The organism is Mycobacterium sp. NGS50 (assembly GCF_059812545.1).
The window spans coordinates 1-81680 of the sequence record NZ_JCALCW010000023.1 but is presented as its reverse complement, the minus strand read 5'-3'; the positions used below and the strand labels follow the sequence as shown (position 1 = coordinate 81680).

General features: G+C 68.1%; 83 protein-coding genes, 3 pseudogenes and 2 riboswitches. Of the genes and pseudogenes, 41 read left to right on the top strand and 45 right to left on the bottom strand.

The genetic code is table 11. The annotated features are described in order from the left end of the window. Positions 1–614 (bottom strand): cob(I)yrinic acid a,c-diamide adenosyltransferase (gene cobO / locus AC5Y36_RS17050; protein WP_500042112.1); only part of this gene is annotated, 614 nt, incomplete at its 3' end. Beyond that, positions 614–2554, bottom strand: coding sequence for a magnesium chelatase subunit D family protein (locus AC5Y36_RS17045; protein ID WP_500042111.1), 1941 nt, complete (start codon positions 2552–2554; stop codon positions 614–616). The genes AC5Y36_RS17045 and cobO, both read right to left, overlap by 1 nt. Before the next feature lie 12 nt (positions 2555–2566). Next, positions 2567–2696: riboswitch (cobalamin riboswitch) on the bottom strand. Between the two features lie 3 nt (positions 2697–2699). Between AC5Y36_RS17045 and cbiE the strand changes: the two genes are divergently transcribed. After that, the gene (gene cbiE, locus AC5Y36_RS17040; RefSeq protein WP_500042110.1) at positions 2700–3911 is read left to right on the top strand and encodes a precorrin-6y C5,15-methyltransferase (decarboxylating) subunit CbiE; all 1212 of its coding nucleotides are present in this window, start codon (positions 2700–2702) and stop codon (positions 3909–3911) included. On the opposite strand, the gene cobM is transcribed toward cbiE, so the two are convergent. From cobM to AC5Y36_RS17020, 4 genes are read right to left on the bottom strand one after another with little or no spacing between them, the layout of a single operon-like run. Next, positions 3897–4664 (bottom strand): precorrin-4 C(11)-methyltransferase, encoded by a 768-nt coding sequence (gene cobM / locus AC5Y36_RS17035; protein WP_500042109.1) that lies wholly within the window; start codon positions 4662–4664, stop codon positions 3897–3899. The two genes, cbiE and cobM, sit on opposite strands and share 15 nt — an antisense overlap. Next, positions 4661–6172 carry a precorrin-2 C(20)-methyltransferase gene (locus AC5Y36_RS17030; RefSeq protein ID WP_500042108.1) on the bottom strand — a complete coding sequence of 504 codons (1512 nt, stop codon included), beginning with the start codon at positions 6170–6172 and terminating at the stop codon, positions 4661–4663. Before AC5Y36_RS17030 ends, cobM begins: the two co-directional genes overlap by 4 nt. After that, positions 6169–6837 (bottom strand): precorrin-8X methylmutase, encoded by a 669-nt coding sequence (locus tag AC5Y36_RS17025; protein WP_500042107.1) that lies wholly within the window; start codon positions 6835–6837, stop codon positions 6169–6171. Before AC5Y36_RS17025 ends, AC5Y36_RS17030 begins: the two co-directional genes overlap by 4 nt. Next, positions 6834–7724, bottom strand: a complete 891-nt coding sequence (locus AC5Y36_RS17020) for a ferredoxin-like domain-containing protein (protein WP_500042106.1) — start codon at positions 7722–7724, stop codon at positions 6834–6836. The genes AC5Y36_RS17025 and AC5Y36_RS17020 overlap by 4 nt, the downstream gene beginning before the upstream one ends. A 67-nt stretch (positions 7725–7791) precedes the next feature. Further along, positions 7792–7956, top strand: a riboswitch (cobalamin riboswitch). 37 nt (positions 7957–7993) lie between these two features. Here AC5Y36_RS17020 and AC5Y36_RS17015 point away from each other — a divergent pair. From AC5Y36_RS17015 to AC5Y36_RS16995, 5 genes are all read left to right on the top strand, one after another. Further along, positions 7994–9616: a PPE domain-containing protein gene (locus AC5Y36_RS17015; RefSeq protein WP_500042105.1), complete on the top strand. Its 1623-nt coding sequence runs from the start codon at positions 7994–7996 to the stop codon at positions 9614–9616. 11 nt (positions 9617–9627) lie between these two features. Then, positions 9628–10470 carry an exodeoxyribonuclease III gene (locus AC5Y36_RS17010; protein ID WP_500042104.1) on the top strand — a complete coding sequence of 281 codons (843 nt, stop codon included), beginning with the start codon at positions 9628–9630 and terminating at the stop codon, positions 10468–10470. After that, the gene (trpS, locus tag AC5Y36_RS17005) at positions 10467–11471 is read left to right on the top strand and encodes a tryptophan--tRNA ligase (RefSeq protein WP_500042103.1); all 1005 of its coding nucleotides are present in this window, start codon (positions 10467–10469) and stop codon (positions 11469–11471) included. The genes AC5Y36_RS17010 and trpS overlap by 4 nt, the downstream gene beginning before the upstream one ends. Beyond that, positions 11468–12496: an inner membrane protein YhjD gene (gene yhjD, locus AC5Y36_RS17000; protein ID WP_500042102.1), complete on the top strand. Its 1029-nt coding sequence runs from the start codon at positions 11468–11470 to the stop codon at positions 12494–12496. Before trpS ends, yhjD begins: the two co-directional genes overlap by 4 nt. Positions 12497–12635: 139 nt before the next feature. Next, positions 12636–14654, top strand: a complete 2019-nt coding sequence (locus AC5Y36_RS16995) for a fatty acid desaturase (RefSeq protein WP_500042101.1) — start codon at positions 12636–12638, stop codon at positions 14652–14654. 1 nt (position 14655) lies between these two features. On the opposite strand, the gene AC5Y36_RS16990 is transcribed toward AC5Y36_RS16995, so the two are convergent. From AC5Y36_RS16990 to AC5Y36_RS16960, 7 genes are all read right to left on the bottom strand, one after another. Further along, the gene (locus AC5Y36_RS16990) at positions 14656–15267 is read right to left on the bottom strand and encodes a class I SAM-dependent methyltransferase (protein WP_500042100.1); all 612 of its coding nucleotides are present in this window, start codon (positions 15265–15267) and stop codon (positions 14656–14658) included. Then, the gene (locus tag AC5Y36_RS16985) at positions 15264–15755 is read right to left on the bottom strand and encodes a carboxymuconolactone decarboxylase family protein (RefSeq protein WP_500042099.1); all 492 of its coding nucleotides are present in this window, start codon (positions 15753–15755) and stop codon (positions 15264–15266) included. The genes AC5Y36_RS16990 and AC5Y36_RS16985 overlap by 4 nt, the downstream gene beginning before the upstream one ends. Positions 15756–15757: 2 nt before the next feature. Then, positions 15758–16090 (bottom strand): GNAT family N-acetyltransferase, encoded by a 333-nt coding sequence (locus AC5Y36_RS16980; protein WP_500042098.1) that lies wholly within the window; start codon positions 16088–16090, stop codon positions 15758–15760. Between the two features lie 44 nt (positions 16091–16134). Continuing rightward, positions 16135–16449: a DMT family transporter gene (locus AC5Y36_RS16975; protein ID WP_500042097.1), complete on the bottom strand. Its 315-nt coding sequence runs from the start codon at positions 16447–16449 to the stop codon at positions 16135–16137. After that, positions 16449–17591, bottom strand: coding sequence for an N-acetylglucosamine-6-phosphate deacetylase (nagA, locus tag AC5Y36_RS16970; RefSeq protein ID WP_500042096.1), 1143 nt, complete (start codon positions 17589–17591; stop codon positions 16449–16451). The genes AC5Y36_RS16975 and nagA overlap by 1 nt, the downstream gene beginning before the upstream one ends. Next, positions 17588–19012: a sugar porter family MFS transporter gene (locus tag AC5Y36_RS16965; protein WP_500042095.1), complete on the bottom strand. Its 1425-nt coding sequence runs from the start codon at positions 19010–19012 to the stop codon at positions 17588–17590. The genes nagA and AC5Y36_RS16965 overlap by 4 nt, the downstream gene beginning before the upstream one ends. Before the next feature lie 79 nt (positions 19013–19091). Next, positions 19092–19697 (bottom strand): TetR/AcrR family transcriptional regulator, encoded by a 606-nt coding sequence (locus AC5Y36_RS16960; protein WP_500042094.1) that lies wholly within the window; start codon positions 19695–19697, stop codon positions 19092–19094. A 79-nt stretch (positions 19698–19776) separates the two neighbouring features. Here AC5Y36_RS16960 and AC5Y36_RS16955 point away from each other — a divergent pair, with 79 nt between their 5' ends. Beyond that, complete coding sequence (locus AC5Y36_RS16955) at positions 19777–20463, top strand: DUF899 domain-containing protein (protein WP_500042093.1); 687 nt, start codon at positions 19777–19779, stop codon at positions 20461–20463. Between the two features lies 1 nt (position 20464). On the opposite strand, the gene dacB1 is transcribed toward AC5Y36_RS16955, so the two are convergent. Beyond that, a complete protein-coding gene (gene dacB1, locus AC5Y36_RS16950) occupies positions 20465–21673 on the bottom strand; it encodes a D-alanyl-D-alanine carboxypeptidase DacB1 (protein WP_500042092.1) in 1209 nt (402 codons plus the stop codon). Positions 21674–21841: 168 nt separating this feature from the next. Continuing rightward, positions 21842–22849, bottom strand: coding sequence for an SMP-30/gluconolactonase/LRE family protein (locus AC5Y36_RS16945; RefSeq protein WP_500042091.1), 1008 nt, complete (start codon positions 22847–22849; stop codon positions 21842–21844). Positions 22850–22940: 91 nt separating this feature from the next. On the opposite strand from AC5Y36_RS16945, the gene AC5Y36_RS16940 reads away from it, so the two are divergent. Continuing rightward, positions 22941–23837: a sigma-70 family RNA polymerase sigma factor gene (locus AC5Y36_RS16940; protein ID WP_500042117.1), complete on the top strand. Its 897-nt coding sequence runs from the start codon at positions 22941–22943 to the stop codon at positions 23835–23837. Here the strand turns inward: AC5Y36_RS16940 and AC5Y36_RS16935 are convergent. The 6 genes and pseudogenes from AC5Y36_RS16935 to sdhC form a co-directional block, all read right to left on the bottom strand. Continuing rightward, positions 23825–24616 carry a phosphatidylethanolamine N-methyltransferase family domain-containing protein gene (locus tag AC5Y36_RS16935; protein ID WP_500042090.1) on the bottom strand — a complete coding sequence of 264 codons (792 nt, stop codon included), beginning with the start codon at positions 24614–24616 and terminating at the stop codon, positions 23825–23827. The two genes, AC5Y36_RS16940 and AC5Y36_RS16935, sit on opposite strands and share 13 nt — an antisense overlap. Positions 24617–24735: 119 nt before the next feature. Next, positions 24736–25323: pseudogene (locus AC5Y36_RS16930) on the bottom strand (carboxymuconolactone decarboxylase family protein); the annotation flags it as partial. Between the two features lie 154 nt (positions 25324–25477). Then, entirely contained in the window at positions 25478–26260 is a 783-nt protein-coding gene (locus AC5Y36_RS16925; RefSeq protein WP_500042089.1) for a succinate dehydrogenase iron-sulfur subunit, read from the bottom strand. Further along, entirely contained in the window at positions 26260–28014 is a 1755-nt protein-coding gene (sdhA, locus tag AC5Y36_RS16920; RefSeq protein ID WP_500042088.1) for a succinate dehydrogenase flavoprotein subunit, read from the bottom strand. The genes AC5Y36_RS16925 and sdhA overlap by 1 nt, the downstream gene beginning before the upstream one ends. Positions 28015–28046: 32 nt before the next feature. Next, positions 28047–28514: a succinate dehydrogenase hydrophobic membrane anchor subunit gene (locus tag AC5Y36_RS16915; protein WP_500042087.1), complete on the bottom strand. Its 468-nt coding sequence runs from the start codon at positions 28512–28514 to the stop codon at positions 28047–28049. Further along, a complete protein-coding gene (sdhC, locus tag AC5Y36_RS16910) occupies positions 28511–28912 on the bottom strand; it encodes a succinate dehydrogenase, cytochrome b556 subunit (RefSeq protein WP_500042086.1) in 402 nt (133 codons plus the stop codon). The genes AC5Y36_RS16915 and sdhC overlap by 4 nt, the downstream gene beginning before the upstream one ends. Before the next feature lie 237 nt (positions 28913–29149). On the opposite strand from sdhC, the gene AC5Y36_RS16905 reads away from it, so the two are divergent. From AC5Y36_RS16905 to AC5Y36_RS16895, 3 genes are read left to right on the top strand one after another with little or no spacing between them, the layout of a single operon-like run. Beyond that, positions 29150–29548 (top strand): cytidine deaminase, encoded by a 399-nt coding sequence (locus tag AC5Y36_RS16905; protein WP_500042085.1) that lies wholly within the window; start codon positions 29150–29152, stop codon positions 29546–29548. Next, a complete protein-coding gene (locus AC5Y36_RS16900; protein ID WP_500042084.1) occupies positions 29545–30840 on the top strand; it encodes a thymidine phosphorylase in 1296 nt (431 codons plus the stop codon). The genes AC5Y36_RS16905 and AC5Y36_RS16900 overlap by 4 nt, the downstream gene beginning before the upstream one ends. Further along, positions 30837–31925 (top strand): adenosine deaminase, encoded by a 1089-nt coding sequence (locus tag AC5Y36_RS16895; protein ID WP_500042083.1) that lies wholly within the window; start codon positions 30837–30839, stop codon positions 31923–31925. Before AC5Y36_RS16900 ends, AC5Y36_RS16895 begins: the two co-directional genes overlap by 4 nt. A gap of 67 nt (positions 31926–31992) precedes the next feature. On the opposite strand, the gene AC5Y36_RS16890 is transcribed toward AC5Y36_RS16895, so the two are convergent. Further along, positions 31993–32550 carry an LGFP repeat-containing protein gene (locus tag AC5Y36_RS16890; RefSeq protein ID WP_500042082.1) on the bottom strand — a complete coding sequence of 186 codons (558 nt, stop codon included), beginning with the start codon at positions 32548–32550 and terminating at the stop codon, positions 31993–31995. A 155-nt stretch (positions 32551–32705) separates the two neighbouring features. On the opposite strand from AC5Y36_RS16890, the gene AC5Y36_RS16885 reads away from it, so the two are divergent. After that, complete coding sequence (locus tag AC5Y36_RS16885) at positions 32706–33197, top strand: DUF3830 family protein (protein ID WP_500042081.1); 492 nt, start codon at positions 32706–32708, stop codon at positions 33195–33197. An 85-nt stretch (positions 33198–33282) separates the two neighbouring features. Here AC5Y36_RS16885 and AC5Y36_RS16880 read toward each other — a convergent pair whose 3' ends face one another. Together AC5Y36_RS16880 and AC5Y36_RS16875 are read right to left on the bottom strand one after the other, a co-directional pair. Then, positions 33283–34656, bottom strand: coding sequence for an amidase (locus AC5Y36_RS16880; protein ID WP_500042080.1), 1374 nt, complete (start codon positions 34654–34656; stop codon positions 33283–33285). Positions 34657–34723: 67 nt separating this feature from the next. After that, a complete protein-coding gene (locus AC5Y36_RS16875; RefSeq protein WP_500042079.1) occupies positions 34724–35701 on the bottom strand; it encodes a D-2-hydroxyacid dehydrogenase in 978 nt (325 codons plus the stop codon). Positions 35702–35765: 64 nt separating this feature from the next. On the opposite strand from AC5Y36_RS16875, the gene AC5Y36_RS16870 reads away from it, so the two are divergent. Genes AC5Y36_RS16870 through AC5Y36_RS16860 form a run of 3 tightly spaced genes read left to right on the top strand, consistent with a single transcriptional unit; the run spans position 35766 to position 37911 of the window. After that, entirely contained in the window at positions 35766–36524 is a 759-nt protein-coding gene (locus AC5Y36_RS16870) for a maleate cis-trans isomerase family protein (protein WP_500042078.1), read from the top strand. Then, complete coding sequence (locus tag AC5Y36_RS16865) at positions 36521–37237, top strand: maleate cis-trans isomerase family protein (protein WP_500042077.1); 717 nt, start codon at positions 36521–36523, stop codon at positions 37235–37237. The genes AC5Y36_RS16870 and AC5Y36_RS16865 overlap by 4 nt, the downstream gene beginning before the upstream one ends. Next, on the top strand, positions 37234–37911 hold the full coding sequence (locus AC5Y36_RS16860) for a GntR family transcriptional regulator (protein WP_500042076.1): 678 nt from the start codon (positions 37234–37236) through the stop codon (positions 37909–37911). Before AC5Y36_RS16865 ends, AC5Y36_RS16860 begins: the two co-directional genes overlap by 4 nt. A gap of 123 nt (positions 37912–38034) precedes the next feature. Here the strand turns inward: AC5Y36_RS16860 and AC5Y36_RS16855 are convergent, their stop codons facing one another. The 3 genes from AC5Y36_RS16855 to AC5Y36_RS16845 form a co-directional block, all read right to left on the bottom strand. Beyond that, positions 38035–38505, bottom strand: a complete 471-nt coding sequence (locus AC5Y36_RS16855) for a DUF4189 domain-containing protein (protein ID WP_500042075.1) — start codon at positions 38503–38505, stop codon at positions 38035–38037. Between the two features lie 227 nt (positions 38506–38732). Beyond that, on the bottom strand, positions 38733–40007 hold the full coding sequence (satS, locus tag AC5Y36_RS16850) for a protein export chaperone SatS (protein WP_500042074.1): 1275 nt from the start codon (positions 40005–40007) through the stop codon (positions 38733–38735). Between the two features lie 92 nt (positions 40008–40099). Beyond that, the gene (locus AC5Y36_RS16845; RefSeq protein ID WP_500042073.1) at positions 40100–40711 is read right to left on the bottom strand and encodes a TetR/AcrR family transcriptional regulator; all 612 of its coding nucleotides are present in this window, start codon (positions 40709–40711) and stop codon (positions 40100–40102) included. A gap of 91 nt (positions 40712–40802) precedes the next feature. On the opposite strand from AC5Y36_RS16845, the gene AC5Y36_RS16840 reads away from it, so the two are divergent. Genes AC5Y36_RS16840 through AC5Y36_RS16830 form a run of 3 tightly spaced genes read left to right on the top strand, consistent with a single transcriptional unit; the run spans position 40803 to position 42368 of the window. Then, positions 40803–41330 (top strand): methyltransferase family protein, encoded by a 528-nt coding sequence (locus tag AC5Y36_RS16840; protein ID WP_500042072.1) that lies wholly within the window; start codon positions 40803–40805, stop codon positions 41328–41330. A gap of 10 nt (positions 41331–41340) precedes the next feature. Then, entirely contained in the window at positions 41341–41733 is a 393-nt protein-coding gene (locus AC5Y36_RS16835; RefSeq protein WP_500042071.1) for a nitroreductase family deazaflavin-dependent oxidoreductase, read from the top strand. Next, positions 41730–42368, top strand: coding sequence for a carboxymuconolactone decarboxylase family protein (locus AC5Y36_RS16830; RefSeq protein ID WP_500042070.1), 639 nt, complete (start codon positions 41730–41732; stop codon positions 42366–42368). The genes AC5Y36_RS16835 and AC5Y36_RS16830 overlap by 4 nt, the downstream gene beginning before the upstream one ends. A gap of 12 nt (positions 42369–42380) precedes the next feature. Here the strand turns inward: AC5Y36_RS16830 and AC5Y36_RS16825 are convergent, their stop codons facing one another. Then, positions 42381–43244 (bottom strand): alkaline phosphatase family protein, encoded by an 864-nt coding sequence (locus AC5Y36_RS16825; RefSeq protein WP_500042069.1) that lies wholly within the window; start codon positions 43242–43244, stop codon positions 42381–42383. Positions 43245–43429: 185 nt separating this feature from the next. Here AC5Y36_RS16825 and AC5Y36_RS16820 point away from each other — a divergent pair, with 185 nt between their 5' ends. Both AC5Y36_RS16820 and upp read left to right on the top strand, forming a co-directional pair. Then, entirely contained in the window at positions 43430–44833 is a 1404-nt protein-coding gene (locus tag AC5Y36_RS16820) for a PE-PPE domain-containing protein (RefSeq protein ID WP_500042116.1), read from the top strand. Positions 44834–44863: 30 nt separating this feature from the next. Then, positions 44864–45487 carry a uracil phosphoribosyltransferase gene (gene upp / locus AC5Y36_RS16815; RefSeq protein ID WP_500042068.1) on the top strand — a complete coding sequence of 208 codons (624 nt, stop codon included), beginning with the start codon at positions 44864–44866 and terminating at the stop codon, positions 45485–45487. 5 nt (positions 45488–45492) lie between these two features. On the opposite strand, the gene AC5Y36_RS16810 is transcribed toward upp, so the two are convergent. Both AC5Y36_RS16810 and AC5Y36_RS16805 read right to left on the bottom strand, forming a co-directional pair. After that, positions 45493–47082: a phospho-sugar mutase gene (locus tag AC5Y36_RS16810; protein WP_500042067.1), complete on the bottom strand. Its 1590-nt coding sequence runs from the start codon at positions 47080–47082 to the stop codon at positions 45493–45495. Positions 47083–47170: 88 nt separating this feature from the next. Further along, a complete protein-coding gene (locus AC5Y36_RS16805) occupies positions 47171–47968 on the bottom strand; it encodes a purine-nucleoside phosphorylase (protein WP_500042066.1) in 798 nt (265 codons plus the stop codon). Positions 47969–48087: 119 nt separating this feature from the next. Here AC5Y36_RS16805 and AC5Y36_RS16800 point away from each other — a divergent pair, with 119 nt between their 5' ends. Together AC5Y36_RS16800 and AC5Y36_RS16795 are read left to right on the top strand one after the other, a co-directional pair. Then, positions 48088–49257, top strand: coding sequence for a M20 family metallopeptidase (locus AC5Y36_RS16800; protein ID WP_500042065.1), 1170 nt, complete (start codon positions 48088–48090; stop codon positions 49255–49257). A gap of 137 nt (positions 49258–49394) precedes the next feature. After that, on the top strand, positions 49395–50279 hold the full coding sequence (locus tag AC5Y36_RS16795; protein WP_500042064.1) for an endonuclease domain-containing protein: 885 nt from the start codon (positions 49395–49397) through the stop codon (positions 50277–50279). A gap of 78 nt (positions 50280–50357) precedes the next feature. Here the strand turns inward: AC5Y36_RS16795 and AC5Y36_RS16790 are convergent, their stop codons facing one another. Beyond that, a complete protein-coding gene (locus tag AC5Y36_RS16790) occupies positions 50358–50825 on the bottom strand; it encodes a gamma-glutamylcyclotransferase family protein (protein ID WP_500042063.1) in 468 nt (155 codons plus the stop codon). Between the two features lie 65 nt (positions 50826–50890). Here AC5Y36_RS16790 and AC5Y36_RS16785 point away from each other — a divergent pair, with 65 nt between their 5' ends. The 6 genes from AC5Y36_RS16785 (at position 50891) to AC5Y36_RS16760 (ending at position 59142) form a co-directional block, all read left to right on the top strand. Beyond that, positions 50891–52306, top strand: a complete 1416-nt coding sequence (locus tag AC5Y36_RS16785; RefSeq protein WP_500042062.1) for an NAD(P)H-quinone dehydrogenase — start codon at positions 50891–50893, stop codon at positions 52304–52306. A gap of 104 nt (positions 52307–52410) precedes the next feature. Beyond that, entirely contained in the window at positions 52411–54147 is a 1737-nt protein-coding gene (locus AC5Y36_RS16780) for a glycerol-3-phosphate dehydrogenase/oxidase (RefSeq protein WP_500042061.1), read from the top strand. Positions 54148–54389: 242 nt separating this feature from the next. After that, the gene (locus AC5Y36_RS16775) at positions 54390–56120 is read left to right on the top strand and encodes a hypothetical protein (protein ID WP_500042060.1); all 1731 of its coding nucleotides are present in this window, start codon (positions 54390–54392) and stop codon (positions 56118–56120) included. Between the two features lie 9 nt (positions 56121–56129). Beyond that, positions 56130–57002 carry a pseudouridine synthase gene (locus AC5Y36_RS16770; RefSeq protein WP_500042059.1) on the top strand — a complete coding sequence of 291 codons (873 nt, stop codon included), beginning with the start codon at positions 56130–56132 and terminating at the stop codon, positions 57000–57002. Between the two features lie 392 nt (positions 57003–57394). Further along, positions 57395–58477 (top strand): hypothetical protein, encoded by a 1083-nt coding sequence (locus AC5Y36_RS16765; protein ID WP_500042058.1) that lies wholly within the window; start codon positions 57395–57397, stop codon positions 58475–58477. Between the two features lie 212 nt (positions 58478–58689). Beyond that, positions 58690–59142 (top strand): hypothetical protein, encoded by a 453-nt coding sequence (locus tag AC5Y36_RS16760; RefSeq protein WP_500042057.1) that lies wholly within the window; start codon positions 58690–58692, stop codon positions 59140–59142. Between the two features lie 13 nt (positions 59143–59155). Here AC5Y36_RS16760 and nei2 read toward each other — a convergent pair whose 3' ends face one another. Together nei2 and AC5Y36_RS16750 are read right to left on the bottom strand one after the other, a co-directional pair. Then, a complete protein-coding gene (gene nei2, locus AC5Y36_RS16755; protein ID WP_500042056.1) occupies positions 59156–59911 on the bottom strand; it encodes an endonuclease VIII Nei2 in 756 nt (251 codons plus the stop codon). A 21-nt stretch (positions 59912–59932) separates the two neighbouring features. Beyond that, positions 59933–64429, bottom strand: coding sequence for an ATP-dependent helicase (locus tag AC5Y36_RS16750; RefSeq protein ID WP_500042055.1), 4497 nt, complete (start codon positions 64427–64429; stop codon positions 59933–59935). Positions 64430–64491: 62 nt separating this feature from the next. Here AC5Y36_RS16750 and AC5Y36_RS16745 point away from each other — a divergent pair, with 62 nt between their 5' ends. The 4 genes from AC5Y36_RS16745 (at position 64492) to AC5Y36_RS16730 (ending at position 65954) form a co-directional block, all read left to right on the top strand. Then, positions 64492–64842 carry a hypothetical protein gene (locus AC5Y36_RS16745; protein WP_500042054.1) on the top strand — a complete coding sequence of 117 codons (351 nt, stop codon included), beginning with the start codon at positions 64492–64494 and terminating at the stop codon, positions 64840–64842. 147 nt (positions 64843–64989) lie between these two features. Next, positions 64990–65547, top strand: coding sequence for a hemerythrin domain-containing protein (locus AC5Y36_RS16740; protein WP_500042053.1), 558 nt, complete (start codon positions 64990–64992; stop codon positions 65545–65547). A gap of 12 nt (positions 65548–65559) precedes the next feature. After that, a complete protein-coding gene (locus AC5Y36_RS16735; protein WP_500042052.1) occupies positions 65560–65802 on the top strand; it encodes a hypothetical protein in 243 nt (80 codons plus the stop codon). Further along, complete coding sequence (locus AC5Y36_RS16730; protein WP_500042051.1) at positions 65799–65954, top strand: DUF6131 family protein; 156 nt, start codon at positions 65799–65801, stop codon at positions 65952–65954. Before AC5Y36_RS16735 ends, AC5Y36_RS16730 begins: the two co-directional genes overlap by 4 nt. On the opposite strand, the gene AC5Y36_RS16725 is transcribed toward AC5Y36_RS16730, so the two are convergent. The 4 genes and pseudogenes from AC5Y36_RS16725 to AC5Y36_RS16710 all read right to left on the bottom strand — a co-directional run bounded on the left by AC5Y36_RS16725 (position 65942) and on the right by AC5Y36_RS16710 (position 68696). Continuing rightward, entirely contained in the window at positions 65942–66154 is a 213-nt protein-coding gene (locus tag AC5Y36_RS16725; RefSeq protein ID WP_500042050.1) for a hypothetical protein, read from the bottom strand. The two genes, AC5Y36_RS16730 and AC5Y36_RS16725, sit on opposite strands and share 13 nt — an antisense overlap. Positions 66155–66276: 122 nt before the next feature. Next, entirely contained in the window at positions 66277–67539 is a 1263-nt protein-coding gene (kasB, locus tag AC5Y36_RS16720; protein ID WP_500042049.1) for a 3-oxoacyl-ACP synthase KasB, read from the bottom strand. A gap of 25 nt (positions 67540–67564) precedes the next feature. Beyond that, positions 67565–67747: pseudogene (locus AC5Y36_RS16715) on the bottom strand (class I SAM-dependent methyltransferase); the annotation flags it as partial. Then, positions 67743–68696 carry an esterase family protein gene (locus tag AC5Y36_RS16710; protein WP_500042115.1) on the bottom strand — a complete coding sequence of 318 codons (954 nt, stop codon included), beginning with the start codon at positions 68694–68696 and terminating at the stop codon, positions 67743–67745. The pseudogene AC5Y36_RS16715 and the gene AC5Y36_RS16710, both read right to left, overlap by 5 nt. A 229-nt stretch (positions 68697–68925) precedes the next feature. On the opposite strand from AC5Y36_RS16710, the gene AC5Y36_RS16705 reads away from it, so the two are divergent. Together AC5Y36_RS16705 and AC5Y36_RS16700 are read left to right on the top strand one after the other, a co-directional pair. Further along, the gene (locus tag AC5Y36_RS16705) at positions 68926–69681 is read left to right on the top strand and encodes a cutinase family protein (protein ID WP_500042048.1); all 756 of its coding nucleotides are present in this window, start codon (positions 68926–68928) and stop codon (positions 69679–69681) included. A gap of 4 nt (positions 69682–69685) precedes the next feature. Continuing rightward, positions 69686–69949 carry a hypothetical protein gene (locus tag AC5Y36_RS16700; protein WP_500042047.1) on the top strand — a complete coding sequence of 88 codons (264 nt, stop codon included), beginning with the start codon at positions 69686–69688 and terminating at the stop codon, positions 69947–69949. A gap of 127 nt (positions 69950–70076) precedes the next feature. Here AC5Y36_RS16700 and AC5Y36_RS16695 read toward each other — a convergent pair whose 3' ends face one another. Next, positions 70077–70778, bottom strand: a complete 702-nt coding sequence (locus tag AC5Y36_RS16695; protein WP_500042046.1) for a response regulator transcription factor — start codon at positions 70776–70778, stop codon at positions 70077–70079. A 38-nt stretch (positions 70779–70816) separates the two neighbouring features. Then, positions 70817–70960, bottom strand: a pseudogene (locus AC5Y36_RS16690) (glutathione-dependent formaldehyde dehydrogenase); the annotation flags it as partial. Positions 70961–71198: 238 nt separating this feature from the next. Between AC5Y36_RS16690 and AC5Y36_RS16685 the strand changes: the two are divergent. The 3 genes from AC5Y36_RS16685 to AC5Y36_RS16675 all read left to right on the top strand — a co-directional run bounded on the left by AC5Y36_RS16685 (position 71199) and on the right by AC5Y36_RS16675 (position 74759). Then, positions 71199–73310 (top strand): catalase, encoded by a 2112-nt coding sequence (locus AC5Y36_RS16685; RefSeq protein ID WP_500042045.1) that lies wholly within the window; start codon positions 71199–71201, stop codon positions 73308–73310. Positions 73311–73391: 81 nt separating this feature from the next. After that, positions 73392–74309, top strand: a complete 918-nt coding sequence (locus AC5Y36_RS16680) for a pseudouridine-5'-phosphate glycosidase (protein WP_500042044.1) — start codon at positions 73392–73394, stop codon at positions 74307–74309. 66 nt (positions 74310–74375) lie between these two features. Next, positions 74376–74759, top strand: a complete 384-nt coding sequence (locus AC5Y36_RS16675; RefSeq protein ID WP_500042043.1) for a hypothetical protein — start codon at positions 74376–74378, stop codon at positions 74757–74759. A gap of 99 nt (positions 74760–74858) precedes the next feature. Here AC5Y36_RS16675 and mbp1 read toward each other — a convergent pair whose 3' ends face one another. Together mbp1 and AC5Y36_RS16665 are read right to left on the bottom strand one after the other, a co-directional pair. Next, a complete protein-coding gene (gene mbp1 / locus AC5Y36_RS16670; protein WP_500042042.1) occupies positions 74859–75107 on the bottom strand; it encodes a microaggregate-binding protein 1 in 249 nt (82 codons plus the stop codon). A 15-nt stretch (positions 75108–75122) separates the two neighbouring features. After that, positions 75123–75380 carry a DUF7218 family protein gene (locus AC5Y36_RS16665; protein WP_500042041.1) on the bottom strand — a complete coding sequence of 86 codons (258 nt, stop codon included), beginning with the start codon at positions 75378–75380 and terminating at the stop codon, positions 75123–75125. Positions 75381–75864: 484 nt separating this feature from the next. Between AC5Y36_RS16665 and AC5Y36_RS16660 the strand changes: the two genes are divergently transcribed. Both AC5Y36_RS16660 and AC5Y36_RS16655 read left to right on the top strand, forming a co-directional pair. Next, the gene (locus tag AC5Y36_RS16660) at positions 75865–76302 is read left to right on the top strand and encodes an anti-sigma factor (protein ID WP_500042114.1); all 438 of its coding nucleotides are present in this window, start codon (positions 75865–75867) and stop codon (positions 76300–76302) included. Continuing rightward, the gene (locus tag AC5Y36_RS16655; RefSeq protein ID WP_500042040.1) at positions 76299–77093 is read left to right on the top strand and encodes an RNA polymerase sigma factor SigF; all 795 of its coding nucleotides are present in this window, start codon (positions 76299–76301) and stop codon (positions 77091–77093) included. Before AC5Y36_RS16660 ends, AC5Y36_RS16655 begins: the two co-directional genes overlap by 4 nt. On the opposite strand, the gene AC5Y36_RS16650 is transcribed toward AC5Y36_RS16655, so the two are convergent. The 3 genes from AC5Y36_RS16650 to AC5Y36_RS16640 form a co-directional block, all read right to left on the bottom strand. Then, positions 77073–77474 carry an STAS domain-containing protein gene (locus tag AC5Y36_RS16650; protein ID WP_500042113.1) on the bottom strand — a complete coding sequence of 134 codons (402 nt, stop codon included), beginning with the start codon at positions 77472–77474 and terminating at the stop codon, positions 77073–77075. The genes AC5Y36_RS16655 and AC5Y36_RS16650 overlap by 21 nt on opposite strands. A gap of 358 nt (positions 77475–77832) precedes the next feature. Beyond that, positions 77833–78708, bottom strand: coding sequence for a Rieske (2Fe-2S) protein (locus AC5Y36_RS16645; protein WP_500042039.1), 876 nt, complete (start codon positions 78706–78708; stop codon positions 77833–77835). A gap of 467 nt (positions 78709–79175) precedes the next feature. Next, complete coding sequence (locus AC5Y36_RS16640; protein ID WP_500042038.1) at positions 79176–79328, bottom strand: hypothetical protein; 153 nt, start codon at positions 79326–79328, stop codon at positions 79176–79178. 109 nt (positions 79329–79437) lie between these two features. Between AC5Y36_RS16640 and AC5Y36_RS16635 the strand changes: the two genes are divergently transcribed. Next, complete coding sequence (locus tag AC5Y36_RS16635) at positions 79438–80217, top strand: GAF and ANTAR domain-containing protein (RefSeq protein WP_500042037.1); 780 nt, start codon at positions 79438–79440, stop codon at positions 80215–80217. On the opposite strand, the gene AC5Y36_RS16630 is transcribed toward AC5Y36_RS16635, so the two are convergent. Next, the gene (locus tag AC5Y36_RS16630; RefSeq protein ID WP_500042036.1) at positions 80204–80875 is read right to left on the bottom strand and encodes a PAS and ANTAR domain-containing protein; all 672 of its coding nucleotides are present in this window, start codon (positions 80873–80875) and stop codon (positions 80204–80206) included. The two genes, AC5Y36_RS16635 and AC5Y36_RS16630, sit on opposite strands and share 14 nt — an antisense overlap. A gap of 312 nt (positions 80876–81187) precedes the next feature. Between AC5Y36_RS16630 and AC5Y36_RS16625 the strand changes: the two genes are divergently transcribed. Beyond that, on the top strand, positions 81188–81670 hold the full coding sequence (locus AC5Y36_RS16625; protein WP_500042035.1) for an MPT63 family protein: 483 nt from the start codon (positions 81188–81190) through the stop codon (positions 81668–81670). Positions 81671–81680 lie beyond the last annotated feature (10 nt).

Genomic DNA, 81680 nt, shown 5'->3' with positions numbered 1-81680 from the left:
TACCACTCAATACCGCGCTGGCCCTTCTGGCCGGCGTCCATCGGGTGTTTGACCTTCGCCATCTCGGTGACCAGGTCGGCGATCTCGACCAGTCGCGGGTGAGCGCGCCGGCCGGTGACCACGACATGCTGGTGACCCGGCCGGTTCACCAGGGTCTGCACCACGTCGTCGATGTCCACCCAGCCCCAGTCGATCGGGTAGGTGAACTCGTCGAGCACATACAGGTCGTGAGCCTGGGCGGCAAGGCGGCGTTTGATCTCGTTCCAGCCCGCCAAGGCATCGCCCGCATGATCCTCGGTGCTGCCGGTCTTGCGGCTCCACGACCAGCCAGAACCCATCTTGTGCCACTCGACCGTCCCACCCTCACCGGTTTCGTCGTGCAAGGTGCCGAGCCGCTCCAGCACGGTCTGCTCACCGACGCGCCACTTGGCGGACTTGACGAACTGGAAGACGCCGATGCGGAATCCCTGATTCCAGCCACGCAATGCCAATCCGAAGGCCGCGGTGGATTTCCCCTTGCCGTCCCCGGTGTGCACCACCAGCAGCGGCCGGTTGCGACGCTGCCGGGTGGTCAACCGATCGTCGGGCACCGTCAGCGGCTGCCCCTGCGGCATCAGGCGGCTCCTCTCACGATGTCGGTCAGTGCCTCGGCGCTCACCTGAGGCAGCGGAATGTATTCGGCCCGTAGATGATCGGCGAGCGCGCGGGCCAGTCCCAATCGCATCCTGCCGTTCTCGCAGTCGACGACGACCGCGGAAACACGTTGTGCGGCCAGGTGATCCGCGGCTTGTCGGGACCGTTCGACGGGATCGGCGCCGGCCGTGGCCCGGCCGTCGGTGAGTACCACCAGCAGCGGGCGACGCGCCGGATCGCGGAGCTTCTCGCGCCGGATCACTTCGCCGGCCTCGGCCAGACCCTCGGCCAGCGGAGTACGGCCACCGGCCGGCACCTGATCGAGCCGCACCGCCGCGATCTCCACCGACCCGGTCGGCGGCAGCAGCACCTGGGCGCCGGTGTCGCGGAACGTGACCACGGCGACCCGGTCGCGGCGCCGGTAGGCATCGAGCAGCAGCGAGGCGATCGCGGTCTTGACGTGACGCATCCGCTCGGCGGCGGCCATCGAGCCGGAGGTGTCGACGACGAACAGCACCAGGTTGGCTTCCCGGCCCTCGCGGGTCGCGCGCCGCAGATCGGTTGCCGCCAGCAGGAGACGGCCGCCGGCGCGGCCGCGGGCAACCTGGTGCGGTGCGGCGGCGCGAACCGTCTCGAACAGATGCAGGCCGGTGCCCGCCGCGTGCAGCGGGGCGGCACCGGTGCGGCGCCCGATGCTGGTGCGGGCGCGGCTGCGCCGCCCGGCCTGGCCGTCCCCGACGCCGTTGACAGTGAAAAGCCGTGCTCGGTACGGGGAATCGGCGCTTATCGTGCTCGTTCCGCCTTGGCCGGGCGAAGATGGCTCGCCTCGATCCGGCGCGCTGCCGCCCTCAGGTCCGGGCCCGTCGGGTTCGGGTTCCGGATCCGGCTCTTCGGGCGGGAGCAGCTCCTCGAGCTGCGCCTCGTCCAGTCCGGGCGCGTCGAACGGATTGCGCCGACGCCGATGCGGCAATGCCAACCGGGCAGCTACCCGTATGTCGTCAACGGCCACCTCGTCGCGGCCCTGCCACGCCGCGTGTGCCACCGCGGTGCGGGCGGTGACGATATCGGCGCGCAACCCGTCGACGTCGAACGCCGCGCACACCTCGCCGATCTTGAGCAGTAGGTCGTCGGCCAGCCGCACCCGCGCCAGCAGCGCCTGAGCATCGAGAATCCGGGCGCGCAAACGGTTCTCGGCCTCGGCGTAGCGGCTACGGAACGCCACCGGGTCGGCGTCGAACGCCAGCCGCCGGCGCACCGCGTCGGCGCGCAACCCCGGATCGCGTGGCGCGGTGACTTCCACCGTCAGGCCGAACCGGTCCAGCAGCTGCGGACGCAGCTCACCCTCCTCCGGGTTCATCGTCCCGACGATGACGAAGCGGGCGGCGTGGGTGACCGACACCGCGTCGCGCTCGACGGTGAGCTGCCCCATCGCGGCCGCATCGAGCAGCAGATCCACCAGGTGGTCGGCCAGCAGGTTCACCTCGTCGACGTAGAGGATGCCCCGGTGTGCCCTGGCGAGCAGCCCGGGTTCGAATGCGACGACACCGGCGCTGAGCGCCTGTTCCAGCTGGATCGAGCCGACGACCCGGTCCTCGGTGGCGCCGACCGGCAGTTCCACCAGCCGCACCGGCCGCGTTTCGACGGCGGCGTCGGCGCCGAACGGTCCGTCGGGGGAGAGCGGATCGGGATCGGCGGGATCCGACGAGAACCGGTCGCCGGCCACCACCTGGATCGGCGGCAGTACCTGGGCCAGGCCCCGCACCAGCGTCGACTTGGCGGTGCCCTTCTCGCCGCGGATCAGTACCCCGCCGATGGTGGGCGAGATCGTGCTGAGCACCAGCGCCAGCGCCATGTCGTCCAGGCCGCCCGGCGCGTCCGGGTCCGCGCCGACGACGGCGGGGAACGGGTAAAGCTGTTGCATACGTGAGGCTCCGCTCGTGAGTAACGCGAAGCCGGTAATCGGACTGACCGAGAAGCATCCGTCGGATGCGCCGCGGAACACCGTAGCGGGCCTGCGTCGGAGTCGCACCGACTTCCCTGGCACCTCGCGCCGCTACCCTAGCACCGTGCCTGCACCCGATCGCCTCACCGTTGTGGGTATCGGCGCCGACGGCTGGATCGGCCTCACCGAACCGGTGCGCGCGGTGGTGCGGGACGCCGACGTGGTGCTCGGCGCGCCACGCCAGCTGGAGTTGCTGCCCGTTGTGGCAGGCCAGCACCGTCAGCCGTGGCCGTCGCCGCTGAGCGCCGGTCTGCCGGGGCTGCTGGAGGGGCTGGCCGGCCGGAAGGTGGTCGCGCTCGCGTCGGGAGACCCGATGCTCAGCGGCGTCGGCACCACCCTGGTCGGGCTGTTGGGCGCGGGCCGGGTGACGGTGTTGCCGGCGGTGTCCTCGGTGGCGTTGGCCCGGGCCCGGCTGGGCTGGTCGGCGGAGTCCACCGCGGTGATCAGCGTCGTCGGCCGCGACGTGCACACGGTGTTGCGTGAACTGGCACCGGGCCGGCGGCTGCTGGTGCTGTCCGCCGACGAGACCACGCCGGCCCAGTTGGCCGCGCTGCTGGTCGATCGCGGCTTCGGCGACAGCCGGATGCTGGTACTGGGTGACCTGGGCGGGCAGTCCGAATCGGTGCGGGAGAGCACCGCGGCGGGTTTCGCAGGCCCGGTTCCGCGGCTGAACATCGTCGCGCTGGACCTGGTCGGCCCGATGCGGCACGGCTGCGGATGGGTGCCCGGCTTACCCGATCAGGCGTACGAGCACGACGGGCAGCTGACCAAACGCGATCTGCGGGCAATCGCCCTGGCCCGGCTGGTGCCGGTGCCCGGGCAGTTGCTGTGGGACGTCGGTGCCGGTGCCGGGTCGGTCGGCATCGAGTGGATGCGCGCCCACTCGGCCTGTCGCACCGTCGCCGTCGAAGCAGACGAGGCCAGGGCCCAACGTATTTCAGCCAACGCACGCAACCTCGGCGTACCGGCACTCACCGTGGTCCACGGTTCCGCGCCGGCGGCGCTGGCGGGTCTGCCGGCACCGGATGCGGTCTTCATCGGCGGCGGTCTGAGCCGGCCCGGGGTACTGGCCGACTGCCTGGCCGCGCTGCGGCCCGGCGGCCGACTGGTCGCACACGCGGTCACCCTGGAGACCGAGGCGCTGCTGGCCGCCGGGTTCCGCGAGCACGGCGGCGAGCTGACGCGCATCCACGCCGAACACGTTGCCCCGCTCGGTACTTTCACCGGGTGGACACCGGCGCGCACCGTCACACAGTGGGCGCTAACGCTGCCGTGATCGGTCCCGGCCCGGATCGTAGAGGTGACTCTCCCCGGCGCACGAATCGTGGCCTTCGGTGAGTGCCCTTCCGACCAGGATCACGGCGGCTTGACGCAGGCCCGCCGCCTCAACCTGCCCGGCGATGTCGGCGAGGGTGCCGCGCAGCACCAACTCGTCGGGTTGCGACGCCCGGTAGACGACGGCCACCGGGCACTGCGGCCCGTACTCGGGGGCCAACTGGGCCATCAACTCCCGAGTGCGGGTGATGGCCAGGTGCAGCACCAGGGTGGCGCCGGTGGCCGCGAACGCGGCCAGTGATTCACCGGCCGGCATTGCCGTGGAGCGGGCCTGGGTGCGGGTGAGCACCACCGACTGCGCCACCAGCGGCACGGTCAGCTCACGGCCCAGGACCGCGGCGGCGGCGGCGTAGGCCGCCACACCCGGAGTGACGTGCCACGCCACCCCCGCCGCGTCGAGCCGACGGGTCTGCTCGAACACCGCGCTGTAGAGCGACGGATCTCCGGACACCAGCCGCACCACCCGGTTCCCGGACTCATGGGCCCGCACCAGCCGTTCCACGATGGCGTCCAGGTCCAGATCCTGGGTGTCGACGAGTTCGGCCGCACCAGAACAAACTTCGAGCACATCCGGATCCAGGTAGCTGCCCGGGTACAGCACCACCTCGGCGTCGGCCAGCAGTCGGGCGGCACGCACCGTCAGCAGGTCCGCAGCGCCCGGACCGGCGCCGACGAACTCGACCGGCGTCCTCATCGCACCCACCGTGGCGTCCACACCCGGCCCGACGGCGTCACCCTCGTCGACGACGCCCCCACCAGCAGCAGGCATTTCATGTCGATCGCGTCGGTGTCCAACTCGCCCAGGGTGGTCACGGTCAGCGACTCGTCGGCCCGGCCGATGTCGCGGCCGATGACCACCACGGTCTGCGGAAAGCGGTGTTCCAGCAGCACTTTGCGTGCGATTGCGATCTGGTCGGGCCGGGCACGCGATGCCGGGTTGTAGATCGCCAGCACCAGGTCGGCGTCGGCGATCGCCCGCAGGCGGGCTTCGATCACCGCCCACGGCTTGAGCCGGTCGGACAGGCTCAGCACCGCGAAATCGGCCCCGATCGGAGCGCCGGCACGCGCGGCCACCGCCTGCACGGCGGAGACTCCGGGCAGCACCCGCACCGCAACATCGCGATACCGCTCACCGTCATCCAAGGCCTCGAACACCGCGGCCGCCATGCCGAACACCCCAGCGTCCCCGCCGGAGACCACCGCCACCTTCTCACCGCGTGCCGCCAGATCCAGCGCGAAGCGGGCCCGGTCCAGCTCGACGGTGTTGCCCGACGAGTGCCGCCGCAGCCCCTCACGTTGTGGGACCCGCGCGACGTAGGGGCGATAGCCCACCACATGGTCGACCTCGGCCAGCGCGTCGGTCGCCTCGCTGGTGAGCCAGCCGTCGGGTCCCGGGCCCAGCCCGACGACCAGCAATTCGGCGGCGGGAGCCGACTCGACGGCGACGGCGACCTGGTCGGCCGGGGTGCGTGAGCGCCGCCCATTGCGGGAGTCGCCGTCGACGACGATCAGCGACAGATACGGCACCGTCGTCTCATCAACGTCGGTGACCGGCAGCCAGCGCTGCTCGGGATGGCTGGCGCGCTCGACGTAGCGGGCGTGCTCGAGGCGTCCGGCGGCGGACAGGGCGCGCCGCACGGCGGGGAAGGTACGGCCGAGCTTCATGATGATGGCGCCGTCGGTGTCGGCCAGTCGCGCCGCGAGTTCGTGCTCGGGCAGGGTGCCGGGCAGCACGGTCAGCACGTCGGTCTGGCGCACCAGCGGCGCGCCGAGCGCGGCGGTGGCGGCGCTGAATGCCGGTACGCCGGGGATGATCTCGGTGTCGAAGCGGCTGGCGAGCCGGTCGTGCATGTACATGAACGAGCCGTAGAACAGCGGGTCGCCCTCGGTCAGCAGTGCCACGGTGCGTCCCGCGGTCAGGTGGGCGGCCAGCCGTGCCGCGGAGGCCTCGTAGAAATCGGCGAGCGCCCCGGCATACCCGCCGGGATGGTCGGTGACCCCGGTGGTCACCGGGTAGCGCAACTCTTCCTCGATCACGTCGTCGGCGATGAGGTCAGCGGCGATGGTCCGGGCGTAGGACGCCTTGTTGACCCCGGCGTGATAGGCCACCACGTCGGCAGCGCCGATGATCCGCGCGGCCTTGCGGGTGATCAGTTCGGGATCGCCGGGGCCCAGCCCCACCCCGTAGAACCGTCCGCTCATTCGGCGTCCGACGCCAGCGCATTCAGCGCCGAGGAGGTGATCGCCGAGCCGCCGCGTCGGCCCCGGACCGTGATGAACGGGATATCGATGCCGTGGTCGGCGTGCAGGGCCGCCAGGGCATCCTTGGATTCGGCGGCGCCGATGAAACCCACCGGGCAGCCGACGATCACCGCCGGCCGCGGACCGCCGTCCAGGATCAGCTCCAGCAGGTGAAACAGCGCGGTCGGCGCATTGCCGATCGCGACGACGGCACCGGCCAGTACCGGCTCCCACAGCGAGACCGCCGCCGCCGAACGGGTCGTTCCCCAGTCGGCGGCCAGCGCCGCAACCCGGTCATCGCGCAGATAGCACAACACCTCGTTGCCGGCCGGCAGCCGGCCCGCGGTCACCCCGACCGCCACCATCCGGGTGTCGCACAGGATCGGTGCGCCGGCGGCCAGTGCGGCGCGCCCGGCCGGAACGGCGTCGGGGTGGATCACCAGGTCACCGGCCACGTCGGTCTGACCGGCCCCGTGGATCATCCGCACCGCGAGCCCTTCGGCCGCCGGGGGGAGGTGCGACAGGTCGGACTCGCGCCGGATCGTCGCGAACGATTCGACGTAGATCGCCGGGCCGTCATCGATGTACGGGTAGCGCCGGGTCGGGCGCCCAGCTGGGCCGGTCACGCAATCGTCTCCTGTGTTCGGGGGATCAGGATGCCGTGCCACGGCGTCACGACCAGGTCGGAGGTGCCGCCGGTCTCGGCCAACGCGCGTGCGAGGTCGGCGGTCAGCACCCCGCCGGGGATCTCCTGATGGATGCCGCCGGGCACCGCACCGTAGTGCAGCGGGCCGCCCGGGGCGGGTAGCCGCGGATCGGCGGTGCCGGCAGGCACCAGCGGCGCGGTCAACTCCCGGATGTGCCAGGGCGCATCCACCCCGTTCCCGCGGGCGGCGAGGAACGCCTGCGCCAGCGCGGCAAGGTGGCCGGGGGAGTCTTCCACGCGCACTACCTTGCCCCACTGCTGACCGATGCGGAGTTGGGCCTCGGTCTCGCTGAGCGCAACCAGGCCCAGATCGGTGCCCCGGGGTGCCGTCAGCCGGTCGAGCAGATCACCCCGCCCGTCGTCGAGGGTGAACAGGAAGCGGCCCGGCAGCCCGGCGAATCGCGGATCGCCGCACAGCAGCACATCCAGCCGTTGGGCTACCGGGCGCAGATCGGCCCGCCCGCCGCCGTATCCGCTCTGCGGGGAAACCAGGATGTTGCGGACCAGTTCGTGGGTGCGCGACGGCAACAACCCGGTCGCCTCGAGAGCGGACAGCACCGCCGGATCCAGCTGGCGGTCGCGCCCGGGCAGCCCGCGCAGTTGCAGGTTGGCGCGTTTGGTCAGGTGCAGTCGCCCGTCGCCGAACTCGTCGCTGACCGCCAGGAGCCGGGTCAACGACGCGACGGGCAGCCGTCCCCCCACCAGCCGCAGCCGGACCAGCAGTCCGTCCCCGGCAGGCCAGGGCCGTAGCGCACCCGGGCACAGGTCGGTCCGGGTGCGACCGCCCTGGGCGGATGAGGTCGGCATGCGCATCGCTTTCCGGTCAGTGGATTTCGCCCATTGATCGTGGCAGACGAGGCCTGGTGCAATAATTCCGCAGGTAAGGCGATGACGTTGCAGGAAGCCGGTGTGAATCCGGCGCGGTCCCGCCACTGTCATCGGGGAGCGACCCTCAACCGCCACGGCTCTTTGCGGAGTTGGAAGGCGAGGCGAGCTGTGATCCGAGAGCCAGGACACTGGCGTCATCGCATCCTGCGACCCGGGGCGGTGCACCCCGAGAGAGCCGACGAACGTCGATGACCGCGCCCATCTGGATGGCCAGCCCTCCCGAGGTGCATTCGACCCTGCTGTCCAGTGGTCCCGGAGCGGGTCCGATGCTGGCGGCCGCGGGCGCCTGGAGCGTGCTGAGCACCCAGTACGAAGAGACGGCCGGTGAGCTGACCGCGCTGCTGGGGGCGGTCACGGCCGGGGCCTGGGAAGGACCCAGCGCGCAAACCTACGCGGCCGCCCACGCGCCGTACCTGGCGTGGCTGTCGCAGGAAAGTCTCAACGCGGCCGCGATGGCCGCCGGACAGCAAACCACGGCCGCCGCCTACACCGCCGCCGTGGCGACCATGCCCACGCTGGGCGAATTGGCCGCGAACCATGCCGTACACGGGCTGTTGTTGGCGACCAACTTCTTCGGCCTCAACACCATCCCGATCGCCCTGAACGAGGCCGACTACGCGCGGATGTGGGTGCAGGCCGCCACCGTGATGAGCACCTACCAGGCGGTGGCTTCCGCGGCGGTGGCCGGCGCGCCGCAGAGCACGGCCGCACCGACGATCCTCACGGCCAACGCCGCCGCCGACGACGGTCCAGCTCTACCGCCGGATCAGCAGGGCGACATCCAGCAGTGGTTACAGCAGATCGGCTACACCGACTTCTACAACAACTACCTGCAGCCGATGATCAACCAGCTGATGGCGAATCCCTACCTGCAGTCGCTGCTCAACGGGATCGACCCGTATCTGCCGTGGGTCGGAAACCCGATTTCGTTCCTCGACCCGTTCAACATCGCGTTCGCGCTGGGCTATCCGATGGACTTCGGCACCTACGCCGCGTTCCTGTCGCAGACCTTTGCGTTCATCAGCGCGGACCTCACCTTGGCGTTTTCGTCCGGCAACCCCGCAGCGATCGCCTACACGTTGTTGTTCACCACCATCGAGGCCATCGGCACGATCATCACCGACACCATCGCGCTGCTGAAGACCCTGCTCGAGGAGACGCTGATCCTGCTGCCGGCCTTCCTGCCGCTGCTGACCATCCCGCTGGTGCCGTTGGCGGCGGCCCCGGTGATGCTGACCGGCCTCGCGGGCCTGGCCGGGCTGGCGGGACTGCAACCCGTCCCGCCGGTGCTCATCCCGAGCCCGCCGCCGTTTATGGCGCTGAGCCCGGCCCCGCCCCCGGTTCCCACACCGGCGCCGGCGCCCGCGCCCGCTCCGGCCCCGGCTCCCGCGGCGACACCTGCACCGCCGGCGCCCGGAGCCCCGCCCCCCACGCCCGCCGGCCCGCCGTCGGCAACCATGCAGGGTCTGGCCTACCTGGCCGGCGCGCTGCCCGCCGGTGCCCGGCGTCCAGCGGCCAGCAGCGCCCGCTCCCGCAAGGCCCCCGAGCCCGACAGCGCCGAGGCCCCGGCGGCACCGGTGCCCGCCGAGGAGCAGCCCGCAGCCCGGCGCCGCCGGCGGGTCAAGGCCACCCAACTCGGCCGGGGCTACGAATACATGGACCTCGAGCCGTCGGACTCCGACGCCGGTGCGCTCGGTTTCGCCGGCGCCGTGTCACGCCCGGGCGACGGACCGACCGGGTTGACCACGGTGGCCGGGCGCGGCGCGGCGGTGCCGATGCTGCCCAGCAGCTGGGATCACGACACTGGTTAATGTCGTGACCCGTGATCATCAGCACCGTCAACGTCAACGGCATCCGCGCAGCGGTCAAGCAACGCTCCGACGACAACCTCGGCCTGCTGGTCTGGCTGGACCAGACCGCCGCGGACGTGGTTTGCCTGCAGGAAACCCGCGCCGACGATGACCAGCTGACCACCGCGTTGGCGCCCGCGCTGGCCACCGGCTGGCACCTGGCCTCGGCCGATGCGCACCTGAAGGGCCGCAACGGTGTTGCGGTGCTGAGCCGTCGGCCGTTCACCGCGGTGCGCACCGGGTTGGACGGTGACGTGGAGTTCGCGCGGCACGGTCGCTACCTGGAGGTCGACCTGGACATGCCGGACACGGCCACCCCGCTGACGGTGGCCAGCGTGTACGTCCACACCGGGGAGGCCGAAACCGCGCACCAGCTGGAGAAGGAGCGCTTCATGGCGGCGCTGGCCGCCCGCATGGCGGTGCTGTCCCGCGAGCACCGCGACGCGGTGGTGTGCGGGGACTGGAACATCGCCCACACCGAGCACGACATCAAGAACTGGAAGGGCAACCTCAAGAAGTCCGGCTTCTTGCCCAGCGAGCGGCAATGGCTGTCCGACCTGCTGGCCGACGGCTGGGTCGACGTGGTGCGCGAACAGCACCCGGGGGTGGCGGGGCCGTACTCCTGGTGGTCGTGGCGGGGCAAAGCATTCGACAACGACGCCGGCTGGCGCATCGACTACCAGCTGGCCAACACCCGGCTGGCCGCGCGGGCCGGCGCGGCGCGAGTGGAACGTGCGGCGGCCTACGCGCTGCGCTGGTCGGACCACGCACCGGTGACCGTCGAGTACGGCCGTGACAAGATCGACGGATCATGAGCACCCGTGTCTTCTCCGGCGTCCAGCCCACCTCTGACTCACTGCACCTCGGCAACGCGCTGGGCGCGGTCACCCAGTGGGTCGGGCTGCAGGACGACCACGAGGCGTTCTTCTGCGTCGTCGACCTGCACGCGATCACCGTCCCGCAGGACCCGGCCACGCTGCGGCAGCGCACTTTGGTGACGGCCGCCCAGTACCTGGCGCTGGGGATCGACCCGGCCCGCAGCACCATTTTCGTGCAGAGCCACGTGCCCGCCCACACCGAACTCGCCTGGGTGCTGGGCTGTTTTACCGGGTTCGGTCAGGCGTCGCGGATGACGCAGTTCAAGGACAAGTCGCAGAAGCAGGGCGCCGACGCCACCACGGTCGGTCTGTTCACCTACCCGGTGCTGCAGGCCGCCGACGTGCTGGCCTACGACACCCAGCTGGTGCCGGTCGGGGAGGATCAGCGCCAGCACCTGGAGTTGGCGCGCGACGTCGCCCAGCGCTTCAACGCGCGCTACCCGGACACCTTCGTCGTGCCCGATCTGATGATCCCGAAGGTCACCGCCAAGATCTACGACCTGCAGGACCCGACCGCCAAGATGAGCAAGTCGGCGGCCAGCGACGCCGGGCTGATCAGCCTGCTCGACGATCCGGCGGTCAGCGCCAAGAAGATCCGGTCGGCGGTCACCGACAGCGAGCGGGAGATCCGCTATGACCCGGAATCCAAACCCGGGGTGTCCAATCTGCTCACGATCCAGGCCGCGGTCACCGGGTCCGCGGTCGGCGCGCTGGTCGACGGCTACGCCGGACGCGGCTACGGCGACCTGAAAAGGGACACCGCCGACGCGGTACACGCGTTCGTCGCACCCATCAAGGCCCGGGTCGACGAACTGCTCGACGATCCCGCTGAACTGCAGGCGATCTTGGCCACCGGGGCGCGGCGGGCCCGTGCGGTGGCCTCGGAGACCGTCGAGCGGGTGTACGACCGACTGGGATTCCTGGCCGCCACGTCATGACCCGACCGGAAGAACCAGGAATCCTCGAGCGGCTCCGTGCCCGGTATCCCTGGTTCGACCGGGTGATGCAGGCGCAGGAACGCTACAACGACTGTCAGGGCGACTTCTACGCGGCGGGCATCACCTACTTCACCATCTTCGCGATGTTCCCGTTGCTGATGGTGGGTTTCGCCGCCGGGGGATTCGTGCTGTCCCGGCGGCCCGATCTGCTGCACCAGATCGAGGACCGGATCAGGTCCTCGGTCACCGGCGCGTTCGGTCAGCAGCTGATCGACCTGATGGACTCGGCCATCCAATCGCGCACCTCGGTGGGCATCGTCGCGTTGGCCGTCGCCGGCTGGGCGGGGCTGGGTTGGATGGCGAAACTGCGTGAGGCGCTGAGCCAGATGTGGGAGCAGCGGGCCGAGCCGCCCGGGTTTGTGCGTACCAAGCTGTCCGATCTGGCCGCGCTGCTGTCGGCGTTCCTGGCGATCGTGCTCACCCTGGCATTGACGGCGCTGGGCGATCCGTCGTTGATGGCCAAGCTGCTGGGGTGGATTGGCGTGCACGACTTCATGGCGCTGGGCGGGATCTTGCGCGCGGCGTCGCTGCTGATGTCGTTGCTGGTGTCGTGGCTGTTGTTCACCTGGATGATCGCCCGGCTACCGCGCGAATCGATCAGCTTCGTGAGCTCGATGCGGGCCGGGCTGATCGCGGCGGTGGGTTTCGAAGTGTTCAAGCAGGTCGCGTCGATCTATCTGCGCTCGGTCCTGGGCGGGCCGGCAGGGGCAGCGTTCGGGCCGGTGCTGGGGCTGATGGTGTTCGCCTACATCACGGCACGTTTGATCCTGTTCTCCACCGCGTGGGCCGCGACGTCCCCGGAGAATCTGCGCCCGCCGCCGGCCGTGGTGCCGGGGTCGGCCGTGATCACGCCGCGGGTCCAGCTGGACGACGGTCTCAGTGCGCGCCAGGCGTTGGCTGCGGCCGCCGTTGGAGCCGTTGGTGCACTGGGTCTTTCCCGGCTGATGCGCCGCCGCAACGGTTGACGGCGTCCTGCCGCGACCAAGTCCAGACATTCATCGGCTCGGCGCGACGAGGACAGGCAAAAACTTCGTCCGCTCAAGACATCATCCGCGCGGGCGCCGAGTGCGTAGATTCACGAGGAGAACCGAACTGGAGGCCGCAATGTCAATCAGCGAAGCGCCAGATCACCCTGCGGAACCGGCTGCGCGCCACGCATTGCCGGATCCCGGTGAGTCGGTACCCCGGTTGGCAGTGCCGACCGTCGCGGTCTACCTGACCGCGCTGACCGCGTTCGTGGTATCGACAGTGGGCTACGTTCAGGGTTGGATGCCGGCCTGGAGCGCCATCATGGTCAATGCCGCGGTGACCTTCGTGATGTTCACCGTGGTACACGACGCCATCCACTACGCGATCAGCACCACCCGGTGGGTCAACGGGCTGATCGGACGGTTGGCATTCCTGCTGGTGGTGCCGATCATTTCATTTCCGACGTACGCATTCCTGCACATCGAGCACCACCGCCACTCCAACGACGACGCCAACGACCCGGACGCCTGGGCGTCGCACTCCCGGTGGTGGCAGATGCCGTTGCGCTGGCCGGTTCCCGAGCTGCTCTACGGCGGATTCATCCTCCGCACGTTGCGGAGTCGACCCAAACCCGAAGTCGCGGAGACATTGGGGATGCTGTTGCTGAGCGTGGTCGGGCTGATCGTCGCGATCACCACCGGCCACATCTGGACGCTGGCGGTGGTCTTCCTCATCCCGCAACGCATCGGGCTGGTCTTTTTGGTGTGGTGGTTCGACTGGTTGCCGCATCACGGGCTGGCGGCGACCCAACGCAGCAACCGCTACCAAGCCACCCGGACCCGGGTCGGGATGGAGTGGCTGTACACCCCGCTGATGCTGTCCCAGAACTACCATCTGGTGCACCATCTACACCCCTCGGTGCCGTTCTACCGGTATGTGCGGACATGGCGACGGAATGAAGAGGCCTACCTGGAACGGGAAGCCGCGATCGCCACCGTCTTCGGTCAGCAGCTCAACCCGCAGGAGTACCGGGAATGGAAGGAGCTCAACCGCAAACTCGGACGGCTGGTTCCGGTGCGGATGCCGGCCCGATCCAGCGCCTCGCACGCCGTCTTTCGCCGGATCCCGGTCGCCTCGGTGGATCCCATCACCGCCGACAGCACCTTGGTGACGTTTGCCGTACCGGAGGCGTTGCGCGATGAGTTCCGCTTCGAACCCGGCCAACACGTCACCGTGCGCACCGACCTCGGCGGCCAAGGTGTGCGGCGCAACTACTCGATCTGCGCGCCGGCGACCCGGGCCCAACTACGCATCGCCGTCAAACACATTCCCGGCGGCGCCTTTTCGTCGTTTGTGGCCGACCAGCTCAAGGCCGGCGACGTGCTGGAGCTGCTGACTCCCACCGGACGCTTCGGTACACCGCTGCAGCCGCTGGCGCAAAAGCATTACGTCGGGCTGGTCGCCGGCAGCGGGATCACCCCGGTGCTGTCGATCCTGGAAACGGTGCTGGAGATCGAAACCGAAAGCCGGTTCACCCTCATCTACGGCAACCACACCAAGGAGTCGACGATGTTCCGGCATGATCTGGACCGGCTGGAGTCCCGCTACGTCGACCGGTTGGAGGTCCGGCACGTGCTGTCCGGTGACCCGCTGCACACCCCGGACTTACGCGGGCGCGTCGACGACGAGAAGCTGCAGCGATGGCTGACCACCAGCCTGCGGCCCGACAGCGTCGACGAATGGTTCCTGTGCGGTCCATTGGGGATGAGCACCATCGCCCGCGAGATGCTGATCAATCACGGTGTCGCCGAGGAACGTATCCACTTGGAGCTGTTCACCGGGTACCAGAAGTCGGCGGAGCCGCAGCGTTCGTACGCACCGGCCGCCGTTACTTTCCGGCTTGCCGGGAAGGAGGCCACGGTCGATCTCGTCGCCGGTGATTCCATTCTGGAAGGCGTTCTTCAGGTCCGCGCCGACGCACCCTACTCGTGCATGGGCGGCGCCTGTGGCACCTGCCGGGCCAAGCTACTGGCGGGAACCGTGGAAATGGACCAGAACTTCGCACTCGGGCAGGCCGAACTTGACGCCGGCTACGTGCTGACCTGCCAGTCACATCCGACCAGCCCCACCGTAACGATCGACTACGAGGCCTAAGTCACTCCGCGCGGTGTGCGGTGACCAGGAAGCCGGGTAGCGGCTGCTCGAACACGGTGGCATGCAGGTGGGCCGGCCGGATTTCGTCGACCTGCCAGCAGGTCGAAACCACTTCGCGCAGCTCATCTTCGGTGAACTCGGTGGGGCCGGGGCCGGAACGGCCGGGAAAGGCGCCGGTCCCGAACGCCAGAATGTGGAATGTTGCCCCCGGGGCCGCCGCGCGGTACATGGCGCGCACGTAGTTCTCGCGCAGCTCAGCGGGCAGCGCATGCAGCAGCCCGCTGTCGAAGATGGTGGAGAACCGGCCGTCGTAGCCTGTCAGCGCGGTGATGTCGGCCGCGGCGAACGTCGCGGTGGTGAGGCCGCGCTCGGCGGCGGCAGCGGTGGCGGCCGCGATCGCGGTGGGGGACAGGTCGATGCCGACGACGGTGTGGCCGCGGGCGGCCAGCGTCAGCGCCAGTTCGGCGTGGCCACATCCGGCGTCGAGCACCTCGTCGCGCACGGCGCCGGGCTGGTCGATCAGCGTCGCGAATTCCGGCTGCGGTTTCCCGATGTTCCACGGGGGTGCTTGTTCTTGCCGGTAGGCCGCATCCCAATCAATGTTGTCTGTCATCGCGGGACCCTTTCGTTGTCGCCGAGGTCCGGTGCCGGTGCCCGTCGCACCGGATGGCCGCTCATGATCGACACCCGATTGAACGTGTTGATGGTGATAGCTGCCCAGATCAACAGCGAGATCTGATCGTCGGTGAGGTGCTCGCGCACCCGCGCATACTCGGCGTCGGTCAGATGGCCGCCGGCGACCAGGGTGACCGTCTCGGCGATTTCCAGTGCCGCGCGCTCCACATCGCTGAACAGCGTCGTCTCCCGCCAGGCGGGAAGGACCGCGAGCCGCTGCGGGGTTTCACCATTCTCCAGGGTGGTCTGGCTGTGCAGGTTCAGGCAGAACGGGCACCGATTGAGCTGTGAGACACGGATATTCACCAGCTCGATGGTTGTCCGCGACAGCCCGGCATCCTCGGCCCGGGCCCGCACCTCGGCAGCGGCGGCACTGAACGCACGGTAGACAGATGGCGACTGCTTGTCGATGTAGACCCGGGTCATGATCAGCCCAGCGCAGCGCGCACGGCGGCGTGTGCCTGCGGGGTGATCGGGTCGAGGATGTCGTCGAAATCGTCGTGCTTGTCGACGTAGGCGGCCACGAACGGGCAGATGGCCACGATCCGCTTGCCGGTGGCGCGGGTGTCGGCCAGCGCCGCGGCGATCAACGTGTTGGCGAGCCCGCGTCCGCCGAATTCTTCGCCGATTTCGGTGTGGTAGAAGATCCGCTGGGTGTCGGTGTCGACGTAGGCGGTCAGCCCGGCACGAACGCCGTCGACGTGGATTTCGTAGGCCTTGCGTGGTCCCTCGGCGGCGTTGGTGACGGTCGGCTCGGTCATGGCGTCCTCTCGCTGGCGGGATGCTGGCTGCTATTCAACCCGACTCACCCGACCACTTTGAGTCCGGCGACACAGCCGATGATCCCGGCGATGAGCAGGCCTCGGGCCAGGGTCGCGGGTTCGGCGCCGGTGGCCATCGCATAGATGACGGTGAGACCGGCGCCGATGCCGACCCACACCGCGTAGCTGGTGCCGGTGGGCAGGTCGCGCATCGCGTAGGCCAGCCCGAGCATCGATCCGACCAGCGCAATGCTGAACACCGCGGACGGAAGCGGGCGGGACAGGCCGTCGGAGCGGCCCAGCGCGGTGGCCCATACCGCCTCGAGTATCCCCGACGCCACCAGCACCAACCACGCCATCACGCACCTCCATCGGGTTGCCAGTCGCCGCGGGCCATGACCCCGACCGGATGTAAGTCCGTGTCTAGCACAACAAGATTGGCATCGAACCCGGGGCGCAGGTCGCCGACCCGCTCCAGCCCGACGGCGCGCGCCGGGGTGCCGGACGTCATCAGCGCGGCGGCGGCCAGCGCGCCATCGGAGGAACCCAGTTGCCGTACCGCGGCTGCGAACAGCCGATCCATGGTGGCGGTGCTGCCCGCAATCGTCGACGTGCCCCGCACCCGCGCCACGCCGCCGGCCACCTCGACATCCAGCTCACCGAGCCGATAATGGCCGTCGCCGGACCCGGCTGCGGCCATCGCGTCGGTCACCAACGCCACCCGGCCCGGACCCACCAGGTCCACCACCTGCCGGATCAGCGCGGGATGGACGTGCACCCCATCGGCGATCAGCTCGACGGTCACCCGGGGATCCTCCAGCATCGCCGGCACCGGCCCCGGTTCGCGGTGATGCACCGGCCGCATCGCATTGAACAGGTGGGTCCCGACGGTGGCTCCGGCGTCGATCGCCTGCCGCGTCTGCTCGTAGTCGGCATCGGTATGGCCAAGGGCGACAACGACCCCCGCCTCGACGAGGCAGCGGATGGCCGCGCCGCTGCCGGGCAGCTCGGGGGCCAGGGTGACCATCCGGATGGTGCCGGCGCCGGCAGCGAGCAACGTGCGGATCTCATCGACGTCGGGGCAGCGCAGCGCATCGCGGTCATGGGCGCCGCAGCGCGCCACGCTCAGCCAGGGGCCCTCAAGATGAATGCCGGCGACGAGTCCGCTTCGGGTCGCCTCGGCAAGCGCACGCACGGCGTCGAGCAGCACGCCGGGCCGGGCACTGACCAGGCTGGCCAGCGTGCTGGTGGTGCCGTGCCGACGGTGCAACGCGGCGGCCCGGCCGATCTCGGTGCGGTCGCCATAGGACGCACCGCCGCCGCCGTGCACGTGCATGTCGACGAAACCGGGAACCACGACGGCGTCGGGAAAATCCAGATCGGGTGCGGCAGGCGGGACTCCCGGTCCGCACGCGCTGATCCGCCCCTCGGCGGTCTGCAACCAACCGGGTCGGCATACCTGACCGTTGAGAATGATCGCCGCGGCGGCGACCAGCGTCACGCCGGCTCCGCGAGCTGGCTCGGCAGCTCCGGCATGACGACCGGCCACACGCCGTCGTTCTCCCAGAAGTGCCGGATGTCCTCCAACTGCCTGCCCTTGGTCTCGGGGGCGTAGCGGTAGACGAAGACGAAGCTGAGCGTCGCGAGCACGCCGAACACCGCGAAGGTGCCCGCACCGCCGAGGGAATTGAGCATGGTCAGAAAGACGCCGACGATGATGGCGTTGGCCACCAGATCTGAGGTCAGCATGGCACTGGACCCCATCGACCGCAGCCGTGACGGCAAACTTTCACCGGCATACACCCACACCAGCGAACCGAACCCGAAGGTGTAGCCGACCGTGAACAGCAGCACCCCGGCGAACTTGACCAGCGGCAGCGCGTCGCCGAACACCGAACCGGCAGCGAACACCGTGATCAGGACGAGGTTGGCCGCCACCATCGCGGCGATACCGCCCAACAGGATCGGCCGCCGCCCCACCCGGTCGACCAGCACCAGCGCGACCGCCATCACCACCAGCGCGGCGACCTGGACCAGGGCCGGCAACAACAACAGCGCGAAATCACCGGTGAAACCCATCTTCTCGAACAGCCGCGGACTGTAGTAGACGATGGCGTTGATGCCGGTGATCTGGATGAAAAAGCCGAGCACCACCACGAAGACGGTGGCCCGCAGGTAGGGCGGCCGCAGCATCTCGCGCAGCACGCCCACATGTGCCTGCTCCTCTTCCTGCAGGGCGCGGGCGATCTCGGCCAGTTCGGTTTCGGCATCGGCCTTGGGCTCCACCCGCCGCAGCGTCTCGCGCGCGTCGGCGACCCGGCCCTTCAGCATGTACCAGCGAGCGCTGTCCGGCACCCGCAGCAGCAGCACCAGCACGATCACCGCGGGTGCCGCGGCCAGCCCCAGCATCAGCCGCCAGTTGTGTGCGCCGGCCAGCAGGTAGGCGATCACGTAGCCGGCGATGATGCCGACCACCGAGGTCAGGCCGTAGGCCACCAGCAACGAGCCGCGTACCGAGGCCGGTACCGACTCGGCGACGAAAACCGGAACGACCACCACCGACACCCCGATGGTCACGCCCAGCAGCAGCCGCGCGACCAGCAACATCGGCAGCGACACCGACAGCGCGCCCAGCACCGCGAAGACCGCGTAGCCGGCGGCCACCGCGACCATCGACTTCTTGCGTCCGATCGTGTTGGCCAGCCAGCCGCCGCCGGCTGCGCCGGCGATCGATCCGATCACCGCCGCCGTGGCGACCATCTCCTGATCGGCCGCGGACAGCCCGAAGTCGGTGCTGATGAACAGCAGCGCCCCCGAGATGTTGGACAGGTCATAGCCGTAGATGACACCGACGCTGGTTGCGGCGATGCCCACCAGCAGCGCGACCGGCGACGAGCGTCGCAACGTACGGAGGGGGCTCACGTCAGGGCCCCGGTGCTGGGATTCGGCATACCCACACCACGGTAGGGGATGGGCGGCGGCGCCTCGTGCCGCGGTCGGTTCAGCGTGCCGAGAGGCCGGCGATGATGGCATCCACGGTGCCGGCCGCGTGGCGGGCGATAACCTGGCGGCCGGTGGACCGCAGCGGGCCGCGCAGCGCCAGTTCGGCGAAGCCGTGCACCGCCGACCAGCACGGCCATTCGGCCCCGGCCCGCTGCTCGTGGCTCAGCACGCCGGCGGCCACCATCGCATCGAGGGCGTAGACCAGCGCGCGATACGGCGGGGAGCCGGCCACGTCCGGCGCCTCGGGTGATTCGGCATCGGCACCGAAGAACGCGACCGCGAACCAGCCCGGCTCGGCGAGCGCGAACTCGATGTAGCCCAGCCCGACCGCCCGCAGCACTGCCACCGGGTCGTCGACCCGCGCGGTCGGTGTCGCCATCCGCGCGGCCATCTGCTGCTGGATCGCCGCCGATACCGCCGACAGCAGCGCCTGGCGGTCCGCGAAGTGGCGGTAGGCGGCGTTGGGGGAGACCCCGGCGCGGCGGGTCACCTCACGCAGGGACAGCGCGTCGGGCCCGCCGGTGCGGGTCACGTCCAGACCCGCCGCCACCAGCGCGGCGGCCAGATCGCCGTGGTGATAGCTGCGCCGCGTCGTGTCCAGCACCCTTGACCCGCCTTTCACCTCATGTGTACGGTGTGAACATTAGCATGTGTACGGCGTGAACATCGATCAAGGAGTTGTGATGACCTCCCCGCTGCCCCCCATCGTCGACGCCGGCAGTTGGCGTCGGGAACTCGACGAACTGCGCGCCCGCGAGAAGGCCGCCACCCGGGAACTGGACGCGATCGCCGCGCAGCGCCGTCGGCTTCCGATGGTCGAGCTGCCGGAATACACCCTGGTCGGAGCCGACGGCCCGGTACGCCTGGCCGACGTCTTCGCGGGGAAGTCCCAGCTGATCACCTATCACCACATGTGGTCACCGGGCGCCGAATGGCAGTGTCCCGGCTGCACCGGCTACTCGTCGCAATTCACCCGGCTGGAGTTTCTGGACAGCTACGACGCGCGATTCGTGATCGTCACCCCGGGTGCAATCGACGAGGCGCTGGACTACCGCCGGCGGGTCGGCAACACCATGCCCTGGTATTCGACGGCGGACAGCCCGTTCGGCAGCGATGTCGACGCCCCGCCCGGTGGCGGCTTCGCGCTCAACGTGTTCCTGCGCGACGGCGACACCGTGTACCGCACCTGGCACACCAACGGCCGCGGTGTGGAGCAACTGGGCCATACGTTCGCGCTGATCGACGTGCTGCCCTACGGGCGCCAAGAAGTGTGGCAGGACTCGCCGCCGGGCTGGCCGCAGCAGCCGACCTACAGTCGGTGGGCGACGTCGCAGGACCTCGCGAACGCCTACGGTGCCGGGGTGTCGTAACTCATTGCTGCGGGCGGCGATTCATCGAGCGCGCCACCATCATCAGGGTGAATACGACGATCGTTCCGATGACGGCCACCCCCACCCGCACCGGCAGCGAATCGGCGGCCAGTGCGCCGGCGGCCGCGACGTCGACGGGCTCGGCGGCTCGGGGCAGCAACGACGGGTCGGGTTCGATCAGCGTGCCGACCCGGGTGCCAGGTGCGGTGGCGAAGCCATAGTCCAGCAGGTGGGCGGCCTGTTGCCACGGCGGGATCGGTAGCCGGCTGCCGTGCAACAGCACCGCAACCAGGCGACGCCCGTCGTGGTTGGCCGCACCGACGAACGTCTGCCCGGCATCGTCGGTGTATCCGGTCTTGCCGCCCATGGCGCCGGGATAGTGGTAGAGCAGCTGGTTGTCGTTTTCCAGCTCGTAGCCGGGGGCCTCGCCGTGGCCGGGGAAGTCGAACGTGCGGGTCGCCACGATGCCGGCGAACGTCGGGTTGTTCCAGGCGTAGCGGTAGAACAGTCCGATGTCGTAGGCCGACGTGCTCATCCCGGGTCCGTCCAGGCCGGACGGGGTGGCGGCGCGGGTGTCGCTGCCCCCCAACTTGGCGGCCAGCGTGTTGATCTTGCCCAGTGTGGCCGGCATGCCACCGAGCTGGGTGGCCAGCGCGTAGGCCGCGTCGTTGCCGGAGTGCATCAGCAGCCCGTGCAGCAGCTGGTCGATGGTGTAGACGCCGCCGGGTGCGACCCCCACCTTGGTGCCCTCGGCGGCCGCATCCTCCGGGGTCCCGGCCACGCCCTGGTTCAGGTTGAGCTCGTTGATCGACGCCATCGCCACCAGCACCTTGATGATGCTGGCCGGTCGGTGTCGGCCGTGCGGATCGCGGGCGGCGATCACCGCGCCGCTGTCCAGGTCGGCGACCAGCCACGCCTCCGCGGAGATGTCGTCGGGCACCGGGGGAGTGCCGTCGGCGGTGACGATTCCGCAGCCGCCCAGCGCCGACCCGCCGACCGGGGTGGCCGGCACCGGCAGCGGCGCGGGCGGGTCACCGGCCGTCGGCACCTCCGAGGAGTCGACGGCCGGCGGTGTGACGACCTTGTAGGGGCAGGGTTCCAGGATGCTGTTGGGGCCGGCGCCCGGTTCGGCGCTGGCTGTCGCGGCGACCGGCGCACCGAGCAGGAACACCGCCGCAGCAAGACACGACGCAGAACGTAGGAGGGGCATCGTCTGTGCAGACTAGCCAATCGGCAGCCGGAGGCCGGGGAGCCACGCTGTGTCACGCGTGACTGATGGGGCGGAAGTTATGAACGAATCGAGGGCTTCACGCCGAACGTGCACTCAGGGCACAAGATCGGCCCGATTGTCGGTCTGAGTACGCGTTCGGCGAAACGGCTATCGCGTGCCGCCGAGATCGAAATAGGCGAGTCCCGGACCGCCGATGCGGCCCAGCCACAGCCGATCGTCGGCCTCGACCACGCCGGTGGCCAGGCCGAACCGCGCATCGGTGCTGCGGAACTGGCTGAGCACCCGGCCGTCGTCGGCGTCGAATCCGATCACCCACACCACCGACACCGGGTCCGGCATCCAGCGGTAGGGCAGCAGCCGCCACAGCAGGCTGCGCAGCACGGGTGCCCGCGGACTCAGCCAGTCGGACAGCGCGTTGCGCTCTGACACCATCGCCACCCAGATCCGGCCGTCGCGCCCGGTGGAGATGTTGTCGGGATGGCCGGGCAGCTCGCTGGCCAGCGGGGTGATCGTGCCGCGCTGGGGTCCGGACAGCCAGTATTTGGCAAGGCGGCGACCGGTGCTCTCGGCGAAGACCACCGCCGATTCGTCGGCGGTCAAGGTGACGCCGTTGGCGAAGTGCAGACCCGACGCCAGCACGCTCACCTGGCCGTCGGGGCTGCGCTGCATCAGTGATCCCCCGCCGCGGCCCTCGATCACCGCGGCTTTGTAGTGCTCGTAGCGAAACCGGTCGGTGGACTCGGTGAAATAGATGGTGCCGTCGGAGGATTCGACGGCGTTGGAACAGAACGTCAACGGTCGGCCGGCCACCTCGCTGACGAGGGTCTCCAATTGCGTGGTTTTCGGGTCGTAGCGCAGCAGCCCGCGGTGACTGTCGCAGATCAGCAGCCTGCCGTCGTGGGTGAATGCCAGCCCCAGCGGTCGCCCGCCGGTGTCGGCCACCACCCGCGGTGCGGTGCCGTCGGGGCGGACCGCGATGATGCGCCCGTCCTCGACCCCGGTCCAGATGGTGCCGTCGTCGTCGGCGACGACGTCTTCGGGGGCGGTGCCGGGAATCTCGACGACGCTCAGTTCCGGGGTGGGATCTGGTGGCGGCAGCGCCCGTGATGGCGGGGGCTGCCAGCGGACCGGGTGGATGCGCGGCTTGGGACCCATGCCGTTGACTCTAAGGTCGTGCCCGCCTCGGGCGCCGGATCGGCCGCGCTTGGGGCCGCCAGGCCACCACTACTGTGGGGTCATGACCTCGATGCAGGTCTCCGAATTCGAGGAGCTGCGCCCACAACTGCTGTCGGTGGCCTACCGGCTGACCGGCACGTTCGCCGACGCCGAAGACATCGTGCAGGACGCCTGGCTGCGCTGGGACTCCGCGGACCGCGACGACATCGCCGATCTGCGTGCGTGGTTGACGACGGTGGTCAGCCGGCTGGGTCTGGACCGGCTGCGTTCGGCCGCACACCGTCGCGAAACCTACGTCGGCCAATGGCTTCCCGAACCGGTGGTGACCGGATTCGACGATGCCGACCCGCTGTCAGCGGTGGTGGCCGGCGAGGACGCCCGGTTCGCGGCGATGGTGGTGCTGGAACGGCTCAACCCCGATCAGCGGGTGGCGTTCGTCCTGCACGACGGGTTCGCGCTGCCGTTCGCCGAGGTGGCGGGGGTGCTCGGGGTCAGCGAAGCCGCTGCCCGTCAGTTGGCCTCGCGGGCCCGGCGCACGGTGGCCGCCGATCCGGCACCCGCCGCGGACCCCGCCCACGCCGAGGTGGTCGGGCGACTGATGGCGGCGATGGCCGAGGGCGACATGGCCGCAGTGGTGGAGCTGCTGCACCCGGACGTGACCTTCACCGGCGACTCCAACCGCCGAGCACCGACCGCGGCGCAGGTCATCCGCGGCGCCGACAAGGTGGCCCGGTTCCTGTTCGGCCTGGCTCGGCGCTACGGCCCGGGCATGGTCACGTCGAATCAGCTGGCGCTGATCAACGGCGAGCTGGGTGCGTACACGCCGGGTGCGCCGGGCGGCGACGGTTTTGCGCCGATGATGCCGCGCATCACCGCGATGACGGTGCGCGACGGTCGGGTGTGCGCGGTCTGGGATGTCGCCAACCCGGACAAGTTCAGCGGCTCGCCGCTGCGTCAGAACATGTAGGGCAGCAGTGCCTTGCGGTCGGTTGGGTAGTCCGCGAACTTCTCCCGATACCAGGTGTGGGTGCCGATCGCCCGGGGCACCAGGTTGCCGGCGGTGATCAGCAGGATGACGACGCCGGGCAGTGCCCAGGTCAGCACGGCGAAGCCCGACCAGGCGACCAGCTCACCCAGATAGGCCGGGCTGGTAACGAAGCGGAAGCCGCCGCCGAACGGGATGCGGTACTCGGCGGCACCGGGATTGTTCTTGTCGCGCAGGTTGCGCACGATGGACTCCGAGTTGACCAGCAACGCGAACCCGCACAGGTAGATCACCAGGCCGGCCAGGAACCGGGGGTCGGTCAGCCAGGCGGTGGTGTACTGCCCGAAGTAGTCGTGGCTGAACAGCATCCCGTTGAGGTACCCGTGCATGGACGTCACCAGCATGCCCATCGCGACGACCGAGAAGTTGAAGGTGCTGCGCTTGCCCGGCACCTGTCGGATCGCCAGCGGGAAGAACCAGCCGCGGTTGGCGTAGTGCAGCGCCCAGACGCCGGCCAGCACCAGCGACGTCGGTTCGAATCGGGCCGGCCCGCTCAGGTAGCAGATCAAGAACACCACTGTCGCCGGGATCTCCATCAGCCACCAGCCGAGTTTCGGGTTCAGGTTGAATCCGAGTTTCGTCGAGGAGAAGCGGCCGTAGGAGCTCTGCGCGAAGAACCCGCCGATGATGACGAACGCCGCGAACGCGAACGCGGCGGTCAGCACGGTGTCATAGACGGTGTTGCCGGTGTACCAGTGCACGGCGATTCCTATCGGGCCAGGCAGCATTGGGTGGCCGGGGGAATCCGCCGTGCTGCGGGTCGCTGTTTTGTAACGTGTTCTATCACGTTTGCGGCCTCCGGCGGCGACCCGCTACGCCGCTACGCCCACGGCACCCGGCACGCATCCCCGGAGTTGAAGCCCTGCTCGGTGATCCCCAGCGCGCAGTACATCCGCGAACGCATGTTCTCCACGCCGACCTGATAGCTGAGCTCGATCACACCCGCATCGCCGAAGCGGGTCCGCAGATCGGCGACCTGTTCGTCGGTGACGCTGTGCGGGTCGGTGGTCATGGCGTCGGCGTAGGCGATGGCGGCACGCTCGTCGTCGCTGTAACGCGGTGACGTCGCATAGTTGTCGATGTCCTTCAACCGCTCGATATCCATGCCTTCCAGGCGTTGCAGCATGGATCCGAAGTCCACACACCACGAGCAGCCGACAGTGCGGGCGGTCCAGAACACGGCCAGATCCCGCGGCCCGGCGGGCAGTTTGCGGGAACCCGACTGCAGCAGCATCTCGTGTACGGCGTTGGCCACCAGCAGGCGCGGGTGGTGTGCGGCGACGGTGAACGGTTCGGGCACCTCGCCGAAGCGACGCTTGGCGTAGCGGTACATGGCGCGGGTCAGCCAGTTCGCGCGCTTGGGGGGCAGGGGTTCGATGCGAGGTTTCGTGGTCATATCCACTAGACGAGAACGCCGGACAAAGTGTGACAGCCCCGGTTACTCGTTACCCCGACGGTTGCTCGGTGGCTAAGCCGCGAGGGTGCGCAAATGTACGCCAAAATGCCAGGAAAAGCGGCATTGTGTGCACGCTCGTGGCCAAGCGGCCAAGGGGGGCCGGGGATCAGCGCGCAAACATCAGCGCGCGCTTGACCTCCTGGATCGCCTTGGTGACCTCGATACCGCGTGGGCAGGCCTCGGTGCAGTTGAACGTGGTGCGGCAGCGCCACACCCCGTCCACCTCGTTGAGGATGTCCAGGCGCTCAGCGGCGCCTTCGTCGCGGCTGTCGAAGATGAACCGGTGCGCGTTGACGATCGCCGCCGGACCGAAGTAGCTGCCCTCGCTCCAGTACACCGGACAACTCGTGGTGCAGCAGGCGCACAGGATGCACTTGGTGGTGTCGTCGAAGCGGGCCCGGTCGGTCTGGCTCTGGATGCGTTCCCGGGTCGGCGGGTTGCCGGTGGTCATCAGGAACGGCTTGATCGCGCGGTAGGCGTCGAAGAACGGCTCCATGTCGACCACCAGGTCCTTTTCCACGGGCAGCCCGCGGATCGGTTCGATGGTCAACGTCAGGTCCTTGGTGGGCTTCTTCGGAAGCAGGTCGCGCATCAGCACCTTGCAGGCCAGCCGGTTCTGCCCGTTGATCCGCATGGCGTCCGAGCCGCACACCCCGTGCGCACAGGACCGACGGAACGTCAGGGTGCCGTCCAGGTAGCTCTTGACGTAGATCAGCAGGTTCAGCAGCCGGTCGCTGGGCAGACACGGCACCCGGAAGCTCTGGAACCCGGCGGCGTCGGGATTCTCCGGGTTGAACCGGGCGATCTTGCACGTGACCATCACCGCGCCGTCGGGCACCGGCGGCAACGGCGGATCCCCGGCCTCTGCGGTCTCGATAACCTCGGTCATCAGTACTTCCGCTCCTTGGGCTCGTAGCGGGTCTGCACCACCGGCTTGAAGTCCAGCCGGATGTCGGACAGCAACTCGCTGCCCTCCTTGTAGGCCATGGTGTGGCGCATGTAGTTGACGTCGTCGCGGTTGGGATAGTCCTCGCGGGCGTGCCCGCCGCGCGACTCCTTGCGGTTCAACGCGCCGACCACGGTGACTTCCGCCAGCTCCAGCAAGAAGCCCAGCTCGATGGCTTCCAGCAGATCGGAGTTGAAGCGTTTCCCCTTGTCGTGCACGGTGATTCGGGCATATCGCTCCTTGAGCGCGTGAATGTCCGTCAGCGCCTGCTTCAACGTCTCCTCGGTGCGGAACACCGCGGCATTGTTGTCCATCGACTGCTGCAACGTGCCACGGATGTCGGCGACGCGTTCGTTGCCGTGTTCGGAGAGGATGTCGGCGACCCACCCGACCACCATGTCCGCGGGGTCCGACGGCATCTCGACGAAATCGTGCTCCAGGGCGTACTCGGCGGCGGCGATCCCGGCCCGACGACCGAACACGTTGATGTCCAGCAGCGAGTTGGTGCCCAGCCGGTTGGCGCCGTGCACCGAGACGCAGGCGCATTCACCGGCCGCGTACAGCCCCGGCACGGTGTTGGTGTTGTCCCGCAGCACCTGCCCGGTGACCGTGGTCGGGATGCCGCCCATCACGTAGTGGCAGGTCGGGTAGACCGGCACCAGCTCCTTGACCGGGTCCACACCCAGGTAGGTGCGGGCGAACTCGGTGATGTCGGGCAGCTTGGCTTCCAGCACGTCCTCGCCCAGGTGGCGCACGTCGATGTAGACGTAGTCCTTGTTGGGACCCGCGCCGCGGCCCTCGAGCACCTCGAGCACCATGGAGCGCGCCACGATGTCGCGCGGCGCCAGGTCGACGATGGTCGGGGCGTAGCGCTCCATGAACCGTTCGCCGTCGGCGTTGAGCAGCCGGCCGCCCTCACCACGCACGGCTTCGGAGATCAGGATGCCCAGGCCGGCCAGGCCGGTCGGGTGGAACTGGTGAAACTCCATGTCCTCCAACGGAAGTCCCTTGCGGAACACCACGCCCATGCCGTCGCCGGTCAGGGTGTGCGCGTTGGAGGTGGTCTTGTACATCCGGCCCGAGCCGCCGGTGGCGAACACGATGGCCTTGGCGTGGAAGACGTGGATCTCGCCGGTCGCCAATTCATAGGCGACGACGCCGGTGGCCACCGGACCGGTGGGGGTCTCGGTGAGCACGAGGTCCAGCACATAGAACTCGTTGAAGAACTCCACGCCGTGCTTGACGCAGTTCTGATACAGCGTCTGCAGGATCATGTGGCCGGTGCGGTCGGCGGCGTAACAGGCCCGGCGCACCGGAGCCTTGCCGTGGTCGCGGGTGTGGCCGCCGAATCGGCGCTGGTCGATGCGGCCCTCGGGGGTGCGGTTGAACGGCATCCCCATCTTTTCCAGGTCGAGCACCGCGTCGATGGCTTCCTTGGCCATGATCTCCACGGCGTCCTGGTCAGCGAGGTAGTCGCCGCCCTTGACGGTGTCGAAGGTGTGCCATTCCCAGTTGTCGTCCTCGACGTTGGCCAGCGCCGCGCACATCCCGCCCTGGGCGGCGCCGGTGTGGCTGCGGGTCGGGTACAGCTTGGTCAGCACCGCGGTGCGGGCGCGCGGCGCGGATTCCACCGCTGCCCGCATCCCGGCCCCGCCGGCGCCGACGATCACCACGTCGTATCGGTGTTGCTGAATCACCGCGTCATCACCTGCATCTGAGAATCCCCCTCTTAGGAGATGTTGGGGTCGAAGGTCACCAGCACGTAGGTACCCAGGACCAGCGTGAACAGCATCGACACCGCCAGTAGGGCATTCAGCCAGAACTTGGTGGAGTCTTTGCGGGTGTAGTCACCGATGATGGTGCGCATCCCGTTGCCGCCGTGCAGCTGCGCCAGCCACAACAGCAGCAGATCCCAGGTCTGCCAGAACGGGGAGTGCCATCGGTGCGCCACGTAGGTGAAGTCGATGCGGTAGACCCCGTTTTCCCACATCAGCATCACGAACAGGTGCCCGAGCGCCAGGAATACCAGCACGATGCCGGAGAACCGCATGAACAGCCACGCGTACTTCTCGAAGTTGGGCATACCGGAGTGGCGGTGCGGGGCGCGCGGGCTGCCCAGGCTGGCCGGGCGGTCGGGGCTGTACTGGCGGACCGGGGCGACCTGCCCGCGGCCGAGCTGCAGATCGGGGGCGCTCATCGGAAGTGCTCCATCATGTGAATGCCGACCACGACGGTGGCCGGGACGATGACCAGCAGCCAGATGATCCCGATCGCCCACAGCATCAGTCGCTGGTAGCGGGCACCCTGCCACCAGAAGTCGATCAGAATCACCCGGATGCCGTTGAGGGCGTGGTAGAGCACCGCGGCGACCAGCCCGAGTTCCATCAATCCGACCGGCACCGTCTTATAGGTGTCGATCACCTCGCTGTAGGCCTGCGGGCTGACCCGTACCAGTGCAGTGTCGAGCACGTGCACGAACAGGAAGAAGAAAATGGTCGCACCGGTGATGCGGTGCAGCACCCACGCCCACATGCCCGGATCTCCGCGGTACAAGGTGCGCCGTACCCGGGTTGCCGAAGATGTCGTCGCCGTCATCAGGCCTCCAATATCGGTAGTGACCCGCTGCACCCGGCTTCGCCGCGCTTGCGGTCGCTACGCAACGCCATCGCTTAGAACCGTCGGGTGGACTCTAAACCCAATTAGGGTGACGAACGAAGTTACCCGACAGTCAACGACGCGCTCCAGCCTGCGAAGTTAGGGTGGCCTATAACAGTGTCCGACGGGTGAACGGGGTGCTTGCGATGTGCTCGAACCAAGCCGGAGGCCGCTGACATGAGTGGTGTCGTTGACTGGAACATGCTGCGTAGCAGGGCAATCGCGGTCGCGGGCCACGGGTACGCGCCGTACTCGCGGTTCCGGGTCGGGGCGGCAGCCTTGGTCGACGACGGCCGGGTAGTCACCGGCTGCAATGTGGAAAATGTCTCATATGGCCTGGGTCTCTGCGCCGAATGCGGTGTGGTGTGCGCCCTGCACGCGTCCGGCGGGGGCCGGCTGGTGGCGCTGGCGTGCGTCGACGCCGCAGGGGCCCTGCTGATGCCGTGCGGACGGTGTCGGCAGGTGTTGCTGGAGCACGGCGGGCCCGGGCTGTTGATCGACCATCCGGACGGGCCGCGCCGGCTCGAGGCGCTGCTGCCCGACGCCTTCGGACCGGCAGACCTGGCCCGTCCGTGAGCCCCTTCGATGCGCCGACCGTGATCCGCACCAAGCGGGACGGGGGGCGGTTGTGCGACGCCGCGATCGACTGGGTGATCGCGGCCTATACCGACGGACGGGTCGCCGACGAGCAGATGTCGGCCCTGCTGATGGCGATCTACCTGCGCGGGATGGATCCCGCGGAGACGGCGCGGTGGACGGCGGCGATGATCGCCTCCGGGGACCGGCTGGACTTCTCTGATCTGCGGCGCGACGGTGTGCGGCTGCCCACCGTGGACAAGCACTCCACCGGCGGGGTCGGCGACAAGATCACCCTGCCGCTGGTCGCCGTCGTCGCCGCGTGCGGGGCCGCGGTGCCGCAGGCGTCCGGACGCGGACTCGGCCACACCGGCGGCACCCTGGACAAGTTGGAATCCATCGCCGGGTTCAGCGCCCGGCTGACCAACCAGCAGGTGGCCGACCAGCTTCGTGAGGTCGGCGCGGCCATCTTCGCCGCCGGTCAGCTGGCACCTGCCGACGCCAAGCTGTACGCGTTGCGTGACGTCACCGCCACCGTCGAGTCGCTGCCACTGATCGCCAGCTCGGTGATGAGCAAGAAGCTGGCCGAGGGCGCCGGCGCACTGGTGCTGGACGTCAAGATCGGCTCCGGGGCGTTCATGACGTCGCAGGACGCCGGCCGCCAGCTGGCACAGGTAATGGTGGACCTGGGCGCAGCGGCCGGGGTGCGCACCCGGGCGCTGCTCACCGACATGAACACCCCGTTGGGCGCCACCGCCGGCAACGCCCTGGAGGTGGCCGAGGCGTTGGACGTGCTGGCCGGCGGCGGACCGCCCGACGTGGTGGAGCTGACCCTGGCCCTGGCCACCGAGATGCTGGCCGGCGCCGGGCTGGACCAGCGTGATCCGGCGGCAGCCCTATCCGATGGCACCGCGATGGACCGATTCCGGGCGCTGATCGCCGCCCAGGGCGGTGACCTGTCGGTGCCGTTGCCGACCGCGGCGTGTTCGGAGACGATCAGCGCGCCGCGGAACGGCACAATGGCAGACATCGACGCGATGGCTGTGGGGCGCACGGTGTGGCGGCTCGGAGCGGGCCGGTCCCGCCCCGGTGACACGGTGCAGCCCGGCGCCGGGATCCGCATCCACCGACGCCCCGGCGAACCGGTCACCGCCGGGGAGACGTTGTTCACCCTCTACACCGACACCGCCGACCGGTTCACCGCCGCGCTCGCCGAGCTCGACGGCGGCTGGAACATCGGCGACACCGCACCGCCCCACCGCCCGTTGATCATCGATCGGATCGAGACATGAAGACTTCGATGACGCAGGACGCGATCGGTCAGGCCCCCAAGGCGCTGCTGCACGACCACCTCGACGGCGGGCTGCGGCCGGCCACCGTGCTCGAGATCGCCGGCCAGATCGGCTACGACGAGCTGCCCGCCAGCAACGTCGAAGACTTGGCGACCTGGTTTCGCACCCGGTCCCACAGCGGATCGCTGGAACGGTATCTGGAGCCGTTCAGCCACACCGTGGCGGTGATGCAGACCCCCGAGGCGCTGCACCGGGTGGCCTACGAGTGCGTCGCGGACCTGGCCGCCGACTCGGTGGTGTACGCCGAGGTCCGATTCGCCCCCGAACTGCACATCGATCGCGGACTGTCCTTCGACGCCGTCGTCGAAGCGGTGCTGGCCGGGTTCGCCGACGGCGAGAAGGCCGCCGCCGCGGCGGGCCAGCCGATCACGGTGCGCTGCCTGGTCACCGCGATGCGCCATGCCGCGCTGTCGCGGGAGATCGCGGAGCTGGCAATCCGGTTCCGGGACAAGGGGGTCGTCGGGTTCGACATCGCCGGCGCCGAGGCCGGCTACCCGCCGACCCGGCATTTGGACGCCTTCGAATACATGCGAAACAACAATGCCCGCTTCACTATTCATGCCGGTGAGGCCTTCGGACTGCCGTCGATCCAGGAGGCGATCGGGTTCTGCGGTGCGGACCGGCTCGGGCACGGGGTGCGTATCGTCGACGACATCGCGGTGGGCGACGACGGCAGTCTGCGACTGGGCCGGCTGGCGTCGATCGTGCGGGACAAGCGCATTCCGTTCGAGATGTGTCCCAGCTCCAATGTGCAGACCGGTGCGGTGGACAGTATTGCCGGCCATCCGTTCGACCTGTTGGCGCGCAGCCGTTTTCGGGTGACGGTCAACACCGACAACCGGCTGATGAGCGACACCACCATGAGCAAGGAGATGTGGCTGCTGGCCGAGACGTTCGGCTACGGGTGGGCCGACCTGCAGCGCTTCACTATCAACGCGATGAAGTCGGCGTTCATCCCATTCGACGAACGACTGGCCATCATCGACGAGGTGATCAAGCCGCGCTATGCAGTGCTGATCGGCTGAATGCCGAGCAGACGCAGATGTGCCCTCTTTCGGCACGAAATGGGCACATCTGCGTCTGCTCGCGCCGTCAGCTCTTGGTGACGACGGCCTCGCCGCCCGGCTTCCAGGTGATGGTGCCGTGCTCGAAGGTGGACTGCTTGCCGCCATCGGCGGTGTCGGTCTCGTCGCTGGTCGGGTAGCCCAGCTCGCCCTGCGAGCCGCCCAACTCGTTCCACTTGTCCCGGATCGCACCCCACACCACATATGACGCGGTCTTGTGGATGATCACGCCGCCCTCGAACTCCTGGTAGTGGCCGCCGTCGGGGGTTTCCTTCATCTCACCCTTGGGCTCGCCGAGATCGTCCTTGTGCGCCTGGTCCAGGGAGTTGTACTTCTCCAGGATGGGGCCGGAAACGTTGTATTCCTTGCCGTCCTTGCCGGCCATCTGGGTGGTGCTGGGAGCTGCGCTCTCACTTGGTTCGTTGATGGCCGACGACACCGCCGACGATGCTTGTGAGGCAGCCGAACTCGCTGAACTCAGTACCTCGTTGCCCTTTTCCTTGGTGGACTCACACCCCGTGCCTACGAGCGCGACACCGAGGACCGCCGCGGATATCGCAGCTGCCCGTTTCGTTCCCTTGCGCATGGTGGTTCCTCTCGAATCGGATCGGAAAGGGGCCTTCTTGTCGGGATAGCCCCGCCCGAGGGTATCCAGATCGCGGCGGCGCTGGCTATGGCTAGGTCCGGCTGTTCACCAACTATCCTGGTGAATTGTCGACAATTGACAATGGAGGGGCGGACGTGGCGCGCTACATCTCGATAACCCTGACCAAACGCGACGTGTCGTGTCGGGCACGGCTGCTTGACGACGCGGCACCGCGCACCTGCGCGCTGGTGTGGGACGCGATGCCGGTCGCCGGCCAGGCCTATCACGGCAAATACGCGCGTAACGAGGTCTACACCCTGCTGCCGCCGCTGGGCGCGCCCGGTCGGGAAAACTGCACCGTCACCCCCATCCCGGGCGACGTGTGTTTCTTCGGCTTCGACGCCGCCGAGATCGGCAACCCCGCCTACGGCTACGACGAGGGTTCCGAGGCGCACTCCCCGCAGGGCGCCACCGACCTGGCGATCTTCTACGGACGCAACAACCTGCTGCTCAACGGTGATATCGGCTGGGTTCCCGGCAATGTGTTCGCCACCATCGAGGACGGCCTGGCCGAGATGGCCGCGGCCTGCAACGACCTGTGGATGGCCGGCGCAGTCGGCGAGCAACTCGCCTTCGCCCGCGCCTGACCTGTTGCCGCGAGCGTGCGTAGTTGTACGCCGCGACGCCGCACAACTGGCATTCTGTGCACGCTCGCGGGAAAGGGTCGCCCCGTCAGCTCAGCGCCTGCTCGGCGAACCGGCCCACCGCCAGCACCAGGTCGTCGCTGTGTCGGGGGCCGACGATCTGCATTCCGATCGGTAACCCCTCGGCAGTGGTGCCGATCGGAATGCTCAGAGCTGGCTGCTGGGTCATGTTGAACGGGTAGGTGAACGGCGTCCACTGCGCCCACCAGCGCATCTCCGATCCCTCCGGCACGTCGTGGCCCGCGGCGAACGCAGCGATGGGCGTGGTGGGGGTGATCAACAGGTTGTGTGTCTCGTGAAACTCGCCCATGGTCACCCCGAGGTCGATGCACGCCTGCCGGGCGTCGAGATAGTCCACCGCAGACACCGTCAGTCCCCGGTCCCATGCCGCGAGCAGACCCGGGTCGACCAGGTTGCGGGCCGCATCCCCGTAATGCCGCAGGCTGCCCGCCGCGCCGGTCGCCCACAGCGTTTCGAAGGCGTCGATCGGATCGCTGAACCCGGGATCGGCCTGCACGACGTTCAAGCCGGCCTCGGCCAGCACGCCGACCGCCGCGCTGACCGCCTCGGCGATCTGCGGGTCGACGTTCGCATAGCCCAGCGTCGGCGAGTAGGCGATGTCCAATCCGATGACGTCGCGGTGGATTTCGCTGCGATAGGTGGCCAGGGTCGCCGGCAGCGACGTCGGGTCGCGGTGCGAGGGCAGCGCGATGATGTCCATCAGCATCGCGGTGTCCTCGACGGTGCGGCTGATCGGTCCGGCGTGGGCCAGCGGCCCGAACGGGCTGATCGGGTACATCGGCACCCGGCCGTGGGTGGGTTTGAAGCCGACCACGCCGCAAAACGCCGCCGGGATCCGGATGCTGCCGCCGCCGTCGGTGCCGACGGACAGCGGCGCCATGCCGGCGGCCACCGCCGCCGCACTGCCGCCCGATGACCCGCCCGCGGTGCGAGTCGGGTCCAGCGGGTTGCGGGTGACCCCGCACAGCGGGCTGTCGGTGACCCCTTTCCACGCCAACTCCGGGGTGGTGGTCTTGCCGAGTATCACCATGCCGTCGCGGCGTACCTGGTCCACCGCCGGGCTGTCTTCCGGCCAGGGGCCGTCCGGGTCGGTCAGCCGGGATCCGCGCAGCGTGGGCCAGCCCTGGGTGCGGAACACGTCTTTGATGGCGATCGGGACCCCGTCCAGCAGCCCCTTGGTGTAGTTGCCCGCCCAGCGGGCCTCGGACTTGCGGGCCTGCGCCAGTGCAGCGTCCTCGTCAACCAGGCAGAACGCGTTGATGTCGGCGTCGTTTTCGGCGATGACCGACAGCGCGGCCGCCGTGGCCTCGACCGGAGACAACTCCCCGGAGGTATACGCGGCGACCAACTGCAGCGCCGTCAGGTCGGTGGGCTCAGTCATGGCCGCCGCTCCTCCTCATCGCGTGGCTCTGCATCGTCGCTGGCGGTGTCATGGCCGTCGCTCCTTCTCATCGCTGCTTGTCGACGACGTTGTGCAGCGGCTCACCGGTGAGGTAACGCTGGAAATTGGCGATGAACTGTTCTTGCAGAGCGATCCGCCACCCCACCACGTCGCCGCTGTTGTGCGGGGTCAGATGCACCTCGGGGGTGCTCCACAGCGGGTGCCCGGGTGGTAGTGGTTCGGGATCGACCACGTCGAGCGCCGCCCCGGCCAGACGCCCGTTCGCCAGCGCGGCCACCAGCGCGTCGGTGACCACCAGTTGACCGCGGCCGACGTTGATCAGCCGGGCGTGCGACGGTATGGCGGCCAGGGCTCTGGCGTTGACCATGCCGTGGGTCTGGTCGGTCAACGGCGCGGCCAGCACCACGTAGTCGGCGCCGGCGACCGCCTCGGCCCAGTCGGTGCCGATCTCGCCGAAATCGGGATCGATGCGGGATCGACGTCCCACACCGCGCACTCGCATGCCGACGGCGGTCAGGATCCGGGCGATCGCCCGCCCCACCGGTCCGGTGCCGACGATGGTTGCCGCCTTGCCGGCGATGGGCTCCGATTCGAAATGCTCCCAGCGCTGTGCGTCCTGGGCCCGCGCCGAACGGCGGAACCCTTTGGCGAAGGACAGGATCTGGCCCAGCACGTACTCCGCGATCGGCTGCTCGAAGATCCCGCGGGAGTTGGTCAGGGTGACGTCGCTGTGGATCAGGCCGTCGAACAGCACCGCGTCGACCCCGACCGAGGCGACCTGCACCCAGCGCAACGAATCGGCGGCCGGCCAGGCCGATCGCAGGGCCGGCGAGGAGAAGTCGTAGACGAACAGCACATCGGTGCCGGGCAGGGCCTCGGCGAGGCGGGGGGAGGGGGCCATCCGCAACTCGGCGTCGCCGTCGATCGCGGCCGCCAGCTGGGCCGGGAGCTGCGCGGGAACAAACTCGCCGTGCTGGACGGTGACGACCGGACGCGCGCCCACGTTGACACCGTAGAAACGCATCGTATGATTGTCAACAATCCAGGGGCCGGCCTGGAGTGGTACTACGCGAGTTGGGCCACCACCCATGGATTTTTCCTCGTTATCCGAATTCGACGGACCGGTGGATCAGCGCGGCATCGGCATCATCGCGCCGTTCGACCTGGCGATCGAACGCGAACTCTGGCGCTGGATTCCGGCTGAGGTCTCGCTGCATCTGGCTCGCACCCGCTACGAACCGGTCCCCGTGAGCCGGCGGATGGCCGAACTGGTGTCCGACACCCGCCACCTTGAGGCCGCCACCCGCGACGTGCTGCACGTGGAGCCCGAGGTGGTCGCCTACCTGTGCACGTGCGGCAGCTTTATCCAAGGCGTCGCCTACGAGAAGACGCTGGTCGCCGCGATCGAGGCGGCCGGCGCCCCCGCAGCCGTCACCACGTCGGGGGCCCTGGCCGAGGCGCTGGTGGCGCTGGGTATCTCACGGGTCTGTGTACTGACGCCCTACGACGAGGAGCTCACCCAGCTGCTGCGGGTCTTTCTCGACCAGCTGGGGGTCACAGTGCTGCGGTCGGACTACCTGGGGCTGGGCGGGGGCATCTGGAAGGTGAACTACCGCACCGTGGCCGAACGGATCGTCGCCGCCGATCACCCGGACGCCCAAGCCATCTTCGTCAGCTGCACCAACCTACGCACCTACGACATCGTCGATCCCCTGGAGAAAATGCTCGGCAAACCGATCCTGACCGCCAATCAGCTCACGATGTGGGCGTGCCTGGGCCGGATGGGCCTGCCGATGATGGGTCCGGGCCGCTGGCTGCGCGACGTGTTCACCGGAGCCGAGCGATGAGCGCCCCGACGATCGGGTTCATCTATCCGGACCACGCGGCGGAGTCCGATTACCCGTGGCTGGCCGGGCTGCTCGGACTGGACCTCCCGGTGGCGCACATCTACGGAACCGACCTGCACGCCGTGCCCGAACTGCTGGATCTGGGCAGCCCGGACCGGCTGGCGCACGGCGCGGCATTGCTGGCCGCCCACCGGCCCGAAGCCGTGGTGTGGGCCTGCACCTCGGGCAGCTTCGTCTACGGGCCCGACGGGGCAGCTGACCAGGTCGCAGGGCTGTCGCAGGCAGCGGGGGTGCCGGCGTCGAGCACCTCGTTCGCGTTCGTGAACGCGGTGGCGGCGCTGGACTGTGCCCGGGTAGCGGTGGCCGCCAGCTACCCCCGCGACGTCGCCGAACTGTTCGTGGACTTCCTCGCCGCGCACCAGATCACCGTCGTATCGATGGGTGATGCCGGCATCGACACCGCCGCCGAGGTGGGCCGGCTCAGTCCCGCGCAGGTACTCGCCTTGGCAGCGGCCAATGACCATCCGGACGCAGACGCACTGCTCATTCCCGACACCGCGATGCACACCGTCGCCCAGGTGGATGCACTGGAGCAACGGTTGGGTAAGCCGGTATTGACCGCCAACACGGTCACAGTATGGGAAGGTTTGCGCATTGCCGGGGTGTCCCGTCATGCCACGGGGGTGGGTGCGTTGTTCGAGGGTGAGCGATGACGATCATGGAAAGGGCGGCGTTCGAGCCGCTGAACAGGCAGTCGACCGCGGAGCTGATCGCTGAGCGGCTTCGGGAAGCGATCATCCGCGGGCAGCTGACGCCCGGGCAGCAACTGCTCGAGGCTGTCCTGGCCGCGCAGTTCGCCGTGTCGCGCGGGCCGCTGCGCGAGGCGATGCAGCGCCTGGTGGCCGAAGGACTACTGCGCAGCGAACGGCACCGCGGCATTTTCGTCGTCTCTCTCACCGAAACCGATGTGCACGACGTCTATCGGGTCCGCAAGGCGATCGAGCGGGCCGCCATCGGCGAGGTGCTGCGCGGGAATCCCCGTGCCGGCTGGACCCGGCTGGGTGTGCCGGTGGATGCGATGGTCGCCGCCGCGCGGCTGGCAGACGCCGGGGCGTTCGCCGACGCCGATCAGCAGTTCCACGAGGTGCTGATCGATTGCGCCAACAGTCCGCGACTGTCCCGGGCGATGCGGACCCTGCTGTCGGAAACCAGGATGCTGATCGGCGAACTGCACCACGTCTACGGCGATTTGGGGGAGCAGCTCGCCGAGCATGTCGCGCTGCGCGAGGCCATCGGCGCCGGGGATGCGGCGACCGCGACCCGGCTCATCGAGGCGCACATGGACGACGCGGTGCAGGGGCTGTTGGCGGTACGGACGACAGCGTGAGATCGCCCTGTTGGTGCGCACCGTCGAAGGTCACGCCTGTCGGGCGACGATCAAAGCAGACGTCGCCACCAGAGGTGAGTTGTCTTTGACGTTAAGACAATTCGATTAGTCGGGGGAGCGGGCTCAGCCGCCTGGCGCTGGTGGGTTCGTGCCGGTGGTCTCCGAAGTTGATGAAGTTGGCGTAGGCGCGGGACCTTCACCCTCTGCAGGCGCCCCGTTGCACGCCGAGCGGAGCGCCGTCGCACCGGGGCTCTGATTCATCGCGTTCTGTTCCGCCTCCTGCTGCGTGGCGCCGCTATCCCCGAAATAATGATCGCCGTTTCTGACGACCGCGCCGCAGTCGGGAGCCTTGAAGCTGATCAGAACATTGCAGTCCGTGCTGCTGTCATGGCAATCGGCCTTCGCGGCCTGGTCGGCAAGGTACTGATTCGCCTTATCGGTCGCTACGCCGACATGCTCGCCGTCGGGCGACACCGCTATCGCACCCCAAGCGTCGTCGGCGTACGCGGCGGGGGCAGCGATGACGGCGAACGCGGCCGCCACTGCGGCGACCGCCGGGATGCTGATACGGGTTCGAAAGCTCGTCACTGCCATAGGGATTCCCTTCTATACCGGTAGCCCGGCCATAGTCGAAATCGGTGGGGCCGAAGCCGAGCGCGCGATGCCTCTCGACCGCCGTCGACACCCATGTCACATTCACGAGACGGCACTGCAGCCTAACCCGACCGGTCTACGCTGGGCTGGGTTCTTGAAAAAACCGACGTAGGCCACTCGTCGTTGAGGCTGATCGAGGTGCGGCCGGTTTGCCGGCAGGAGACAGCCTATTCGCGCCTGAGCCGCGACTCCACGAAGCGCTCGAGTTCTTCCCACTTCTTGACCGCGGCGGCGAACGGCGCCTTGACGCTGCCGGGCGCATCCGGGTCCAGTACGTGAGCCACCAGGTTGCCCAGTGGGCGGTCGGGGTCCAGGGCCTGCTCGACGATGTCGTCCTCGGCGTATTCGCCGACGTCACGCAGCAGCTCCACCGCGAGCTCCAGCTGGTCGTGATCGACGGCGTCCGGGCCGTCGGCGAGGTCGTCGGCGAGCCCGGTCAGCACGTAGACGTTGTCCTCGGTGATGTTCACCGCCAGCGAGCCGTCGGTGGCCGCGGTGCGGATGTCGTCGTAGGTGCTCAGGTCCGACAGGTCGTGGTCGTGCTCGTCGGCGAGGTAGCGGGCCAGCGTCCGCTCGGAGCTGAACACGCTGATCCGGCCGTTGCGGCCCAGGAAGATCGGTTGGTCGTCGAAGTAGCAGCGCAACGTGTAGAAGGTACCGGCGCCGAGCATGATCTGGACCGGGTCGATGCCGACCTTCTCCCAGAAGTCCGCGTCGCTGCCCAACACCACCCGGTCGACGGCCGCCCGGGTCGACTCCGAAGCCGAGAGGTCGGCGACGACGGTGTCGGCCGCGTTGTCGACGGCTTCCTCTTCGGCGACCTCGAGCTCTTCCTCGTCCGGCGGGTCGGCTTCGAGTTCTTCGGCCGCCCGGGTCGCCAGGGAGGTGTCCACGGCGGGGGTGGTGATGATGGCGTCGATCGCGGCGAGCACGTTGTCCCAATTGCGGTCGACGATTTCACCGACGACATGCCAGCGCTTGCGGCCGGCCCGGCCGGTGAAGTTCTCCACACCGCCGGCCAGGGTGCCCAGCGCCGGGTTTCCATTGAAGAACTTCGTCACCGCGGCCAGCTCGCACACCGACCCGATCGCGGCGACCACCGTCATCGTGTTCGCCAGCACCTTGACCGACTTCTTGGTGGGCTTGTCGGCCAGCAACTCCTCGACGGCAACCAGGTCGAACTGGTTGCGCTCGGTCGGGTTGAGCTTGTGGGCGTTGGCCTCGCTCAGCGGTGCCCAGCCGGGGTGATCGGCCAAGTCGTTGTCGGTGTTGTCGCGGACGAACGCCACCAGGTCGGCTGTCGTCTCGAAGCCGTACAGGTCCTCGTCCTTGCCGAGAAAGCCTTCCCACTCGTCACCGGAATCACGCCAGCGCGGCGCCCACAACGTGTAGAGGTCGCCAGCGGTCAGGCCCAGCCGGATGGGCACGAGGTCTACAGCCATGCGGCACAGGATAACGGCGTCGGCGTCCGGCCCATCCGATCAGGTGGCCGGTACGGGCGTTGACCCTCGCGGGACATGCTGCGCCGGTGAGCTCAGTGGGTGAGTTCCGGGCTCGGCCCGGTGAGGTAGCGCTGCACGGTCGGACCGATCCACGCCACCAGGTCGTCAACGCCGACGGAGGCGATCGGCTCGATCTTGAGCTGGTAGCGCGCGAACGCCAATCCCAGCAGGTGCACGGTGACGAGCTCGACGCGCAGCACCGGGTTGTCCACGCCGAACAGCTCCTGCACGCGCTCGGCTGCCGGGCCGGCCAGGGTATCGCGCAACAGCTTGCGGGCCAGCGGCTGGATCGCCGCGGACCGCCACACCGTGAGCAGGGGATCGAACAGCGTGCCTTCATCCCAGCGCTCAATGAAGTGGCGGACCAGCCGTGCGCCGATCTCGTCAGGGCCTTGGTCCAGCAAGTCGACCAACTGGTGCAGCGGATGCTCGGGTACGTCGAGGACCGATGCGCTGAACAGGCCTTCCTTGTTGCCGAAGAAGTAGTACACCATCGCCACGTCCACCCCGGCGTCGGCGGCGATCCGGCGCACGGTGGCCTGCTCGTAGCCGTCACGCATGAAGTGCTCACGCGCCGCGTCGATGATGCGCTGCCTGTTCTGCTGACCGGTGCGCCACCGGCCGGAGCGCCCGGGTTCCGCCACACCGGGCAGCTTACTTCAACAGGTGTTGACGTATCGGTTGGCCGCGGCGTACGTTTGATTCTTGAACGCACGTTGAAGAAAGGGGTTGGAGATGGCAACACGACGACTGTGGGTGAACCACCTGATCTCGGTTCTGGTTGCCCCGGTGACCATGACGGTGTTCATCCCGGCGCTGATCCTGGCGTTCGCCGGCGTCGACGCACCCGACCCCGGCACGCCGAAAGGCGCGCTGCTGATCCTCGGCGGCGCGGTGTTGATCGGCCTCGGGCTGTGGTTTCTGGTGTGGACGGTGTTGCTGTTCGACCGGTTCGGTGAAGGTGCGCTGGCGATCGGGAGCCCGATCAAGCTGGTGGTGCGCGGGCCCTACCGGCACGTCCGCAACCCGATGATGACCGCGGTGTTCGCCATCCAGCTCGGCACCGCCGCGGTGATCGCGTCGCCGTGGCTGCTCGCCTGGTTCGTGTTGTTCTGCACGCTGGTCGTGATCGCCATCCCGGTCTTCGAGGAACCCCATCTGACCCGGCGCTTCGGTGCCGACTACGACGCCTACCGCCAAAACGTGCCGCGCTGGATACCGCGGGTGACCGCATGGGCGGCCACCGACTCGGCTCGAAGCTAAGGAGAACGTGATGCCCTTCCCGAAGGCGATGGCACGGTGGAATCGAGTGGGACTGAACCGGGTCACACGCCGCATCGCACCCTGGGCCCCGGGGTTCGGGCTGGTCCGGCACCGTGGCCGCCGGTCCGGGCGCACCTACGCCACCCCGGTCAACGTGTTCGCCACCGCGACAGGCGTCCGGATCGCGCTGACCTACGGACCCGACACGGACTGGGTCAAGAACGTGCTGGCCGCTGGTGGCTGTCAACTGCGCACCCGGCGGCGTGACCTGACCCTGACCGCACCACGGCTGGTGCGCGACCCCGCCCGCACCGGGGTCAGGCGCTTCGAGCGCAGGGTGCTGCGGGCGTTGCACGTCGCGGATTTCCTCGACCTGACCGCGGAGCGCGGGGCACTGCCATGAAGCTGGCCAATCAGGATCAAGTCCAGGCGTTGGACCCGACATTCGCGCGGATGGCGATCGCCGTCGGCCAGCGGGCGTGGTCGATACCGCAGCTGAGCATGCGGGAGAAGGCGTTCGTGTTCATCGCCGCCGACCTGTGCACCGCCAATCTGGGTTTCGCTCTGACCACACATATCCAGATGGCCGGCGCCAACGGGGTGACGGTTCCCGAATGCGCGGCCGCGATCCGCCACCTAGCGCCCTACGTCGGTTATCCGACCGCCGCGGTCGCCTTGCAGCAGCTCGGTGAATACGATCCGGCAACCGATTCCGTGCAGCCCGGCGCCGGCCGGCGGCTGCCCGCCCAGGTCGTCGACACGCTCGCGGCGCTCAACACGGACTTCGCCGCCTTCTTCGCGGACCAGTTCGATCAGCGCTTCAACGAAGACCCTTCGTTGTCGCCGCGTGAGCGGGCATTGAGCTGTGTGGCCACCGATGTGCTGAACCAGACTCTCGACGAATCCTTCACGCTGCACGTGGATTTGGCCCAGGACGCCGGCGCCGGCCCCGACGTGGTCAACGCCGTCGTACTCCTGGTGGCCGAGTACGGGATGGCCAGGTCGTGGCGCGCCTACCGGGCATTGGCCGAGCGGTAGGCCGACGTCCGCTCAGGCGCCCCAGATGTCGGTGATCGCCGGGGCGCGCGCCGCCAAACCGAGCTTGGGCAGCCCGTACATCTGCTCCAGCGTGGAAAGCACGTTGTAGTGGCTGATCGGCTCGGTGTAGGTGCCGGGCCGCACGTTGGCGCCGTAGAAGACGGTCGGAATCTGGTTGCGCGCCGAATTGTCGTCCTCGTCCCAGGTCAGGATCAGCAGGCTGTTGTTGGCCTTCGCCCACTCCGCGTAGCGGGACAGGTTCTGATACAGCCACTGATCGCCGCGGGTGACCGAACCGTCGTGCATGTCGTTGTCGAGATTGGGGATGACAAACGACACCGTCGGCAGGCTGGCATAGCTGGCCGGGTCGGTCGGGAACGCCGAGAACGGCAGCGACAGGTTCGGCGGGATGTTGCTGAAGCTGACCCACGGCACGTGCTTGCGGGCGTACTTGCCGGCACTGCAGACCGTCGAGCCGACGGCCGGCAGGCTTTCGGCGAAGCCGGCGAAGGAGTAGCCGGCGGCCAGCAGCTGTGCACCGAGATTGGGGGTGTTGCCGGCGTTGACCGGGCAGATGTTGTCGGTCACCAGGGTGTTTCCGGCGAACAGCGCGAAGTAGTTGGGTTCGCTCGGGTGCACCTCGGCGAACGACTGCGCCATCATCGCGCCGGCCGCGGCCAGCTGGTTGATGTAGGGCGCGGCCTTGTTGCCGATGACGTTTGCCTGTGAACGGTTCTCCTCCACCACAACCACCACATGGGCGAAGGTCGGCACGCCGGCGGCCGCCAGCCGCAGCGGACGGTCGACGTGTCCGGTCGGGGCCAACACACAGGCGGCTGCCAGCATCCCCAGCAGCCCGACGGCCCGCAGTCGCATGTGCCGAAGTATAGAAACGCAGGGCCCCGGCCCCGGGCAGCGCGGATGCGCGTGTCCCCCCACTGAAAAACAGATGAAAAATTATTGTGAATTCCACCGTCTATCCGGGTGGTCGCGTGCATCATTGACCCGATACCGGCGGTCCTGGGTAGCTCTGCGCGCCGGTGAAAAGGGGAGAGGCCGTGATGAATCGCTCGCGGATACGTTCACTGGGCTCAGTGCTGCTGGCCGCGGCCGGTGCGACGGTGGTGGGCGCCACCTCGACGATCGGCGTGCAGACGGTCCTCGAGGAAGTCGCACTACTGGCCGACGAAGGCTGGATCATGAGCGGCACCGGCGTGCCGGACCCCACCGTCGGCACCTACATGAGCCAGGTCGAAAGCCTTTACCTGCAGCCCTTCGTCAGCGCCGGCTACACCTTCCAGGGGGTGACCACCCCGGAGCAGTTCTGCCCGATCGTCTGCTTGCCGGCGCCCAACCCGCAGCTGAATTTCGGGGACTCGCTGGCCCAGGGCCTGGACAACCTGAACACCGCGATCGGGCCGCAACTGGGGACCGGGGACGGCCTGGTCGTGCTGGGCTACTCCCAGAGCGCCGTCATCGCCACCCTGGAGATGCAGAATCTCATCGCCAATCCGCCGACGGACCCCGACTACGACCCCGCCAACCTGCATTTCGTGCTGCTGGCCGCCCCCAACAATCCGATCGGCGGCATCCTGGACCGGTTCCAGTTCCCCGACGGCATCGGGCCGTACTTCAGCTCCATCCCGCAGCACGTGCCGTTCCTCAACATTCCACTCGACATCGGCGCGACACCGACCGACGCGTTCTCCACCGACATCTACACCGGCGAATATGACGGCTGGGCGAACTTCCCGCAGGACCCGAGCAACCTGTTGGCGGTCATCAACGCCCTGGTCGGCATCCAGACCGTGCACCCCTACTACCCGTTCCCGGATCCCGGGGTGAACCTGGATACCAACAACATCATCGATCTGGGCACCATCGACCTGACCACCTTCCACATGATTCCCGCGCCGCTGCCGCTGCTGGCGTGGATGTACGACGGCGGGCCGGCGGGGCAGTTCTTCTACGACATGTTCGCGCCGGGAATGGCGCTGGGGATCAACTGGGCCTACGGCAACCCGGGTGACCCGTTCGTCGGCGTCAACGGCACCGATGCGATCGGCCCGTGGGCGGTCAACGCCAGCGGCGATCTGGTGCCCTCCGGCGGCGCTGGATTCATCGAGATGATGGATCCGCTGCAGATGCTGGCCGGCATGCAGTGGGCCGGGGTGCAAAGCTTCGTCAACCCGATCGACGACATCCTGCACATGATCTACGGCAACACACTGCCGGCCGATGTCAGCTCGTTCATGACCGAGATGACGAACTCGATGCTGACCGGCTACGACCTCACCAACCAACTGGATCAGTTGATGCTCAACGGGATCGACCAGTTCGGGGCGCTGTTCGGTCAGGTCGACCTTTCCGACACCATCTTCTCCGGCGCACCGTTGATTTCCGCGCAGCCGCTGATCGATCTGGTGGGCTGGGGTTTCGACGCCTTCAACCTGTTCGGGGCGTGAGCCGGCGCGATCGCGATAGGGTCACGCCTTGTGGATGTGCGCGTTATCGATCACCCGCTGGCGGCCGCGCGACTGACCGCGCTGCGTGACCACCGCACCGACAACGCGGCGTTTCGGGCCGCGCTGCGTGACCTGACCCTGATGCTGGTCTACGAAGCCACGCGTGACGCTGCGCGAGAAGACATTCCGGTGCGCACCCCGCTGGCCGAGACCGCCGGGTCCCGGCTGGCCGCCCCGCCGCTGCTGGTGCCGGTGCTGCGTGCCGGGCTGGGCATGGTCGATCAGGCGCACGCGCTGCTGCCGGAGGCGCGGGTGGGTTTCGTCGGGATCGTGCGCGACGAGGACACCCACCTGCCGGTGCCGTACCTGGCGGCACTGCCGACCGACCTGTCCGGCCAACCGGTGATGGTGCTCGATCCGATGCTGGCCACCGGCGGGTCGATGATCCACACCATTGAACTGCTACAGCGCCGGAGCGCCACCGACATCACCGTGCTGTGCGTGGTCGCCGCACCGGAAGGGCTTGCCGCACTGGACAAAGCCGCGCCCGAAGTGCGGGTGTTCGCCGCAGCCGTCGACGACGGACTCAACGCGGACGCCTACATCGTTCCCGGGCTCGGCGACGCCGGCGACCGCCAATACGGCCCGCGCTGACGGTCCTACCAGCCCGCCACGTCGTTGACCACCGCGTCACGCACCCGGGCGGCGTCGGTACGGGCCGATTCCAGTTCGTCGGCGACCTGTGACCGGATCTCGATGTAGCACTTGAGTTTCGGCTCGGTGCCCGACGGGCGCACCACCACCCGCGCCGATACGCCGCCGTTGCCGCCGGTGAACACCAGCGCATCGGTGCGCGGTTCCAGATCGGTGACGGTCGCCCGAAAGCCGGCCAGCGCGGCCGGCGGGCCGGCCCGCAGCCGGGTCATCATCGTCGCGATCTGATCGGTGTCGGCGAACCGCCGCGACACCGCCGCCACCATGTGCACCCCGTGGCGGCGGGCCAAGGCGTCCAATGCGTCGGGCACCGTGCGGCCCTGACCGCGCAGCGTGGACACCAGGTCGCAGACCAGCACGGCCGCGCTGATGCCGTCTTTGTCGCGCACCGCTTCGGGGTCGACGCAGTGACCGATCGCCTCCTCGTAGGCGTAGATCAGTGTGGCGCCGGGTATGTCCGCGTCGGCGCGTGCCAGCCATTTGAATCCGGTCAGGGTTTCCACGTGGCGGGCGCCGTGCTGCGCGGCGATCGCCGCCAGCATCCGCGAGGAGACCACCGTGGACGCCACCACGCTGTGCTGCGGCGCGTCGGTGTGCGAGAGTAGGTAATCGCCTAGCAGCCAGCCGGTTTCGTCACCGGATAGCATCCGCCAGCCGGTCGGGGTGGGGATCCCGACCGCGCAGCGGTCGGCGTCGGGGTCCAGTGCGATGGCGACGTCGGCGTCGACGTCGGCGGCCAGCGTCAACAAGGCATCGGTGGCGCCGGGCTCTTCGGGGTTCGGGAACCCGACGGTGGGGAAGTCGGGGTCGGGGTCGAACTGCCCGGCCACGACGTGGACATCGCCGAAACCCGCGCGGCGCAACGTCTCGACGGCGACTGCGCCGCCCACCCCGTGCAGCGCAGTCAGTGCGACCCGCACCGACCCCGATCCGCGGCGCAGCCCCGCGGCGCGCTGCTGGTAGCGCTCCACGATGTCACCACCCGCGGTTTGCACGGCCCGCCGCGCGATCTGATCGGCGGGTGGCGCGGCGGCCATCGCGGTTTCGATCTCGGTGTCGGTCGGGGAGATGATCTGCATCCCTGCCTCGAAGTACACCTTGTAGCCGTTGTCGCCGGCCGGGTTGTGCGACGCGGTGATCTGGATACCGGCGACGGCTCCCATCTGCCGCACCGCGAACGCGACCACCGGGGTGGGCAGCGGTTCGGGCAGCAGTAGCGCCGAAAAACCTTCGGCGCCCAGCACTTCCGCCGCGGCCGGGGCGAACTCGGCCGAACCGTGCCGGGCGTCGCGCCCGACGACGACCGTGCCCGCGGCCCCGCGCTGTCTGAGCACCTGCGCCACCGCCCAGGTCGCGCGCAGCACCACCGCGAGATTCATCGCGTCCGGTCCGCCGCGCACCGGGCCGCGCAACCCGGCGGTGCCGAACGTCAATGGACGGGCGAAACGCGCGGACAGCTCGCCGGGACCACAGCCGCGCAGCTCGGCAGCGGTCACCGGGTCGGGATCATGGGCGATCCACTCCTCGGGCGTCACCGATCGACCCGGTCGGCGTTGACTCTGCGCTGACGGCGCGCCGCACTCACACTTTCGGGCCGTAGACGCAGAGTCAACGAGGTGGGCGTCATAGCCTGGCGATGACGTCGGCGAGCAGTGTCCCCATCCGGGCGGCCGACCGGCGACCCGCATCCAGCACTTCGTCGTGGCTGAGCGGCTGCCCGGTGATCCCGGCCGCCGCGTTGGTCACCAATGACACCGCCAGCACCTCGGCGCCGGCCGCACGCGCCGCGATCGTCTCGTGCACGGTGGACATCCCCACCAGGTCCGCGCCCAGCGTGCGCAGCATCCGGATTTCGGCCGGCGTCTCGTAGTGCGGACCCGGCAGGCCGGCGTAGACCCCTTCGGGCAGGCCCGGATCGGCTTCGCGGGCCAGCGCCCGTAGCCGCGGCGCATAGGCGTCGACCAGATCCACGAACTGCGGTCCGACCAGCGGGGAGCGTCCCGTCAAATTGAGGTGGTCGCTGATCAGCACCGGCTGACCGACCGGGAAGTCGTCCCGCAGCCCGCCCGCGGCGTTGGTCAGCACCACGGTGTGCGCGCCGGCCGCCACAGCCGTCCGCACCGGATGCACGACGTGACACAGGTCGTGGCCCTCGTAGGCGTGCACCCGCCCGGCCAGCACCAGGACGCGGTGCGCGCCGATCGGCACCGACAGCACCTGCCGGCCCTGCCCTGCCACAGCCGGCACCGCGAAACCCGGCAGGTCGTCCATGGGCAGCGTCGCGGCGGCGGCTCCCAGGGCGGTCAGCGCGGGCACCCAGCCCGAGCCCAGGACGATCGCGACATCATGTTCGTCGACCCCGGTGCGCTGCGCGACGACCCGCGCCGCCCGCTGCGCCAGTGCGTCGGGTCCGTCGGTCACGAGCCGAGCTTATCCGTTGTCAGCGGCCCCGGCCTGCGGTGAGATACTGCCAGGATGCCCGAGATCACCGTGTCGCAGCGCGCCGATCGCGCGGTGATGTCAGGCCCGGGGAGTCCGGCATGAGCCTCGCCGACATCGCCGAGTCATGGCTGGCCGGCCACTGCGACGATCTGGTCGCCTGGCGGCGCCACCTGCACCGCCATCCCGAACTGAGCCGTCAGGAATTCGCGACCACCCAGTTCATTGCCGAGCGGTTGGCCGACGCCGGCCTCAATCCCAAGGTGCTGCCCGCAGGAACCGGGCTGACCTGCGACTTCGGGCCCGAACATCGGCCCCGGATCGCGCTGCGGGCCGACATCGATGCGCTGCCGATGACCGAGCAGACCGGGGCGCCCTACGCGTCGACGGTGCCGGGCGTGACGCATGCGTGCGGCCACGACGCGCACACCGCGATCCTGATCGGCGCCGCGGTGGCCCTGGCGTCGGTGCCCGACCTGCCGGTGTCGGTGCGGCTGATCTTCCAGGCCGCCGAAGAACTGATGCCAGGCGGCGCGATCGATGCCATCTCCGCCGGGGCGCTCAGTGGTGTGAGCCGCATCTTCGCGTTGCACTGCGACCCGCGGCTGGCGGTCGGCCGGGTCGCCACCACCCTCGGGCCGATCACCTCGGCCGCCGACACCATCGAGATCAGCCTGTCCTCCCCGGGCGGGCACACCTCACGCCCGCACCTGACCTCGGACCTGGTCTACGGGCTGGGCACGCTGATCACCGGGCTACCCGGCGTGCTGTCCCGCCGTATCGACCCGCGCAACAGCACCGTCATGGTGTGGGGCGCGGTCAATGCGGGGGTGGCCGCCAACGCCATCCCGCAGACCGGGGTGCTGGCCGGCACCGTGCGCACCGCCAGCCGCGACACCTGGGTGCAGATGGAGGACATCGTCGCCGAGACGGTCTCGTCGCTGCTGGCGCCGCTGCGCGTCGAGCACACCCTGAACTACCGCCGCGGGGTGCCGCCGGTGGTCAATGAGGAGATCTCCACCCGGGTGCTCACCCACGCGATCGAGGCCGTCGGGCCCGACGTGCTGGCCGAGACGCAGCAGTCCGGCGGCGGCGAGGACTTCTCCTGGTACCTGGAGGAAGTGCCCGGCGCGATGGCCCGCCTCGGCGTGTGGTCGGGCAGCGGACCCCAACTGGACCTGCATCAGCCCACCTTCGACCTGGACGAGCGGGCGCTGGCGGTCGGAGTGCGGGTGATGGTCAACCTCGTCGAGCAGTCCGCCGCGGTCTAGCTCACCCTGGCCGCGAGCGTGCGCAGTTGTACGCCCGCGGCGTCGAAAATTGGCATTCCGCGCACGCTCGCGACGGTTGTCCACAGGGTGGCGGCCAGCTGAACACACGGCCGCGCCGGCGTGCCCAAGATGGCGTTATGGACGAGCGATTGGAGCAGCTGTTCGACGACCAAGGCGGCGTGGTCACGTCCGGTCAGGCTTTGACTTTCCTGCGTCGCCGGGAATTGGAAGCTGCGGTGAAACGCGGTGTACTGCAGAAGATTTGGTATGGCGTATACGGGTGCGGAGGCGTGACCCGCGATCTGCGGCTGCGGGGCCTGGATCTGGCCGCCGGTACGACGGTGGCGGCGTGTCTGGGCACGGCTGCGGCAGCGCATGGCTTCGACACCGAACAACCCGCCATGCTGCATGTGCTCAACCCGGATGGTGGGCAGTTGCGGCCGGTCCCTGGCTTGATGGTGCACCGACGGGAGGGTGCACCACTGGTCCAAGTCGCCGGCCGACCCGTCACGGCCCCGGCATGGACCGCCATCGAGGTGGCACGCGGGCTGCGGCGACCACGCGCGTTGGCCACCCTCGACGCAGCGCTGCGCAGCGGCACCTGCAACCGCCAGCAGCTGGAAACGGCTGTCATCCAGCAGTCCGGCCGGCGCGGCATCGTTGCCGTCCGGGATCTACTGCCGTTGGCCGACCCGCTGGCGGAGTCGCCGATGGAGAGTGAGGCACGGCTGGTCATGATCGATGGCTGCCTACCTCACCCGATACTGCAACTCGAGATCCCTGACGCAACATCACGGGTCTGGCGGGTCGACTTCGCCTGGCCGGAATACCGGCTCGCCGTCGAATATGACGGGCTTGACTGGCACAGCGGCCCGGAGGCGATGGTTTACGACCGTCGTCGCCACGCCGCCCTCCAGGAGGTGGGGTGGGAGGTGCTGGCGGTCATCGCCGACGACGTGCGGCGCCACCCGCAGGAGATGCTCCGCCGGATCGAGGCGCAGCTCGTGCGGCGCGCGGCCTAACTCACGCCCCGCGAGAGTGCGCAGAATGTCAATTTTCGACGCCGCGGGCGTACAACTGCGCACGCTCGCGGCAAAAAGCTAAGGCCCGATGTTGCGGGCCGGTCGGGTGCGCAGGTGGTGTACGTATTCCGCTGGCGCACCAGCGATTTCGGCGGCATCGGCCATCACGCCCAGGTAGCGGGCTGATGGCAGCCCGCCTTCCCAGGCGTCTACCACGTAGAGCCAGGCGAGCACCGGGTCAGTGGTGGTGTCCGACGAGGTCCGCTCGACGCGGCACCGGATCTTCTTGTGGACGCCGAACGCCGATCCCTCCCAGCGGTCCAGGTTGGTCTCATCGGCGGCCGTCATGTCGTAGAGCACGACGAACACCTTGCTGCCGGGATCTTCGACGACGGTGGCCAGTGCACCCTCCCAGCCGATGTCCTCGCCACCGAACGTCAGCCGCCACCCGTGCAGCCAGCCGGTCCCGGCCATCGGAGAGTGCGGCGCCCGCTGCAGCATCTGCTCTGGGTGCATATTCGACCCGTAGGCGGCGTAGAGCGGCACGGTCAAAGCTTAAACGTCACCCGCTTGATGGGCGGGCAACCGGTGCCGCAGGCTAGGTTAGGCGCGTGGTGACCCGCATTCTGATCCTCGGCGGAGGTCCGGCCGGCTATGAGGCGGCCCTGGTGGCGGCGGCGCGCGGCCCGGAGGTCGCCCAGGTCACGCTGGTCGACTCCGACGGCCTCGGCGGCGCCTGCGTGCTGTGGGACTGCGTGCCGTCCAAGACGTTCATCGCCTCCACCGGGGTGCGCACCGAGCTGCGCCGCGCGCCGCATCTCGGATTCGACATCGACGCCGAGGACGCCAAGATCTCGCTGTCACAGATCCACGAGCGGGTTAAGCGGCTGGCCGTCGAGCAGTCGGCCGATATCACCGCGCAGCTGCAGAACATGGGTGTCACGTTGGTCTCCGGGCGCGGCGAGCTGGTCGACGCCACTCCCGGGCTGGCGCACCACCGCATCGAGGTGACCGGCGCCGACGGCACCACCAGCGTGCACGACGCCGACGTGGTGCTGATCGCCACCGGGGCCAGCCCACGGGTGCTGCCCAGCGCGGTACCCGACGGCGAACGCATCTTGACCTGGCGCCAGCTCTACGACCTGGACACGCTTCCCGAGCACCTCATCGTCGTCGGCTCCGGGGTCACCGGCGCCGAGTTCGTCAACGCCTACGTCGAGCTGGGGGTACAGGTCACCGTGGTGGCCAGCCGGGACCGGGTGTTGCCGCATGAGGATTCCGATGCGGCGATGGTGCTGGAGACCTCGTTCGCCGAGCGGGGGGTCACGCTGGTCAAGAACGCCCGCGCCGAATCGGTCACCCGCACCGACACCGGCGTGCTGGTCACGATGGCCGACGGACGCAGCGTGGCGGGCAGCCACGCGCTGATGACGGTCGGGTCGGTGCCGAACACCTCGGGCCTGGGACTGGAGCGGGTCGGGCTGGAGCTGGGACCCGGCAACTACCTGACCGTCGACCGGGTGTCGCGGACATCGGTTCCCGGGATCTATGCGGCCGGCGACTGCACCGGACTGCTGCCGTTGGCCTCGGTCGCCGCCATGCAGGGCCGCATCGCGATGTATCACGCGCTGGGCGAGGCGGTCAGCCCGATCCGGTTGCGCACCGTCGCCGCGGCGGTGTTCACCCGGCCCGAGATCGCGGCGGTCGGGGTGCCGCAGAAGGCGATCGACGACGGCACCGTGCCGGCCCGGACCATCATGCTGCCGCTGCGGACCAACGCCCGGGCCAAGATGTCGGGAATGCGGCACGGCCTGCTCAAACTGTTCTGCCGCCCGGCCACCGGGGTAGTGATCGGCGGGGTGGTGGTCGCCCCGATCGCCTCCGAGCTGATCCTGCCGATCGCCCTGGCCGTGCAGAACCGCATCTCGGTCACCGACCTGGCGCAGACGCTGGCGGTCTACCCGTCGCTGTCGGGTTCGCTGACCGAGGCGGCGCGCCGTTTGATGACCCACGACGACCTGGACTGATCTGACGCCCGCCGTGAGCTGGTTGTGAGATCACGCTCGGCCGCCAGACGGGCTCACGTAGCCTGGGGCGAGCTACTGACGAGTAACCGACAGGAGTTTGTTCCGTGACCGACACACCGGGCGGCAGCGGCGCCGTACTGGGGCCTGCCCAACGTGCGGCGGCCTGGCAGCGACTCGGCACCGAGCAGTTCGACGTCGTGGTGATCGGCGGCGGGGTGGTGGGCGCCGGGTGCGCGCTGGACGCCGCGACCCGCGGACTGAAGGTGGCGCTGATCGAGGCCCGCGATTTCGCCTCGGGAACCTCCAGCCGGTCATCCAAGATGTTCCACGGTGGCCTGCGCTACCTCGAGCAGCTGGAGTTCGGCCTGGTTCGCGAGGCGCTCTACGAGCGCGAACTGTCGCTGACCACGCTGGCGCCGCACCTGGTCAAACCGCTGCCTTTTCTGTACCCGCTGACCAAACGGTGGTGGGAACGCCCCTACGTGGCGTCCGGAATCTTCCTCTACGACCAGCTCGGCGGAGCGAAATCCGTTCCGGCGCAAAAACATCTCACCCGGGCCGGAGCGTTGCGGCTGTGCCCGGGGCTCAAGCGCAGCTCGCTGATCGGCGGAATCCGCTACTACGACACCGTCGTCGACGACGCCCGGCACACCATGACCGTCGCGCGTACCGCCGCGCACTACGGGGCGGTGGTGCGGTCATCCAGCCAGGTGGTGGCGCTGCTGCGTGAAGGCGACCGGGTGACCGGGGTGACGGTTCGCGACTCCGAGGACGGCACCCTGACCGAGGTGCGCGGCCACGTCGTGGTCAACGCGACGGGGGTATGGACCGACGAGATCCAGGCCCTGTCCCGGCAGCGCGGCCGGTTCCAGGTGCGCGCGTCCAAGGGTGTGCACATCGTGGTGCCCCGGGACCGGATCGTCTCCGAGGTGGCGATCATCCTGCGCACCGAGAAGTCGGTGCTGTTCGTCATCCCGTGGGGCACCCACTGGATCATCGGAACCACCGACACCGACTGGAACCTGGATTTGGCCCACCCGGCGGCCACCAAGGCCGACATCGACTACATCCTGGGCCACGTCAACACGGTGCTGGCCACCCCGCTCACGCACGACGACATCGACGGGGTGTACGCCGGGCTGCGTCCGCTGCTGGCCGGGGAGGACGACGACACCTCCAAGCTGTCCCGCGAGCACGCCGTCGCGGTACCCGCGCCGGGCCTGGTGGCGATCGCCGGCGGCAAGTACACCACCTACCGGGTGATGGCCGCGGACGCGATCGACGCCGCGGCGCAGTTCGTTCCGACCCGGGTGGCGCCGTCGATCACCGAAAAAGTGCCGCTGCTGGGTGCCGACGGCTATTTCGCGCTGATCAACCAGACCGAACGGGTCGGCGCGAAGCAGGGGTTGCACCCGTATCGGGTGCGCCACCTGCTGGACCGCTACGGCGCGTTGATCGACGAGGTGCTGGCGATGGCCGACGACGCGCCGGAGTTGCTGACCGCGATCACCGAGGCACCCATCTACCTGAAGGTGGAGGCGTATTACGCCGCGGCGGCCGAGGGTGCGCTGCACCTGGAGGACATCCTGGCCCGCCGGATGCGGATCGCGATCGAATACCCGCACCGCGGAGTGGACTGTGCCCGCGAGGTCGCCGAGGTGGTGGCGCCGGTGCTGGGCTGGACCGCCGAGGACATCGACCGCGAAGTGGCGATCTACATCGCCCGGGTCGAGGCCGAGATCCTGTCGCAGACCCAGCCCGACGACGAGTCGGCCGACGCGCTGCGGGCGGCGGCACCCGAGGCGCGCGCCGAGATACTCGAACCGGTGCCGCTGGACTGAGCCAAAACGGCTCAGTTTTCATTCAGATTGGCTGTCGACCAGGTCCGTTTTGGTCGCCGCGAGTACCCGTTGGCCACGGTCGGCGCGACGCGCGAACCCCCTTTCCGGTGCCCGCGTATCCCGGTTGACCAGCAGGTTAGTTGCCGCATCGGTTGACATGAGACCGGAGTCACAATAGGTTTGTGAATCGCCGGGGGCTATCAGAACTGACACAGAATGCGGGGGGCCGGAAAGGGGCAGCAATGTCGAATCGGTCCGCCACCAGGCCTCGCCGGCACGCCCATCTGCGCACATCGCATCGGATCGGTGCGTTCGCGACCGGCACTGTCGTGGCTGGTGGCGCGCTGTTCGGCGCCGCCCCGGTCGGCGCCTCGCTGGTGCTGCCGTATTCGCAGGCCGACGTTGCTCTGGCCGCCGACAGCGTCGGCGCCGCGTTCTACCAAGACCTCATCCAGGCCGTGCAGTGGGTTGCCGACACCCTTGGCGTGGGCGACGACACCGTGCCGTCGCTGCTGACTCAGCTAGGGCTGGGATCGGTCGACCTGAGCGACATGCTGAGCCTGGTCGGGCTCAACAGCGATACCTCGCTGGGGACGCTGCTGACCGACATCGGGATGCCCGCCGGCAGCACCACGCTGGACACCCTGCTCGGCTACGTGGGAGTACAGGGCAGCACGACGCTGGATGCGCTGCTGAGCGGTATCGGTCTGCCCGGCAGCACCACGCTGGGTTCATTGCTGGGTGATCTCGGGTTGAGCAGCGGCACGAGCCTGGACAGCCTGTTGGCCGAACTGGGTGTGCCCGGGACCACCACGTTGAACACCCTGTTGAGCTATGTGGGCGTCAGCAACAGCACCCAGCTGGGCTCGATCCTGAACGGCATCGGCTTGCCCGGCACCACGCAGTTGTCCACCCTGCTGGGCTACGTGGGCCTGACCGACGCGACGACGCTGACCAGCCTGCTGGGCTCGATCGGGCTTCCGTTGACCACCGATCTGGGCACGTTGTTGGGCTACATCGGGCTCAGCGACGCCACCACCCTGGGCACGCTGCTGGGCTATGTCGGACTGAGCGACAGCACCACGGTGGGCGACCTGCTGCCCCTTATAGGCATGAGTGACGCGACTCCCATTGTGGTTCAAGGCGATTCGTTCCTCAGCGACGTGATTCAGGCGCTGCAATTCTTCGGTGCCCCCTCAACCGTGGGTGGCCTGCTCGACCTGCTAGGGCTGGAGGACAGCAGCACACTCGGCGCGTTGATGAGTGCGTTCAGCGACCCGCTGTGGAGCGTCGTCGGGTTTCCGGTCATACCGTCGTTGGCTGACCTGATGGGACTGCCGGCCCTTAGCGACTCCACGACGCTGGGTTCCTTGCTCGGCCCGGTGGGCGACATGCTGACCGGAACGGAGTGGAGTTCGTCCACCACACTGTCCTCGCTGCTCGACACGTTCACCCTGACCGACGGCACGTCGCTCAGCGACGCGACGGTAGGCGACCTGCTGGGCGGGCTGGGATGGTCCGGCGACACCACCCTCAATGACCTGCTCACCGCCGTCGGGTTATCGGATACCACCTCGGTGGGCGACCTACTCGGGCTGAGCGGACTGGACGGCACCGCCACGCTGGACTCGTTGCTGACCAGCTTCGGGCTGCCCGGCGACACCACGGTCGCCGATCTGCTGGGGTTGAGCGGGCTGACGGACGACACCACGCTGGACTCGCTGCTGAGCGGCTTCGGTCTGGCCGGAGGCACGACGGTTGACGAGCTGCTCACGGACCTGGGTCTGAATGGCGGCGTCTCGTTGAACGACTTGCTGACCGATATGGGTATCCCGGTCACCAACACGCTGGGTGACCTGCTGGACGGCTTCGGTCTCGCCGGCACCACCACGCTGCCCGACCTGTTGACCGACCTGGGCTTCGGCACCCAAACGCTGGACGACCTGTTCGCCTCGCTGCTGGCCATGTTCTAGCCTCCCGGTGTGAAACGCGCTGCCCCGCTGCCGGTTCGCGACGGGCTGGGCCCATCGCGCGTGCGGGTACGCGGTGGTCCGGTGGCCGCCGAACTCGCCGCCCGGTTCGGGCAGCGGGCGGCGGCGAAAGTCGCTGCCGGGGAGGTGGTCTGCGCCAACGGCGCGGTCGTCGACGACAGCATGACGCTGCCGCCCGGGGCGTGCATCTACCTATACCGCGACCCGCCCGAGGAAGTTCCGGTCCCGTTCGACCTCCCGATTCTGTATCGCGACGACAACCTGGTGGTGGTCGACAAACCACACTTCCTGGCCACCATGCCGCGCGGTCGCCACGTCGTGCAGACCGCGCTGGTGCGGCTACGCCGCGACCTGCAGATGTCCGAATTGAGCCCGGCGCACCGGTTGGATCGGTTGACCGCCGGGGTGCTGGTCTTCACCACCCGCCGCGAGATCCGCGGGGCGTATCAGGGATTGTTCGCCCGCGGGGCGGTGCGCAAAACCTACCTGGCCCAGGCTCCTGGCGTCGCGACGGCCCCGTTGCCGACCGTGCTGCGCAGCCGGATCATCAAACGTCGCGGGTGTCTGCAGGCCGTCGAGGAACCCGGCGAGGCCAACGCGGAAACCCTGGTGGAGGCCCTGGGCGATGGCCTCTACCGGTTGACCCCGCGCACCGGGCGCACCCATCAGCTGCGGGTGCACATGGCATCGCTGGGCGTGCCGATCGCCGGGGACCCGCTGTATCCCGACGTCGTGGACGTCGCACCCGACGATTTCAGCGCACCACTGTGCTTGCTGGCGCGCAGTCTGGAGTTCGATGACCCGCTCGCCGGTCGACAGCACCGTTTCGTCAGCGATCGACAGTTTGCTAAGCGACCTGATTAGGGATTCCGCAAGGTCAGCGTTATTTACATATACGCAAACTGATAATAGCGGTCTACTCGGAAATATTTACCGTCTAGTAAATCCCATGTTTGGGAACAGTGTCTCATAGCCGGTTGGGGTCTGGAGCTGCTAGCTGGACCTCACTGTCAGAAACTTCCCAGCTAGATACGCATTGACTTGTGAGGTGGGTGACTATAGTTTCTCACCTTGATGGGGGGCTATTGCTTAACTGAGATTGCTCAGTTCAATCTCAGTTCGACCGAGAGGCGCTCTCCATGTCTACCAAGTCAACAGGGCGGCACCGCCGCCATTCCGGCTCGGGCCAGCTTTGCCAGACTGCTCCGGGTGGTTTCGCCGCGATAGCTGCGGACTCGGAGCGGGCCAGCTTCGCAATGAAAGTCGGTGTGGCGGCGGCCGGCTCCGTGGTCGCCAGCACAGCCCTGATCAGCGGCACGCCGGCGGGCCTGTCGCTGTCGCAGCTGCCGTTTGGCCATGCCGAGCGCAATATCGCGCTGGCCGCGGACAGTGTCCCGACCTACGATCAGAGCCTGGAGGCCCTGCTGCAGGCATTCGGGATCACCAACACGACGACGATCCCCGACCTGATTGCCCAGGACCTGGGCAATCCGACCATGGGTACGTTGCTGGGATATCTGGGTACCGATGCCAGCACGGGTGACGCGTTCGGTGCCGACTCGTCGCTGAGTGATCTGCTGACGGCGATGAATTTCAACTCGATGACATTGGGTCAGATCTTCACCAGCGTGGGCCTGAACCCCGCTGACACGGTCGCTCAGCAGTTGGCCGCGTGGAACCTCGACACCCTTTCGTTGAGCTCAATCCTGGGGATCAGTCAAACTCAGACGCTGGGCGGGCTGATCGACCAGTTCGGTCTGGGCGCGACATCGGTGGACACCATGCTGGGGTGGGTCGGCCTCAACGGCCAAACCGACACCGTGCAGCAGATCGCAGACGAACTCGGGCTGGGGTCATACACCGGACTCCTGTGCGGCCCCGTACCGTTGATTTGTACGGGCCTCGACGGGGTGACGCCCACTTCGACGCTCGACCAGGCGCTCAGTTCGTGGCTAGGTATCGGTGGTTCGCAGGACCTCGACACGATCTTGAAGGATCTGCCGCTTGCCGGTGGTGGAACGCTGTACAGCGAGAACTTCTTCCAGCTGTTGGGCCTACAGCCCGACGAGACGCTGGGCGGGCTGATCGAGGGAATTCAGGTCGGCGGCTCCTCGCTTGGCAGCGAGAGCATCTCGGACATCCTGACGTCGCTGGGTCTGGACCCGGCAGCCGGTTTGGGCACGTTCATCGACGGGCTGCAGGTCGGTGGCGCGGATCTGGGCTCCCAGACACTGGGTGAGCTGCTGGGCGGCGTGACCGACGCCACCACACTGGCGAATTTCCTGGGCAGTGACCTGGGACTCGACATGACGATCTGGAGCCTGCTGGGCCTGAGCTAAACCACGGGCGCTGGGTTCGCGGCACCCGACGGCACATCGGTCATAGGTGGGTATGACCGATGTGCCGCAGGGCTTTCGCCCTGTGCGCAGGCCGAAATCAAATCCTGTCGTTTCCGATTCGTCGCAGGTCAGAACTCCTGCGCCGTCGCGGTGTTTCGCCGGACCACGGCCCGGGGTACACGTGGAAGGAGGCGACACGGAGGTGAAACGCGATGAAATCGCAATCCAGGATGGCGATCGCTGTGTTCGGTGGCGCAGCCGCGCTGACGCTGGCTGTCGGCTGCGGCAACAGCAGTGAAAACGCGCCGACTTCGACGAGCACAACCACGACGACCACCACGACGACGACCGCCACCACGACACCGCCGCTGGAACCGACCCGCAGCGGTGAACCCGGCACCCCCGGTGAACCCGGTGGCGGTGGCCAGGTCCCCGGCGGTCCGACCGGTGGCGGCGGGCCTGGCGGTGGTGGTGGCCAGATTCCGGGCGGCCCCACCGGTGGGGGTGGCCCCGGCGGTGGCGGCGGCCAGATTCCCGGCGGTCCGACCGGTGGCGGCGGGCCTGGCGGTGGCGGCGGCCAGATTCCCGGCGGCCCGACCGGCTGGGGTGGTCCCGGCGGCGGTGGCGGCTGCGTTCCGGGCGTCGGCTGCGGCGGCTGGCCGTGATCCGGCAGGCCGGCTAGCGCTGGCAGGCCGGGCACCAGAAGCTGATCCGGTCTCTGCCGCCGCCGCTGTCGTGCTCGATCGGAGTGCGGCAGCGGCGGCAGCCGAGTCCGGCGCGTCCATATACCCACAGCTGACGGCCCGGCCGGGTGTCGCCGGTCGTGGTGCGATTCCACCGTGACCGGTTGGCCCGCAGCATCTCCCGGGCGCGGTTGGCCAGCCGCAGCGGATCACGTACATCTCCGACCGGCGCCGACGGCCGATGCCCGGTGACGAAACACAATTCGTTGGCGTACACATTGCCGATACCGGCCATCACGCGCTGGTCGAGCAGCGCTGTCGTCAACGGCCTTTCCGGATCCGCGGTCAAGTTGAGCACCGCGACGTCCGGATTCCACACGTCACCGAGTAGATCGGGTCCCAGGTGTGCGACGGCCGTCATGTCCTGCTCACGTTCTAGGACCTCCAGGGTTCCCAGGTCGGCCCCGATGGCGCGGACGGGGCCGGCCTCCAGGATGATTCGCGCGCGGTAGTCGGGTGGGCGGCGATCCACCCGGAAGCTGCCTTCCATCTTCAGGTGCGCATGGATGCTCGCCGGGCCGACCCGGATGAACAGGTGCTTGCCGTAGCTGAGCACCTCCTCGACCCGATGCCCGGACAGATCGACGGTGGCATAGCGCGGCACTCGGATATCGCAGCGGGTCAACGCCTTGCCGCCCAGCGCTTCGCGCAGTACGGCGGCGGTATGCCAGACGGTATCGCCTTCGGGCATATCACTTTCCTCGAAGGCGGGTCATGGGCGCAGCCGCAATCCGCGTGGTGTGCGGGAGAACCCGGCATCGGCCAATGCCGTGAGCACCGAGGCGTCCCGCAGTTGCAGGACCGGATCGCCGTCGACCCGTTCGATCAGCAGTGAATCGACCCGGCGGGCCGCAACCAGCTCCGCCAGTGCTGTTGCAGCGGCGGTCAACACCTCGACGTCGTCGGTGAAGCTCAGCAGCGACCGGCCGCCGCGTTCGAGGAACCAGACCAGCTCACCGTCGACCAGAACCACCAGCGCGCCGGCCTTGCGGCCGGGCCGCGCCGTCCCGTCGCGTGCCGGCCAGGGCAGCGCCGCCCCGTACGGATTAGCCGGGTCGGCGGCGGCCAGCACCACCGCTCGATAGTCGGGACGGTGCGGGTCGATTCCGTCGAGGTAGCCGCGTAACCGGTCCACCGTCGACGCCGCGGCGAACTGGGCTCCGCCCAGCGATTCCACGAAATACCCGCGTTGGCAGCGGCCGGCGTCCTCGAACGCGGTCAACACCTTGTAGAGGCGGGCGAATCCGCCCGAGACTCCTTCGGCGGCCACTGCGCCCTTGGTGAGTACCCCGTGCCGGTGCAACAACAGCTCGGCCTGGTGATGGGCGCGCAGGGTGGAATCCGGCTCCGGGGCGGCCAACGCCGACCAGCGGCCGGCCACCGTCGGGTCGGCGTTCCGGGTCGCACCGTGCGCGACGCTGTAGCGGCTGAGCCGGGGTGCGCGCCGGGTCCGATGCGCGGGTGTCGACCGCTTGCCGCCACCGGTGAGTAGGGCGCGTACCGGCGCAAAGGTGTCACCGGTCACCCAACCCGCCCAGATCAGCTCCCACAGAGCGGCTTTGAGCTCGGAATCGCCGATCCCGTCACCCAGCTGGCGGAAGAAGTACGCACCACCGCCGCCCAGCGCATCCAGGATCGCGCGGTGCGCGGCGCTGAAGTCCAGGGGTGTGGCGGGGCAGAGCGTCAACGGCGCCGAATCCGCGGCATGAAAGGTGATCCAGCCGTCGGCTCCGGAGATTGCGCCGCTGCCCGACCACAGCACCTCCCCGGAGGCCAGCAGCTCGTCGAGCAGCGCGGGGGAGTAATCGCGCACCCGCGGCGCCAACACCAGTGACTCCACCGCCGACGCGGGCAACGGCACCCCGGCCAGCTGGTCCAGGACGGCGGCCAGCGAGTCGAGGCCGGGCCCGCCGCCGAGCTGCTGCCATGCCGGCAGGAATCGGGCGTAGGCGGCGGTGGAGACCGGCTCGATCTGCGCGCGCAGCGCAGCCAACGACCGTCGGCGCAGAATCCGTAACACCTCGGCGTCGCACCACTGGTCGCCTCCGTCGGCCCGTTCGACGAACTCGCCGCGCATCAGTCGTCCGTCGGCCGCGAGCCGGCCCAATACATCTGCGGTCACCCGCAGGCCCAGACCGAATCGGGCGGCGGCGTCGGCGGTGGTGAACGGGCCGCGGGTCCGCGCGTAGCGTCCCAGCAGCTCACCGAGCGGGTCCGAGACCGGCTCGGTGAATCCGGCCGGCACACCGACCGGCACCGCCACCCCGACACCGTCGCGCAGTCGGCCGATGTCCTCGATCGCCACCCACCAGCGCTGCTCGGCGAACGACACCGACAACACGCGTTTGGCGGCTAGCAGTCCCTCCAGCCATCCGGTGACCGATGTCGCGCCCCCAGCCCGTTCGACGATCTCGTCGGCGGTCAGCGGACCCAGCAGCCGCAGTAGATCGGCGACGGCCTCCGCGTCACGTGCGGCCCGTTCGGGGGTCAGGTGCTGCAGTTGGCGTGCGGTGGCGGCGATCACCGCCGGGTCGAGCAACTCGCGCAGCTCCACCCGGCCCAACAGCTCCGCCAACAGGGACGGATCCAGTGACAGCGCCGCGGCGCGGCGCTCGGCCAGCGGGCTGTCGCCTTCGTACATGAACGCCCCGACGTAGCCGAACAGCAGCGACGCGGCGAACGGGGACGGGTTGGCGGTCTCGACCTCCACCACCCGCACGCGGCGCTGCGCGATCCGTGACATCAGCGCGGTCAACGCCGGAACGTCGTAGACGTCCTGAAGGCATTCCCGCACCGTCTCCAACACGATCGGGAAGTCGGGGTACTTGCGGGCCACGTCGAGTAGCTGGGCGGCGCGTTGACGCTGCTGCCACAGCGGGGACCGCCGGCCGGGCTGTCGGCGCGGCAACAGCAATGCGCGGGCCGCGCATTCCCGGAACCGGGACGCGAACAACGCTGAGCCCCCCACCTCGGCGGTGACGATCGGGTCGACCTCGTCGGCATCGAAGACGAAGAGATCTGCGCCGGGCGGCCTGGCGGTTTCATCGGAGAGCGTGTCGGGTAGCCGCACCACGATGCCGTCGTCGGAGGCGGTCGGTTTCTCGTCGATGCCGTAGCGTTCGGCCAGCCGTCGTCCCACCGCCAACGCCAGCGGGCCGTGCACCCGCAACCCGTACGGCGAGTGCAGCACCACCCGCCAGTCGCCGAGCTCGTCGCGGAACCGTTCCACCAGCAACGCGGCATCGGTGGGCACTAGTGTGGTGGCGGTCCGCTGATCGTCCAGCAACCGCCACAGATTCTCGGTGGCGTAGTCGTCGAAACCCAAACCCGCGCAACGGGAATCGAACTCGGGTCGGTCGAGGGCGGCCATCTCGCCGGTGAACGCCCCGACCGCGGCGCCCAACTCGGCGGGTCGTCCGACGTTGTCGCCACGCCAGAACGGCAATCGACCCGGTTGACCCGGCGCGGGCACCACCAGCACCCGGTCATGGGTGATCTCGGTGATCCGCCAGCTGGTGGCACCCAATGCGATGACATCTCCCGGCCGCGATTCGTAGACCATCTCCTCGTCGAGTTCGCCTACCCGGGACGGCTTTTCCGACGCCAGGTAGACCGCGAACAGGCCACGGTCGGGGATCGTGCCGCCCGAGGTGACCGCCAGCCGCTGCGCGCCCGGGCGCCCGGTCAACGTGCCGGCATCCCGGTCGTAGACCAGCCGTGGCCGCAGCTCGGCGAAGTCGATCGACGGATACTTGCCGGACAGTAGATCCAGCGTCGCCTCAAACGCGCTGCGCGGCAACGCGGCGAACGGTGCGGCCCGCCGGACCGTATCGAACCAGATGTCAGCGTCCAGTGGTTCCAGCGCCGCGGCAGCGACGGTGTGTTGGGCCAGGATATCCAGTGGGTTGGTGGGGACCCGTAGCGCTTCGATCTGCCCGGCCGGCATACGCTCGGCGGCCACCGCACAGCCGATCAGATCGGTGCGGTGTTTGGGAATCAGTACGCCGCGGGATATTTCGCCGACCTGATGGCCGGCGCGCCCGATGCGCTGCAGGCCGCTGGCCACTGACGGCGGGGCTTCGATCTGGATCACCAGATCGACCGCGCCCATGTCGATGCCCAGTTCCAGGCTGGACGTGGCGACCACCGCCTTGAGCCGCCCGGACTTGAGATCCTCCTCGACCGCGGCGCGGGTCTCCTTGGACACCGAGCCGTGATGGGCTCGGGCCAGCGGGGCCGGTGCCCCGTAGCTTTGGCCACTGCCCAGCAGCTGTGCCGGCGCCCCGCCGGCCACCTGCGGGTTGGGTGCGGCGTCGAGGTCGATTCCGCAGCGCACGGCGTGAATCTCGTTGAGCCGCGCGGTGAGCCGCTCGGCCAGCCGTCGCGAGTTGGCAAACACGATCGAGGAGGTGTGCGCCTCGATCAGATCGACGATCCGCGTCTCGACCTCCGGCCAGACGGTATTGCCGTCCGGGTTGGCCATGTCCGGCACCGGCACCTGCACCGTCAACTCGAACGTCTTGGCCGCCGTGGGAGCCACGATGCTCGTCGGGGCCTGTCCGCCCAGAAACCGGGCAACTTCCTCGGCCGGTCGCACGGTCGCCGAAAGCCCGATGCGTTGCGCCGGCCGCGGCAACATCGCATCGAGTCGCTCCAGCGACAACGCCAGGTGAGCACCGCGTTTGGTGCCGGCCACCGCGTGCACCTCGTCGACGATCACCGTCTGCACATCGGTCAGGGCGTCGCGGGCCGCCGAGGTCAGCATCAAGAACAGCGATTCGGGGGTGGTGATCAGGATGTCGGGTGGACGGGTGAGCAGGGCGCGGCGTCCGGCCGGTGAGGTGTCACCGGAGCGGACACCGACCCGGATCTGCGGCGCTGTCAGACCGCGTCGCTCGGCGGTGCGCGCGATGCCGGTCAGCGGGGTACGCAGGTTGCGCTCGACGTCGACGGCCAGCGCCTTGAGTGGAGAGATGTACAACACCCGGGTGCCGGTGCCCGGCTCGGCTGCCAGCCGATCGATCGCCCACAGGAACGCCGCCAGGGTCTTACCCGATCCGGTCGGGGCGATCACCAGCGTGTGGTGTGCGTCGGCAATGGCGGCCCAGGCCTGGGCCTGTGCGGCGGTGGGCGCGGGGAAGGCACCGGTGAACCAGTCCCGGGTCAGTTCGCCGAACCGGGCCAGCGGGTCAGGGGGCGGGGAGGCCACGTAGCCATCCTGGCATCGTTCGCAGTGGTTTCCCACCGCACGACGGCGGGTAGCCGACTTTCGTGACATCCCCACCTGATACCGCACCGGCCAAACAACACCAGCGACCGACCCGCACGATCGTCAACTGGGTACTGGCCCTGTTGACCGCGCCGGCGGCCGCGCTGGTCATGGTGGTCGGTCTCGGTGCGGTGATGAGCACCGCGGCCTGCAGCACCGCCGAATGTCCGAACATGGGGCCCAGCGGGGTCATGTTCACGGTGATGTACTACGGGGCGGCGGTGGTGTCCGGGGCGACGATTCTGCTGTCGTTTGTGACCGCGTCGCGCCGGCGCGGGATCATCGTCCCGGCATGCGGATGGGCGCTGTTGCTCGTTGACGTGGTAGCGATAACCCTGTCGTTCAACACTTAAGCCGCCAAGTGCCCGACGGCGTTTCTTGGGGCGTTATCGCGGAAGCGCCTGCGTAACACGTTTGACCAGGCCCCCGGACGGGTAGCTCACATCTACCACCGCACAACGGCGGCCGAGCAAGGCACCGAGAAGGGCAGGCAGCACCTCATGGCAGACACGTCGGTCAAATCGCCCCACGATGTAGTCGATTTCCTCATCGGTCAGCACGAGCAGATCAAGTGGCTGTTCGACGAGACGTTGTCGACGTCGGGTCGCGAGCGCGAGGAAGCCTTCGTACGGCTTCGGCGACTGCTGGCCGTGCATGAGACCGCCGAGGAGGAGATCGTGCACCCGCGGGCCCGACATGAGTTCGCCAACGGCAGCGACGTGGTGAAGCACCGACTGGACGAAGAACACGAAGCCAAGACGGTGCTATCGCAATTGGAGGATCTCGATATCGACTCCGAGGCCTTCAGTCAGCAACTCGGCGAACTGCGCGAGGCGGTCCTGGATCATGCCGAACACGAAGAGCGAGAAGAGTTTGCCAAGCTGCGCGAAGAATTGACCAGCGACGAGCTGGAACGGATGACGCGCACGGTCAAGCTCGCCGAGTCCGTTGCCCCCACCAGGCCGCACGCCGGCGTGGAATCCCGGATGGCCAATGTCATCGCCGGGCCCTTCGCCGCCATGATGGACCGGGCACGCGATGCGATCCTGGGTTACTGATCGGAGAGACCGATGCGACTCGGTGGATATCTGGGCGTGATCGTCCTGGTGTGGCTGCTGATCGGGGTGCTGGCCACCTGGCAGCGCGGGTACCTGCAGCGCAGCGATACCAGTTGTGCGTCGTCGGGAACCGTTGCGCTCACGGTGATAGCCGGCCCGCTCAACTATGCCGGTGTCAACCCGAGAGTCGTCGATTGTCATCTACCCGAACCGAGTTCGATGCCGCACCTGGAAGAATGGATGGAGTTGTCATGATCGCGTTGGGAATCATCCTGATGATCTTGGGATTTGTGTTCACGATCCCGGTGTTGTGGACGATCGGCATCATTCTGCTGGTCATTGGCGCCATATTCTGGGTTCTGGGATCCGTCGGTCGGCCAGTCGCCGGCCGACGTTACTGGTACTGAATTCGGTCTGCGGTGAACCACACCGCGTACCGCGGTACCGCCGGGATTCCGTCTGCGGGCTGTTCATCGGTGCGCACCAACGCCGCTCCCGACGGTATCCCGAACTCGGCCAACATGTCCGGGTCAGGAGCGGTCGCGCCAACAACATCGGCAAGCGCGGCGTGATTCCCCACCACATCTTCGCGGTACCCGGCTGACATGCAGGAAGGGGGCGATCTGGGTGACCGTATGCGCGACGAGGCGCCGCCAGCTATCGCGGCGACACCCCCCGACCGCTCGCCGGGCATCTGGCAGTTCTGGTCACGTATGGGGCCCGCGTTGGTCAGTACCGTCCGAACGCCAACGCCACGTTGTGGCCGCCGAAGCCGAACGAGTTGCTGATCGCGTAGCGGAAGTCGCCGGCCCGCGGCTCCCCGGCCACCACGTCCAGATCGATCTCCGGGTCCGGGGTGTGCAGGTTCAAGGTTGGCGGGATGACACCGTCACGCAGCGCCAACACCGTCAGAATCGCCTCGACCGCCCCCACCGCACCGACGGAATGACCGAGCGCGGACTTGGGTGCATACACCGCCGGCTGGTGGGCGCCCATCGCCCTGCGGATCGCCTGGGCTTCGGCCAGGTCGCCGATGTGGGTGCCGGTGGCGTGCGCGTTGACGTGGTCGATGTCGGTCGCGGTCAGCCCGGCAAGCTCGGTGGCTCGGGTCATGGCGTACCCCGCCCGTTCACCCTCCGGGTCCGGCGCCACGATGTGGTAGCCGTCGGAGGTGATGCTGGCCCCCATCAGCCGCCCGAGAATGGTGGCCCCGCGGGCCTTGGCGTGCTCCTCGGTCTCGATGACCATCAACGCGCCCGCCTCGCCGAAGACGAACCCGTTGCGGTCCTTGTCGAACGGCCGGCACGCACCGGCCGGGTCATCGTTGTTGGTCGACAAGACGATGCGCATCGCGGCGAACCCTGCGATGGGCACGGCCTCGATCTGGGTCTCGACGCCGCCGCAGATCGCGATGTCGGCCTCGTCGTAGACAATGTCGCGCCACGCCTGGGCGATTGCTTCCGCCCCGGACGCACACGCCGAGATCGGGGTGAGTACACCGGCTTTGGCCGCGCGCTCCAAGCCGACCGCGGCAGCGGCCGCATTGGGCATGTATTTCTGGACCCCCAGCGGCGATACCGCGCGCATGCCGCGCTCCACCATGCCCTGGTAGCCGAAAACCAGTTCCTCCGCCGAACCCAGACCGGTGCCGATCGCCACCATCAGCCGCCTGGTGTCCACCTCTGGTGACCCGGCGTTCTGCCAGACCCGCCGGCCCAGCACGGTGGACATCTTCTGCAGATACGACAGCCGGCGCAGCTCGACGCGGGTCAGCTCGTGGTCGAAATCTTCGAGCAGATGGCCGCCGATACGCACCGGCAGGTCGAACCGTTCGACGAACGGGTCTTCGAGCCTGCGGATCCCGCTTTGACCATCCAGCAGCTTCTTCCAGGTGTCATCCACACTGGTCGCCAGCGCCGTCGTCATCGCCACGCCCGTGACGACCACATTGGGGAAGCCGTTTCCTGTAGAGAACCGAGTGAACCGAGTCATGCTGTTGCCTCGTTTCTTTGGACCGCTACTTGGTGAGGGGGAACTGCCCGACGTTGCTGATACCTCGCCGGAAAAGGTCCGCGCAGCCGGTCAGATAACGCATGTACTTCTCATAGACCTCCTCGGACTGGATCGCGGCGGCCCGCAGATTGGTGGCCCAGATATCCGACATGTGGCCCTCCAGGGCGTGCGCGGTACCCGAATCAGCTTTGCCCGCCGCCACCGGCGCCCAGTGTCTGCTGCATGTCCGGCCTCATCGCCGCCAGCTGGGCATTCCAGTAACCCCAGCTATGTACCCCGTTGTTGTCGATATTGAACGTCGCATTGTGCCCGCCGGCCGCGGTGTAGGCGTCCCGGAAGGCGACGTTGCTTTGCAGGATCACCTGTTCGATCACCTGACCCGGGATGCTGCCCTGGCCGATCTCCGACGGTGTGCCGTTGCCGCTGTAAACCCACAGCCGCGTGTTGTTGCCGGCCAGCCGTCCGGCCTGAATCGTGGGATCGTTGCGTTGCCAGCCGGGTCCGCCCGCCGGGCCCCACATGTCTTCGGGATGGAAGCCGCCCTCATCGTTCATGGCGAGTCCGATCAGCGCCGGCCCATTGCCGGCCGAGGGGTTCAGCAACGCGGACAGTGAGGCGGCGTAGGCGAATTGGCCCGGATGGTAGGCAGCCAGGATCAACGCCGATGACCCCGACATCGAGGCGCCCACTACAGCGTTGCGGGACGCCCGGACGCCGCGACCGGCCAGGTAGCTGGGCAGCTCGCTGGTCAAGAACGTTTCCCACTTGTAGGTTTGGCCGTTCGCCGACCCATACCAGTCCGAGTAGAAACTGGAGCGCCCGCCGACCGGGGCCACCACCGACATGCCGGAGCCGCTGTACTCGTCGAATGCCGGCGTCTCGATGTCCCAGCCGCTGCGGTCGTCGCGGGCACGCAGGCCGTCGAGCAGGTAGACGGCGGGCGCCCCGCCGCTTTGGAACTCCACGGTGATGTCGTGGCCCATTCCCGCCGACGGCACCTGCAGGAATTCTGGCGCTGCCGCGCGGGCGGGCGGCGGCCCAGTCACCAGGCCAACCGAACCGGACAGGGCGACGGCTGCGCCGATGATGGTCAGCCGGTGCACCCACCGAGCCAGCCGAGCAGAGTTTGCGGTGATGGTATTCATGGGAGCTTCTCTTCTTCGCATGGCGCATCCAGCGCCGTGATGGAAGCTGCCCTGGCAGTCTGAAGACAGACCACGGACTTCTCCTTCCTAGCAAACGCGGTGTGCGCTGTCTAGGGCACCTGCGCGGCGGGACGCGAGTTTCGCCCGGGCAGACCATTTTTCAACACCGCCGGGCCGCCGCGTCGACCTGAGAAAATTGACGGTTTGGAATGGCGTCAGGATGGGCAATTGCTGCTGCATGGTTGCACGACATCTCATTCGTATCCTCGGACCTGCGGTAGCCACGGCGTGGGGGCTCACCACCTGTGTCGTATCCGCTGCGCCGCCGGCTGCCGCCCAGCCGTGCCCCGACACGGAGGTGGTGTTCGCCCGCGGCACCGGCGAGCCGGCCGGGGTGGGACCCACTGGGGAGGCGTTCGTGAACGCGCTGGGTGCACGCCTCGGGGGGAAGCCGTTGGGGGTGTATCCGGTGAACTACCCGGCCAGCGACGAGTGGGCCACCGGTGTCGATGGCGTCAGAGATGCTGGTGCGCACGTCGTTTCGATGGCGAACAATTGCCCGCAAACCAAGATGGTGCTGGGTGGTTTCTCCCAGGGCGCCGCCGTGATGGGCTTCGTCACCTCGCCCACAGTGCCCGACGGGATCGATCCCGCGACCGTTCCCAAGCCGCTGCAGCCGCAAGTGGCAGACCACGTCGCCGCGGTTGTCCTGTTCGGTACCCCCAATGTGCGGGCGATGAACTTCCTCAACGAGCCGCCGGTCGTCATCGGCCCGACGTATCAAGCCAAGACCGTTCAGTTGTGCGTTCCCGAAGACGCGGTCTGCTCCGACGGCACCGATTTCGCTGCGCACAACAGCTACGTCGACGAGGCCAACCTGATCAATCAGGGGGCGGACTTCGCCGCCGGTCGGCTGACGGGTCAAGCGGGTGTGCCTGCGTCGGCAAACTCCCCTCGGCAAGGGTTCGGAACCTGACCTGATGGCGTTCGCCAGCCATCAGGACGAGATTTATCGGCGTGGGCTGCGCGAAGAACACCCGTCGCTGCCCATCACGTTCGCGGAGCTGCACGGTGTGCTGGAGGCGGCCGACGGGATGCCGGTGCTGTTCGATTCCGGTATTCGCAGTGGAGCCGACATCGTCTGCCGGGCTATCACAGCATCGGGATGTGGGCGCCGGTCCTGCTGGTCGTCGCTCGCATCGTCCAGGGCTTCTCGACGGGCGGCGAGTACGTCGGCTCGATGATTTACGGGGGCGCTGGTGACCGGGCCCCGGAGGTGGCCGGAAAGCGGCTACCGGGGTCGGCGCCTGCGGTACAGAGTGAAGCTCAAGCCTGTCGGCTCGCCGCGGAGGGAAGCGGGGCGTGAGCGGACTACTGACCGACCGCGATCTGTGTCGGTGGGGGCTCGTCGGCGCGTGACGGCGGAATGATCGCCATATAGCCGACACCGCGTACCGTGTCGACGATCGATTCGTACTCGGTGCCGAGCTTGGCGCGCAACCGCTGCACATGCACGTCGACCGTTCGCCGGCCGCATTCGTGCCCCCACACCTCGTGCATCAGTCTGGTCCGGGTGAACGCTCGATCGGCATTCTGTACAAGGAAATTGAGCAACTTGAACTCGGTCAGCGTCAGGCCCAGGTCCCGGTCGGGCAGTGAGGCGACATAGCTTGCGGGGTGAAGGACAAGATCCCCGAACCGCAGTGTCCGGGCAATGGCCTTGCGGTGCCGACCTATCGCCAACCGCAGACGGGTCTGCAACTCGGCGGTGGTGGCGTTCGGCAACACCACGTCGTCAACGTGCCAGTCCAGGTCGACGGTCACCAGATCCGCTGGGGAGATCAACAAGACCACCGCCACCTCTGGCGAACTCGCAGCGACCTTCCGGCAGGCCCGCCGACCACTGGATGCATCGGTGCGCCCATCGACGATCACCGCATCGACGTCGGGATGTTTGCGTATCGCCCGCGCACTAAGCGGCGCGTGCCGCACTCGGCGGGCGACCAAGCGCAACGTCGGTAGCACGGAGTCCGGGTCGGACCGGTCGGTCAGCAACAGAACGGTCACCGACATCTGCCACGCTCCCTTCGTCGGATACCGGTGAATGCCGCTCACGGCTTCAGCAGTATCTCGACCGCGCCGTCGCGCTGCTGTTGAAGAACCTTGTAGGCGTGCGGCGCGCTTTCCAGCGGCAACTCATGGGTGGCGAAGGTGTCGACGCCAAGCGGGTCGCCATCGGTGAGCAGCAGCAGTATGTGTTGCGGCGCACCCGCTGACGGCGAGAGACCGCACCCTCCCGGACATAGGCGCCCATCACCGGGATGAGCGTCGCCGCGAACCTGCACGCACCCATGACTGACTTATTCCCCGCCAGGCGATCCTCAAACTCGCCCGCGCGCTCGAGGTGACTGTGTCCCGTTTGTCGGGCTCGGTGCCGGGTACTCACGCGGGGAAGCCCAATGCCAAGAAGACGCAATGCCAAGAGGAGGAGCAATGGCGGCGAGTGAGGACCGCGATGCTAAGCAACGCCAGCTTGATGAGCACCGGTTGGACCGAGAATCCGGGTATCTGACCACCCAACAGGGGGTGCGCGTCGACCACACCGACGATGCGCTGAGTGCGGGGGAGCGCGGGCCGACCCTATTGGAGGACTTCCACGCCCGGGAAAAGATCACCCACTTCGACCATGAGCGGATCCCCGAACGTGTGGTGCACGCCCGCGGATCCGGGGCATATGGCTATTTCGAGCCCTACGATGATTCGCTGGCCGACTACACGGTCGCGAAATTTCTGACGACACCGGGCAAGCAGACGCCGGTGTTCGTCCGGTTCTCCACGGTGGCCGGGTTTCGGGGTTCGGCGGACACGGTGCGCGACGTCCGTGGATTCGCGACCAAGTTCTACACCGACCAGGGCAACTACGATCTGGTCGGCAACAACTTCCCGGTGTTCTTCATACAGGACGGCATCAAGTTCCCCGACTTCGTGCACGCTGTCAAACCCGAGCCGCACAACGAGATTCCGCAGGCCCAATCAGCACACGACACGCTGTGGGATTTCGTGTCGCTGCAGCCGGAGACGCTGCACACCATCATGTGGCTGATGTCGGATCGGGCGTTGCCGCGCAGCTACCGGATGATGCAGGGCTTCGGTGTGCACACCTTCCGCCTGGTCAACGCCGCGGGCGAAGGTACGTTCGTCAAGTTCCACTGGACACCGAAACTCGGGGTCCACTCCCTTATTTGGGATGAATGCCAGAAGGTGGCCGGCAAGGATCCCGACTTCAACCGGCGTGACCTGTGGGATGCCATCGAGGCCGGGCAGTATCCGGAATACGAGCTGGGCGTACAGCTGGTTCCCGAAAGCGACGAGTTCAGCTTCGCATTCGATCTGCTCGACGCCACCAAGATCATTCCCGAGGAGCAGGTGCCGGTGCAGCCGGTCGGCAAGATGGTCCTGAACCGCAACCCGGACAACTTCTTTGCCGAAACCGAGCAGGTGGCGTTCTGCACCGCCAATGTGGTGCCCGGCATCGATTTCACCAACGACCCGCTGCTGCAGTTCCGCAACTTCTCCTACCTCGACACGCAGTTGATCCGGCTCGGGGGACCCAACTTCGTACAGCTACCGGTCAACCGGCCGCTGGCCGAGGTGCACAACAACCAGCGCGACGGGTACGGCCAGTTCGCGATCCCGCGGGGTAGGTCGAGCTACTACAAGAACACGGTGGGCGGCGGCTGCCCGGCGATCGCCGATCAGGAGGTGTTCCGGCACTACGCGCAGAAGGTGGACGGCCACAAGATCCGCCAACGGGCCGAGAGCTTTCAGGACCACTACAGCCAGGCCCGGATGTTCTACACGAGTATGACGCCGGTCGAGGCCGAGCACATCGTTTCGGCGTTCGGCTTCGAGCTGGGAAAGGTGGAGACCGTCGAGATCCGTTCCCGGGTGCTTGAGCAGCTCAACCTCGTCGACCACGACCTGGCTGTTCAGGTGGCGGGCAAACTGGGGTTGTCGGCACCGGCTGAGCGGCCGGTGGATGACCGGATGCCGGCGTCTCCCGCGCTGTCCCAGCTGAACACCGCGACCCGCAGCATCGAAAGCCGCAAGATCGCCGTGTTGGTTGCCGACGGCGTCGATGTCGCGGGCACCGAGGCATTCCTGGCTGCCATGCGCAACCGCGGAGCCATCCCGGAAGTGCTGGCACCGGCCGGCGGGGGCACGGTGGCCGGTGGATCGGGCGGCGAACTCGCCGTCGATCGGGCCATCAACACCATGGCGTCGGTGCTTTACGACGCGGTGGTGGTGCCGTGCGGACCCGATGCGGTGCAGACCCTGGCCGGCGACGGCTACGCGCTGCACTTCATCACCGAGGCGTACAAGCACCTCAAACCCGTCGGGGCATTCGGTGCGGGCGTGAAGCTGCTTCCCAAAGCGGGGATCGACGGACAAACCGCCCAAGGTACGGATGTTGTTGACGCACAGGGCGTTGTGACGACGACGGCGGCCGCCGATGACCTCTCGGAGGATTTCTTCGAGGCGTTCGCCGCCGCGCTGGCCAAGCATCGGATCTGGGATCGGCAGACCGACTCGGTGCCGGCCTGACAGCCATTCGCCTCGGTTCCTTCCCGGGGTCCTGGGCACCCGGCGCCCCACGCGGTCACCGTCCCGGGAATAGTGGGACCGGTGGAGACCGTCCGGGTGAGCGACGAGGTCACCGAAGCGCTGGGAGCCGGCCGGCCGGTGGTGGCACTGGAGACGACGTTGGTCTCACACGGCTTTTCGCACGGTCGCGGTCTGCTGGCCGCACAACACGCCGAGCAGCGGGTTCGTGCGGCCGGCGCCGTGCCCTGCACGGTCGGCGTCATCGACGGTCGGATCCGCGCCGGACTCGGCGCCGCGGAACTCGAGCGTTTCGCGGCCGCGGGATCGTCGGCCCGCAAGGTCGGAGCCCGCGACATCGCGGCAAGCGTGGTCCAGCACGCGCTGGGGGCGACCACGGTCGGCGGCACCCTGGCGATCTGCCGTCTGCTGGGGATCCGGTTCCTGGCCACCGGCGGGATCGGCGGTGTGCACCGGGGATTCGCGCAGAGCCTGGACATCTCCGGTGACCTGATCCAGCTGGCCCGCACACCGGCGATGGTGGTGTCCTCGGGTGCCAAGTCCATCCTCGATGTCGGGGCGACCGCCGAGTTGCTGGAGACACTCAACGTGCCGGTGTTGGGCTGGCGGACCGACACACTGCCGGTCTTCTACAGCGGGCAGGGCGGGCCGGCGGCCGCGGGCCGTGTCGAGCATGCCGCCGAGGCCGCCGGGGTGGCCTCGGCGCACTGGCGGCTGGTCGGTGCCTCCGGCCTGCTGCTGGGCCGCGCACCTGACCCAGCGCTCGACATCGAACCGGTGCTCGTCGAGGCGGTCGGACGGGTGCAGCGGGCCGGTGTGACCGGCCCCGCGGTGACTCCGGCGGTGTTGGCCCTGGTCGAGGAGCTGACCGGCGGCCAAAGCGTGGCCGTCAACCAGCAGCTCATCGCCGACAACGCCGGCTTGGCCGGCGAGATCGCGGTCGCCTATGGTGCCGGCGAGCCGGCGCGGATCAGCCGGTGAACGATCGGTTTACCTGCATCTATGATGGGAAACCCGGCAATGGAACCGGTGTGGGAGGGGCGAGGCGTGCAGCGACGATCTCCGGACTCCGATGACGACCGGCTGGGCCAGGAGGACGACGAAGTCCGCGCCGCCGGCCGGTTCGCCATCGTGACTGCCGCGGCCGGCGTCGGTTTCCTCGTGCTGGCGGCGCTCTGGGTCAGTAGCTGTGGTGGCGCGGCGAGTATTGATACCGCTGCGTGCGGGGCGCCGCAGCGCACCGTGTTGGCATTCGGTGGGCCCGCGATCCTGTTCGGCGGCGGGGTGTGGGCGTTTGTCCGCACCTACCAGGTGTGGCGCCGACGAGGCATCTGGTGGGGCTGGCACGGGGCGGGGTGGTTCTTGCTGACGCTGATGATGCTGACCGTCACGATCGGCGCACCGGTGATCGCCGGGCTCGTTTCGCGCTGAAGCACCGGGCTTCGCTGGCGGCCGGCCCCGCCTCGCGCACGCGAAGAAGGCCCAACCGTACTCGGCTGAGCCTTCTTCTTGGGCGACGCCTAGTCGGCGTCAATCAGACTGATGGGCTTGCTGGCGTGCCTCTTCGACCTTGGCGTTGGCGCGGGCCTCTTCGGCCTGGGCTTCCCTTTTCGCCGCTTCACGTTCGGCTTCGGCCTTGTCCTGCTGCGCCTGCCCCTCGCGAATGAGGTCGTCGCGGCCGGCGACGGTGCCAGCGGCTTCTTTCACCTTGCCCTTGACGTCTTCGACGACGCCTTTGACCGCTTCCTGAGGACCGCTGTTCTTGCTGTTGTCAGCCATTGCCTGCCTTTCGCTCTAGTGGTTGCGGAGTTTGGAGATGAGCTTGGATTTGGTCAGCTTTGAATAGCCGCTGATGCCAAGCTCTTTCGCCCTCTTCTTGAGCTCCGGGACCGTCCAGTCCTGATACGAACCGGACTTGCCGCCGCTTCTACCAACACGTGAGCGGCCGCGGGCCGCCGATGCGTTCGCGATTCGGGCAGCCTTCTCCTTCGAGTCCCCCCGATCGCGGAGATCTTGGTAGAGACGCTCGTCCTTGATTGACGGGTTCGGCATGTCCTTCTCCTCACGCGTGTCCATTCGGACCGTCGGAACTATTCCCGTCTGGGGCGGCCGCCAAACCTCGGTCGGGGTACTCGTTCCCGCCTCCTGGCATCGCTTCGACCAGTCCCGTACTCGGCTGTCGAGGGGGTCCGTCTGCCGGTATCGTCTCGGGCTCAGCACCGGCCTGTTGGCCCTGCTCAACGCCATCGGCAACCGGCACCTCGTCGCCGATTCATCGCGAGGTTGCATCCACACCGGCTGCTCGCGGCGCGGGAGAACAAAAGCTTGGGTTACGACGGCGGACAAATGGGTACCAGCAATACGCCATGACTGATTCCCAGACAGCCGACGATGTCGCTGTGCGCCGGCTGCGTGTCCCGGGCCTCCGCCAGCGCCGAGCCGTTGTTCGTCAGAGTGGGCCGAGTGTCCCGTGTCGAACGTGATCACACGGCTTGGCAGTAGCGATAGTCTCGGTGCACGATCGCCGGGAGGACAAGTGACCGAGACAGGATCTGAGCGGGCCGCGACCAAGCACGGTGAGCGTTCCGTCGAGTTGAAAGTGGCCGCTCGACTGGAGAACCTGGCCATCTTGCGGACGCTCGTCGGGGCGGTTGTCGCGGGCGAGGATTTGAATCTGGACACGGTCGCTGATCTGCGGCTGGCGGTCGACGAGATGTGCACCCAATTGATTCGGTCGGCCGGCCCGGACGCGACGCTGGTTGTTGTCGTCGATCCGCGGGAAAAGGACGTCTTGGTGCAAGCCTCCACGGTTTGCACCTCGGACAGTGTGGTGGCACCGGACAGCTTCAGCTGGCATGTCCTGACGTCGTTGGCCGACGAGGTGAAAACCTTCCATGATGGTCACGAAAACGGTTCGAACAGCGGCGTATTCGGCGTGACCTTGACGACGTGGCGGACGGGTTCTGGCAAGTGACGCAACGCGAGGCCGGCCGGTCGGCATCGCGGTCGAGTTCCGAATACGCCGACGTCCCGGACATGTTTCGAGAGTTGGCCGGCTATCCGGCGGACTCGGCCGAATACCGGCGCCAGCGGGACAAAATCGTGGAGCGGTGCCTGCCGCTTGCTGAGCACATCGGCCGCCGATTCGAGGGAAGGGGCGAATCCCGCGAAGACCTGATCCAGGTTGCGGGGGTGGGGTTGGTCAACGCCGTCAACCGGTTCGACGTCGACGCAGGTTCGGACTTCGTCTCGTTCGCCGTACCCACCATCATGGGCGAGGTCCGGCGCTACTTTCGTGACAACAGTTGGTCGGTCAAGGTCCCCCGGCGGCTCAAGGAACTGCATCTGCGGCTGGGCGCGGCGACCGCCGAACTCTCCCAGCGTTTGGGCCGGGCGCCCACGGCCTCCGAACTTGCCAAGGAAGTCGAGCTGAGTCGGGACGAGGTGGTGGAAGGCCTGGTGGCGGGCAGTTCCTACAACACCCTGTCGATCGACAGCACCAGCACCAGTGCGGGAGACGACGATGTACGCGCGATCGCCGACACTCTGGGCAGCGTGGACGCCGGCCTGGAGCGCATCGAGAACCGTGAAGCGCTGCGCCCATTGCTCAACGCACTGCCGGAGCGCGAACGAATCGTGCTGGTGCTCAGGTTTTTTGAATCGATGACTCAAACGCAGATCGCCGAGCGAGTCGGGATATCGCAGATGCACGTATCCCGACTCCTCGCGAAGTCGCTAGCGCGACTACGTGATCAGATGCAGTAACCGACGTGGGTCCTGTACCGCTGTCAGCGCCTCGCTGATCGACTCGGCCGTCGGCAATGTCGCATGGGGGTCGCAGACTCGGAGTAACCGTTGGGTTGCCACACCCGGCACCATCACCCAACACACATTGGTCTGCGCGCACCCAACGTTGATGCGCTGCAGGGCGGAAAAACCCGCGGTGCCGATGAATTGGAGATCGCTCAAGTCGACGACCAACCATTCGCAGCCGGCGGCGCAGCGCCGTAGCTGCTCTGCGAACTCATCAGCGTTTGCTGCGTCGAGTTCACCATGTACAGAGATCACGCCGCCCGAGCGGCCCCAGCGGGCAGCGAACCGGGCGGTCTCGCTCTCCCAGCTCTGGATCGGGAAGGCGCTATCTATTTCGTGGGCTGGTTCCAGTGACGGCACTGTGGCTCGTGTAACGGACATTATGTGGCTCCATCAGTCGATATATCGTGCTGCTGGATCACGTCAAAGGGTTTGCATACACCTCAGTAGGCAGACCAGGGAGATTGCCTCCCTGAACGTCATTGACGTTGCTCCGGGTGGCTGTGAACTCAACCTGTCAGCGACGCTACCCCCCGCGCCAAGGGATGGCAACAGTTCGGTAACGGTCCTCAGTAATCCCTTCTAAAGCCCTTATCTGCGCTGGTCTTCGGGCTGCAGATTGCTCAGAACAACAGTCTGACAGGCAAATTGGACGCGCATCAGCGCACCCGTGCCCCACGCCGGAGGCGGATCACTCGGGTAGAGGACGTCGCACTTCCACACGGCCGCTGGATTTGCGGGTCTGCAGCGTGGGCTGGCCGGTGATGGCCGGCCCACGCACGACCGCGCCGTCTCGGACGTCGAACTGCGACCCGTGACACGGGCAGGTCACCACGGCGCCATGCAGGTCGCCGTCGCTGAGCAGGCAGCCACGGTGGCTGCACCGGTTGTGAATCGCGTAGACCGTCTCACCAAATAGGGCCAGCAACACCGGCGTGCCGTTGGCGTCGACGGAATGGATGTGACCGTCGGTCAGCTCGTCGGGCGACGCGACCGGTGTCCACTCCTGTGGCCCGGGGTCGAAGGCGGTCTGGTTGACGCCCACCCCGCGGACGAAGGACAGGTGCCCGCCCAGATACCCGGCGCACTGGAGCGCCGAGGCCCCCGCCAGCGCGAGCAACACACCGCGTTTGCGATTGCCCCGGCGCCGTGCAGCAAACGAGCCGGCGTAGAGCAGCAACGCGAGGTCGTTGGCGCCGGCATGCACCAGCCCCACCCGGCGCACCGTCTCATCGGCCAGCTCGGTGTCGGCCCAGTCGCTGAGTCCACTCACCGCGGCAGGGAGTGCCGCAGCGATACCGAGGGCGATCAAGCGCTGTGCGGACCGCCCGCCGGAGCGGGGCGCGACAAAGTCCAGTAGCGAAGCCGAGGTGAACAGGCCGATGACCAGATCGGTCAGTGGTGGATGCACTGGATGGCCCAGCCAGGTCCCGCTGACCGCTTCCTTGAAACGGGTGGCAGCGAACAGTTGACGTGCATTCTTCGCGATGACCTTTGCCGGTGCATCGAGGGCATGGGCCCGCTCGATGAGATTCGTCGGGAATCGAGGCGGGGTTCGAGCAGGCATACTGCGTGCATTACCCAGCTATGGGTGGCGCTACACGTGACGGCTTGACGTTTCGCTGGCAGTGCGGCGGGTATCAACCGCAGATCTGGTGGGCGCCGTCCAAGCCGAGAGCAGTTGCTGGCGCGGTCGGTGCGCGGGCTGAGGAGCAGACATTCGCCGTCCTCGCTTTGCAGGTCCCGGTGGCCGCCGAGCTGAGTGCCGTGTTCACAGCTCCGTCCAGATTGCTGCCGACGTCACACGGATGGGCGCTCTGGCCGCCCATGTCGCCAGGGTTGCTCGACGCCGGCAACCCGATTGCGCGGTGCCGAAGCGGTTGGATGACCACTTCGCCGAAATGGGTGCGGCGGCAATGGCGCAAGCGGTTCGCGCCGGCTATGTGCTGTCATCGCGGGACCCGTTGTTGACCAACGGGATTCGTCGGCACGACCACACGATCAACGACCTGCACCGCCAGCTGCTGAGTTCGTTCATCGATACGCCGCCGAGACGGGGATGGGAAACGGCGACGGTGGAGCGACGGCGTCGCCGCCGCGGACGACGTCGCCCTGCTCGATCGGTTCTATGAACGCTTCGCCGACCACGCCGTGGAAATCGTCCGCCGGGTGATCTTCCAAGGCCACCGGCAAACGACCGGCCCGGCGGTGAACGCGCTCCCAGCCGTTGTCAGCTACCGCGGATCGGAGCAAGATATCAGCATCCCGATCGGGGGATCGCGAGCGGAGCCTGGACATGGTGGTGACGCCCAGTCACGACGTCATGAGGGACGTCGCGGACCTGGTGCAGTCGTTGGAACAGCACCCGACGGTGCCGGCTGACGCCGTTCTGGACGAGCTGGTCGCGAACTCGCTCAGCCACATTGTCAATGCTCAGCACGCCGGCATCACCGTGTCGACACCGGACGGACATGTGAAGGCTGTGGCGACCAGGGACGGCTACCCGGTTCTGCTCGACGAAATCCAGGAGCGGCACCAGGAAGGCCCGTGCCTCTCGGCAGCCTGGGAGCACCAGTTGGTTCGTGTTGACGATGTCGCTCGGGAGCGGCGCTGGCCGAAATACTGCCGCGACGTGGTGGCCGAGACACCCGTCCGGTCGATTCTGGCGTTTCAGTTGTTCGCCAACGGCGGGACCACCGGCGCCCTGAACTTCCACGCGGAACACCCGCACGCGTTCGACGACGACGCGGCAGAGCTGGGCCTGGTCCTGGCCACCCATATTGCGCTGGTCTGGCACATGGTGCGCCGTGACGAACAGTTTCGCAGCGCGCTGGCCTCCCGCGACATCATCGGCCAGGCCAAAGGCATGATCATGGAGCGCTTCTGTATCGACGCGGTGCAGGCGTTCGAACTGCTCAAGCGGTTGTCACAGAACTCGAACGTACCCTTGGCCGGCGTCGCGCGAGCACTGGTCGATCGTGGGTCGTCAATCGACGACACGCAATCGCATCCGTTGCCCCACCGACCGATCGCGGCGAACTCGCCGATGGCGGTTGCTGACCTTACTGCAGGGTGAGCAGGGCGTGGTCGACGACTGAAACCGCACCCGGCGGCAACGATCCGGTCACGGTGGCCACGAAACGGGCCGCCAGATCCCGGACTTTGACGTTGGTCTCCTGCGAGCGCCACACCAGGATGTCGAACGCTCGGTCGGCGGGGACGCCGTAGGCGACCATCAACACGCCCTTGGCCTGCTCGATGACGGCCCGCGACTCGGTGACCTCGGAGACCGCGGTGCTGACGTCGCTTTGTAGCACCTCGGTGACGTCGACATAGAAGCCTGCGGTGCCGATCACCGCGCCCTGCGCGTCGCGCATGCTGTCGCCGACGACGATGACCCAATGGGTGTGCCCCTCGGTGTCGATGATGCGGTGCCGGCTGCTGAACGGTTCGCCCAGCTGTACCCGATCGAGCACGGCCGCGACCTGGGGCCGGTCTTCGGGATGTTTGTGCTGCAGTAATAGCTCCGTTGACGGCTCGACGACCCCTGGTTCATACCCGTGCATGCGCGCCACGGTGTCGGACCACTCCCAGCGCTGGCCATCCAGAAAGTACCGAAAGCGGCCCACCCGTTGCGGATCGCCGTGGCCGATCACCAGCTCGAACGGCTCCTGGCCCTCGGCACTCTCATCGGTTGGATCGGCAAACGGAACGTCGACATTCCCGACCACCATGTCCTGCCTTCTCGTGCTCAGCGACGCTTGCGATCGTCGGTTAGTGAACGGTATCCCGCGGTCGGGTGGCTTCGAACGTCAATGCTTCACAAATCAGCATCGACATGGCGAAGGCGAAAGTACCGGACCGGCGCTCGCTGCTGAACGCTCGAGGTTGAGCATAACTATCCGACACCGGCACACATTCGGCAACTCCGTGTTTGCACGCTGCGGGCGTCGGGTATGCGCCCGGACAGTGCGGTGATCATTCCAGCAAAGGGGTGGTTGCCGCTCTCAACCAAAATGCTCGACCACTCGAGGAAGGGAGTCAGCGTGAAGTTCTCCACAATGCAGGCAAAGGCCACCGCGGGCGCAGTCGGAATCGCAGCGGCGAGCGTATTCGCTGCGGCAACAGCTGCCGCAGATCCGGCCGTGCAACCGCTCGGCAGCAGCGAGAAGCTGGTCGACGGACCGATGGTGACGTCCTACACGGTCGCCAACTTGCAGCCCAGCAACGTCGTCATTCCGGGTTTCACCCCCTCCGGGCATCTGTACCAGGCCGATGTCACCGCGCGCGCCGACAGCGGCACCGTCACGCCGCTGGTGTCCGACTTCAATGCCCGCGCCGCCAACAGCCAGACCTACCGCGTGGTTGACACCGCGCCGACACCGGGTGGTATGAACCCGGCACCCATCACGCAGGGCAACCAGGCCAGCGGCAAGATCTACTTCGACGTCACCGGAGAGCCGCCCAATGGCGTCGTCTACAACGACGGCGTTCAGGACGTACTCATCTGGACCACCCAGGCACGGTAGTGCCGCGACC

Bases quoted from the DNA above. Each gene is read 5' to 3' on its own strand.
- AC5Y36_RS16820 (WP_500042116.1), top strand. From the start codon at position 43,430: ATGAATCGCTCGCGGATACGTTCACTGGGCTCAGTGCTGCTGGCCGCG.
- AC5Y36_RS16980 (WP_500042098.1), bottom strand. From the start codon at position 16,090: ATGACCGAGCCGACCGTCACCAACGCCGCCGAGGGACCACGCAAGGCC.
- AC5Y36_RS16830 (WP_500042070.1), top strand. From the start codon at position 41,730: ATGAAGCTGGCCAATCAGGATCAAGTCCAGGCGTTGGACCCGACATTC.
- AC5Y36_RS16840 (WP_500042072.1), top strand. From the start codon at position 40,803: ATGGCAACACGACGACTGTGGGTGAACCACCTGATCTCGGTTCTGGTT.
- AC5Y36_RS16940 (WP_500042117.1), top strand. From the start codon at position 22,941: ATGCAGGTCTCCGAATTCGAGGAGCTGCGCCCACAACTGCTGTCGGTG.
- AC5Y36_RS16795 (WP_500042064.1), top strand. From the start codon at position 49,395: ATGGACGAGCGATTGGAGCAGCTGTTCGACGACCAAGGCGGCGTGGTC.
- AC5Y36_RS16760 (WP_500042057.1), top strand. From the start codon at position 58,690: ATGAAATCGCAATCCAGGATGGCGATCGCTGTGTTCGGTGGCGCAGCC.
- AC5Y36_RS16725 (WP_500042050.1), bottom strand. From the start codon at position 66,154: ATGTCAGCCGGGTACCGCGAAGATGTGGTGGGGAATCACGCCGCGCTT.
- cobM (WP_500042109.1), bottom strand. From the start codon at position 4,664: ATGAGGACGCCGGTCGAGTTCGTCGGCGCCGGTCCGGGCGCTGCGGAC.
- AC5Y36_RS16895 (WP_500042083.1), top strand. From the start codon at position 30,837: ATGAAGACTTCGATGACGCAGGACGCGATCGGTCAGGCCCCCAAGGCG.
- AC5Y36_RS16730 (WP_500042051.1), top strand. From the start codon at position 65,799: ATGATCGCGTTGGGAATCATCCTGATGATCTTGGGATTTGTGTTCACG.
- dacB1 (WP_500042092.1), bottom strand. From the start codon at position 21,673: ATGCCCCTCCTACGTTCTGCGTCGTGTCTTGCTGCGGCGGTGTTCCTG.
- AC5Y36_RS16915 (WP_500042087.1), bottom strand. From the start codon at position 28,514: ATGAGCGCCCCCGATCTGCAGCTCGGCCGCGGGCAGGTCGCCCCGGTC.
- satS (WP_500042074.1), bottom strand. From the start codon at position 40,007: ATGGCTGTAGACCTCGTGCCCATCCGGCTGGGCCTGACCGCTGGCGAC.
- AC5Y36_RS16635 (WP_500042037.1), top strand. From the start codon at position 79,438: ATGGTGGTGACGCCCAGTCACGACGTCATGAGGGACGTCGCGGACCTG.
- AC5Y36_RS16890 (WP_500042082.1), bottom strand. From the start codon at position 32,550: ATGCGCAAGGGAACGAAACGGGCAGCTGCGATATCCGCGGCGGTCCTC.
- trpS (WP_500042103.1), top strand. From the start codon at position 10,467: ATGAGCACCCGTGTCTTCTCCGGCGTCCAGCCCACCTCTGACTCACTG.
- AC5Y36_RS16925 (WP_500042089.1), bottom strand. From the start codon at position 26,260: ATGACCGAGGTTATCGAGACCGCAGAGGCCGGGGATCCGCCGTTGCCG.
- AC5Y36_RS16685 (WP_500042045.1), top strand. From the start codon at position 71,199: ATGGCGGCGAGTGAGGACCGCGATGCTAAGCAACGCCAGCTTGATGAG.
- AC5Y36_RS16955 (WP_500042093.1), top strand. From the start codon at position 19,777: ATGACCTCCCCGCTGCCCCCCATCGTCGACGCCGGCAGTTGGCGTCGG.
- AC5Y36_RS16860 (WP_500042076.1), top strand. From the start codon at position 37,234: ATGACGATCATGGAAAGGGCGGCGTTCGAGCCGCTGAACAGGCAGTCG.
- sdhC (WP_500042086.1), bottom strand. From the start codon at position 28,912: ATGACGGCGACGACATCTTCGGCAACCCGGGTACGGCGCACCTTGTAC.
- AC5Y36_RS16705 (WP_500042048.1), top strand. From the start codon at position 68,926: ATGGGCAATTGCTGCTGCATGGTTGCACGACATCTCATTCGTATCCTC.
- AC5Y36_RS16880 (WP_500042080.1), bottom strand. From the start codon at position 34,656: ATGACTGAGCCCACCGACCTGACGGCGCTGCAGTTGGTCGCCGCGTAT.
- AC5Y36_RS17015 (WP_500042105.1), top strand. From the start codon at position 7,994: ATGACCGCGCCCATCTGGATGGCCAGCCCTCCCGAGGTGCATTCGACC.
- kasB (WP_500042049.1), bottom strand. From the start codon at position 67,539: ATGACTCGGTTCACTCGGTTCTCTACAGGAAACGGCTTCCCCAATGTG.
- AC5Y36_RS16855 (WP_500042075.1), bottom strand. From the start codon at position 38,505: ATGGCAGTGACGAGCTTTCGAACCCGTATCAGCATCCCGGCGGTCGCC.
- AC5Y36_RS16985 (WP_500042099.1), bottom strand. From the start codon at position 15,755: ATGACCCGGGTCTACATCGACAAGCAGTCGCCATCTGTCTACCGTGCG.
- AC5Y36_RS16700 (WP_500042047.1), top strand. From the start codon at position 69,686: ATGGCGTTCGCCAGCCATCAGGACGAGATTTATCGGCGTGGGCTGCGC.
- AC5Y36_RS16665 (WP_500042041.1), bottom strand. From the start codon at position 75,380: ATGCCGAACCCGTCAATCAAGGACGAGCGTCTCTACCAAGATCTCCGC.
- AC5Y36_RS16990 (WP_500042100.1), bottom strand. From the start codon at position 15,267: ATGACAGACAACATTGATTGGGATGCGGCCTACCGGCAAGAACAAGCA.
- AC5Y36_RS16630 (WP_500042036.1), bottom strand. From the start codon at position 80,875: ATGGTGGTCGGGAATGTCGACGTTCCGTTTGCCGATCCAACCGATGAG.
- AC5Y36_RS16825 (WP_500042069.1), bottom strand. From the start codon at position 43,244: ATGCGACTGCGGGCCGTCGGGCTGCTGGGGATGCTGGCAGCCGCCTGT.
- yhjD (WP_500042102.1), top strand. From the start codon at position 11,468: ATGACCCGACCGGAAGAACCAGGAATCCTCGAGCGGCTCCGTGCCCGG.
- AC5Y36_RS16775 (WP_500042060.1), top strand. From the start codon at position 54,390: ATGTCGAATCGGTCCGCCACCAGGCCTCGCCGGCACGCCCATCTGCGC.
- AC5Y36_RS16765 (WP_500042058.1), top strand. From the start codon at position 57,395: ATGAAAGTCGGTGTGGCGGCGGCCGGCTCCGTGGTCGCCAGCACAGCC.
- AC5Y36_RS16735 (WP_500042052.1), top strand. From the start codon at position 65,560: ATGCGACTCGGTGGATATCTGGGCGTGATCGTCCTGGTGTGGCTGCTG.
- AC5Y36_RS17030 (WP_500042108.1), bottom strand. From the start codon at position 6,172: ATGAGCGGACGGTTCTACGGGGTGGGGCTGGGCCCCGGCGATCCCGAA.
- AC5Y36_RS16740 (WP_500042053.1), top strand. From the start codon at position 64,990: ATGGCAGACACGTCGGTCAAATCGCCCCACGATGTAGTCGATTTCCTC.
- AC5Y36_RS16975 (WP_500042097.1), bottom strand. From the start codon at position 16,449: ATGGCGTGGTTGGTGCTGGTGGCGTCGGGGATACTCGAGGCGGTATGG.
- AC5Y36_RS16835 (WP_500042071.1), top strand. From the start codon at position 41,341: ATGCCCTTCCCGAAGGCGATGGCACGGTGGAATCGAGTGGGACTGAAC.
- AC5Y36_RS16945 (WP_500042091.1), bottom strand. From the start codon at position 22,849: ATGGGTCCCAAGCCGCGCATCCACCCGGTCCGCTGGCAGCCCCCGCCA.
- AC5Y36_RS16905 (WP_500042085.1), top strand. From the start codon at position 29,150: ATGAGTGGTGTCGTTGACTGGAACATGCTGCGTAGCAGGGCAATCGCG.
- AC5Y36_RS16995 (WP_500042101.1), top strand. From the start codon at position 12,636: ATGTCAATCAGCGAAGCGCCAGATCACCCTGCGGAACCGGCTGCGCGC.
- AC5Y36_RS16645 (WP_500042039.1), bottom strand. From the start codon at position 78,708: ATGCCTGCTCGAACCCCGCCTCGATTCCCGACGAATCTCATCGAGCGG.
- AC5Y36_RS16875 (WP_500042079.1), bottom strand. From the start codon at position 35,701: ATGCGTTTCTACGGTGTCAACGTGGGCGCGCGTCCGGTCGTCACCGTC.
- nei2 (WP_500042056.1), bottom strand. From the start codon at position 59,911: ATGCCCGAAGGCGATACCGTCTGGCATACCGCCGCCGTACTGCGCGAA.
- mbp1 (WP_500042042.1), bottom strand. From the start codon at position 75,107: ATGGCTGACAACAGCAAGAACAGCGGTCCTCAGGAAGCGGTCAAAGGC.
- AC5Y36_RS16865 (WP_500042077.1), top strand. From the start codon at position 36,521: ATGAGCGCCCCGACGATCGGGTTCATCTATCCGGACCACGCGGCGGAG.
- AC5Y36_RS16695 (WP_500042046.1), bottom strand. From the start codon at position 70,778: ATGTCGGTGACCGTTCTGTTGCTGACCGACCGGTCCGACCCGGACTCC.
- AC5Y36_RS17045 (WP_500042111.1), bottom strand. From the start codon at position 2,554: ATGCAACAGCTTTACCCGTTCCCCGCCGTCGTCGGCGCGGACCCGGAC.
- AC5Y36_RS16800 (WP_500042065.1), top strand. From the start codon at position 48,088: ATGAGCCTCGCCGACATCGCCGAGTCATGGCTGGCCGGCCACTGCGAC.
- AC5Y36_RS16870 (WP_500042078.1), top strand. From the start codon at position 35,766: ATGGATTTTTCCTCGTTATCCGAATTCGACGGACCGGTGGATCAGCGC.
- AC5Y36_RS17020 (WP_500042106.1), bottom strand. From the start codon at position 7,724: ATGCCGACCTCATCCGCCCAGGGCGGTCGCACCCGGACCGACCTGTGC.